The following is a 115,343-nucleotide window of genomic DNA, read 5'->3' as shown; positions in this document are numbered from 1 at the left end:
CCGGCCGTCGTCGTCAACAACGACGAGATGGTCACGATGACGCTGCCCGACGGCACCGAGCAGCCCGTACTCGCCGGTCGCCTGCTCGTGACCGAGCTGACCGACCCCGAGACCTCCGGGTTCCAGTGGACGATCTCGAACGACGATGAGGCCGCCGACCTCCTCGCCTCTGGCGACGCCTATGCGGTGCTCACGATCCCCGCCGAATTCTCGGAGTCGGTGACCTCGCTCTCGGGCGCTGACCCGACGCAGGCGAACCTCGACATCCGCACCGACGACGCCCACGGCTACCTCGCCGGGTCGGTCGCGCAGTCGGTCGGCGACGCGATGTCGGCGACCTTCGGCCGCGAGCTGACGGCGCAGTACCTCGAGGGCTTCTACACGAACCTCGCGACGATGGGCGGCTCGCTCGGCGACGCCGCCGACGGCGCGACGCAGCTCTCGAGCGGTGTCGGCTCGCTCGCAGGCGGCCTGACCACGCTCTCGAACGGGGTCGCCACCGCGACGAGCGGCACAGCGGATGCCGCCGCAGGCGCGCACCAGTACGCCGCGGGTGTCACCCAGTACACGCAGGGCGTCGACGCGCTCGCGGGCGGGCTCGGCCAGCTCAGCACCGGCGCCGCGGGCCTCGACGAGATCTCGAACCAATGGGATGCCTACACCGGCGGAATCTCGCAGGGCGTCGCGACGGTCGACGGCTACCTCGGGCCGGCGTCGAAGCAGCTGGCCGAGATCATCGCGGCGAATCCCGCGCTCGTCGAGCAGTACCCGGCACTCGCCGGGATCCCGGCGACGATCGACGGCGTGCGCTCCGAGCTCGGAAGGCTCTCGACCGGGGGACAGCAGCTCTCAGCAGCCTCCCGTGGCGCGATCGACGGCATCCAGGGCGGTATCGCCCAATCGGCGACCGGAGCCGCCCAGCTCTCCGCCGGCTCCGGCGGCATCCGAGACGGGGCGAACGGCCTCGCCTCGGGCCTCGACGAACTCGCCGGTGGCCTCGGCGCGCTCCAGGGCGGTGCAGCGGATGCCGCGAGCGGTGCCACGCAGCTCGCGAGCGGTGCCGACGCCCTCGCCTCGGGGCTCGTATCGGGTGCCGAGAGCGCGACCGCGCTCACCGACATCGACGCCTCGAAGACCGCCGAGGTGATCGCCGAACCGGTCACGGTCGACGCGACCCGCGACCACGAGATCGCCGGCGTCGGCGAGGTCATCGGCATGCTCTTCGTGCCGGTCGGACTGTGGCTCGGTGCGCTCGCGCTCTTCCTCGTGTTCCGCCCCTTCGGGCGTGAGGCGCTGCGCTCCACCGCTTCGACCGGCGGGCTCGTCTGGCGCACCCTCGCACGGGCCGGCCTCATCGCACTCGCGCAGGCGGTCGCCGTCGTGCTGCTGCTGCACGGCGTCATGGGCGTCACCTGGAGCCTGCTGCCGCAGACGCTCGCGTTCGCCGCTCTGCTCGCCCTCGTGTTCACCTCGCTGCACGCGTTCCTGACGGTCTGGCTCGGACGGGCGGGCCTGCTCATCTCGCTCGTGCTCGTCGCACTGCAGCTCACCGCAGCGGGCGGCCTGTACCCGATCGAGGTGCTGAGCGGGCCGTACCAGGCGATCAGCCCGTTCCTGCCGCTCACCTGGGCGGTGCAGGGCATGCAGTTCATCGTCTCGGGAGCAGCGGGCGGCTCGGTCGCGATGGCGGCGGGCGTGCTCGTCGTCTTCGGTCTCGTGGGCGTGCTCGGCACGACGCTCGTCGTCGGCCGGCGCCGAGGCATCCGATCGATCGGCTTCGCGGCGGCCGCCCTCGGGTGAGCGCCCGGCCTCGCCTCGGCGCCCGAGCGGCGGGCCAGGGGCGGAGCCGGGGCCGGCGCGAGTGACGGCGCCGGTGTCAGGCCGGGTTCAGCGCGGCGATCGCGCTCACCTCGATGAGGGCGCCGGGCACGCCGAGCCCCGCGACCAGGGCGGCGGTGACGAGCGGCGGGGCGCCGGCCCCTGCGAGTCTCGGCGCGATCGCCCCATATGCGGCGCCGAGGTCGGCGCCCTCTGCGATGAACACCGTCCACTGCACGATATCGGCGAGCGACGCCCCTGCGGCCTCGAGCGCGACGGCGGCGTTGTCGATGGCCCGGACGGACTGGACGGCGACGTCGTCGGAGACGACGGCGCCCGTCTCGTCGACGCCGTTCTGGCCGCCGACGTAGACGGTGGTCGCGCCCGCCGGCACGATCGCGACGTGGCTGAACGCCGGGCTCACGACGAGGCCGGCCGGTTGGATTCGTGTGATCTCCATGCCCGCATGCTCCCACCTGCCGCCGACAGCGGAGTCGGTTCGCGCCGACTGTTAGCCTGAGCGGAGCGCGAGGAGGGACACATCCGCTCATGAACGCCCCTGAACCATCACGCGACGAGCTCTACGTCGACGCCGCCTACGACATGATCGTGGTCTCGAACCGCCTGCCGGTCGACTACCTGGAGGGTCCCGACGGCGAGACCACGTGGAAGAGCTCGCCCGGCGGGCTCGTGACCGCCCTCGAACCCGTCATGCGCGCCGCCGACGGCGCCTGGGTCGGCTGGGCGGGCGTCGCCGATCGCGAGTTCGACCCGTTCGAGTACGACGGCATCAACATCATCCCGGTGCCGCTCTCGGAGTCGGAGCTCGAGGAGTATTACGAGGGATTCTCCAACGACACCCTCTGGCCGCTCTACCACGACGTCATCGCGCCGCCCTCGTACCACCGGGAGTGGTGGGACGCCTACGTCCGGGTGAACCGCCGCTTCGCCGAGGCCGCTGCGCGCGCGGCATCGCCCGGCGCGGTCGTGTGGGTGCAGGACTACCAGCTGCAGCTCGTGCCGCGGATGCTCCGCGAGAAGCGCCCCGATCTCGTGATCGGGTTCTTCAACCACATCCCGTTCCCGGCATACGGCATCTACTCGCAGCTGCCGTGGCGGCGGCAGGTGCTCGACGGCCTGCTCGGCGCCGACGTCATCGGCTTCCAGCGTGCCGCCGACGCCGGCAACTTCACGCGTGCGGTGCGCCGGCTCTTCGGCTACGCGACGCGCGGCAGCGTCTTGGACGTGCCCGGCCCCGACGGCGAGGTGCGGCACGTCGTCGCCCGGCAGTTCCCGATCTCGATCGACTCGGCCGGCTTCGAGGAGCTCGCGAGGCGACCCGACGTGCAGGCGCGCGCACACGAGATCCGCGAGAGCCTCGGCAACCCCGAGACGATCATGCTCGGCGTCGACCGCCTCGACTACACGAAGGGCATCCGGCACCGGCTGAAGGCGTTCGGAGAGCTGCTGCGCGACGGCCGGCTCTCGGTCGAGGACGTCACGCTCGTGCAGGTCGCCAGTCCGTCGCGCGAACGCGTCGAGACCTATCGCCAACTGCGCGACGAGATCGAGCTCATGGTCGGGCGCCTGAACGGCGACTACTCGACGCTCGGTCACCAGGCGATCGCCTACCTGCACCACGGCTACCCGCGCGAGGAGATGGTCGCCCTCTACCTCGCCGCCGACGTCATGCTCGTGACCGCGCTCCGCGACGGCATGAACCTCGTCGCGAAGGAGTTCGTCGCCTGCAGCTTCGACGACGACGGCGTGCTCGTGCTCAGCGAGTTCACCGGGGCATCCGACGAACTCCGCCAGGCGATCCTCGTGAACCCGCACGACATCGAGGGCTTGAAGGACGCGATGGTCGAGGCGGCGCAGATGCCGCGCAAGGAGCGTGCCCGACGCATGCGGGCACTCCGACGGCGCGTGCGCGAGAACGACGTCGCGAAGTGGTCGTCGACCTTCCTGAAGACCCTCACCGGCGCGGGCATCATCGCATCCGGCGTCCCCGACGGGCTGGACGCCGCGATCACGCGCCTGGCGGACACCGATCGGCTGCTCGTGGCCCTCGACTTCGACGGCACGCTCGCACCGCTCGTCGACCGGCCCGAAGACGCACGCGCGACGGGTCGCGCCCGTGCCGCGATCGAACGCCTCGCGGCGACCGACGACACCCGGGTCGCGATCGTCTCGGGGCGAGCACTCGAGAGCCTGAAGCAGGTCGCCGATCCGCCGGCCGGAGCGCTCATGAGCGGGTCGCACGGGGTCGAGCTGCAGCTCGACGGGGGCGGGGTCACGATCGACCTCCGCGACGGCGAGCTCGCGGCCCTCGAACACCTCACCCGCGTGCTCGACGAGATCGCCTCGGGCGTCGACGGCGCATGGGTCGAGTGGAAGCCGGCAGGGCTCGCGCTGCACACGCGGAAGGTCGCACCCGACGCCGCGAGCGACCTGCAGCAGGCTGCCAAGGCACGTGTCGAAGCCGAGATCCCCGAGCTCACGGTGCGCGGCGGCAAGGGCGTGATCGAGTTCTCGGTGCGCCCGAGCGACAAGGGGGAGGCGCTCAACCGGCTCCGCCAGCACGCGGGCGCCAGCGCCGTCATCTACGTCGGCGACGACGTCACCGACGAAGACGCGTTCGCCGCCCTCGAGTCCGAGGACCTGGGCGTCAAAGTGGGTCAGGGCAGGTCGCTCGCGGCTCACCGCGTGCGCAGCCCCGACGACGTCGCCGACCTGCTCGAGCGCCTCGCCGACGCCCGTGAAACGACGCACGGGGGCCCCTCGCGCTGGCCATAGACTCGATGCATGTCGGAGTTCGATCCCAAACCTCGTAGCCGCACCGTCACCGACGGTATCGAAGCCATGACCAGCCGGGGCATGCTCCGCGCCGTCGGCATGGGAGATGCCGATTGGGACAAGCCGCAGATCGGCATCGCGTCCTCCTGGAACGAGATCACCCCCTGCAACCTCTCGCTCGCGCGTCTCGCGCAGGCTGCGAAGGAGGGCGTGCACGGCGGTGGCGGGTACCCGCTGCAGTTCGGCACCGTCTCCGTCTCCGACGGCATCTCGATGGGCCACGAGGGCATGCACTTCTCCCTCGTCTCGCGCGAGGTCATCGCCGACTCGGTCGAGGTCGTCATGCAGGCCGAGCGCCTCGACGGCTCGGTGCTGCTCGCGGGCTGCGACAAGTCCATCCCCGGCATGCTCATGGCGGCCGCTCGTCTCGACCTGGCGTCGGTCTTCCTCTACGCGGGCTCGATCGCGCCCGGATGGGTGCGCCTGTCCGACGGCACCGAGAAGGACATCACGATCATCGACTCGTTCGAGGCGGTCGGCGCGGTCAAGGCCGGCACCATGAGCGCTGAAGACGCGCACCGCATCGAGTGCGCGTTCGCACCGGGTGAAGGTGCCTGCGGCGGCATGTACACCGCCAACACCATGGCCTCGGTCGCCGAGGCGCTCGGCCTCTCGCTTCCGGGTTCGGCGTCTCCGGCCTCCGCAGACCGTCGTCGCGACTACTACGCGCACCGCTCGGGCGAGGCCGTCGTCAACCTGCTGAAGCACGGCATCACGGCCCGTCAGATCCTCACCAAGAAGGCGTTCGAGAACGCCATCGCGGTCGGCATGGCGCTCGGCGGATCGACGAACATCGTGCTGCACCTGCTCGCGATCGCCCGCGAGGCCGAGGTCGACCTCACGCTCGACGACTTCAACCGCATCGGCGCGAAGGTGCCGCACATCGGCGACCTGAAGCCCTTCGGCAAGTACGTCATGAACGACGTCGACCGTCGAGGCGGAGTCCCCGTGCTGATGAAGGCGCTCCTCGACGCCGGCCTCCTGCACGGCGACGTGCTCACGGTCACCGGCAAGACCATGGCCGAGAACCTCGAAGAGCTGAACCTCCCGCCCCTCGACGGCGAGGTGCTCCGCACACTCGACAACCCGATCCACGAGACCGGCGGCCTCACGATCCTGCACGGTTCGCTCGCTCCCGAGGGGGCGGTCGTGAAGACCGCCGGCTTCGACGCGGCGACGTTCGAGGGCCCTGCGCGCGTGTTCGAGCGCGAGCGCGCCGCAATGGATGCGCTCACGGCGGGCGAGATCAAGGCCGGCGACGTGGTCGTCATCCGCTACGAGGGCCCCAAGGGCGGGCCCGGCATGCGCGAGATGCTCGCCATCACCGCAGCCATCAAGGGCGCCGGTCTCGGAAAAGATGTACTACTCTTGACGGACGGTCGATTCTCAGGCGGCACAACCGGCCTCTGCATCGGCCATCTGGCACCCGAAGCGGTGGACGCAGGTCCCATCGCCTTCGTGCGCGATGGTGATCTCATACGGGTCGATATCGCAGCTCGTTCCATCGACCTACTGGTCGACGATGCCGAGCTGGCTGCCCGCCGTGAAGGCTGGGCTCCGCTTCCCCCGCGCTATACCCGTGGCGTCCTCGCGAAGTACTCGAAGCTCGTGCGTTCCGCCGCAGAAGGCGCCACGACGGGCTGAGTGCTGCGTCTCCCGCACACACCGTCCACCAGAACAGGAACCGAATGACCACGGAATCCAGTCCCGTGCCATCGCCCGCCACCGTGCCCTCCGGTGCCCCCGTGGAGATCACGGGCGCCGAGGCGGTCGTCCGTTCACTCGAGATGCTCGGCATCACCGACGTGTTCGGCCTCCCCGGCGGCGCGATCCTCCCCGTCTACGACCCGCTGCTCGACAGCAACAAGCTCCGGCACATCCTCGTGCGCCACGAGCAGGGCGCCGGCCACGCGGCCGAGGGATACGCCTCCTCGTCCGGCAAGGTCGGCGTCGCCATCGCGACGTCGGGCCCCGGCGCGACGAACCTCGTCACCGCCATCGCCGACGCCCACATGGACTCGGTGCCGATGCTCGCGATCACCGGCCAGGTGTTCTCGAACCTCATGGGCACCGACGCCTTCCAGGAGGCCGACATCGTCGGCATCACGATGCCGATCACGAAGCACTCCTTCCTGGTGAAGGACGCCTCGGAGATTCCGGCGACCATCGCGGCGGCGTACCACATCGCCTCGACCGGCCGACCGGGCCCCGTGCTCGTCGACATCACGAAAGACGCGCAGCAGGCGAAGGCGATCTTCCGCTGGCCGCCGAAGATCGACCTGCCGGGCTATCGGCCGATCACGAAGGCGCACGGCAAGCAGGTCGCGGCCGCGGCCCAGCTGCTCGCCGAGGCGAAGCGCCCCGTGCTGTACGTGGGCGGGGGAGTCATCCGCTCGGGCGCATCGGAGGAGCTGCTCACGCTCGCCGAGACGACCAACGCCCCGGTCGTGACGACGCTGATGGCCCGCGGAGCCTTCCCCGACTCGCACCAGCAGCACCTCGGCATGCCCGGCATGCACGGCACGGTTCCCGCCGTGATCGCGCTGCAGGAGGCCGACCTCCTCATCGCCCTCGGCGCCCGCTTCGACGACCGCGTGACCGGCAAGGCGGCGCTCTTCGCGCCGAACGCCAAGGTCGTGCACGTCGACATCGACCCGGCCGAGATCTCCAAGATCCGCGTCGCCGACGTGCCGATCGTGGGCGACGCGAAAGACGTGCTCGTCGACCTCGAGGCCGCCTACCGCGACGCCATCGGCTCCGGCACCCCCGACCTCGACGAGTGGTGGGCGACGCTCGACGGACTCCGCGCGGAGTTCCCGCTCGGGTTCTCGACGCCGTCCGACGGACTGCTCGCTCCGCAGCAGGTCATCCAGCGCATCGGCGAGCTCACCGGCCCAGAGGCGGTCTACGCCGCGGGCGTCGGCCAGCACCAGATGTGGGCCGCGCAGTTCATCAAGTACGAGCGCCCCAACTCCTGGCTGAACTCGGGCGGCGCCGGCACGATGGGCTACGCCGTCCCGGCGGCGATGGGCGCGAAGGTCGCCGAGCCCGACCGCGTGGTCTGGGCGATCGACGGCGACGGATGCTTCCAGATGACCAATCAGGAGCTCGCGACCTGCACGTTGAACAAAATCCCGATCAAGGTCGCGATCATCAACAACTCCTCGCTCGGCATGGTGCGCCAGTGGCAGACCCTGTTCTACGACGGCCGGTACTCGAACACCGACCTGAACACGGGGCACGACAGCGTGCGCATCCCCGACTTCGTGGCACTCGCCGAGGCCTACGGCGCGCTCGGCATCCGGGTCACGAAAGCGGAGGAGATCGACGACGCCATCAAGCTCGCGCTCGAGACGAACGACCGCCCCGTGGTGATCGACTTCGTCGTCTCGGCCGACGCGATGGTGTGGCCGATGGTGCCGCAGGGCGTCTCGAACAGCTACATCCAGTACGCCCGCGATCACTCGCCGGCATTCAGCGAGGAGGACTGACCATGTCGACACACGTGCTCTCGCTCCTCGTCGAGGACAAGCCCGGCCTGCTGACCCGCGTCGCAGGGCTCTTCGCCCGACGCGGATTCAACATCGAATCGCTCGCGGTCGGCCACTCCGAGATCGCGGGGCTCAGCCGCATCACGGTCGTCGTCGACGTCGAGGAGCTGCCGCTCGAGCAGGTGACGAAGCAGCTGAACAAGCTCGTCAACGTCATCAAGATCGTCGAGCTCGACCCTGCACAGGCCGTGCAGCGCGAGCACCTGCTCATCAAGGTGCGGGTCGACAACACGACCCGTTCGCAGGTGCTCGAGGCGGTGAACCTCTTCCGTGCTCGCGTCGTCGACGTGTCGACCGACGCACTCGTGATCGAGGTCACCGGCGACTCCGGCAAGACCACCGCGTTCCTCAAGGTGCTCGAGCCCTACGGCATCAAGGAGATCGCCCAGTCGGGCCTTCTCGCGATCGGCCGTGGCGGCAAGTCCATCACCGAGCGCGTCTTCAAGAACTGACCGTTTTCACGAACTGCACCATCCCCGATCAAGGAGAAAGACAGCATCATGGCTGAGATCTACTACGACAAGGACGCCGACCTCGCCCTCATCCAGGGCAAGAAGGTCGCCGTCATCGGCTACGGCTCGCAGGGCCACGCGCACGCGCAGAACCTCCGCGACTCGGGCGTCGAGGTCGTCATCGGACTCAAGGAGGGCTCGAAGTCGAAGGCCAAGGCCGAAGAGGCCGGCTTCGAGGTCAAGAGCGTCGCCGACGCGGCCGCCTGGGCCGACGTCATCGTCATCCTCGCGCCCGACCAGTACCAGCGCCACATCTACGCCGAGTCGATCAAGGACAACCTGGCCGAGGGCAAGACCCTCGTGTTCGGTCACGGCTTCAACATCCGCTTCGGCTACATCGAGGCGCCCGAGGGCGTCGATGTCGTCATGGTCGCGCCCAAGGGCCCGGGCCACACCGTGCGCCGCGAGTACGAGGCCGGCCGCGGCGTGCCCGTGATCGTCGCCGTCGAGAAGGATGCGTCGGGCAGCGCCTGGCCGCTCACGCTCTCGTACGCCAAGGCGATCGGCGGCCTGCGCGCCGGCGGCATCAAGACGACCTTCACCGAAGAGACCGAGACCGACCTGTTCGGCGAGCAGGCCGTGCTCTGCGGCGGCGTCTCGCAGCTCGTGCAGTACGGCTTCGAGACCCTCACCGAGGCCGGCTACCAGCCGCAGGTCGCCTACTTCGAGGTGCTCCACGAGCTGAAGCTCATCGTCGACCTCATGTGGGAGGGCGGCATCGCCAAGCAGCGCTGGTCGGTCTCCGACACGGCCGAGTACGGCGACTACGTCTCGGGCCCGCGCGTCATCGACCCGCACGTCAAGGAGAACATGCAGGCCGTGCTCGCCGACATCCAGTCGGGCGCGTTCGCGCAGCGCTTCATCGACGACCAGGACAACGGCCAGAAGGAGTTCCTCGAGCTCCGTGCCAAGGGCGAGGCACACCCGATCGAGGCCACCGGCCGCGAGCTCCGCAAGCTCTTCGCCTGGAACGCCTCGAACGACGACGACTACGTCGACGGCGAGGTCGCGCGCTAAGCACAGGCACCGAACCACGCTGCAGTGCAGCGCTGAACGGCCCGCTCCGGATGCCCCGGGGCGGGCCGTTCTCGCGCCGTGCACGAATGAGCAGCGCGCGTTGCGGCGAAACCCTTGTCACGGAGGTGCCGGGTGTGGTCGCATGTGGTGCCATGAGCGAACTCTCACACCACCACCACCACACCGAACCCACTCCGCGCTGGTGCTCGTGCGCCGTACCCGACGACGCCCTTCCCGAGACATCCGGGCTCTCTCGACGGAATGTGCTCGTCGGCATCTCGGCGGCCGGTGCACTCGCCGCGGCCGGCTGGCCCGGAGCAGCCCAGGCCGCCCATGCCGTGCCGAAGGGCAAAGCCCTGACGATCACGGTCATGGGCACCTCCGACCTGCATTGCAACGTCGTCAACTGGGACTACTACAAGGACGCCGCGTTCAGCGACAGCGCCGGCAATGTGGTGGGCCTCGCCCGCGTCTCGAGCGTCGTCAACCAGATCAGGGCCGACCGCGGGCGCGAGCACACGCTGCTCTTCGACGCCGGTGACACGATCCAGGGCACGCCCCTCGGCTTCTACTACGCGACGGTGGAACCCGTCACCGAGACCGGCGCGATCCATCCCATGGCCGCGCAGATGAACGCGATCGGGTACGACGCCGTCGCGCTCGGCAATCACGAGTTCAACTACGGCCTCGAGTTCCTCGACAACTGGATCTCCCAGATGGATGCCGAGGTGCTCGCAGCGAACGCGGTGCACGCCGGCACGAAGGTGCCCGCGTACCGTCCCTACACGATCAAGAAGATGAAGGTGAAGGGGCTGCCGCCGGTCCGCGTCGGCGTGCTCGGCCTCACCAACCCCGGCGTCGTGATCTGGGACAAGGCGAACGTCAGCGGGAAGATCGAGGTGCAGGGCCTCGTCGAGGCAGCTGCGCGCTGGGTGCCCGTGATGCGCGCTGCCGGCGCTGACATCGTGGTCGTGAGCGCCCATTCGGGCGACAGCGGCACGTCGTCGTACGGCGGCGATCTCCCGGTCGAGAACGCGGCGGCGCTCATGGCGGAGCAGGTGCCGGGCATCGACGCGATCCTCTTCGGGCACGCCCACCGCGAGGTGCCGGAGCGCTTCGTCACGAACACGGCGACCGGCAAGCAGGTCGTGATGAGCGAGCCGAAGAACTGGGGACAGCGCCTGAGCGTCTTCGATCTCGACCTCGAGTTCGAGCGGGGCTCGTGGTCGGTCGTCTCGAGTTCGGCGCTCACCGTGAACACGAACACCGTCGTCGACGACCCGGCGCTCGTGGCGGTGATCCGCGCGCAGCACGATGCGGTCGTGGCCTACGTCAACCAGACGGTCGCGACGTCCACCGAGGCCATGTCGGCGGCGGAGGCGTGCTGGAAGGACACCGCGATCCTCGACTACGTCAACGTCGTGCAGACCGCCACGGTGGCCGCAGCGGTCGCCGGCACTCCCGAGGCGGGGCTGCCGATCGTCTCGATCGCGGCGCCGTTCAACCGCGGGGCGACCTTCCCGGGCGGTGCGGTGACGATCAAGGACGTCGCGGGGCTCTACATCTACGACAACACGCTGATGGCCTCGGTCCTCACCGGTGCGCAGATCAAGGACTACCTCGAGTACTCGGCGAAGTACTTCACCCAGGTCGCCCCCGACGCACCGGTCGCGCCCGCGTCGTGGACGAACGCCGGAAACACGCCCGACTACAACTACGACCAGTTCTCGGGCATCGACTACGCCGTCGACATCTCGCAGCCGCTGGGGTCGCGCATCGTCGGGATGTCCTACGAGGGGGTCCTCGTGACGCCCGACCAGCAGTTCCTCGTCGCGGTGAACAACTACCGGCAATCGGGCGGTGGCGGGTTCCCGCACATCGCGACAGCGCCGGTCGTCTACAACGCGCAGGTCGCGATCCGCGAGGCGATCGTCTCGTACGCCTCCGCAGCGGGCACGATCGATCCGGCGACGTTCCACGTCGAGAACTGGCGGCTCGTACGGAACGGCACGCCGGTGTTCTGACGCGAGGACCGCGCGCACGGCGAAGGCCCGCCCGGGGATCCGGACGGGCCTTCGTCATGGTCTCCGGGAACTACTCCGCGGCGGGGGCATCCTCGGGCGCCTCAGCGGGGGCATCGTCCACCGGAGCGAGGGCGCCGATCACCGCGTCGACCTGCTCCTGGCTGTAGCCGCAGTAGTTGAGTGCCTCGCGCTCCCAGTAGCTGACAAGGCGGTCCTTGCCGGCGGCGTGCGCGTCGGCGACGGTGCCCTCGTAGATCTGGCCGTCCTTCGATTCCTTGTTGACGTCGGGCACCTCGGCGCAGACGTGGAAGACGGAGCCCGACTTGGTCCAGTACACGACGTCTTCGCCCGTGAGCTGCAGGATGACGTTCGACTCCTCGGTGTACTGCTCGACCGACGGCGGATTGTAATCGACGCCGAGGGCGAGCGCCCCGCCGCCGATGACGATCGCGATGATGCCCGCGAGCGCCTTCTGCTTGCCGTCCATGTCCTTGTTCGTGAAGATCAGGATGATGAGCGGCAGGAACGCGATGACGGCGATGATCGCGCCGAGCTGGTTCTGCACGAAGAAGCGGACCTTGTCCTCCTTCGACGCGGGGTCGAGGCGGTTCGCCTTCTTCCAGAGCAGCGAGCCGCCGATCGCGAGCGCGCCGATCACGACGATCAGGATGATGAGCAGCACCATGTTGACGGGCACCTGACGCAGCACCCAGAAGATGGTGAAGACCTCGCCGCCGATGGCGAGCAGCCAAAGGCCGCCGGCGATCAGGCGGAACGTCGTCGCCTGCTTCTTCGCCTCGGGCGTCGGCGTCCACGTCGGCGCGACGGTCGCATCGGCGACGGTCGTGCCGCCGGCGCTGCCCGCTGCCGCGGTGGGTTCGACTCGTACGACCTTCTTCTTGCGCTGCTCTGCCACGTTCGTCCTTCCGAGGGGTTGAGTGCCGCGAAGAGCATATTGGGAATGCGGGCCCGGGTGGGGGATCGACGCGGAATCGTCATCATGGCGTCATCGGGAGGCCGCAACGGGCGCTCGCCGAGACATCCGATGTCTATGGCAGGATGTATGCGACCGCAGCGACGAGAAGGACGACACATGCGACAGGACTGGTTCGACACCGCCCGATTCGGGCTCTTCCTGCACTTCGGCGCCTACAGCGGCGCCGCCCGCCATGAATGGGTGCAGAATCGGGAGCGGCTGACCGATGCGGAGTACCGGCCGTACGTCGACCACTTCGAGCCCGACCGCTTCGATGCGGCCGCGATCGCGGCGATGGCCGTCGCGACCGGCATGGGATACGCCGTGCTGACGACCAAGCACCACGACGGGTTCTGCCTGTGGGACTCGGAGCTGACGGACTTCACCGCCCGCACGGTCTGCGACCGCGACCTCGTCGCCGAGTACGTCGAAGCGACACGCGCCGCGGGCCTCAAGGTCGGCCTCTACTACTCGCTCGTCGACTGGCACCACCCCGATTTCACCGTCGACTGGGTCCACCCGCGCCGCGACGACCCCGAGGCGCACGCGCTGAACGAGGGCCGCTCGATGGAGCGCTACCGCGAGTACCTGCACGGGCAGGTGCGTGAACTCCTGACCCGCTACGGCACGATCGATTACCTCTTCTTCGACTTCACCTACCCCGAGACGAAGGAGGGCTGGGCGGGCAAGGGCCCCGAGGACTGGGATGCGGAGGGGCTGCTCGCGCTCTGCCGGGAACTCCAGCCCGACATGCTCGTCAACGACCGGCTCGGCGTGCCGGGCGACTTCGTGACGCCCGAGCAGTACCAGCCGACGAAGCCCCTCGAGCGCGACGGCGAGCCCGTCGTCTGGGAGGCATGCCAGACCACGAACGGCTCGTGGGGGTACGACCGCGACAACGTCGACTTCAAGAGCGCCGGGCTGCTCATCCGCATGCTCTCGGACTCGGTCTCGATGGACGGCAACATGCTGCTGAACGTCGGGCCCGACGGGCGCGGCGCGATCCCGCCGGCCGACCGGAACCTCCTCGGCGAGATCGGCGCCTGGATGGAGCTGCACCGCGATGCGATCGTCGGTGCGGGCCACGCGCCGTACACGCCTCCGCGAGAGGGCGTCTACACGCTCCGAGGCAACCGCCTCTACCTGCACCTGTTCAGCTGGCCGCTCGGGTTCGTGCACCTGCCGGCGCTCGCGGGCAAGGTCTCGTACGCGCGCTTCCTGCACGACGGCTCGTGGCTTCGCACGACGACCATCGACCCCGACCAGGAGGCGAACGTCATGCGTCCGGCGGGGGAGGAGGCGGGCACCCTCACGGTGTCGCTGCCGGTCAGGCAGCCGGATGTCGCGGTGCCCGTGATCGAACTGACGCTGACCTGAGCCTGAGTCGGCGCCCCGCGGTCAGCGCATTGCGGGCACCGCGTCCTCGGAGCTGAACGTCAATTCGTCGAGCACGAGCCGCGCAGCCCCCAGCAGTCCGGCGTTCGGACCGGTGGACGCCGCCTCGATGCGGAGCCGCTGCGTGACGAGCGGGTGGCAGCCCTCGTAGATGCGGCTTCGCACGGCCGCGATGAAGGGCTCGCTCGATGACATGCTGCCCGTGAGGAAGAGCGCGTCGGGGTTGAAGAAGTTCACGACGGTCGAGAGCACCTGGCCGAGATAGGTGCCCGCGGTGCGGACGAGCGTCGTGGCGACCGGGTCGGCGTCGCGGGCGAGGGCGAGTACGTCGGCGGTCGTGCGCACCGGGATGCCGCGTTCGTTCATCTGCCGCACGAGGCTCGCCCCGCTCGCGACGGTCTCGAGGCATCCGGTGTTGCCGCAGGAGCACGGCCGGTCGTCGGCCGCGTCGATGCGCGTGTGCGTGACGTCCCCGGCCGCCCAGGTGGCGCCGCGGTGCAGCACGCCGTCGACGATGATGCCGCTGCCGATGGCGGTGCCGGCCTTGACCGTGACGCTGTGGCGGGTCGCGCCGAACTGGGCACGGTGTTCGCCGAGCGCCATGAGATTGGCGTCGTTGTCGACGGCCGCAGGCACGCCGAACTCGCGGCTGAGCCAGTCGCGCACCCGGAAGCCGGGCCACCCCGGCATGCGAGACGGCTGGTCGACGCCGCCGGTGCCGACGTCGACGGGGCCGGGCAACGCCAGGCCGACGCCGCGAATGCCGCGGAACTCTGGATCGACCTCGGTCGCGAGTCCGCGCATGGCCGCGGCGATCGCAGCGAGGGTCGCCTCGGGCCCATCGCCGACGTCGACGGGGATCGACGCGGTGGCGAGCAGCGCGCCGCTGAGATCGACGCGACCGACGCGCGCATGGCCGCCGCCGAGGTCGGCGACGAGGATGCTGCCGCGATCGCCGTGGAGTCGGAGGATGCGGGGACGGCGGCCGCCGCTGGAGACGCCGACGCCCTCCTCGTGGAGCACGCCGAGCTCGGTCAGCTCGGCCACGCGGAGCGAGATGGTCGACGGTGCGAGGCCGAGGATCCGGGAGAGGTCGCTGCGCGAACTCGCCTCGCCCCTGGCGATGAGCTCGACGATCTGTCGGGCGTGCTGGGGCGGCGTCGGGGGCATCTGCGGTGTCGACGGTGACATAGGCTTCTTTCGAGGTCGAATTAAGTTGAGACTAGTACGGGCTGCGCGCCGCGGCGAGAGCGACCCGCGGAAAATCACGGATCCGCGGCAGACATCCGATGAAAGCTGGCGAAGAATTCACTCGTCTGGCATGATGACTTTACGCACCAAGTTGATGAAGTTCGTTCGAGGCTCGAAAGAACTGATCAATCATGTGTCTCTATGCCTGAGGAGGCGACATTCAATGAAGAAGATCCACGTCGGCGCGATGGCGGTCGCGACCGCCGCCGCACTCGTGATGACGGGTTGCAGCAACGGAGGCGCTGAGGCGTCGTCCGACACCATCGTGATCGACATGTGGGCCGGGAGCCAGGACGACACCGACGCCCTGAACGCCCAGCTCGCGATCGCGCAGGAGCAGAACCCCGACCTGAAGATCGAGCTGCGCACGGCGCCGTGGGGTGACTTCTTCACGAAGCTCACCACCAACATGGCCTCGGGCAACATGGCCTGCGTCACCGGAATGAACTCGGGCATGCTCTCGAGCTACACCGCCGGCTTCGCCGAGCTCACCGACGCCGACCTGAAGACCGCGGGGCTCGACCCCGCCGACTTCGCTCCCGGCAGCGAGGACATCCTCTCGAACAAGGGCACGATGTACGGCCTGCCCTTCGACATCTCGACGATGCTCGTCTACTACAACCAGGACATGCTCGACGCCGCCGGCGTCGCCGCTCCCGAGGCCGGCTGGACCTTCGACGACTTCGAGGCGACCGCGAAGGCCGCCACGACCGGCGGCAAGTACGGATTCGCCGTCGGCATGGGCGACTTCCAGTGGCAGGCGCTCCCGATCGCCAAGTCGGGCACGCAGCCCGTCGAGGCCGACGGCACGCTCGACCTGACGAACCCCGACTTCGTCGACGCGGCCACCTGGTACTCGGGCCTCGTCACCGACGAGAAGGTCGCGGCACCGGTCGCGTCGGCCTCCGACACCGGCTGGGGCGAGAACCAGTACACGGGCGGCAACGCGGCGATGGCCGTCGACGGCACGTGGAACGCGGTCGGCTACCTGAACAACGATTCCGGCTTCACCGCCGGCATGACCACGCTCCCCACGGGTGAGAACGGCTCGCTCGGGCTCATCCTCGGCTCGGGCTACGGCATCGCGAAGGACTGCGACAACAAGGAGGCCGCGCTCAAGGTGCTCGGCTCCCTGCTCAGCACCGACTCGCAGGACTACATCGCCTCCTCGGGCCGCAGCTACCCGGCCCGTGTCTCGTCGCAGCCGCTCTACTTCGAGTCGATCGACGAGCAGTACCGCGACCAGGTCGAGGCCGTCTTCACGAGCGCCTTCGAGCAGGTCGAGGGCCAGAACGTCAGCGACAACTGGTCGAAGGTCGGCACCTACATCCAGCCGCAGCTGGTGAGCGTCTACAACGGCCAGGAATCCATGTCGAACGTGCTCGAGTCCGCTCAGCAGCAGTTCGGCGAATAAGCACCACCGGCAAGGACCCCTCCCGAGATGTCGAACACCAAGCAGATACCTCGTCGAGGGACGCTCGCCAGAGCTGAATCCCGTCAGGCGCTGGGCTTCGTCAGCCCAGCCCTGGCGGGGCTCGCCCTGTTCACGGTCGTCCCCGTCGTCCTGTCCATCGTCATGGGCTTCTTCAACTGGCCCACCTTCGGCGAGAAGACGTTCGTCGGGCTCGACAACTACGTCAAGCTCTTCACGCAGAGCCCCGACTTCTGGCCGGCGCTGCGGAACACCTTCGTCTTCGCCCTGCTCTACGTGCCGATCAGCGTCGCGTTGTCGCTGCTGCTCGCGATCTCGCTCAGCGCCCGCATCCGCGGTCGCGGCGTGCTCCGGGTGCTGTTCTTCATCCCCGTCGTGACGCCCATGGTCGCGAACGTGCTCGTGTGGAAGATGATGCTGCAGCCGCAGGGCCTCTTCAACGGCCTCTCCCAGACCTGGTTCGGGGTCGAGCTGCCGAACTTCCTCGCCGACCCGCAGTGGGCCATGATCATGGTCGTCATGATGTCGGTCTGGCAGGGCCTCGGCTACAACATGCTGATCTTCTCGGCGGCGCTCGAGCAGTTGCCCGAGTCCGTCATCGAAGCGGCCCGCATCGACGGGGCCCGCGGCTTCCGGATGCTCTGGAGCGTGACGCTGCCCATGATCTCGCCGTCGTTGTTCTTCGCGAGCATCATGACGATGATCACGGCACTGCAGGTCTTCGTGCAGCCGCAGCTGCTCACCGGCGGCGGGCCGGGCAATGCGACCCAGCCGCTCGTGCAGTTCATCTACAACCAGGGCTTCAAGTTCCAGGAGCTCGGCCTCGCCGCGGCTGCCGCATGGATCCTCTTCGCCATCATCATCATCCTGACCGCGCTGCAGTTCCGCGCACAGAAGAAGTGGGTGCACTATGAGCACTGACACGCTCCCGGCCGCGACCGCGGTCCTCGATGCGGAGACGGACGCCCCCGCAGAGCGCGAGGGCCGTTCGGGCGGTCGCGAACCGCTCACGAAGCGCGGCCGCGTGCGGCTGGTCTTCGCCCACATCGCCGTCTACGTCGCGGCGGCGATCTTCGTCTCGCCGATCGTCTACGCGTTCTTCTCGGCGCTGAAGCCGAACTCCGAGATGTTCTCGATGCCGCCGACCCTCATCGGGTCGGAGGTGCGCTGGTCGAACTTCGCGGACGTCTTCGCCTACGGCCCGTTCCTCACCTACATCGGCAACTCGTTCTTCGTCTCGATCACCGGCACGCTCGTCGTGCTCGCCGTGTCGACGACGGCAGGCTACGCGTTCGGGCGCCTTCGCTGGAAGGGCCGCGACGCCGTCTTCGTGCTCTTCCTCGCGACGCTCATGGTGCCGCAAGAGGTGCTCGTCATCCCGATGTTCCAGGTGATGCAGTGGTTCGGGTGGGTCGACACCTACCAGTCGCTCATCCTGCCCTTCGCGTTCACGGCGTTCGGCACCTTCCTCATGCGCCAGTTCTTCCGCGGCATCCCGTTCGAACTCGAGGAGGCGGCCCGCGTCGACGGAGCCGGCCCCGTCCGCTCGTTCCTGCAGATCATCCTGCCGCTCGCGAAGTCGGCCGTCGCTGTGCTCTCCGTCTTCACGTTCCTCTCCTTCTGGAACAGCTACCTCTGGCCGCTCATCGTCACGGTCGATTACGCCGCCCACGGCACCCTGCCGGTCGGCCTCGCGTCGTTCTCGGGCCTCCAGGGCACGCGCTGGGACCTCCAGATGGCCGCTGCGATCATCTCGATGGTGCCGACGACGCTGCTCGTGATCGTGCTGCAGAAGCACCTCGTGAAGGGCATCGCGATGGCAGGGCTCGGCGGTCGGTAGTGCCCGTCCGTTCCACCAGCACCGCCCGTCTCCACTCTGAAACAGGAACCACCATGGCTTCGCAGCACGTGGTCGCCGGCCTCGACATCGGCGGCACCAAGATCTCGGCGGTGCTCTGCGACCGTTCCGGCACCGTTCTCGCGGCCGGTGTCGTGCCGGCCCCCGCGCGCGAAGGCGGCCCGGCGATGACGGCAGCCGCAGCCGCACTCATCCGCTCGCTCGAGCAGAGCTCCGGGCTCGTCGCGGTCGCCGCTGGCGTCGGCGCCGCCGGCGTCATCGACCAGGCGAGCGGCACCGTGCGAGCGGCATCCGAGTCGTTCACCGACTGGGTCGGCTACGCCATCGGGCCCGAACTCTCGAACGCGCTGGGCGTTCCGGTGGCGGCCGAGAACGACGTCAACGCATTCCTGATGGGCGAGCTCCGCTGGGGATCCGTCGCAGGGTCGGCGCATGCCATCGGCATCACGCTCGGCACGGGCGTCGGCGGCGCGGTCGCGATCGACGGCCGGATCCTGAGCGGCCCGCACGGTGCTGCCGGCGAGATCGGGCACACGCCCGGATACAGCGACCTCGTCTGCACGTGCGGCCAGGTCGGGCACCTCGAGACGCTCGCCTCCGGCCGATCGATCGAGGCGCGCTACGCCGAGCGCGTCGGCGCCGACGGCACCACGGGTGTCGAGATCGCCGAGCTCGCACGGGCCGGGGACGCCGACGCGACGGCCGTCTTCGACGCGGCCGGTCACGCGCTCGCCCTCGCGATCGCCACCGCCGTGAACCTCTTCGACGTCGTCGAGGTCGTCGTCGGCGGGGGAGTGCGCGAGGCATGGGACGTGCTCGAGCCCTCGCTCTCCGCGACGCTCGCGGAGAACGAGCCGGTCTCGGGACTCGCGCTCGCCGTGCATCCCGCACGACTCGGCGGTCGCGCCGTCGCGCTCGGCGCGGCAGCGCTCGCCTGGCCGCTCGCCGACGAGCGTGCGGCAGCCGCCATCGACATCGAGGCGGATGTCGCAGCACCAGCATCTCCCGTCGGCATGACGGCGTGAGCCGGGTGCGACGCAGAGCAACCGAGGAGCAGAACATGAACGACGAGCAGACCACCGCCTTGGAGGCGTCCGAGATCTGGATGGGGCCGCTCGGCGCCATCGAACCGGGTGGCCTCGCACGGCCCCGCATCGGCATCGCCGGCATCTCGATCGAGTCGAGCACCTTCTCGCCGCACCTGAGCGGTGACGAGGCGTTCACGGTTCGCGAGGGCGCCGCGCTGATGGCCTACTACCCGTTCCTCTCCGAGGGATCGGAGTTGCGGGGCGCGGCCGAATGGGTGCCGCTGACGCACGGACGGTCGCTGCCGGGCGGGGCAGTGGCGCGCGAGACGTACGAGCGGATGAAGCGCGCGATCGTCGCCGGCATCCGCGCCCAGGGCCCGTTCGACGGGTTCTTCTTCGACATCCACGGCGCGATGAGCGTCGTGGGCATGGTCGACGCCGAGGCCGATCTGGCCCGCGCGGTTCGTGCCGAGCTCGGCGAGGCGACGCTCGTCTCGACGTCGATGGACCTGCACGGCAACGTCTCACGAGAGCTGCTCGACGCGGTCGACCTCATCACGTGCTACCGCATGGCTCCCCATGAGGACGTGTGGAACACCAAGGAGCGAGCGGTGTTCAACCTGCTCGCCCGCCTGCGATCCTCCGTCGGCGCCGACGTGCTCGAGCGCCGCCCGTACAAGGCGTGGCTGCAGGTGCCGGTGCTGCTGCCCGGCGAGAAGACGAGCACCCGCCTCGAGCCCGCGCGCGGCATCTACGCCGAGGTCCCCGTGGTCGAGCACGCCGAGGGCGTCGTCGACGCCGCCGTGTGGGTCGGCTACGCCTGGGCCGACGAACCCCGCTGCCAGGCGGCCGTCGTCGTCACGGGCGACGATCGCCGGGTCATCGCGGCCGAGGCCGAGCGGCTCGGGCGCGCCTACTGGGATGCCCGTGACGACTTCGAGTTCGTCGCCGACGCACTGCCGCTCGCCGAGTCGATCGACGCGGCGCTCGCCGCGACCGACGAGCGGCCGTACCTCATCTCCGATTCGGGTGACAACCCGACCGCCGGCGGGGCCGGCGACGTGTCCTGGACCCTCGGGCAGCTGCTCGACCGCGCCGAGTTCGCCGAGGGCGACCTCACCGTCATCCACGCGTCGATCTTCGACCCGGCCGCGGTCGAGGTCGCCAGGAAGGCGGGCGTGGGCGGGGAGATCGCCGTGCTCGTCGGCGGCCGCGTCGACGGCGGGCCCTCTGGGCCGGTGCCGATCGCCGGAACGGTGTTCTCGATCACCGACGGCGACGCCGACGCGGGCACGCAGGTCGTCATCAAGGCGGGCAGCGTGCACGCGATCATCACCGAGCGCCGCAAGCCCTTCCACCACCTCGCGGACTTCACGATGCTCGGCCTCGACCCGCACGCGGCGGACCTCGTCGTCGTGAAGATCGGCTACCTCGAGCCCGAGCTCTACGACCTCGCGCAGGGCTGGAAGCTCGCGCTGACCCCGGGCGGGGTCGACCAGGACCTGCTGCGACTCGGACACCGCCACCTCGTGCCGGGCGCCTTCCCCTTCGATGCGGATGGCCCCGAGCCCGACCTCGTCGCCGTCGTGACCCGCCGAACCACTCGCTGACACCCCGAACAGGAACGACATGCTGAACTTCGAGACCCGCATCGGCCCCGACTTCGGTGCCGACGCCCCCGTCTACCCGACCGCGGGCGTGCCCGAGTGGTACCGCGACGCGAAGCTGGGCTTCTTCGTGCACTGGGGGCTCTACTCGGTGCCGGCATGGGGCACCCCGCACGACGGCCGAGGCGTGCCCACGGAAGACGCATACGCGCACCACCAGTACGCCGAGTGGTACGGCAACACCGTGCGCATCGCGGGCAGCCCCACCTGGCAGCGGCACCAGGACGTCTACGGCACCGGCACGAGCTACGAGGACCTCGCCGACCGCTGGAACGCCTCGGCGTTCGACGCCGACGCCTTCGTCGGCTCCCTGATCTCGGCGGGCGCCCGCTACGTCATCCCCACCACGAAGCACCACGAGGGCTTCTGCCTGTGGGACACCGACACGACGGGCTTCAACGCGGCACGCCGCGGGCCCCGCCGCGACCTCATCCGCGAGTTCCACGACGCCACGCGCGCCGCAGGGGCGAAGTTCGGCGTCTACTTCTCGGGTGCGCTCGACTGGCACGTCAGCGACTTCCCGCCGATCGAGTCCGACACCGACCTCTTCCGCTACCGCCGCAACGACGAGCGATTCTCGCGCTATTCGGCCGCGCAGCTCGAGGAGCTCGTCGAGCGGTTCAGCCCCGACATCCTCTGGAACGACATCGATTGGCCGGACGGCGGCAAGGGTCGCGACGAGTTCGCCGTCGCCGCACTGCTCGAGCGCTACCTCGAGCGCGTGCCGTCGGGTGTCGTCAACGACCGCTGGGGCGTGCCGTACCACGGCTTCCTCACGCGGGAGTACACGCACGTGGAAGACGTCATCGAGTCGCCGTGGGAGTCCACGCGCGGTCTCGGCTTCTCATTCGGCTACAACGAGGCCGAGGGTCCCGAGCACTCGCTCTCGGGCGATGCCCTCGTGCGCCTGCTCGTCGACGTCGTCTCGAAGAACGGCAACCTGCTCATCAACGTCGGCCCGCGCGCCGACGGCTCGATCCCCGAACTCCAGGCGGCGAGCATGAGCGCGATGGGTCGCTGGCTGGGCGTCAACGGAGCGGCCGTCTACGGCACACGGCCGTGGCAGCGCGCCGGTGACCGCACCGGCGCACCCGTCTCGTACACGACGAGCGGCGGCGACGTGTTCGTGCACGCGATCGACCCGGCCGCAGGCGAGATCCGCCTGCCGTCCGAGCTCGCCGGTGCCGAGCGGGTGAGCTGGCTCGGAGCGGGCGATGCCGTCGTCGAGCAGTCGAGCGCCGGGGCATCCGTGTCGATCCCCGCTGCCCTGCGCGGCGAGCCGATCGCGGTCGCCCGCGTGACCGCGTGACCGCGCAGCAGGTCGCGACCGCTCCCGCGATCGAGATCGCCGTGCAGGACGCCGGCGGCGCCGCGGTCGCGATGGCAGCGGGCGCCGATCGCGTCGAGCTCTGCAGCGCGCTCGTGACGGGCGGGCTCACACCGTCGATCGGCACCGTGTTCGAGTCCGTCGAGGCTGCTCGGGGGCTCGGCCACGACGCCGTCGTGCACGTCCTCGTGCGCCCCCGCGCCGGCGGCTTCGTCTACGACGCCCGCGAGGTGTCGGCGATGGTCCGCGACATCCGCGCCCTTCGGTCGACCGGCATCGCCGGTGTCGTGATCGGCGCGATGCGACCGGACGGCACGGTCGACGAACGCGTCGTCGCCGAGTTGATCGCTGCGGCCGACGGCCTGCACACGACGTTCCACCGGGCGATCGACACGGCCCCGCGTCCGAGCGAGCTGATCGACGCAGTGGCAGCGCTCGGCGTCTCCCGCGTGCTGACGTCCGGTGCGGCCGGGCGCAGCATCGACGGCATCGACGAGCTCGCCGCGATGCACGAGGCCGCCGCCGGTCGCCTCGAGGTCATGGCCGGCGGCGGCGTCGCCGCGGTCGACGTCCCGGCGCTGCTCGATGTCGGGCTCGCGGCCGTGCACCTGTCGGCCCGACGCTCCGTGGCCGATCCTGCGCCGAGCGGACCGGGCGGCGGCGCGGAGGCGGTCGATCGCACCGACGCCCAGCTCGTGCGCGCGGCGGTTGCGGCGCGGTCGGGGTGGCGCAGCAGGTAGTGCATCGCGGTCGCCCCGCGAACGGGTAGCGTGTCGGGAATGTCACGAACTCTCCCGGTCGAGATCGCCGTCCAGGATGTCGCCGGGGTGCGCGTCGCCCTGACGGCGGGTGCCGCTCGCGTCGAACTCTGCCAGGCGCTCGGCCTCGGCGGGCTGACCCCGTCGGTCGGTCTCATCGAGGCCGCGGTGGCGGCGGCGCACGACGCGTCGACGCTCGGCTTCGTCCACGTGCTCGTGCGCCCGCGCGGCGGTGGGTTCGCCTACGACGCCGACGAGCTCGACACGATCGACCGCGACATCCGCGCCGCGATCGCGGCCGGCGCCGACGGCGTCGTCGTCGGTGCGCTCACCGATGCGGGGGAGCTCGATCGCTCAGCCATGCGGCGGTTCGTCGAGGCGGCGGCGGGCGGCGACGTGACGGTGCACCGTGCCGTCGACGCGAGCGCCGATCCCATCGCCTCGGTCGCCGCGCTCGCGGCGTTGGGGGTGCGGCGCGTGCTGACCTCCGGCGGGGCCCCCGACTGCCGCTCCGGCCTCGCGGTGCTGACACGGATGGCGGCCGACTCCGGCGCGCTGGAGGTCATGGCGGGTGGCGGGGTCCGTGTCGACGACATCGCAGGCCTCGCCGCCGCGGGCCTCGACGCGGTGCATCTCTCGGCGAGGGGCGTCGCGAGCCGCGGAGGCCCGAGTGGTCCGGGCGGCGGCGTCGACGGCTTCGACGCGACCGATCCCGACCTCGTCCGAGCGGCCGTCGCCGCGGCTGCAGCCGCCGTGCGATGACGATCGCGCCCCCGCCGGTTCCAGTCCTGCCGCCGCGCGTCCCGGGCGGTTCCGGCGCCGACGAGCTGCTTCGTGCGGCGGTGCTCCTCCTGGCGCGGAGCATCCTGATCGGTGCGCTCCTCGCGCTCGCCGCCGTGTTCGGAGGCCTCGTGCCGGCGGCGATCCTGATCGCTGCAGCGGCCGGCGGGGTCGGCGCGGCGGCGATGCTCGTCGTGTGCCGCGCGCTGCGGTGGGGGTCCCGGGCCGAGGCGTTCGTCGTGCCGTTCGGCGGGGCCGTGCTGTCGTTGCCGATGCTCGCCGTGTTCGTGCGGATCTTCATGCCGGGTGCCGCATCGGTCGGTTGGTCGTGGGTGGTGATCGCGCTCGTCGTACCCGCGGCGGCGCTCTGGTGGGTGCGTGCGCGCCCGACGGCCTCCTGGCCGGGGGTGGTCGCGCGACTGCTGGTCGTGCTCGGTGCGGTCGGGGCGCCGGTCGTGCTCATGATGGTGCTCCTCTTCTCCGTCGGAGTGACCGCTGAGCCCATCGACGACGAGGGCGTCCACGAGGGCGGAGTCCCCGATACCGGAGGCTCGTCCGAGTACATCGGGGAACCGCCCGTGCCGGAGCCGCTGCCGCCGTCGCTCGAGGAGGGGCGCCGTCAGTTCGCAGTGCTCGCCGACACGGCGGCCGCGGCGGCAGGCGCCGGCGCGATCTGGTCGGAGGCGCGCCCGCTCGCGGTCGTCGAGGAGGCGTGCGAGGGCGGCATCCGATTGCGCCTCGGTGGCGAGTTCACGACCGGGGTGATCACCGATACGACGAGCGACGAGCACGATCGCGAGGTCACCGACGGCAACGTCGCGGCGGCCGAGCGCATCGTCTCGGCCTGGCAGGCCGTGGGACTCGGTTCCGGCGAGCGAATCCACGACGAGCCGAGCATGGGGGGCGGATCGCTCGGCGCCGTGGAGACGGCGCACATCGACTTCGAGTTCGGCATCGTGCTGCCGTCCGTCGAGGGCGAGTGCCTTCCCGTGCCGTGAGCGTTCGGTCGCTACTGTGGTGAGCATGAGCCGCGACCCCGACGACGAAGCGCTGCGCTGGGAGGGCGACGACGATCCGACCCTCGCGCCCGGCTGGAAGGCCGTGGGTTCACCCGCGGATGTCCCGGCCGCCGAGGGCGGTTCGCCCGATACGAACGAGGCCGCGCCCGACGCCGAGCCCGAGACCACGACCGGCGAGGCGACGGATGCACCGGCGCAGACCGGTTCGGCCGAACTCGTCGTGCTCGGCGTGCTGGGCGGCATCTACCTGCTCTACGCGATCGGCTGGCTGGTCGCGGCGCTCGGCGAGGGCCAGCTCTTCGCCGACCCCGTCGCGCAGTTCATGTACGGTCTCGGCACCTGGTTCGCCGTGCTCGCCGCTCCGTTGTGGTTCGGCGCGGTGCTCTGGCTCGCGTCGGGCAACCGGCGTGCTCGACTGATCTGGCTGATCGTCGGCGCCGTATTGCTCGTCCCCGTCCCGTTCCTGCTGCGAGGTTGAGATGACCGAGGCATCCGCTCCCATCGGCTCGACCGCCGCCGACGTCGACCGGGGCGTCACCCGACCGGCCACCCCGCTCTGGCTCGCGATCACGATCGCGGTCGCGTTCGGCGTCTTCTACGCGTACGACGTGTGGGAGGCCGTCGGCAACCTCGTCGGCCTGAACATCTACGCCGACGGGCTCGGCATCCCGATCACCGGGGCAGGATGGGCGCTGCTCGTGGTGGGCATCGCCGTGCCGCTGCTCGTGTTCGGCGCCGCGTTCTGGCTGGCCCGCCGGCGCGGACCGCTCGCACAGGTCGTCATCTTCCTCGCCGGTTACGCGCTCGTGCAGGTGCTCGCCGCCGACATCTCGTCGTTCTTCCAGCTCGGCGGCCTCGACCTCTCGTGACGCCTCGGGCGTCACACAACCGAGGCGGCATGCGCGCTCCAGTAGAGTGAGCACGTAGGCGCCCCGACGGCGTGTGGCGCATCCCACCGCAAGTCGCAGTGTCGTGCGCGCGCATCACCCCGAAGGAATCGTTCGTGACAAAGCCGGTCGTGCTGATCGCCGAAGAACTCTCGCCCGCCACCGTCGAGGCCCTCGGCCCCGACTTCGACATCAGGTCCGTCGACGGCACCGACCGGCCCGCGCTGCTCGCGGCCCTGGCCGACGCCGACGCGATCCTCGTGCGTTCCGCCACGAAGGTCGATGCAGAGGCGATCGCCGCTGCGCCGAAGCTGAAGGTCGTCGCCCGGGCCGGCGTCGGCCTCGACAACGTCGACATCAAGGCCGCCACCGCGGCCGGCGTCATGGTCGTGAACGCACCGACGTCGAACATCATCTCGGCGGCCGAGCTGACCGTCGGCCACATCCTGAGCCTCGCCCGCCACATCCCCGCCGCGCACTCCGCGCTCGCACAGGGGGAGTGGAAGCGGTCGACGTACACGGGCGTCGAGCTCTACGAGAAGACGATCGGCATCATCGGCCTCGGCCGCATCGGTGCGCTCATCGCCGCGCGCCTGCAGGCGTTCGGCACCAACGTGATCGCCTACGACCCCTACATCACCGCCGCACGCGCGCAGCAGCTCGGCGTGCAGACCGTGAGCCTCGACGAACTGCTCGAGCAGAGCGACTTCATCACGATCCACATGCCGAAGACGCCCGAGACCACCGGCATGATCGGCACCGAGCAGTTCGCCCGCATGAAGCCGACCGCGTACATCGTGAACGTCGCCCGGGGCGGGCTCATCGACGAAGACGCGCTGCACGACGCCCTCGTGGCCCGCACGATCGCCGGCGCGGCCGTCGACGTCTTCGTCTCCGAGCCGCCGCGCGACTCGCCGCTGCTCGGGCTGCCGAACATCGTCGTGACGCCGCACCTCGGCGCCTCGACCGACGAGGCTCAAGAGAAGGCGGGCGTCTCGGTCGCGAAGTCGGTGCGTCTCGCCCTCGCCGGTGAGCTCGTGCCCGACGCGGTCAACGTCGCCGGCGGTGTCATCGACCCGTACGTGCGCCCCGGCATCCCGCTCGTCGAGAAGCTCGGCCAGCTCTTCGCCGGCATCGCCAACGGTCCGCTCACGAGCCTCGACGTCGAGGTGCGCGGCGAGCTCGTCGACTACGACGTGAGCGCCCTGAAGCTCGCCGCCCTGAAGGGTGTCTTCACCAACGTCGTCAGCGAGACGGTGTCGTACGTGAACGCGCCGCTCCTCGCCGAGCAGCGCGGGCTCGACGTGCGCCTCATCACGGCGGCCGAGTCGCCCGAGTACCGCAACGTCATCACGCTCACCGGTGCGCTCGCCGACGGGCGCCAGGTCTCGGTGGCCGGTACGCTGACCGGCCCGAAGCAGATCGAGAAGCTCGTCGCCGTCAACGGCTTCGAACTCGAGGTGCCGATCGCGACGACCCACATCGTCATGGAGTACGCCGACCGGCCCGGCATCGTCGCGGTCTACGGCCGCGAGTTCGGCGAGGCCGGCATCAACATCGCCGGCATGCAGATCGCACGACGCGAGGCGGGCGGGCAGGCGCTCAGCGTGCTGACCGTCGACTCGCCGGTGCCCGCCGAGGTGCTCGAGCGCGTGCGCGAGGCGATCGACGCGAGCCTCTTCGTCGAGATCGACATCACCGAGTAGCGATCGGAACGGCCGGATGCCCCGGCGCGTCGCTGCCCTGCAGTGCGCGCCGGGGCATCCGTCGTCTCGCGACCGCCGTGCGCCTATCGACCGGTGCGGGCGATGCGCTCGAGCAGGGCGACGAGCTCGTCCATCTGCACCGGGCCGATGTCGTCGGAGTCGAGCGCTGAAGCGTCGACCTCGGCCCGCAGGGCGGAGTGGTAGTAGAGGCCGTCGCCGATGAGCGTGATCGCGAGGGCGAGCGCGGGGTCGTCGATGTGGCGGCCCATCTCTTCGAGCCACCGCCCGCGCACGGCGTCGATCGCCGCAGCCGCCTGGCGATCGCCGCCCTGGGCGAGCCGCACCGTGGCGACGAAGCTGTGGTCGATGGCCGACTCGAGGTCGACCGACGAGCGCACGAAGTAGGAGATCGGGCCATCGGGTGCCGAGTGGATGCGTGCGACGTCGTCGTCGACGAGCCGGTGCAGGCGCTCGATGAGGCCCGCGATGAGGGCGTGGCGCGAACCGAAGTGGTAGAGCAGGCCGCCTTTCGAGACCCCGGCGGCCCGGGCGGTGGCGTCGAGCGTCGCCGTGCGTTCGCCGTCGGCGATGATGATGCGCTCGAAGGCGTCGAGCACTGCTTCTCGGGCGGCGGGCGGGCGACTCATGATCCCAGTGTGGCCGATGGGGGGATCGTTGACGACGCAAGGGGCATGTCTGTTACTATACCAGCTGGACGGTACAGTAACCGCCTGAGACGAACGAGCCTGAGATGACAGACACCAGCCAGACAGAACTGCCCGCGAACGAGACCACGCGCACCGCCGCGACGGCGCCCGACACACCGACCGCCCGCGCGCCCCGCCGCGCCTGGTTCGCGCTCGCCGTGCTCATGCTGCCCGTGCTGCTCGTCTCGGTCGACAACACGGTGCTGAGCTTCGCACTGCCCGCGATCGCGCTCGATCTCGCACCGACGGCCGCCCAGCAGCTCTGGATCATCGACGCCTACCCGCTCGTGCTCGCGGGCCTGCTGGTCGCGATGGGCAGTGCCGGCGATCGCTTCGGTCGACGTCGCATGCTGCTCATCGGCTCGGTCGGCTTCGCCGTGCTCTCGATCGTCGCCGCATTCGCGCCGACCGCCGAGGCGCTCATCGCCTCGCGCGCCGCGCTCGGGTTCTTCGGGGCCATGCTCATGCCCTCGACCCTGTCGCTGCTCCGCACCGTCTTCGTCGAGCGCGAGCAGCGCCGCCTCGCGATCGCGATCTGGGCGTCGGGCTTCGCCGCGGGCAGCGCCCTCGGCCCGCTCGTCGGCGGCGTGCTCATCGAGCACTTCCACTGGGGCTCGGTGTTCCTCCTCGCCGTGCCCGTGCTCGTACCGCTCCTGATCCTCGTGCCGCTGCTCATCCCCGAGAGCCGAGACCCGGCGCCGGGCCGCATCGACATCCCGAGCACGCTGCTCTCGCTCGCCGCGATGGTGCCCGTCGTGTTCGGCATCAAGTCGCTCGCCACCGAGGGCGTCTCGGGCTTCGGCATCCAGGCGATCGTGTTCGGCCTGTTCTGCGCCCTCTGGTTCGTGCGGCGTCAGCTCAAGAGCCGCTCGCCCATGCTCGACGTCCGACTGTTCCGCCAGGGTTCGTTCGGTGGCGCGGTGCTCGTGAACCTGTTCAGCGTCATCGCGCTCGTCGGCTTCCTCTACTTCGTGTCGCAGCACCTCCAGCTCATCGCGGGGCTGTCGCCGGTCGCAGCCGGTCTCACCCTGCTGCCGGGTCTCGTCGCGATGATCATCGCCGGCCTCGCCGTCGTGCCGATCGCACGCCGCGTACGGCCGCGGGTGCTCGTGCCGATCGCGCTGCTCCTGTCGGCCGGCGGCTACGCGGTCATCGCGTTCTTCGCGACCGCCGACTCGATCGCCCCCGTCGTCATCGCCTTCGTGATGCTCGGCGTCGGCATCGGCGCCGCCGAGACGGTCTCCAACGAGCTCATCCTCTCGAGCGCGCCGCCCGAGAAGGCGGGCGCCGCGTCGGCGGTCTCCGAGACCGCGTACGAGCTGGGCGCCGTGCTCGGCACGGCCGTGCTCGGGTCGATCCTCGCCGCCCACTACAGCGCCGCGATCGTGCTGCCGAGCGAACTGACCGCCGCGCAGGCCGCGAAGGCGAGCGAGACGCTCGCGGGTGCCGTCACGGTCGCCGAACAGCTGCCGGCCGCGATCGGCGAGCAGCTCGCGGCATCCGCCGCCCTGGCCTTCGACGAGGGCGTCGTCATCACCTCGCTCATCGGCGTCGCGCTCATGGTCGCCGCCGCGGTCGTCGCCGTGCTGGCCCTCCGCAACCCGAAGGGCGCCGCCGCCCGCGAGTGAGTGACGCCGCGGGTGTCACGTGCGCGTGCGGCCAGTACGCTGGAAGGGCTCGCGCACGAAGGAGAATTCATGGTGGACACGGTCAAGCTCGCGGTCATCCCCGGTGACGGGATCGGCCCCGAAGTCGTCGGGCAGGCGCTGAAGGCGCTCGCAGCGGCAACCGAGGCGTCGGGGGTCGTGTTCGAGCAGACCGAGTTCTCCCTGGGCGCCGCGCGCTACCTCGCGACCGGCGACGTGCTGACCGACGACGACCTCGCCGCGATCAAGGGCCACGACGCGATCCTGCTCGGCGCGGTCGGCGGCGTTCCCGGCGACCCCCGTCTCGCGGGCGCGAACATCGAGCGCGGCCTGCTCCTGAAGCTCCGCTTCGAACTCGACCACTACGTGAACCTGCGACCGTCGGTGCTCTACCCCGGGGTCGCGAGTCCGCTCGCAGCACCCGGCGACGTCGACTTCGTCGTCGTGCGCGAGGGAACAGAGGGCCCCTACGTCGGCAACGGCGGCGCGATCCGCGTCGGCACCCGGGCCGAGGTCGCCAACGAGGTCTCGGTGAACACGGCCTACGGCGTCGAACGCGTCGTGCGGTACGCGTTCGCCGCGGCATCCGCTCGACCTCGCAAGAAGCTGACGCTCGTGCACAAGACCAACGTGCTCGTCTTCGCCGGCTCGCTGTGGAAGCGCACGGTCGACGCAGTGGCGGCGGAGTTCCCCGAGGTCGCGGTCGACTACCTGCACGTCGATGCGGCGACGATCTTCCTCGTCACCGATCCCGCGCGCTTCGACGTGATCGTCACCGACAACCTCTTCGGCGACATCCTGACCGACCTGGCCGGCGCGATCAGCGGCGGCATCGGCCTCGCGGCCTCGGGCAACATCAACCCCGACGGCCGGTTCCCGAGCATGTTCGAGCCGGTGCACGGCTCGGCACCCGACATCGCGGGCCAGGGCCTCGCCGACCCCACCGCCGCGATCCTCTCCGTGGCCCTCCTGCTCGACCACCTCGGTCGCGCCGACGCCGCGCAGAAGGTGCAGCGGGCGGTCGTCGCCGACATCGCCGAGCGCGGCGACACCCGGCGCACGACCTCCGAGGTCGGCGACGCCATCGCCGCCCGCATCGGCGCACTCGACTGATCCAGCGCATCGAAGGAAGCGAATCATGACCATCAACCTCCCGCTCCAGGCCCCGTCGGCAGCCGGTCTCATCTGGCAGGTCACCCGCAACGAGCAGGCGAAGACGCCCGCCGAACGCGAGGCGGTGCTCGCCGACCCCGGCTTCGGCAACCACTTCACCGATCACATGGTCGACATCTGCTGGTCGGAGAAGGGCGGCTGGCACCGCCCGAGGGTCTCGCCCTACGGCCCGATCTCGCTCGACCCCGCTGCCGCGGTGCTCCACTACGCGCAGGAGATCTTCGAGGGCATGAAGGCCTACCGTCACGCCGACGGTTCGATCCACACCTTCCGGCCCTTCGAGAACGCCGCCCGCATGCAGCGCTCGGCCCGCCGCATGGCGCTGCCAGAGCTGCCGAGCGAGATCTTCATCGAGTCGCTCAAGCAGCTCATCGCCGTCGACGCCGACTGGGTGCCGAGCGCGCCCGAGACGAGCCTCTACCTGCGACCGTTCATGTTCGCGAAAGAGGCGTTCCTCGGGGTGCGTCCCGCGAAGAAGGTCGCCTACTACGTGATCGCGAGCCCGGCGGGAGCCTACTTCCCCGGCGGTGTCGAACCGGTCAACATCTGGCTCTCCACCGACTACGCCCGCGCCGGCAAGGGCGGCACCGGAGCTGCCAAGACCGGCGGCAACTACGCGTCGAGCCTGCTGCCGCAGGCCGAGGCCTACGAGCAGGGGTGCCAGCAGGTCGCGTTCCTCGACGACGCCGGCAACCTCGAAGAGCTCGGCGGCATGAACATCGTGCTCGTGAAGCGCGACGGCACGCTCGTCACGCCCGAATCGCCCTCGATCCTCGAGGGCATCACGCGCGACTCGATCCTGCAGCTCGCGACCGACCGAGGCCACGCGGTCGAGCGGCGCGCCATCGCGCTCGACGAGTGGCGCAGCGGCGCAGAGTCCGGCGAGATCGTCGGCGCGTTCGCCTGCGGCACCGCGGCGGTCGTCGTGCCCATCGGGCGCCTCCTCGGCACCGACTTCGAGATCGTGCACACGGGGGCCGCGGCATCCGAGCTCGCGCTCTCGCTTCGCCAGGAGCTCACCGACATCCAGTACGGTCGCGCAGAAGACCGCCACGGCTGGCTGACCCGACTCGACGCGTGACGGGGCCCGCCGCCGACGGCCTGCGCATCCGTGCATTCGATGTCGCCGACACCGAGCGGGTCGTCGACCTGTGGCGCTCGGCCGGACTCGTCGTGCCGTGGAACGACCCCTACCGCGACATCGAGCGCAAGCTGACCGTGCAGCCCGAGCTCTTCCTCGTAGGGGAATCGGCGGGCATCGTCGTGGCGACGGCCATGGTCGGCTACGACGGCCATCGCGGCTGGGTGAACTACCTCGCGGTCGACGCCGACCGGCGTGGCGAGCGCCTCGGCGCCCTGCTCATGACCGAGGCCGAGCGGCTGCTGACCGAGCGCGGCTGCCCGAAGCTGAACCTGCAGGTGCGGTCGACCAACGAGGGCGTCATCGAGTTCTACCGACGGCTCGGCTACCAGGTCGACGAGGCGGTGAGCCTCGGCAAGCGGCTCATCCCCGACGGCCCGGCTCGCTCCTGAGCGAGAATCCGCCGAGTCGCAGGTCGATTCGCGCGGCGCGCCGGCGACACACGGCGTGTCGCTCGATCGGTCCTGCGACTCGGCGGAAAGATCGCCGCGGGTAGGCTGAAGGCATGAAGATCGCGCGTTTCAGCCACGACGACACCATCGCATTCGGCATCGTCGACGAAGAGGAGCACGAGCTCGTCGTGCTGAAGGCCGACCCCATGTTCGCGGGCTACGAGCCCACGGGCGAGCGCGTCAAGCTCACCGACGCGAAGCTGCTGGCGCCCGTGATTCCACGCTCCAAGGTCGTCGCGGTCGGCAAGAACTACCGCGACCACGCGGAGGAGATGGGCGGCGAGGCGCCGTCGGAGCCGCTGCTGTTCCTGAAGCCGAACACCTCGGTCGTCGGCCCCGGCGATGCGATCGTGCTGCCGAAGCAGAGCGAGCGGGTCGAGCACGAGGGCGAGCTCGCCGTCGTCATCGGGCGCATCGCGAAGAACGTGTCGGAAGACGACGCTGAAGACTACGTCTTCGGCTACACGATCGCGAACGACGTCACGGCCCGCGACCTGCAGCAGCGCGACGGCCAGTGGGCCCGCGCGAAAGGCTTCGACTCCTTCTGCCCCCTCGGCCCCGTGATCGAGACGCACGTCGACTTCGAGACGGCCACGATCGAGACGCGAGTGAACGGCGAGAGCCGGCAGTCGGGCCGCCTCTCCGACATGGTGCACTCGGTCGCGTCGATCATCGCCTACGCGTCGAGCGTGTTCACGCTGCTGCCCGGCGATGTCATCCTCACGGGCACCCCGGCGGGCGTCGGGCCGATCGTCGACGGCGACACCGTCGAGGTCGACGTCACCGGACTCGGCACGCTCTCGAACCCGGTTCGCTCGGCGGCATAGCCCGGCGCGCGACGGGTCGGAGACGGTCGGGGTGCGCTCAGCGCCCGAGAGCGGATGCCGCGAGCTCGACGTCCTCGTCGTCGTTCCACACGTGGAACGCGACGCGAGCCCGACCGGCGCGCCCCGAAGCGGTGATGCCTGCGGCGCCGAGCGCGGCGAGGTCGCTGCCGTCGAGATCGGGCCACGCGACGATCGCACTGTCGGAGGGGGCCAGGTCGAGCCGCGAGCGGAATGCGTTCGCGAGCCCGACGTCGTGCTGCTGCACCTCCGCCATGTCGAGCGAGGCCGCGAGTTCGAGCGCCGCCTCCGCGCCGGCCCAGGCCTGCCAGGCGGGGGAGACGTCGAAGCGCTGCGCGCCCGCGGCGAGGTGCAGCTCTGGTCCGTAGCACGACGCCCACGGATCGCCGCCCGAGTACCAGCCGGCCGCGAGCGGCGTCAGCTCGTCGACCGCTCGGGTCGAGAACGCGGCGAACGCCGCGCCGCGGGGAGCGGAGAGCCACTTGTACGCGTGGCAGATCACGATGTCGGCGTCGAGCGAGTCGGTCGGCATCCAGCCGGTGGCCTGCGTCGAATCGACGAGGGTCAGTGCGCCGGCGGCCCGGGCTGCGGCGGCGACGGATGCCGCGTCGGCGACCTCGCCCGTCGCCGACTGCACGAGCGAGTACGACACGAGCCAGGTCGAGTCGGTCACGGCGCCCGCGAGCTCTGCGAGCGGCACGTGACGCACGCGCAGGTCGCCTCGGGCGAGGAAGGGGCCGATCACCGAGGAGAAGTCGCCGTCGACGCAGACGATCTCCGCTCCCACGGGTGCCGAGGCCGCCGCGATGGCGGCGAACACCGAGACCTGCGAACCCGTGGCGACCTCGCTCGGCGCGCGGCCGAGCAGCGTCGCCGCGTGCGCCCGGGCCCGGTCGTGGATCCGTCCGTACTCGACGCCGCACGCAGCGCCGGTCGACCACGATTCGAGGTCGCGTCGCACCGCATCGCGCGTGACGTCGGCCGGGAGGCCCATCGTGCAGGCGGCGAGATAGCCGCGGCCTGCGGCGTACCGCTCGCGAGTGTGGTGCATGCACCCAGTCTCGGGCGGTCTGATTCATTCGACAAGGCCCGGTGAATGATCACACACATGCGCTGAGGTTATGATTCATGTATGTCGGATGCCTCGATCGACGCCCTCGCAGCAGCCCTCGACCTGCAGACGGTTCGCGTCGTGCACCAGATCGCCGAGCACGGCTCGCTCACCGCGGCCGCCGAGTGGCTCGGCTACAGCCAGCCCGCGGTGAGCCAGCAGTTGCGACGGTTCGAGCATCGCACCGGCATCGCGCTCGTGGAGCGTGTGGGGCGCGGCATCCGATTGACGGAGTCGGGCCGTGTGCTCGCTCGTCATGCGCAAGACGTCGCCACCGCGCTCGAGGCCGCGGCCGGCGAACTCGCCGAGCTCCGCGGGCTTCGCGCCGGCCGCGTGCGACTCGTCGCCTTCCCCTCCGCCTCGGCGACGCTCGTGCCCCGCCTCATCGCGGCGCTCGCCGCAGCCCACCCCGGCATCGACGTCACCTACGTCGAGGCCGAACCGCCCGAGGCGGTGCAAGCGGTGCGCGCAGACCAGGCCGATCTCGCGATCACCTTCAGCTACCCCGGCGACCGCGACGACCCGCACCAGGCGAGCGCGCGCGGACTCGATGTGCGGGTCTACGGCGACGAGCCGATGCGGCTCGTGCTGCCAGCCGGGCATCCCGCCGCGGCATCCGACTTCGTCGATCTCGGGATGCTGCGGGACGAACCGTGGATCGCCGGCTGCCCGCGGTGCCGCGGACACCTGCTCGAGCTCGCCGGGGCCGCGGGATTCGTGCCGCGCATCGCCTTCGAGACCGACAACTTCGTCGCCGTCGAGGGCATGGTCGCGCAGGGGCTCGGGGTGGCGCTGCTGCCGGCGCTCGCGCTCGCCGCCTCGCCGCGGCACGAGGACGTCGTGGCCAGGCCCACCGCTCGCGCCGACGTGCGCTCGCTCCATCTCGTCACGGCGCGCGGTGCCGAACGGGTGCCGGCCGTCGCCGCAGCACTCGCAGCGCTGGAATCGCTCGCCGCTCGATAGCATTGAGGGGTATGTCTGAGACAGCTCACCCCACGACCACGGCCACCGGCAGCGACATCCGCGTGCGCTTCTGCCCATCGCCGACCGGAACGCCGCACGTCGGCCTCGTGCGCACCGCCCTGTTCAACTGGGCCTATGCGCGCCACACCGGCGGCACCTTCGTCTTCCGCATCGAAGACACCGATGCCGCTCGCGACAGCGAGGAGAGCTACGGTCAGATCCTCGACGCGCTCACCTGGCTCGGCCTCACGTGGGACGAGGGCATCGACGTCGGCGGCCCGCACGGCCCTTACCGGCAGTCGCAGCGCGGTGAGATCTACCTCGAGATCATCGAGCGGCTGAAGGCCTCGGGCCACCTCTACGAGTCGTTCTCGACGGCGGAGGAGATCGACGCGCGTAACGAGGCCAACGGGCGGCCGAAGCAGCTCGGCTACGACAACTACGACCGTGATCTCACCGACGAGCAGAAGGCGGCGTTCCGCGCCGAGGGCCGCCAGCCGGCCCTCCGCCTGCGCGTGCCCGAGGTCGATCTCGGTTTCGACGACCTCGTGCGCGGCCGCATCGACTTCCCGGTCGGGTCGACGATCGACTTCGTCGTCGTGCGCCCGAACGGTGCGCCGCTCTACACCTTCGTGAATCCCGTCGACGATGCACTCATGGGCATCACCGACGTGCTCCGCGGCGAAGACCTGCTCTCGTCGACTCCGCGGCAGATCGCGCTGTACCACGCGCTCATCGACATCGGCGCGACCTCGTTCGTGCCGCGCTTCGGTCACCTGCCCTATGTCATGGGCGAGGGCAACAAGAAGCTCTCCAAGCGCGACCCCGAGTCGAACCTGTTCCATCACCGCGACCGCGGGTTCATCCCCGAGGGGCTCATCAACTACCTCGCGCTGCTCGGCTGGGGGTTCTCGGCCGACCGCGACGTGTTCTCGCGCGAGGAGCTCATCGCCGCGTTCGACGTCGCGAATGTCAACCCGAACCCCGCCCGCTTCGACCTGAAGAAGGCCGAGGCGATCAACGGCGACCACATCCGTCAGCTCGACGTCGCCGACTTCGCGGCGCGAACGGTGCCGTACCTGCAGGCGGCAGGGGCCGTCTCCAGCCCGATCACACCCGCTGAAGAGGCGGTGCTCGCCGAGGGCGCGCCCCTCATCCAGGAGCGCATCGCCCTGCTGGGGGAGGCTCCCGGCATGCTCGGCTTCCTGTTCACGGATGCCGCGGGCCTCGAGTTCGACGAAGCCGCAGTCGGCGCCCTCACCGGGGACGCCCCCGCGGTGCTCGCTGCGGCGCGCGAGGCGCTCGACCGCCTTCCGGCCGAGGAGTGGACGCACGAGCAGATCGAAGAGGCGCTGCGCGCGGCCCTCGTCGACGGGCTCGCGCTCAAGCCGCGTGTGGCCTTCGGCGCGGTGCGCACCGCGATCTCGGGCCGGCGCATTTCGCCGCCGCTCTTCGAGTCCATGCAGATCCTCGGCAAGGTCGATTCGATCGAGCGCATCGACCGCTTGACGGCGCTGCTCGCGTGACGCGCGCGGGCGCCCGCCGGGTGAGCGCTGCTCAGTTTGGCGGGCGTCGCGCCGTAGGCTAGAGTTACATGTCGGCGCGGGACTTCGGTTTCAGCCATTGGGGTATGGTGTAATTGGCAACACGGCGGTTTCTGGTACCGTTGTTCTTGGTTCGAGTCCAGGTACCCCAGCCAATTTCTTGTGAAGAAGGCCCGGTCATCCGGGCCTTCTTCGTTTTCCGGAGCAACTCGTGCCGGGCGATCGGCCTGTGGGCTGGACTTCCGTGGTGTGCTGCGATTCCATTGAGTGTCGGCACCGTCCGAGCCCCCTACAGGCTCGGACGCCATCGTGAGACGTCGGCAAGGAATGGGTGAGCCATGGGTTCTGAGAACATGCGGAATCGTGACTTCCGAGAGACGCGTACGCCGCTCGGCGTCATCGGCGGCTTCGTCGGGCTCATCGCGGCGAGTGTCGGCGTGGCCATGCTCGTCGTGGCCGGCGTGACGCCGGCGATCGCGACCGTCGGCATCGCGGCATCCGGCAGCATCGGCATGTTCGAGAACCTCCCCGGCTACCTCGAGATCGACGAGCTCTCCGAGAAGAGCAACATCTACGCCACCGGCAATGACGGTGCGCCCGTGCTGCTCGCCTCGTTCTACGACCAGAACCGCGTCGAGGTCGGCTGGGACGCGATCAACCAGTACGTGAAGGACGCCGCGATCGCCGGTGAGGATCCTCGGTTCTACGACCACGGCGGCGTCGACCTCCAGGGCACGCTTCGTGCAGCGGTCAAGACCGCGACCGGCGGTCGCACGCAGGGCGGGTCCTCGATCGCGCAGCAGTACGTGAAGAACGTGCGCGTGCAGGAGTGCGAGGCAGAGGCCCACGTCACCGCCATCGAGGGCCTCACGGAAGACGAAGTGGCCGCCCTCACCTACGACGACCGCGCTGCGCGCGTCGAGGCCGAACGGGTCAAGTGCTACGACTCGGCCACCGAGTCCGACGGCAGCGCCGGCATCGAGCGCAAGCTCAAGGAGATGCGACTCGCGATCGGCGTCGAGAAGCGGTACTCGAAGAGCGAGATCCTACTCGGCTACCTGAACATCGCAGGCTTCGGCGGAACGGTCTACGGCATCGAGGCTGCAGCCAACTACTACTACTCGACGAGTGCGGCGAATCTCACGCTCGCGCAGGCCGCCTCGTTGCTCGCGATCGTCAACAATCCCGTGAAGTTCCAGATCGACAAGCCCGAGAGCGAGGACAACGGCGCGGCGAACGGGTATGCGAAGAACAAGGAGCGCCGCGACTACATCCTCGATCACATGCTCAAGGAGCAGAAGATCACGCAGGAGGAGTACGACGTCGCGTTCGCCGCGCCGATCGAGCCGGTCATCAGCGAGCCGAGCACGGGTTGCCAGACCGCTGAGACCTCCGCGTACTTCTGCGACTACGTGAAGAACATCCTGCAGACCGATCCGACCTTCGGCGAGGATGAGGAGACGCGGATGCGCAACTTCCGTCGCGGCGGCTACGACGTCTACACGACGCTCGACCTCGACCTGCAGGCCGCCGCGGTGAACGCGATCGCGCAGAACGTGCCCCAGACCTACCCCGGATGGGACGTCGGCAGCGTGATCTCGAGCGTGCAGGTGGGCACGGGCCGAGTGCTCGCAATGGCGCAGAACAAGGTGTACAGCCAAGACCCGAACGTGCTCGCGATCGGCCCGCAGTACACGAGCGTCAACTACAACACCGATTACACGCAGGGCGGATCGAGCGGATTCCAACCCGGATCGACCTACAAGGTGTTCACCCTCGCCCAATGGCTGAACGAGGGGCATGCGTTGAACGAACGCGTCGACTCGAAGCCGAAGTCGAACTGGGGGATCTTCCAGGACAGCTGCAACGGCCCGGTGAACGCGACGGCCGAGAAGTGGGCACCCAAGAACGACGCCAACGAGTCGGGTGGCAACTACTCCGCTCTCGAATCGACCATCGGGTCGATCAACACTGGATTCGTCGGCATGGCGAAGAAGCTGGATCTCTGCGGCATCCGCAAGACCGCTGAGGCGTTCGGCATGCACCGGGCCGATGGCGACCCGCTCCAGCAGGGGCCTTCGTCGGTTCTGGGCACGAACGAGGTCGCACCGCTCAGCCTCGCCATCGCCTTCGCCGGTATCGCGAACAACGGGGTGACGTGCACTCCGGTCGCGATCGATCGGATCGTCGACCGCGACGGAAACGAGGTGGCGGTACCCGCTTCGACCTGCACGCCTGCGGTCTCTCCCGAGGTGGCCGCGGCGATGCACTTCGCGATGCAGAGCGTGATGACGGGCGGCACGGCGACGGAGTCGAACCGCAACACGAATCCGCATGTGCCGCTGATCGGCAAGACCGGTACGACCGACGGCAACAAGGACACCTGGATGGCCGGTGCCAGCTCGAAGGTGGCGACGGTCGCCGGTGTCGTGAGCCTCTACGGCGACGCGAACCAGCGCGGCATCTCGTTCGGCAACGGCACCGCCGCGACGGCCCGTCACCGCATGTGGCCGATGGTCATGTCGGTGGCCGCCGCGAAGTACGGCGGCGACGCCTTCACGGTTGCCGGTCCCGGGCAGCCGGTCGCCCCGCCGCGCGCCCCGGCGCCGGGGAACGATGCCCCGCCTCCGGAGCCGACGACGCAGGTGCAGGGACTCGACGACGGCCAGGATTCCGGTGACGGCTGGCCCGACGCCGGGGGAGGCCGGGGCGACGGTCCGGGCGATGACGGACGGCGCGGTGGCCCCGGTCGCGGAGACGACCGAGGCCACTGACCCGACTGCCTGACCAGGCTCAGGCGGTGACCGACTCCCGTCGGGCGAACCGCACGCGGTGAGTGACCCAAGCGGCGATCGCCGCTGCGCCGACCCCGAGTGCGACGAGGAGCCACGGCACCATCGTCGCGGGGGAGACGCCGGCCGCTCCGGTCGCAAGCGTCTCGCTGCCTTCGGCGACGAGCGCGTTGCCGTCGCTCAGCTCGGCCGTGCCGTCGGCGAGATCTCCCGCGCCGGTCGAGAGCGTCGCGGCTCCCTCGGCGAGGGTTCCCGTGCCGGCGGCGAGGTCGGACGCGCCACGAGCCAGCGTGTTCGCGCCGGTCAGGAGGCTGCTCGCTCCGACCTGGAGTTCGTTCGCGCCCGACGAGAGATCGCCGGCGCCGGTCGAGAGGCGTTCCGCGGCATCGGACAGGCTCGTGGCACCTGCGGCGACACGTTGGGTTCCACTCACCAGCCCGTCGTCCTTCGCATCGAGCTCCATCGTTCCGTTGTTCAGGCGCGCGCTGCCGTCGGCGAGTTCGCCGGTCTTGCCGAAGAGCGCCGCTGCGCCGCCCGCCAGAGCCCCGTTTCCGGTGGCGATCTGTGTGGCTCCGTCGGCCACGGCCGCGGCACCCGCCGCGAGCGGAGTCGTGCCGCTCTCGACGAGCCCGTTCGTGCCGGCGACCAACGTTGCCGCGCCGCCGGCGAGCTTCGCAGCACCGTCGGCGATCGCGCCGACGCTGGCGTTCGCGGTACCGACCCCGGTGCTCACTGCACTCGCGCCGTCGGCAACCTGCGTCGCGGCGCCGGCGAGCGACTGTGCGCCGCTCGCCGCGGCGTCCGCCCCCTTCTTCAGCTGATCGATCGCGCCGAGGAGGGTCGCATCGGCCCCGCCGGCGACGAGCTGGGCCTGCAGATCCGCAAGGCCGGCCGAGAGGGTTCCGTTCGCCGTGGCCAGGCTCCCTGCGCCGTCGCGAACGGCGGACGTTCCCGTGGCGAGCGCAGCTGAGGCCGCCGCGAGCTCGTTCGTCCCAGCGCTGAGCGCCCCGAGATTCTGAGAGAGCATGCTCGCACCCGAGTGAACCGTCGCAGCGCCGGTTGCGACCGTACGCGCGCCCGCATCGACCGCCTTCGCGCCGTCGCGGAGCGACCCCGCACCTTGCGCGACGGAGGCGGATCCATCACCCAGAGCCTTGGCGCTCCCGGCCAGCCGTCCGTTGGCATCGGCGATCTGACGTGCGCCGCGGCTCACATCGGCGGCGCCGGATGCGGCCTTCGTGATGCCGTCGGAGAGCGCGACGGAGCCGGTCGCCGCGGCATCCGCGCCGTCGGCGAGCGTCAACGCACCGGCCGCGCTGGCGGCAGCGCCGTCGGCCAGGGTGAGCGCCCCGTTCGCTGCCTTGGTCGCGCCCGCGTCGAGCTTCGCTGCGCCGGCAGCCGCGGACGTCGCCCCTGCAGCGACCTTTTCGGCGCCCGAGGTCGCATCGCCGGCCCCGGCCGAGAGGTCGATGGCCCCGGCGGAGAGATCTTCGGCGCCCGCCGCCACCTTCTGCGAGCCCTCGCTGGTCTGCGACGCTCCGGCCGCGAGTTCGGCGGAGCCGCCCGCGATCTTGCTCGTGGTGAGCAGGAAGAGGGTCGTCATCGTCGCGAGCGCGAGCGCGAGCACGATGACGGCGATCTTGAGACCGACACCGTGCTGGTGCTCGGAGGCGGGTTCGATTCTCGTCATTGAGAGACTCCAGGTGTGCGGGCGCGCGCGAGAGCGCGCCGAGATGGGGGTGCAGGATTCGCGACCGGTGCCGTGGCCGCCGCCGTCGCTCGGCGAGGGTGGGCCGAGCGCGTGAGGCGCGGGGCGCGGCATCCGACGACGCCGACGTTGGCGCTGTCGGGGAGCGGAGCGACCCCGAAGTGACATGAACGTATCAGCGGCTGAGGTTTCGTCAACGTATGCCAGTGAAGTTGTGTGCGAATCACCAAAGGTTGCGCACCGCAACCGGTGCGGCGTTGTCGGAGAGCGACAGGTGCCCCTGGCGAACTCGTGCGAAACCTCCGACTTGTACGCTGGTTGGGGCTCCCGCCGGTGGGCGCCGCACGAGGAGCAGCATGACCGTCGCCGCCAGTACCCTGCACGCCGTCGAGGCCGTCTTCACCGATCGCATCGAGGCCGGCACCGCACCGGGCGCGAGTTGGGCCGTCTTCGACCGCAGCGGCATCGTCGGAAGCGGCGGCGCCGGTGTCGCGTCGCTCGATCCGGCGCGCCCAGCGCCCGGCCCCGACACGCTGTTCCGCATCGCGAGCTGCACGAAGAGCTTCACCGCGGCGGCACTGCTCCTGCTCCGCGATCGAGGCCAGCTCGAGCTCGACGCCACCGCCCGCTCGTTCGTACCCGAGTTCGTGCCCGAGATCCCGGGGGACCTCGACGTCGATCCGACCGTGCGCATGCTCATGACCATGTCGGGCGGCCTGCCCACCGACGACCCGTGGGCCGATCGCGAGGAGTCGATGACGCGCGAGGAGTTCAGCGCCACGCTCGCAGCGGGCATCCGCTGCGCCACGGTTCCCGGCACCGCGTTCGAGTACTCGAACCTCGGGTACGCGGTGCTCGGCCAGGTCATCGAGCGGGTGTCGGGCGCGACCTTCACCGACTTCGTGACGCACGAGTTCATCGAGCCGCTCGGGCTCGACATGCGGTTCGAACGGCCGTCCGACGCGGCTGTCCCGCTCGCAACCGGGCACCGGAAGGCCGAGGGCGACGGATGGCTCGCGCTCCCGTTCACCGGACCGGGCGTGTTCTCTTCGATCGGTGGGCTGTTCGCCAGCGCGAGAAGTCTCGCGATCTGGGGGAGTTGGCTTGCGGAGGCCTCGACGGGGGTGGAGCGCGGCCCGCTCGGTGCCGCGAGTCGGCGTGAGATGCAGCAGCTCATGCGCGTCGCCCCGAACCGTCACACCCCGCCGGCGCTCCCCGGCGCGGCATCGGCGCCGCCGCCGGTCGTGTACGGCTACGGGTTCGGCCTCTTCGTCGAGTTCGACGAACGGTTCGGTGCGATCGCGTCGCATTCGGGCGGGTACCCGGGGTTCAGCGCGCACATGCGCTGGCATGCGGCATCCGGTCTGGGCGTCGTGGCGTTCGAGAACGCGACGTACGCGCGGGTCTCGCAGGGGGCGGAACAGGCCCTCTCGATCGTGCTCGACGCGGCCGACCGACAGGCCCCGGTCACGCCGTCGCCCGCGCCGTGGCCCGAGACGCTCGAAGCCTCCGTCGTGCTCAGTGCGCTCGTGAACGACTGGTCGGATGCCGCAGCGTCGGCCGTGCTCGCGACGAACGTGGGTCTCGACGTGCCGTACGGCGAGCGACGGGCGGCGATCGAGGCGGCCTGGACCGCCGTCGGCGGACGCACCGGGGAGAGCCTCACGCCGGTCGATGCCGAGTGCGATTCACCCGACCACCTCGTCTGGTTCCTGCCGGGCGCGACGGGCAGGCTTCGCGTCGAGGCGCGGATGACGCCGCTCGCCGCGCCTCGCGCGCAGACGTTCAACGTGAAGGTCGAGAGCTCCGAGGCATCCGTCGACTGATCGGGGCCCGCGCGATCGGAGCCCGCGTCAGAAGTCGAGCGTGTCGCCCGGCTCGAGCGCCACGTAGTCGCCGCCGCCCTGCTCGGTCGCCCAGGCGAGGCGGGCGTTCGACAGTGCCTTCCCCGCTCGGGAGAGCACCATCTCGTGCGTCGGGAAGGCCCGTCGGGGCGCCACTTCGATGACGTAGTCCATGGCCTCGCTGATCTTCATCCAGGGGGCGCCGGCGGGCGCGGCGAGCACGTCGACGGGCACGCCCGGCACCGTGAACGAGTCGCCCGCGTAGTAGAGCGCGTCGTTCACGAGTACGCCGAGGTTGTCGATCACCGGGATCGACGGGTGGATCACGGCGTGCCGGCCGCCGAAGAACCGCAGTCGGAAGGGCTCGACGTCGACGACGTCGCCGGCCTCGACCGCCTCGACGGGGAAGCCCACGGCGGCATCGACGACCCCTGCCGGGCCGAAGATGCGCACCCCGGGGTTCGCCTCGATGATGCGCGTGAGCTGCTCGGGTGTCCAGTGGTCGTCGTGCTTGTGCGTGATGACGACGGCCACGGTGCCCGCCGATTCGGTGATCGGCGTCGTGAACTTGCCGGGGTCGATGTAGAGCTTGTCGCCGGAGTCCTCGATGGCGAGAGCGGCGTGTTCGAGCTTCGTGAGGCGCATGCTCCGAGCCAACACCTTGGCGTCGTCGGCGCGCAAGGCTCGGGTGCCTGTCAGAATCGCTCCATGTCCAGCACCCCACGGCGACTCCTCGTCGCGATCAACCCCGCTGCCTCCTTCGGGCGCAATCGCGCCGTCGGCCCCGCGGTCGCCGAACGGCTGATGCGCGAGGGGTTCGAGGTGTCGGTGCTGCGCGAGGCGAACTTCGAGTTGCTGCGCCGGGAGGTGGAGTCGGCCTTCTTGCTCGGCACCGACGGCCTCGTGGTGGTCGGCGGCGACGGCATGGTCTCACTCGGCGTGAACCTGCTCGCCGGCACGGGCGTGCCGCTCGGAATCGTGGCGGCCGGCACCGGCAACGACCTCGCCCGTGGTCTCGGGCTGCCGTTCGACGATCCGGCTGCCGCGACCGATGCGCTCGTCGAGGCGCTCCGCCGTCCGCCCCGCGTGATCGACGCGGGCCTGATCCGGCACGGCGAGTTGCGCACGTGGTTCGCCTCCGTCGTCTCGGCGGGGTTCGACGCCGTCGTCAACGAGCGCGCGAACGGGATGTCCCGCCCGAAGGGCCCGAGTCGCTACACGCTCGCGATGGTGCGCGAGCTCGTCACCTTCCGCCCGCGCAGCTACACGATCACGATCGACGGGGTGCGGCGCGAGCAGCGCGCGATGCTGGTCTCGGTCGCCAACAATTCGTCGATCGGCGGCGGCATGCGCATCGTGCCGCACGCCGATCTCGGCGATGGGCTGCTCGACGTCTTCATCGTGCACCCGCTGTCTCGGGCCCGTCTCGTTGCCGTCTTCCCGAAGGTGTTCGCGGGGCGTCACACCGACCATCCGGCCGTGGAATTCCTCACCGGGCGCGAGGTGCGCATCGAGGCCGACGACATCGTCGCGTACGCCGACGGCGAGCGGATCGGCCAGCTGCCGGTCGACATCGAGATCGTTCCGGGGGCGCTCTCGGTCTTCAGCTGACGAGCCGCGAGCGCGGCGTGCGGCGGCGAGCGGATGCTGCGGCGGCCTCGATTTTGCAGCGGCCCCGAAGCTGTGTCATACTCTTCAAGTTGTCGATTCGGCCCCATCGTTTAGCGGCCTAGGACACCGCCCTCTCACGGCGGCAGCGCGGGTTCAAATCCCGCTGGGGTCACGTATGTGACATGCGACAACACAAGCAGAAAAGCCCTCGCACTTGCGAGGGCTTTTCTGCGTTTCGGACACTCGGCGTTCAGCGCCGCCGAATCGCGTCGGCCGAACGAACCACGTCGGGGCGCGGCATCCGCTCGATGCCGTGCCCCGACGCCGGTTCAGTGGCGCGAGCCGGTCTCGACCGGTTCGCGCGCCGGGTCCGCCGCGCCGAGACCCGGGTGGTCGGAATAGGCGACGGGGACTCCGTCGTGCACCTCGTGCGGGGTGACCCGGTGGTACGACATGCGGTCGATGAGGGCGAGGGCGAGGGCCGACAGGATGAACACCGAGTGGATGATGACCTGCCACATCACGCCCTCCCACGTGTAGTCCTGCCCGGTCTCGGTGCCCTTCGCGACGCCGTCGGTCATGTCGCCGACTTCGATGAAGGTCTTCAGCAGGTGGATCGACGAGATGCCGATGATGGCCATCGCGAGCTTGACCTTCAGCACGTTGGCGTTGACGTGGCTGAGCCATTCGGGCTGGTCGGGGTGGCCGTCGACGTTGATGCGCGAGACGAAGGTCTCGTAGCCGCCGATGATCACCATGATGAGCAGGTTCGCGATCATCACGACGTCGATCAGGCCGAGCACGGCGAGCATGATGTCGGCTTCGTCGATCTTCTCGGGATGCGCGATGACGCCTTCGGCGAGGTGCCAGAGCTCGACCATGAAGACGACGACGTAGATCGTCTGGGCGACGATGAGCCCGAGGTAGAGGGGGGCCTGCAACCAGCGGCTCGCGAAGATCGCGTAGCCGACGAGGGCGGAGCCCGGGGTCGTGCGGTACTGGCGGGCGGGGGGTGTCGAACTCACAGGCACTCCTTGTCGTGGGGACCATGATTCTATTGGCGCGAGTCGAACGGAATCCTGACCGGGCATCGCCGGATCACCGCTCGTATTCGGCTAGACTCGCGAGAGCGAAGGGGAGTATCCCGCGGGGCCAGGCCTCGACCCACGATCGTCAGTACGAGCGCCATCGCCGCCGCTCCGGGCGTGGGACCTGCGAATCGGCAGGGGGAGAGACTTTCGGAATCCGTCGTCCCCGCATCCTCCGAAAGGCACCACGTTGCTCGAACTCCCCATCTGGTTCGAAGTCGGATCCCTCGTCGTCCTGACGCTGATCCTCATCGCCGACCTCCTGCTCGTCCTGAAGCGGCCGCACGTGCCGTCGATGAAGGAATCGACCCTCTGGGTCGTCTTCTACGTCGTGCTGGCGCTGATCTTCGCGGGACTCATGTACTTCTTCGCCGGCGGCGAGTTCGCCGGGCAGTTCCTCGCCGGCTGGCTGACGGAGTACAGCCTCTCGATCGACAACCTCTTCGTGTTCGTCATCATCATGGCGAAGTTCGCGGTGCCGAGGAAGCTGCAGCAGGAGGTGCTGATGGTCGGCATCATCATCGCGCTGGTGCTGCGCGGCATCTTCATCCTGCTCGGCGCCTCGCTCATCGAGAACTTCTCGTGGATCTTCTACATCTTCGGCGCCTGGCTCGTGTGGACCGCGATCCAGCAGGTGCGCGGCCACGAGGACGACGAGGAGAAGGACACGTTCATCGTGCGGATCCTGCGTCGTCGGGTCTCGATCACCGACGAGTACGACGGCGTGAAGCTCCGCACGGTCATCGACGGCAAGCGCTTCTTCACGCCGATGCTCATCGTCTTCATCGCGATCGGCACGACCGACCTGCTGTTCGCCCTCGACTCGATCCCGGCGATCTTCGGCATCACGCAGAGCCCGTTCATCGTCTTCACCGCGAACGTCTTCGCACTCATGGGCCTGCGCCAGCTGTACTTCCTGCTCGGCGGCCTCCTCGAGCGCCTCGAGTACCTCAAGTACGGCATCGCCTTCATCCTCGCGTTCATCGGCGTCAAGCTCGTGTTCCACGCCATGCACGTCAATGAACTGCCGTTCATCAACGGAGGCGAGCACATCGAGTGGGCGCCCGAGATCTCGACCTGGATGTCGCTGGGCGTGATCCTCGCCGCGATGGCGGTCGCGACCGTGGCGAGCCTCCTGAAGGCCAGGAGTGACGCGAAGGCGCGCGGGCACAAGCTCATGGACGAGGTGCCGCACTTCACTGAGGACTCCCACACCGACGGTCGCTGAGACCAGGCGCCCCTCGCGGAGTACACGCTCATGCCGACGTCCATGCGCGGGCGGCTGCCCGCCGAGGTGCTGCGCGAGGCCGACACGATCCCGCCACGCAGGTCGTACGCGCCGTGCTCGGGCCGATCGTCGACGGCCGTTGCCACCCGAGGCGCTCGAGCTCAGCCTCGTGCAGGTCGCGAACCTCGCCTTCGGGCTCGTGAGCCGACCCGCGCTCGACGAGATCGCGCAGCGGCTCGCGGCCCTCGACGAGTCGGAGTCGGCGGCGGGGTGAGCGGCTCGATCGGCCGGTCCGTTCCACATGCGTCATCGGGAGGGCCTCGGAGTTGCTAGCGTGGAGGCTCGGCGCCGGATGCACCGTCGTGGTCGCCACCTTCCCGCTCGATCCGAGGAGAACCGTGTCAGGAGATGGCGAGGGCGTCGTCGCCCTGTCGCGCGGCGCCGCGCTGATCGCGCACAGCGCGCGAACCGATGTCGGTCGAGTCCGCAGCGTCAATGAGGACTCCTTCCTGGCGGAGGCGCCCATCTATCTGGTGGCCGACGGAATGGGCGGTCATGCCCGCGGCGACGCGGCGAGCCGCGTCGTCGTCGAGACGTTCTCCCGGCACCTCGAGTTCGGCGTCCCGTCGTCGCCGGAGCAGGTGCTCGACGCGATCCACAGCTCGAACGAGGCTGTGCGGGCGCTGAGCGAAGCGGGCGAGGAGGGCACCGCAGTCGCCGGGACCACGCTGTCGGGCGTCGCCCTCGTCGATGCGGGCGATGGCGCCGGATTCCACTGGATGGTCTTCAACATCGGGGACTCGCGGGTGTACGCATGGGACGGCCGCACCCTCGAACAGCTGAGCGTCGACCACTCGGCCGTGCAGGAGCTCGTCGACGCCGGGCTGATCCAGCCCGAAGACGCCGAACGGCACCCCGAGCGAAACGTCATCACTCGCGCGCTCGGTGCCGACGAGTTCGTCGATCCCGACGTCTGGCTGATTCCGGCCGCGGGTCGACAGGTGTTCCTCGTGTGCAGCGACGGCCTGTCGAAAGAGGTCGACGATCGCACGATCGCGCATCTCCTCGCGGGCGACACCGGCCATGCGGCAGGACTCGCCGGCGAGTTGGTCGACACCGCGCTCGCACACGGAGGCCGCGACAACGTGACGGCGATCGTCGTCGAGTCCGTCCTCGGATCCGACGATGACGACGATGAGACGACGCGCGATCGGCGCGGGCGACTCTCGAGAGCGGTCGAGGAGACACGGCCGCGCACCGAGGGAGGCGAAGATGGCGACGTACCGGCATGATTCGGAGGCGGCGTGGTTCGCCGCCGTACGCGGCGGAGTGGTCCTCGTGGTTCCCGCCGAGGCCGTAGATCGTCTCGCCGCTCTCTGGCCCGAGCTCGGAACGGGCGACCCGACCTCCCTCGTGCTCGACCGGCTCACGGCGCAGGGGCTCGCGGCGACGCCCTCATTCGCGCTCGTGGTGCGCGACGAGACGGCCGGCACGGCACGCGTCGTCGTGCGCGGCCCCGTCAGCGTGCGCTCCGAGTCCGACGAGATCCACGATGCCGGCGTATCGACCTGGGTCGAGCGCGTGCTCGACGGCGCCTCCTCGATCGAGGTGGTGGTCGACGGCGGCACGGATGCCTCTGCGCCGCAGCTGCCCGTCGTCGAAGGCGTCGTGCCGCTCCGCTCGATCGTCTCGGACGGCGTCGAAACGGTCGCGCCCGAGCGGGCCGGCGCTGCGCCTGCCGCGCCGCCGGTTCGTGCGACCGCACCTGTTTCACCTGCCCCTGCGGCACCTCCTGCTGCACCGCCGTCGCCCCCTGCCGCACCGCCGGCTCCCGCACGCGTGACCGCGCCGGTCGAGCTCACGATGGTGCCCGACGAGGAGACGATCGCCGGTCCTTCGTCCGCCTTCGCCGCCGCGCTCTCCGCCGCCCCGCCGCCCGTGCCCGCACCCGTGCCGGTGCCGGTGCCGGTCGACGGCGACCATGACGGAATGACCGTCGCGAGCATCGACATCCGACGATTGCGCGAGGAGCGCGCTGCACGCGGCTCGGCCGAGGGCCGGGCTGCCGGCCCGGCCGCTTCCGCCGCCGCGCCGCAGGCCAGCATCAGGATGCCCGACGGCACCCTCGAAGCGATCGGCCACGAGGTCGTGCTCGGCCGCGCGCCCAGCGTGAGCAAGGTCTCCGGAGGTCGCATCCCGAGGCTCATCACGATCGGACTCGGCGACCCCGACATCTCGCGGAGCCACGTGCGACTCGCGCTCGAGGGCGACACCGTCGTCATCACCGACCTGCACTCGCGCAACGGCACGCACGTCGTGGCGCCCGGCAAGCCGCCGGTGAAGCTGCGATCGGGCGAGCCGACCCCCGTGCTCACCGGCACCGTCGTCGACCTCGGCGGCGGCTGGACCATCCAGGTGGTGGGCGGCTGATGCGCCGCGCCCCGTCGATTCCGCCGGAGTTGCCCGGCTACGCCGCCCACGGGCTGCTCGGGTCGGGCGGGTTCGCCGACGTCTTCCTCTACGAGCAGAAGCTGCCGCGACGCAAGGTCGCGGTGAAGGTGCTGCTCGCCGAGGGGCTCGGCCGCGACACGAAGGCGCAGTTCGTCGCCGAGGCGAACCTGATGGCGCAGATGTCGGCGCATCCCTTCATCGTCACGATCTTCCACGCCGACGTCTCGGCCGACGGCCGCCCGTACTTCGTCATGGAGTACTGCTCCGGTCCGAGCCTCGCCGAACGATACAAGCGTCAGCCGCTCTCGATCGAAGACGCGCTGCGCACGGGCGTACGTCTCGCCGGCGCGATCGCGACAGCCCACGCGGCCGGCATCCTGCACCGCGACATCAAGCCGGCGAACGTGCTCACGAACGACTACGGCTGGCCGGCACTCACCGACTTCGGCATCTCGTCGAATCTCGAGGGTGAGCTGCCCGTGCACACCGTGACCGCGAGCGACCTCGCCTCGGGCACCGCGTCCGGCCCGTCCGCGGTCGGCATGAGCGTGCCGTGGTCACCGCCCGAGATGTTCGAAGACGACCCGCGCCCCGACACGAGGAGCGACGTCTTCTCGCTCGCGGCGACCGTTCACACCCTGATCGCGGGCCGCACCCCGTTCGAGATCCCGGGGCGATCGAACGGTTCGCTCGATCTCATCGGGCGCATCGAGCGCGGTGCGATCACGCCCATGGATCGCCCCGATGTGCCGCGCAGCCTCGTTGCCGTGCTCGCGAAGGGCATGGCCGGCCGACGAGACGACCGCTATCCGAGCGCCGTCGAGTTCGCGCGGGCGCTCCAGCGAGTCGAGCTCGAACTCGGCTACGCCGCCACGAACATCGAGGTGCCGAATCTCGCGAGCGCGCGCGAGGAGGCCCAACCCGACGATGACGACGCCACTCGTGCGCGCTCGGTGCGCACGGTCGACGCGCAGGCGCCCCGCGTCGCGCCGACCGATGACGACGCCACTCGGGCTCGTCCACCGCAGCAGATCCAGGCGCAGGCTCCCTCGGCTTCCGTCGTCGACGACGGAACGGTCGTGCGTCGTCCGACAGCGACCGAGGTCTCCGATGCCACGATCGTACGTTCGCCGGGCGTCGCTGCGCCGGCGTCGCACGCGGTGGCGGCATCGGATTCGACGATCGTGCGCCCCGCTCGCCCAGTGGGGAAGCCGGATTCGGCAGCCGAGACATCCGCGCCGCCGCGACGCAGCCGGGTGGGCCTCGTCATCGGCATCGTTGCGGGCGTCGTCGTCGCGGCGACGATCGGAATCGCGATCGCGATGTCGGGCACGGTGGCCCAGTCGCCGACGGTCGAGACGGCGAAGCCCGGCGGTGAGAACGCCGTCGTCGCGCAGCAGCTTCCGGTTCCCGTCGTCTCCAGCGGCGTCGCGAGTGCCGACGGGTCGAGCGTCACGTTCGAGGTGTCCCACACCGACCCCGAAGACGGCGACCTCTATCGATGGACGTTGACGGACGGTTCCGGCGAGAAGCAGGTGTCGAAGGGGTCGACGATCACGGTCGAGGGAACCTCCGCAGGAATCCGAACCTGCATCGACGTGCAGGTGCAGCGCGGCAGCAAGGTGTCGGAGCCGAAGACCGGGTGCACCCCGTGAGGCCGCTCCGCGTCGAGTACTGCGGTGAGTCGTACACCGTCGAGGTCGGCGAGCCGTTCACGATCGGTCGCGAGTCCGACCTCACGATCGACGACAACCCCTATCTGCACCGCACCTTCCTCACGTTGTCGTCGGAGTTCGGTCTGTGGTGGCTCTCCAACGTCGGCCAGATCCTCTCGGCCACGATCTCCGACGCGACGGGCAGCGTGCAGGCGTGGCTCGCACCGGGTGCGAAGCTGCCGCTCGTGTTCCAGACCGTGCACGTGATGTTCAGCGCCGGCGCGACGACGTACGACTTCACGGTGCACGCCGAGGAGGACTTCTACAACACCTCGCTCACCGCAGCACCCACTGACGGGGGCACCACGATCCTGCCGGTCACGCTCACCTCCAGCCAGCGGCTGCTCGTCGTCTCGCTGGCCGAGAACGTGCTCTCCCAGCCGGCCGGCGGACGAGCGCTCGTGCCGAGCTCGGCCGAGGCCGCCGCCCGTCTCGGCTGGAGCATGACGACCTTCAATCGCAAGCTCGACAACGTCTGCGAGAAGCTCGATCGCATCGGCGTCGACGGCCTGCGCGGTGGTCGCGGCAAGTTGGCGACGAATCGTCGAGCGCGCCTCGTGGAATACGCGGTCGCGACGCGCCTCGTGAGCATCGACGACCTTCCCCTGCTCGACGCAGCGCAGGAATGAGCGTCCTCTCCCGGTTCCAGGCGCGCAAGGGTCTCGCATCGGCGGTGGTGCTGTCGCTGATGGCGGTGGGCGGGGTCACGGTCGCGGCCATGCACCGCGGATTCCCGTTGACCGATCCCGATCTGCGGGCCCGCGAGGTCTGGGTCACCAATGGCGAGGAGCTGCTCGCGGGCCGGCTCAACCGTCAGATCGAGGAGCTCGACGCGGCCGTTGCGACGCAGTCGAACAGCGTCGACGTGCTGCAGGACGGGGAGGACGTCTTCCTCTACGACCGCGACGCCGGTTCGATCGAGCGCATCGACCCCGCCTTCACCACGTTGACGCAGCGCGTCGAGGTGCCGATCGGTTCGAAGGTCGCGTTCGGGGGCGACGTCCTGGCTGTGCTGTCGCAGCGTGGCGAGCTGTGGACGATCCCCGCTGGCGGCGAACTGTCGTTCGATGCAGGCGGCACGAAGCCGGTACTCGAGGTCGGTGCCGATGCGGAGGTCGCGGTCGCGACCGACGGCTCGACGTTCGTGAGCGACCCCGGCGCACGCGTGCTGCATCGGCTCGACGGCGACGGCGGCGAACCGCTCACGGTGGAACTGCCCGCGCTCGGCGCGCATCAACTGGCCGCCGTGGGCGATCGTGCGGTCGTGCTCGACACCGACCGCGACGTGCTGCTCGTCGAGGGTCGCGAGATCGCGCTGCCGGATGAGGGGCTGCGCTTGCAGCAGTCGGGGCCGGCGCACGATACGGCCTACGTCACCGGGGCGGCCTCGCTGTTCGCGGTGCCGCTGACCGGAGGGACGGTGCGCGAGTTCGAGGCGGATGCCGCGGGCTCGGCGCCCGCCCGCTCGGCCGATGAGGTCGCTGCACCGGTGTTCGTCGAGGGCTGCGTGCACGCGGCGTGGGCGAACTCGGCGTCGTACCTCGCGCGCTGCGGTGAGACCGATCCGCTACAGTCGCGGATCGAGCCCTCGACGACCGGCGCTCGGCTGGAGTTCCGGGTGAATCGCGACGTGGTCGCGCTCAACGACCTGAATTCGGGCAACACCTGGCTCGTCGACGCGAACCTCCGCCTCGTCGACAACTGGGAGGAGGTCACCCCTCCCGAGGAGTCCGACGAACTGGAGGGCGATGAGAAGAGCGCCCAGCAGGTGTTCGAGGACACGCTCGCGGAACGCACCGAGACCAATCGCCCACCGACGGCTCGTGATGACGAACTCGGTGTGCGGCCCGATCGCACGACCCTGCTGGAGGTGCTCGCGAACGACACCGATCCCGACGGCGACGTGCTCACGATCGGTTCGGTGTCCGACGTCTCGGCATCCCTCGGTCGGCTGGAGGTGATCGACGACGGCCGCGCGCTCCAGTTCACGCCCGCCGGCGGCGCTGCCGGCACGGTGTCGTTCCGCTATTCCGTCGAGGACGGACGCTCGGGCGCCGCAGAGGCCGCCGTGGACGTCCGGATCGTCCCGCCGAGCGAGAACACGGCTCCTGCGGCTTCGCGGGAGGCGGCGGTCGGTGTCGAGCAGGGGCAGCAGATCGGCTACAACGTGCTGGCCGACTGGACGGATCCCGACGGCGACGACGTGTTCCTGGTGAACGCGTCGTCCATCGGCGGCGACGCCGTGCGGTTCAGCCCCGACGGGCACCTCACGTTCGAGCACCGGAGCGGCGAGCTCGGGCTGAAGGAGGTCGCGTACACGGTCTCCGACGGGCAGACGTCCGCAGCCGGCACCTTGACCGTCGAAGTGCAGGCGGTCGGGGCGCTCAACCCCGTCGGAACTCCGGACTTCGGGCAGGGGTTCGCCGGGGAGACCGTGCTCGTCGAGCCGTTGGCGAACGACCTCAGCCCGTCGGGTGCGCCGCTCGCGTTGCTCGGCCTCGATGAGCTACCGGGCGGTCTGACCGCGACGCCCGATCTCGAGCGCGGGACGATCGCCTTCTCCTCGCCGGAGCCGGGCGACTTCACCGTGCTCTACGACCTCGGCGCAGGGGCATCCGTCAGCGTCGGCCTCATTCGCGTGCGAATCGTCGAGCGCCCCTCGGAGGATCCACCGCCCGTCGCGGTCGTCGACACCGCATATCTGCGACCGGGGGAGCCGACCACGGTGCCGGTGCTGGCGAACGACGTCTCCCCGTCGGGCCGGGTGCTCGCGGTGCAGTCCGTCGATGTCGCCGGGCTCGACGACCTCGTGTCGGTCGAGGTGCTGACGAACACCGCGCTGCGGATCACCGCAGCCGAGGCGCTCGATCGGCAGTTGCAGCTGCGCTACACCGTCTCCGACGGCAATGGCGTTTCGACCGCGACGGTCACCGTCGTCCCGGTGCCGCCACTCGTGAAGCACCAGCCGCCGGTGGCGCTCGACGACGTCGCGAAGGTACGGGCCGGCGACATCGCGACGGTCGCGGTGCTCGACAACGACTACCACCCCGATGCCGCGGCGATGCGCCTGCTGCCCGAACTGGCCTCGCCCGAACTCGGCGGCGGCGTCGCCTTCGTCGACCGCTCCCGGGTGCGATTCCAGGCCCCCGAGGAGCCGGGCGCCTACACCGCCGTCTACACGGTCGCCGACGACTTCGAGCAGACCGCTCGCGCGACCGTCAGCTTCGTCGTCATCGCCCGCGACACGGGCGACAACACGGCGCCGGCGCTGCCGCCCCTGACCTCCCGGACCTTCGCGGGATCCGCCGTCACGATCGACATCCCGCTCGACGGACTCGACCCCGATGGCGACTCGCTCGCGCTCACGGGCGTGCTCGGCGGGACGACGCTCGGCCGAGTCGCCGATCAGACGAGCACGTCGATCACCTACGAGGCGTTCGCCGGCGCCAGCGGCACCGACACGATCGCCTACGAGGTGCACGACGCGCTCGGCGAACGGGCCACCGGTTCGATCAGGATCGGCGTGATCCCACCGCCCGACACCTCACCCCCGCCGAACGCGGTCGACGACGCGATCGAGATGAGACCCGGTCGTCGCGCATCCGTCGAAGTGCTCCTGAACGACTCGGACCCGAGCGGACGCGCGCTCGGCGTCGTCGACCTCCCGCAGGTCGATGACGCGCTTGAGGCGGAGATCCGCGATCGCCGCCGGGTGGTGGTCACGGCGCCCGAGCACGAAGGTGCGTACACGCTTCGATACGAGGTGTCGAACGGGCATGGCGGTGCCGACACCGCCTTCCTCCAGGTCGTCGTGAAGCACGACGCCGAGATCCTGCCCCCGACGGCATCGGATCAGGTGATCGAGCCGGCCGAGGTCGTCGGCGTCGACCACGTGAGGGTGAACCCGCTCCGCGACGCGACGAATCCGGGCGGCCTCGTCGACGAGCTCTCGGTGCGAGTCGAGGGGCCGAACGCCGGCCGCGCCACGGTGCTCGACGACGGCAGCATCGAGGTTCGACCGAGCTCGCGCCGATTCGCCGTCGCGTTCCGGCTCGTGAACGAACTCGACGAACTCGACGCGATGGCGTTCATCGTGGTCCCCGCCGCAGGCGAGGAAGCCGCCGACCCGTATCTCGCCGATCTCGATCGGATCGTCGTGCCCATGAACGGGCGGATCTCCTGGCAGGTCTCCGACCTCGTGATCGCGCCGTCGGGCCGCCCGGTGCGGGCGGTGAGCGCGACGAGCACGAACTGGGCTGAGCCCTCGTTCGTCGACGAGCAGACGCTGCGATACGTGCCCGAACGGGACTACCGCGGCGAGGCATCGGTCACCTTCGAGGTCACCGACCGCGCCGATGCGAAGTCGGGCGACCAGCGCAACGTGTTCCTCACCGTTCCGGTGTTCGTCGGAGACCCCGATTTCGGCGACACGCCGCCGGTGTTCACCCCGCGTTCCGAGACCATCGAGGCGGGTGAGGCGCCGCTCGCGATCGACCTCCGGGCATCGACCGCGCACCCGAATCCGGCGAAGCTCGAGCAGGTCGGCTATTCCAACCTCCGAGGGGCGACATCCGACATCGAGGCGACGGCGGTCGGCGGCATCCTGACCGTCTCCGCTCCACTCGGCGTCGCGACGGGAACGGTGACGCGACTCTCGTTCGACGTCGTGCTCGGCGAGTTCACCGTTCCGGGCTACGTCGACGTCACGGTCGTCTCGTCGACCCGTGCGAAGCCGCAAGCTCTCGACGACGGGCCGTTCGAGATGCTCCGAAGCGATTCGGCGACGCTCGACGTGCTCGCCAACGACGTCAATCCGTTCCCGGGAACAGCGCTCCAGGTCATCGGCGCCGAGATCGATCAGACCGACGTCGGGTCGAGTGCGACCGTGACGCACACCCCGACCGGGATCACGGTCCGCACCGGTGCCACGTTCACCGGAACCCTCAGCGTGGTCTACCGCGTCCAGGATGCGACGAAGGATGCCGCGCGCGAGACGCAGGGCAGGGTCATGGTGACGGTTCGCGACCGGCCCGAAGTGCCGAAGGCGCCCGTGATCGTCTCGGAGCAGAACGGTTCGGTGAGCGTGCGATGGTCGGCTCCGCCCGACAACAACTCGTCGATCTCGGGCTACCGGCTTTCGTGGAACGGCGGGGCCGCCGACTTCGCCTCCGATGCCGCCGGACTCGCGCACACCATCACAGGGCTCGCGAACGGCACGGCCTATCGGTTCCAGGTCGAGGCGACGAACGGCATCGGCACCTCCGGCGCCTCGTCGTCGAGTGCGGCGGGCACGCCGTTCGGACTGCCGGGGGCTCCCGCGAGTGCGAACCTCGTCGCCTCGGCATCCGGCGACGCGCGACTCTCGCTGAGCTGGGCGGCGCCTGCAGACAACGGCGGACGCGGCATCTCCCGCTACGAATGGACCTTCGAGGGCACGCCGGGCGGTTCGGGCACCGCAACGGGTACCACGGCTTCGGCGACCGGGGCCAACGGGGCGGGCTCGCGATACTTCGTCGCGGCGTGCAACGGCGCCGGCTGCGGACCCCGCACCATGTCGGGCACGGTGACGCCGACGGCGCCGTGGGTTCCGGTCAACGGCACCACGGTCACGCAGAGCACCTGCCCCGAGCCGAACGAGACGTATACGAACCCGCCGACGAACGCCGAGCGCGGATGCACGATGAACCCCGCCGGAATGATCTCCGCCGGCGCGGTCATCGACGCCGTCTGCCGTTCGCAGCGTTGGGGTGAGAGCTACTTCTACATGGCCCAGGCGAGCGGTGTCTACAACGGATGGTTCGTCCTCGCCGCGCACACGAATCGCGGTGCACGCACCGTTCCCGACTGCTGACGGAGACGGTGTTCGCACCGAACATCTCGCGATTCGTCGAGGGGAGTTCTCCCCATGTGGACGCTCGCGGCGGCCGTGTTACCGTGTACCCCGGTGTGGGGTCTGGCTCGGCGCCGATCCGGGGCCGAGCAGAGTAGGGGAACGTCCGAGTGGGTACCTTCACATCGTGGGTGCGCACGCGCAAGGCCGCAGCCTCGACCGTCGCGATCACCTTGCTCGCCGGCGTTCCGCTGACCTTCGCGGTGCTTCATCAGGGTTTTCCGGTGACCGATGTCGATCTCGCGGCGCGCGAGGTCTGGGTCACCAATGGAAAAGAGCTGCTCGCGGGCCGGCTCAATCGGCAGATCGAGGAGCTCGATGCCGCGGTGAACACGGCGTCGAACGCGTTCGATGTGCTGCAGGACGGTGAGGACGTCTTCCTCTACGACGAGAGCCTCGGCTCGATCGAGCGCATCGATCCGGCGTTCACGACGTTGGGGCAGGGCGTCGCCGCGCCTCCGGGGTCGGAGGTCGCCCATGGCGGCGAGACGCTCGCGATCCTCTCGCCGAAGGGTGAGCTCTGGGTCACGAGCGCGGCCGGCGAGCTCCAGTTGAACCCGGCCGACACGGAGCCGGCCGCGAGACTCGGCGCCGGTGCACATGTGGCGGTGTCGAAGGACGGCGTGGTCTACGCGAGTTCCGCGAAGGACGGCGAACTCCTCCGCATCGCGTCGCCCGGTGCCGAGGCCCAATCGACCGATCTCCCGGCCATCGCTGACCATCAACTGTCCATCGTGGGCGACGAGCCCGTCATCCTCGACACCGATCAGAACGCGCTCATCATCGACGGGTCGGTGCATGAACTCGCCGAGACCGCACTGAAGATCCAGCAGGTGGGAGCCGAGAGCGACACCGTGCTGCTCGCCACGGGCGACGCACTCGTGCGCGTACCGCTCTCCGGTGGGGACGCCGAGGTGATCTCCGCCGATGTCGATGCACCGGCGACGTCTGATGGCGTCTCGAGCCCCGTCGGGCTCGATGGCTGCGCGCACGGCGCCTGGGCGGGGGCGGGTCGCTACGTGAACGTGTGCGACGGGCAGAAGCCGATCTTGCAGACCATCGAACAGGTCACGGCGGGCTCGCGACTCGAGTTCCGGGTGAACCGCAGCGTGATCGCCCTGAACAACCTGTCGAACGGCAACGTGTGGCTCGTCGACTCGAACCTGCGTCTCGTCGACAACTGGGACGAGGTGACGCCGCCCGACGAGACCGACGCCGAAGAGGGCGATGAGAAGGCATCCCAGCAGACCTTCGAAGACACGCTCGCGGAACGCAGCGAGGCGAACCGACCCCCGACAGCGCGGGATGACGCATTCGGAGTCCGTCCCGGGCGCACGACGCTCCTCGAGGTGCTCGAGAACGACACCGACCCCGACGGCGACGTGCTCACCGCGACGAACATCAGCGAGATCCCCGAGCAATCGGGCCGTCTCGAGGTGATCGACGGAGGTCGTGCCCTGCAGTTCACCCCTGCTCCGGGTGCCGCAGGCACGGTCTCGTTCCAGTACACCGCCGACGACGGCAGGCTGGGCGTGGCGCAGGCCCAGGTCGACGTGACGATCCGGCCGACGGAGGAGAACACCGCTCCCGTCGCCATCCGGGAGGGCGCGATCAGCGTCGAACAGGGCAAGTCGATGGGCTACAACGTGCTCAGCGACTGGCTCGACCCCGACGGTGACGACGTCTTCCTCGTGAGCGCTTCGCCGACGAGCGGTGACTCCGTGCGCTTCGCGCCCGACGGTTTCGTCACCTTCGAGCACAAGACGGGGGAGCTCGGCACGAAGGAGGTGCAGTTCGTCGTCTCCGACGGCACGCTGACCTCGGCCGGGGTGCTCACCGTCGACGTCAAGGAGCCGGGCGCGCTGAATCCCGTCGGGACCCCCGACTTCGCCGAGGTGTTCGTGGGCGAGACCGCCCTCATCGAACCCCTCGTGAACGATTTGAGCCCATCGGGGGAGCCGCTGGCGCTGCTCGGAGTGGCCGATTCCCCGTCGGGGGCTGCTGTCACCCCGAACCTCGAACGCGGTGCGATCTCGTTCAGCTCCGACCAGGTCGGCAGCCACATCTTCCTCTACAACCTCGGTGCCGGCGCCGCGACGAGCGTCGGGCTCATCCGCGTCGACGTCAAGGAGGTCCCGGGAGAGTCGTCGCCGCCGATCGCGGTGAAGGACATCGCCTACCTCCGTCCCGGCGAGCCGACGACGCTGCCGGTGCTCGTGAACGACGTGTCGCCGAGCGGACGCGTGCTCGCGGTGCAGACCGTCGACACCGAGGCATCCGGCGACCTGCTCTCGGTCGAGGTGCTGAACAACGCGGTGACGCGCATCACCGCGTCCGAGGCGATCACCCAGCAGCTCCAGTTCGAGTACACGGTCTCCGACGGCATCGCGAGTTCGACGAGCACCGTGACCGTCGTGCCCGTGCCGCCGCTCGTCAAGCACCAGCCGCCCGTCGCGGTCGACGATGCGATCACGGTTCGCGCAGGCGACATCGCGACCGTGCCGGTGCTCGAGAACGACTACCACCCTGACGCCGCGCCCCTGACTCTCGACCGCGAGCTCGCCGACACCTCCGCCGCCGTCGGTCTCGCATTCGTCGCCGAAGACGCGGTGCGGTTCCAGGCGCCTGATGAACCCGGGGTCTACACGGTCGGGTATCGAATCCTCGATGACTACGATCAGACGGCGACGGCGACGGTGCGATTCACCGTCGTGGGCCCGGATGCCAAGTCCAACCGGCCGCCGCTGCCGTTGCCGCTCACCTCACGCACCTTCGAGGGCACCGCGGTCGAGATCGACGTTCCGCTCGACGGTATCGACCCCGACGGCGACTCCGTCACGCTCGTCGGCATCACGACCCCGCCCTCGCTCGGTCGAATCGTCGAGACCGGCAGCACGCACATCAGCTACGAGGCGCATGCCGGGTCGGCCGGCACCGAATCGTTCACCTACGAGGTCGCCGACACGGCGGGCAAGACCGCGACGGGAACGATCCGCATCGGCGTGATCCCACGTCCCACCGAAGCACTCCCGCCGAATGCCGTCGACGACGTCGTCGAACTGCGACCCGGTCGCCGCGCGGCCATCGACGTGCTCGCCAACGACTCCGACCCGAGCGGCTACCCGATCAAGGTGCAGAAGAAGCTGCCAGAGGTGGGCGAAGGACTCACCGCGAGCGTGAAGAACAATCGCGTGCTCGTCGAGGCCCCCGACTTCGAGGGCGGCAACTCGGTCAGGTACGAGATCACGAACGGGCACGGCGGCGCCGACGGCGCGTTCATCCAGGTCCTCGTCGCGAAGGACGCGAAGATCGAGCCCCCGACCGCGCGCGATCAGGTGGTCGAGCCGAAGCAGGTCGTGGACAAGGGCTCCGTCACGGTCGACCCGCTGAAGGACGCGCAGAACCCGGGCGGCCTCGTCGAGGACCTCGTGGTGACCGTCGAGGGCCCGAACGCCGACAACGCCGAAGTCATGACCGACGGCACCGTCAAGGTCACGCCGACCTCGAAGCGCCAGGCGATCGCCTATCGACTCACGAACGACGTCGACGACCTCACGGCGATGGCATTCATCATCGTGCCGCCGAAAACCGACCCCGACGAGGCGGAGAAGAAGGACGAGGAGCAGACCTTCCCACCGCCCTACCTCGCGGAACTCGGCCCGCAGATCGTCCGCATGAACGGCACCATCTCGTGGAACGCCGGCGACATCGTGATCGTGCCGTCGGGCAAGCCCGCGCGCATCCTCTCCGCGACGGCATCGAACAGCGACGGGTCGTCGCCGATGACGGATGCGTCGACGCTCACGTTCAAGCCGGCGAAGGACTTCCGCGGTCAGGCGACCGTGACCTTCGAGGTCACCGATGGCGAGAGCGCCGGTGATCCCAAGGGCAAGAAGGCATTCCTCACGATCCCGGTGACCGTCGGCGACCCCAACTTCGAGGATGTGCCGCCGACCTTCACGCCGCGGAGCATCAAGCTCGAGGCGGGCGAGAAGCCGCAGGCGGTCGACCTGCGCCAGTCGAGCGGGCACCCGAGCGACAAGGTGCTGCAGGAGCTCTCGTACAACGGCCTCCAGGGGCAGACCGCCGATTTCCAGGCGGGCATCAGCGGTTCGATGCTGTCCGTCGGCGCCCCGCTCGGCGTGCAGCCGGGCACGAAGACGACGCTGACCTTCACGGTCGACTACAAGGAGTTCTCGGTGCCGGGCTCGATCGACGTCGAGGTCGTGACCTCGTCTCGGCCGAAGGCGCAGGCGCGCGATGACGGACCCGAGGAGATGCTGCGCTCGCAGACGCTGAAGCTCGATGTGCTCGCGAACGACATCAACCCGTTCGCCGCCGAAGACACCCCGCTGCGCATCATCGACGCCAAGATCGACCAGGATTCGGTCGGCTCCGCCGCGAGCGTGAGCTTCACTGCGACGGACATCTCGGTGAAGACCGGACCATCGTTCACGGGCGAGTTGAGCATCGTGTATCGCGTCCAGGACGGCACCAAGGATCCGACACGCGAGGTGCAGGGTCGTGCGACGGTCATCGTGCGTGCCGCGCCTGATGCGCCGGGCAAGCCGGCGGTGACGACCGGAGACGAATCTGCGACCGTGCGCTGGAATGCTCCGGCGAGCAACAACTCGCCGATCACCGGGTACACGGTGAGCTGGTCGGGCGGCAGTGCCACATTCGGCGCCTCTGCGGCCGGCTCGGCGCAGACGATCACGGGTCTCAGGAACGGCACGGCGTACAGCTTCACCGTGACTGCGACGAACAAGATCGGCGTCTCGGCCCCGTCGCCGACGAGCGACTCCGTGACGCCCTTCGGCAAGCCGGGGGCCCCGCCATGGGCGAACCTCTGGGCCTCGAGCGACGGATCCGGCGCACTCAAGCTGACGTGGGGTGCTGCGCCCGCCAACGGAAGCACGGTCACCTATTACAACTGGCAGTTCGTGTTGAACAGCGTGAAGTCGGGGTCCATTTCCGCACTCTCCATCAATGGCGATGCCGGAATCGGATTCCAGCACAACTTCAAGGTCCAAGCGTGCAACGCCGGGGGCTGCGGACCGTGGACGCTGTCGAACACCACGGCCGCGACGCAACCGCCGCCGTCGGTCACTCTCAGCAAGGGCACGGCGCAGGACAGCGGCTACTACTACAACGTGGATGTCTCGTGGTTCCCTCCGAACACGTCGCAACGACTCGTCACCTACTGCGACGGCGGGTACTTCCGGGAGACGACGATCGCGATCGGGCCCGACGGCAAGGGCTCGAACCACGGAAGTTGGAGCGCCGGGAGCGGATGGTGCGGCTACTCGAACGTCTGGGCGACGGTCGGCGGCCACGAGAGCAATCACATGGACTTCAGGAACTAGGGAGGGTGCGGGCGCGATCGTCTTTACGTGGGGAGTCCTCCCCATGCCGAGGCGGAACGCGGTCGTGTTAGCGTGTACCCCGGTGTGGGGTACAGCTTCGACGCCGTATCGAGCTTCGAACCACGATCAGGGGAGTGACCGGTGAGTGCCATGGCGTCGTGGTTGCGCACGCGCAAGGCCGCAGCCTCGACCGTCGCGATCACCTTGCTCGCCGGCGTTCCGCTGACCTTCGCGGTGCTTCATCAGGGTTTTCCGGTGACCGATGTCGATCTCGCGGCGCGCGAGGTCTGGGTCACCAACGGAAAAGAGCTGCTCGCGGGCCGGCTCAATCGGCAGATCGAGGAGCTCGATGCCGCGGTGAACACGGCGTCGAACGCGTTCGACGTGCTGCAAGACGGAGAGGACGTCTTCCTCTACGACGAGAGCCTCGGCTCGATCGAGCGCATCGACCCGGCGTTCACGACGTTGGGGCAGGGCGTCGCCGCGCCCCCGGGGTCGGAGGTCGCGCACGGCGGCGAGACGCTCGCGATCCTCTCGCCGAAGGGTGAGCTCTGGGTCACGAGCGCGGCCGGCGAGCTCCAGTTGAACCCGGCCGACACCGAGCCGGCCGCCCAGCTCGGCAAGGGCTCCCACGTCGCGGTCTCCAAGGAGGGCGTGGTCTTCGCGAGTTCCGCAGAGGACGACGAACTCGTGAAGGTCGAATCGCCCGGCGCCGACCCCGAGATGAGCGACCTGCCGGCGATCGGCGAGCACCAATTGTCGGTGGTGGGCGATGAGCCGGTGGTGCTCGACACCGACGAGAATGCCGTCGTCATCGGCGGCACCGCTCGGAAGCTCGAGGAGACGGCCCTCAAGATCCAGCAGGTCGGCGTCGAGACCGACTCGGTACTGCTCGCGACGGGGGACTCGTTGTTGAAGGTGCCGCTCGGCGGTGGCGACGTCGACGTCATCGCCGCCGACATCGACGCCCCTGTGTCTGGGGCGGATGTCTCGAGCCCCGTCTGGCTCGACGGCTGCGCCCACGGGGCATGGGCGGGCGTCGGCCGATACGTCAACGTGTGCGACGGGCAGAAGCCCGAGGTGCAGTCGATCGAACAGGTCACGACAGGCTCGCGACTCGAGTTCCGGGTGAACCGCAGTGTCATCGCCCTGAACAACCTGTCGAACGGCAACGTGTGGCTCGTCGACTCCAACATGCGGTTGGTCGACAACTGGGACGAGGTGACGCCGCCCGACGAGACCGACGCCGAAGAGGGCGACGAGAAGGCCTCGCAGCAGACCTTCGAAGACACGCTGGCCGAGCGCAGCGAGACCAACCGTCCGCCCACTGCGCGCGACGATGCCTTCGGCGTCCGTCCCGGCCGCACCACCGTGCTCGAGATCCTCGAGAACGACACCGACCCCGACGGCGACGTGCTCACCGCGACGAACATCAGCGAGATCTCGGAGCAATCGGGCCGTCTCGAGGTCATCGACGGGGGTCGTGCCCTGCAGTTCACCCCTGCTCCGGGTGCCGCGGGCACGGTGTCGTTCCAGTACACCGCCGACGACGGCAGGCTGGGCGTGGCGCAGGCCCAGGTCGACGTGACGATCCGGCCGGTTGCCGAGAACAACGCTCCCGTCGCCATTCGCGAGGGTGCGATCAGCGTCGAGCAGGGCAAGTCGATGGGCTACAACGTGCTCGCCGACTGGCTCGACCCCGACGGCGACGACGTCTTCCTCGTGAGCGCTTCGCCGACGAGCGGTGACTCCGTGCGCTTCGCGCCCGACGGTTTCGTCACATTCGAGCACAAGACGGGCGAACTCGGACCGAAGGAGGTGCAGTTCGTCGTCTCCGACGGCACGCTGACCTCGGCCGGGGTGCTCACCGTCGACGTCAAGGAGCCGGGCGCGCTGAACCCCGTCGGGACCCCCGACTTCGCCGAGGTGTTCGCCGGTGAGACCGTCGTGGTCGAGCCCCTCGTGAACGACCTGAGCCCGTCGGGGGAACCGCTGGCGCTCCTCGGCGTCGAGAACGCCTCCTCAGCCGCGACCATCACGCCGAACCTCGATCGAGGTGTGATCTCGTTCAGCTCCGACCAGGTCGGCAGCCACATCTTCCTCTACAACCTCGGTGCCGGTGCTGCAACGAGCGTCGGGCTCATCCGCGTCGACGTCAAGGAGGTCCCGGGGGAGTCGCCGCCGCCGATCGCGGTCAAGGACACGGCGTACCTCCGCCCCGGCGAGCCGACGACGCTGGCGATGCTCACCAACGACGTGTCGCCGAGCGGGCGCGTGCTCGCGGTGCAGACCGTCGACACCGAGGCATCCGGCGACCTGCTCTCGGTCGAGGTGCTCAACAACACCGTCGCGCGCATCACGGCCTCCGAGGCGATCACCCAGCAGCTCCAGTTCGAGTACACGGTCTCCGACGGCATCGCGAGTTCGACGAGCACCGTGACCGTCGTGCCCGTGCCGCCGCTCGTCAAGCACCAGCCGCCCGTGGCGACGGATGACTCGGTGACGGTGCGCGCGGGCGACATCGTCACCGTGCCGGTGCTCGAGAACGACTACCACCCCGATGCGGCGCCGCTCACGCTCGATGCCGAGCTCGTGGACGTGAGCGGAGCCGGCGGTCTCGTCTTCACCGCCGACGACACCGTGCGCTATCAGGCGCCGAGTGAGCCCGGCGTCTACACCGCCTCCTACCGGGTCTTCGACGACTACGAGCAGTCCGCCTCCGCGGTCGTGCGCTTCACGGTCGTCGGCCCCGATGCGAAGGGCAATCGGGCGCCGTTGCCGTTGCCGCTCACCTCGCGCACCTTCGAGGGCACCGCGGTCAAGATCGACGTTCCGCTCGACGGCATCGACCCCGACGGCGACTCCGTCACGCTCGTCGGCATCACGACCCCGCCCTCGCTCGGCAAGATCGTCGACATCGGCAGCACGCACATCAGCTACGAGGCCTACGCGGGGTCGGCAGGCACCGAGTCCTTCACCTACGAGGTGGCCGACACCGCCGGCAAGTCCGCGACCGGCACGATCCGCATCGGCGTGATCCCACGTCCCGCAGAGGCGCTTCCGCCGAATGCCGTCGACGACGTCGTCGAACTGCGACCCGGTCGCCGCGCGGCGATCGACGTGCTCGCCAACGACTCCGACCCGAGCGGGTATCCCATCAAGGTCGCGAAGAAGCTGCCCGAGGTGGGCGAGGGCCTCACCGCGAGCGTGAAGAACAACCGGGTGCTCGTCGAGGCACCTGACGCAGAGGGCGGCAACTCGGTCAGGTACGAGATCACGAACGGGCACGGCGGCGCCGACGGTGCGTTCATCCAGGTCCTCGTGACCGAAGACGCGAAGATCGAGCCGCCGACCGCGCACGACCAGGTCGTCGAACCCAAGCAGGTGGCCGACAAGAGCTCAGTCACCGTCGACCCGCTGAAGGACGCGCAGAACCCCGGTGGCCTCGTCGAGGACCTCGTGGTGACCGTCGAGGGCCCCAATTCCGAGAACGCCGAGGTCATGACCGACGGGACCGTCAAGGTCACGCCGACCTCGAAGCGCCAGGCGATCGCCTATCGACTCACGAACGAGGTCGACGAGCTCACGGCGATGGCATTCGTGATCGTGCCGCCGAAGACCGACCCCGACGATGCGGAGAAGAAGGAAGCCGAAGAGACGTTCCCTCCGCCGTATCTCGCGGAACTCGGCCCGCAGATCGTTCGGATGAACGGCACCATCTCGTGGAGTGTGGGCGATATCGTGATCGTGCCGTCGGGCAAGCCCGCGCGCATCCTCTCCGCGACGTCGACGAACGGTGACGGCTCGTCGCCGATGACCGACGCCTCCACCTTGACCTACAAGCCGGCAAAAGACTTCCGTGGCCAGTCCGCGGTGACCTTCGAGGTCACCGACGGCGAGAGCGCGAGCGATCCGAAGGGCCGCAAGGCGTTCCTGACGATCCCCGTCACCGTCGGCGACCCGAACTTCGAAGACGTGCCGCCGACCTTCACTCCACGTTCGATGAAGATCGAAGCCGGTGAGGCCCCGCAGCAGATCGACCTGCGCCAGTCGAGCGGCCACCCGAGCGACAAGGTGCTGCAGGAGCTCTCGTACAACGGCCTCCAGGGCCAGAACGCCGACTTCTCGGCCGGTATCAGCGGCTCGATGCTCACGGTGAGCTCGCCGCTCGGCGTGCAGCCCGGAACGAAGACCACGTTGACCTTCACCGTCGATTACAAGGAGTTCTCGGTGCCCGGCTCGATCGACGTCGAGGTCGTGAGTTCCTCGCGACCCAAGGCAGTGCCACGCGACGACGGGCCCATCGAGATGCTGCGCAGCGACTCGCAGACGATCGACGTGCTCGCCAACGACCTCAACCCATTCGAGGCGGAGGGAACCCCGCTCCGCGTGGTCGACGCGCAGATCGACCAGCTGTCGGTGGGCAGCACCGCGACCGTGAGCTTCACCTCGACGGGCATCACCGCGAAGACCGGGCCCACCTTCACGGGGGAGTTGAGCATCGTCTATCGGGTGCAGGACGGCACCAAGGATCCGGCGCGCGAGGTGCAGGGCCGTGTCACGGTGATCGTGCGCGCTGCGCCCGATGCCCCTGCAGCGCCGCAAGCCACCGCCGGCGACGCCTCGGCCTCGGTACGGTGGCAGACGCCGGCGACCAACAATTCGCCGATTCTCGACTACACCGTGAGCTGGTCCGGTGGGAGCAAGACGTTCCCCGTCAGTGCTGCCGGCACGTACCAGGCGATCCCGAATCTGACGAACGGACAGGCCTATTCGTTCACCGTCACCGCGAGGAACAAGATCGGGAGTTCGGCGGCGTCGTCGGGCAGCAACACGGTGACCCCGTACGGCACGCCGAGCGCGCCCCGGACCGTGACGATCTCGAAGAGCGGTGACGCCCCGGCGACGCTGACCATGCGGTGGGCTGCACCGTCGGACACCGGCGGCGGAGCGATCGAGTACCGGTGGCGACTGAACGGCGGCGGCTGGAACGGGACGAGCTCGACGTCGGCGTCCACGGGCGGAGCTGGCGCCGGAACCTGGACCGTCGAAGTGCAGGCGATCAACAAGGGCAGCGGCAATGCCGGGCCGGGAGACAGCGCGTCGACCGTGGTCAACGACCCGCCGCCCCCGCAGCCATCGGGTTCGATCGGCAAGGGCCCGAGCATCGGGTGCCAGAGCGGCGGAAGCGGGTGCGCCGAAGTACGCATCACCTGGAATAATCTCGACCCGGGCAACTACAGGGTCTATGCGCTGGCCGGGGGTTCCGCCGTGGGCTCCTACAAGGGCACGTACAACAACCTCGGTGCGAGTGGTCGACTCCAATTGCAGAATCACCTCGGAATCCGCAACGACACCGTCGCCGTACGGTTCGAGGACATCGGCGGCGGCACCTCGGTGACACTGGGTGCGATCAGCGGTGCCCAGTGGAACAGCATCGGATTCAACACGTGGTGACCCCGTGCCACCAACACAGCCCGAATACCTCAGAGGAGCAAACATGGCAGTGACACAGGAACAGGCGGATTGGTTCGCCGACGCCTTCGCGAAGCTCGTCGACAATGTCGACCAGGCGATCCTCGGCAAGCGCGAGGTCATCCGGCTCGTCGTGATGGCATTGCTCAGCGACGGCCACGTGCTCCTCGAAGACGTACCGGGCACTGGCAAGACGGTGCTCGCCAAGGCGCTCGCCAACACGCTCGACGGCTCGAACTCGCGCATCCAGTTCACCCCCGACCTGCTGCCGTCGGATGTCACCGGCGTGACGATCTACGATCAGGGCAAGGGCGTCTTCGAGTTCCACAAGGGCCCGATCTTCGCCTCGATCGTGCTCGCCGACGAGATCAACCGAGCGAGCCCGAAGACGCAGTCGGCGCTCCTCGAGGTCATGGAGGAGGGGCGGGTCACCGTCGACGGCGTGAGCCACGACGTCGGTCGTCCGTTCATGGTCATCGCGACCCAGAACCCCGTCGAGCAGGCGGGTACCTACACACTCCCCGAGGCGCAGCTCGACCGATTCCTGATCAAGACCTCGCTCGGCTACCCCGACCACAACACTGCGGTCGCGCTGCTCCTCGACTCGTCGAACCGGGCCCGTGCGTCGAAGGTCTCGCCGATCATCGCCCCGGGCTCGGTGGCGGCGATGGCCCAACTGGCCTCCGAGGTGTTCGTCGACGCATCCGTGCTCGCGTACCTCAACCACATCGTGACCGCGACGCGCTCGCACAAGGACTCGACCCTCGGCGTCAGCATGCGCGGCGCGCTCGCGCTCGCGCGTGCCGTCAAGACGTGGGCGCTGTCGCAGGGCCGCACCTACGTGACGCCCGACGACGTGCGGGAGCTCGCCGTGCCCGTGCTCGCGCACCGCATCATCGTCGACCCCGAATCGGACTTCGCCGGCGTCACCGCTGAAGACATCGTGAGCCGCGTCCTGGTCGACATCGAACCCCCCGCCTACCGCGCGGCATGACGAAATCCGCCGCGCCCGAACGCCAGACGGCTCCTCTGCGCGATGGCATGACGAGTGCCGCCATGCCCGAACGCACAGAGACCGCTCCGCACGTGCCCTCGCAGGCCGCCATCGCCCTGCGGGGTCTGTGGCGCGCCGTCGCGGGCGGCGTGCGGAACGCGTTGCGGCTGTCGGCGCAGGCCCTCGGCCGCGTGTTCGGGTTCGCGGCGCCGGTCACGAGCGTGATCTCGCCCCTCGGCTGGATCGTGCTCGCCGGCGCGGTCGTGGCATTCGCACTGAGCCGTGTCTTCGGCTGGATCGAGTTCGGATTCGTCGGCGCGACGCTCGCCGCGGCGCTGCTCGTGGCGGTCGCGTTCGTCTTCGGCCGGGCGAACTTCAGCGTGCACATCGAGCTGAACCCGCACCGCGTCGTCGCTGGCGAGCGGGCGCTCGGCCGCATGCTGGTGACGAACATCGCGGCGAAGTCCTCGATCCCGTCGCGTATGGAGCTGCCGGTCGGCGGCGCTGTCGCCGAGTTCGTCGTTCCGGTGCTCGCGCCGGGGGCCGAGCACGACGAGCTCTTCGCCGTGCCGACGCATCGACGCGCGGTCATCGTGGCGGGTCCGGCCATCACGGTGCGCGGCGACCAGCTCGGGCTGCTTCGACGCACCGTGCGATGGACCGATGAGGTCGAGCTCTTCGTGCACCCTGTGACGGCGCGGCTGGCACCGAGCGCCTCCGGCCTGGTCCGCGACCTCGAGGGCGAGGTCACGAAGACGATCACGAACGACGACATCTCCTTCCACGCCCTGCGTTCGTACGAGCCGGGCGACGCCCTGCGAAACGTGCACTGGCGGACCTCGGCGCGCACCGGCCAGTTGATGGTCCGGCAGTTCGAGGAGACGCGTCGCTCGCAGCTGACGATCGTGCACACGACCGATCGCGCCGCATATGTCTCCGAAGACGAGTTCGAGCTCGCCATCTCCATCACTGCGTCGATCGGAGTCCAGGTCGTGCGCGATGGAACCAGGATGAGCATCGTGAGCGAGCGGATGCCCCTCTCCACCGCCACCCCGACGTCGCTGCTCGACGACACCTCGCGCCTGGTCGAGACCTCGGGCGACCACGCGAACCTGCGAGACTTCGCGAGGGACGCGACGAAGCGTCTCCCGCCGCCGAGCGTGGTCATGATCGTCGGAGGCTCGCAGGTGCCGCTCGCCGACTTCCGCGCTGCCGAGAGCGTCTTCGGCCTCGACACGCAGACCATCGGATTCCGTGCCGAGTTCGGTGCGCCGTCGCGGATCGCGAAGGTCTCCGGGCTCACCGTCGTCACGATCGGTGCGATCGGCGATCTGCCCAGGGTGATGCGGAGGGTGCGGCCGTGACCGAATCCACGACTCCTGCCCAGTCCGTCCCCACGGCTCCCGCCGCGCAGTCCGTCACACGGCCGTTCCCGGCGCGGGCATGGCCCGACGTGGCGATCATCTCGGTCCTGTCGCTCCTCGGCGTGATCGGCTACGAGACCTCGTTCGGCGACTACAACTTCCTGGTCGCCGGCATCGGCGGTCTCGTCGTGGGCACCGCGTTCGGCGTGCTCGGCTACGTGCTCCGGCTCGGCGTCGTCACCAACGTGCTGGCCGCGCTCCTCGGTTACTTCCTGTTCGGCAGTGCGCTGACGATGCCGGCCCAGTCGTTGTTCGGTGCGGTGCCGAGCCTCGAGACGCTCGCGGGGCTCGCGCTCGGTGCCGTCTGGGGCTGGGCGGACATCGTCACGCTCCAGACTCCGGTCGAGGCCCCGTACTACATCCCGGTCGTGCCGTACTTCGCGACGTGGCTCGTCGCACTGGTCGGCACGATGCTCGCGAGCCGCTGGCTCGCGGTGCGTCGGTCGCCGCTCCGGTCGAGCGTGCTGCTCATCGGCCCGGCCCTGCTCTTCCTCTCCGGCATCCTGCTCGGCACCGACGAGACCTATTTCGCGGGGGTCCGCGGCGTCGCGTTCGCCGCGATCGCACTCATCTGGCTCGGTTGGCGCCGGCACGCCGTTCCGGCGGCGGGCGAGGGAGGAGCGAATCGACTCCAGCGCCGCAAGCTCGCCGGTACCGGCATGCTCGTCACCGGCGCGGTACTCGTCGGTGCGCTCGCGGGAACCGCGCTCGCCCCGACGCAGCCCGATCGTTTCGTGCTGCGCGAGGAGATCACGCCGCCGTTCGATCCGCTCGCGTTCCCGAGCCCGCTCGCGGGGTTCCGTGCCTACACGAAGGACCTCGCCGACACGCCGATCTTCACGGCAACCGGACTCGAGCCGGGCGACGTGATCCGGCTCGCGAGCATGGACTCGTACGACGGCCGGCTCTGGAACGTCGCCGGGCCCGACGACATGGCCTCGTCCGACGGCGGCTTCGAGCTCGTCGGCGAGACGCTGCCGCTGCCCGACCTCATGCGCGCGGGCGGTGACCGTACGGCGGAGATCGAGATCGCCGACTACGACGACGTCTGGCTGCCGGGCGTCGGGTATCCGACCCGACTGAGCTTCGACGACGCCGAAAGCGTCGCCGGGGCGGGCGACCTCCGCTACAACCCGTCGACCGGCACCGCGGTGCTCACGAGCGGGGTCGACGAGGGATACCGGTACACGATCGACGCGACGCTGCAGAAGGGTGTCGACGACGACGACCTCGTCGACACTCCCGCGGCCCAGATCGACCTTGCTCCGGTGGAGAACACGCCCGATGTCGTCGTCGCGAAGGCGCAGGAGTTCGCCGGTGGCGCCGAGAGCCCCATCGAGCAGCTGCGCGCGATCGAGACGGCGCTGAAGACCCAGGGATTCCTGAGTCACGGCCTCGCCTCCGACTCCGTGCCGTCCCGCGCCGGGCATGGAGCCGACCGCATGATCGAGCTGTTCACGCGGAGCCAGATGGTCGGCGACGAGGAGCAGTACGCCTCCGCCATGGCCCTCATGGCCAGGTACCTCGGGTACCCGGCGCGAGTCGTCATGGGCTTCGCCCCCGAGATCGGTGAAGACGCCGATTCGGTCGAGGTCGTCGGCGACGACGTCACGGCCTGGGTCGAGGTCGCGTTCGACGACGTCGGCTGGGTGGCGTTCCACCCCACGCCCGACGAGACCGACATCCCGCAGGACCAGACGCCGAAGCCGAAGTCGGAGCCGCAGCCCCAGGTGCGCCAGCCCCCGCGTAGCGACAACGAGGACGAGGACCTGCTCACCGCGGTCGAGATCGACGACAGCGACGACGAGAAGAAGAACCAGCCGTTCGCCATCCCGCTGTGGGCATGGGTCACGGCGGGGGTGGTCGGCATTCCGTTGCTCCTGTGCTTCGGAGCGATGCTCGTGATCGCCGCGATCAAGGCGCGTCGTCGACAGCGGCGCCGGAACCGGGGAACCGGAGACCGGCGCGTCGCCGGAGCCTGGGACGAGATGACCGACGAGTTCGCAGAGCTCGGCTTCGACGTGCCTCGCGCCGGGAGCCGCCGGCAGGTCGCCGCCGTGATCGAGCGTCAGCTGCGCGAGCAGGGGCTCGGCGACGCCCGAGGAACGCACACCGACACCGGTCCGGTTCGCGTCGTCCGGGCCGACGGGCCCGCGAGCGGTATCCGGGTGATGCCGTTGGCCGATGCCACCGACCGGGCGGTCTTCGGAGGCCAGGAGATCGAGCAATCGGTCGTCGACGAGAGCTGGAGTGCGGCCCTCGAGTCCGTCGGACTCGCGCGCGCGGCATCCGGTCGCCTCAGGCGCCTGTTCAGCCGTTTCCGCATCCGTTCGAAGCGGGACTGGGCGAAGGTGGACATCTCCGGAGCCGCACCGACCACGCCGGCGAAGACAGCCGGGCGCGCGAAGCCCGGCGGCGAGGCCGCAGCACCCGCAACAGGATGACGCGGGGCTGCGGCGCCGCCGCGTGCTCGCCTAGAGTGGAGCCGTGGAGCACGAGGGGTTCATCGTTCCGCCTCCGGGGTTGATACCAGACACGGTCGAGGCGCCGCCGCGGCCTGCGCCCGCCGTGGCGCCGGCCGCTTTCCCGACGTTCACGCCGGTGGCACCCGCCCCGCCGCCGCAGCCGGTCGTGCCCGAGGCCCAGGCCGTGCCGCACGGCCCGTGGATCCTCTCGCTCGACGACGGTCAGCGGTTCCAGGTCGGCGGGTCGCTCGTGCTCGGCCGCGATCCCGCGCCCGTGCCGGTGCGCCCGCACGCGGTGCTGGTTCCCGTCGTCGACGCCGCGAAGTCGGTGTCGAAGACCCACGCGATCGTCGACCTCGAGGGTGCGGAGCTCTCGATCACCGACCTGCACTCGACCAATGGCGTGCTCGTGACCGATGCGCACGGCGTCGAGCGCGACCTCGATCCGGGTGAGCGCGTCGTGCTCTCGCCGGGCGATCGGTTCGAACTCGGCACCTTCGCGGTGCGCGTCGAGCGCGCCTGACCGTTCGCCGACATCTGGCAGGGCCGACGTTTCCGAGGTGTTAGCCTGAAGTTGTGCGCGCACGACTTCTCCTTCGTTGCCGCGGCGGGGCTTCGTTCTGAGGCCTTCCCCGCCGCGGAGTCTGTCGTCGGCTGACCCCTGGACCTGAGGAAGACGAACGCATGAACACAGCACCCACGAACGTCGCTGTCGCGGCGGCTGAACGCCCGCGCACCCTGGCCGAGAAGGTGTGGAACGCCCACCTCGTCAAACAGGGCGAAGACGGCACGCCCGACCTGATCTACATCGACCTGCACCTCGTGCACGAGGTGACGAGCCCGCAGGCCTTCGACGGCCTGCGCATGGCCGGTCGCCCGGTGCGCCGGCCCGACCTGACGATCGCGACCGAGGACCACAACACCCCGACGCTCGACATCGACAAGCCGATCGCCGACCTGACGAGCCGCACGCAGATCGAGACGCTGCGCCGCAACGCCGCCGAGTTCGGGATCCGCCTGCACTCGCTCGGCGACAAGGAGCAGGGCATCGTGCACGTCGTCGGCCCGCAGCTCGGCCTGACGCAGCCGGGCATCACGGTGGTCTGCGGCGACTCGCACACCTCGACGCACGGCGCGTTCGGCGCCATGGCGTTCGGAATCGGCACGAGCGAGGTCGAGCACGTGCTCGCAACGCAGACCCTGCCGCTGAAGCCCTTCAAGACCATGGCGATCAACGTCGAGGGCACGTTGCGCCCCGGAGTCACCGCGAAGGACATCATCCTCGCGGTGATCGCCAAGATCGGCACGGGCGGCGGTCAGGGATACGTGCTGGAGTACCGCGGCAGTGCGATCCGAGCCTTGTCGATGGACGGCCGCATGACGATCTGCAACATGTCGATCGAGGCGGGTGCGCGCGCCGGGATGGTGGCGCCGGATGCCACGACGTACGCGTACCTCGAGGGCCGAGACCACGCACCGTCGGGCGCCGACTGGGACGCCGCCGTCGCCTACTGGGACACGCTCGCGACCGATGCGGGCGCCGAGTTCGACGCCGAGGTGTTCATCGACGCCGACACGCTCGAGCCCTTCGTGACCTGGGGCACGAACCCCGGTCAGGGCGTCTCGCTCTCCGAGACCGTGCCCGACCCCGCAGCGATCGACGACCAGCACGAGCGGGCCGCCGCCGAGCGCGCGCTCGAGTACATGGCGCTCGAGCCCGGCACGCCGCTGAAGGAGATCCCGGTCGACGCCGTCTTCATGGGCTCGTGCACCAACAGCCGCATCGAGGACCTGCGGGCCTTCGCATCGATCATCAAGGGCAAGCAGAAGGCCGAGGGCGTGCGCGTCATGGTCGTGCCCGGTTCGGCTCGCGTCCGGCTCGAGGCCGAGGCCGAGGGGCTCGACAAGGTCTTCACCGATTTCGGTGCCGAATGGCGCTTCGCTGGCTGCTCGATGTGCCTCGGCATGAACCCCGACCAGCTGGCACCGGGCGAGCGCTGCGCCTCGACTTCCAACCGCAACTTCGAGGGGCGCCAGGGCAAGGGCGGCCGCACGCACCTCGTGTCGCCGCTCGTCGCCGCCGCCACCGCCATCCGCGGCACGCTGTCGAGCCCGTGGGATCTGCAGACCGAAGGGGAGGGGCACTGATCATGGAGAAGATCTCCGCCGTCACCGGCACCGCGGCGCCGTTGCGCCGATCGAATGTCGACACCGACCAGATCATTCCGGCCGTCTTCCTCAAGCGCGTCACGAAGACCGGATTCGACGACGCCCTCTTCTACGCGTGGCGCCAGGACCCCGACTTCGTGCTCAACCGCCCCGAGCACCAGGGCGTGAAGGTGCTGATCGCGGGCCCCGACTTCGGCACCGGTTCGAGCCGTGAGCACGCGGTGTGGGCGCTGCGCGACTTCGGCTTCGACGTCGTCATCAGCTCGCGGTTCGGCGACATCTTCCGGGGCAACGCCGGCAAGCAGGGGCTGCTCGCCGCACAGGTCGCCTACGAAGACGTCGAGCGGCTCTGGGAGGTCGTCGAGGCCGACCCGGGAATAGCGGTGACGGTCGATCTGGTTGAGCGAACAGTGACCGTAGGGTCGCTGAAGGTGCCGTTCGAGATCGACGACTACACTCGGTGGAGGCTGCTCGAGGGGCTCGATGACATCGGGCTCACCCTCAGAGATGAAGCAGCAATCGCCGAGTTCGAGTCTCATCGAGAGTCGTGGCGGCCGAAGACGCTCCCCATCCGGGAGCCGGCGGAATCAGGGAGTCTGTGAACACACTCGGGCAAGATGCCAAGAACCATGGAACGGCAGTCGGGTTGAACGTCGACAAGATCACGATCAACGGTGGCAAGCCGCTCCGCGGTCGCATCGAGTTGAAGGGCGCGAAGAACCTCGTCACGAAGGCGATGGTCGCGGCCATCCTCGGCGACACTCCGAGCGTGCTGAAGGACGTTCCGAACATCAGCGATGTCCGGATCGTCCGCGGCCTCCTCGAAGTGCACGGCGTGAGCGTGACGCAGGGCGTCGAGGGCGAGCTCATCCTCGACCCTTCGGCGGTCGAGACCGCGCACATGGCCGACATCGACGCGCACGCGGGTTCCAGCCGCATTCCGATCCTGTTCTGCGGCCCGCTGTTGCACCGGCTCGGCGAGGCGTTCATCCCAGACCTCGGTGGGTGCCGCATCGGCGACCGTCCGATCGACTACCACCTCGAGGTGCTGCGCAACTTCGGCGCCATCGTCGAGAAGCTGCCGAGCGGCATCCGCATGTCGGCGCCGGGCGGCCTGCACGGCGCCAAGGTGTCGCTGCCCTACCCGAGCGTCGGGGCGACCGAGCAGGTGCTGCTGACCGCGGTGCTCGCAGACGGCATCACCGAGCTCTCGGGCGCGGCGATCGAGCCCGAGATCATGGATCTCATCAACATCCTGCAGAAGATGGGCGCCATCATCACGGTCGACACCGACCGGGTCATCCGCATCGAGGGCGTCGAGAAGCTCGACGGCTACACGCACCGCGCGCTCTTCGACCGCAACGAGGCCGCGAGTTGGGCCGCTGCGGCGCTCGCGACCGAGGGTGACATCTTCGTGGGCGGCGCGCGCCAGCCCGAGATGCTCACCTTCCTCAACGTCTTCCGCAAGGTCGGCGGTGCCTTCGAGATCGAAGAGGACGGCATCCGCTTCTTCCACCCTGGTGGCGAGCTGAAGCCCGTGATCATCGAGACCGACGTGCACCCTGGCTTCATGACCGACTGGCAGCAGCCGCTCGTGGTCGCCCTCACGAAGGCGAAGGGCGTCTCCATCGTGCACGAGACCGTCTACGAGCAGCGGTTCGGCTTCGTCGACGCGCTCGTCGAGATGGGCGCATCGATCGACGTGCACAAGGAGTGCCTCGGCTCGGCGGCCTGCCGCTTCGGGCAGCGCAACTTCAAGCACTCGGCGATCATCTCGGGCCCGACGAAGCTCACGGGCGCCGACATCGAGGTGCCAGATCTTCGCGGCGGCTTCAGCCACCTCATCGCGGCACTCACGGCCGACGGCCGCTCGACCGTCTCGAACGTCGGGATCATCGCGCGCGGGTACGAGAACTTCATCACGAAGCTGGAGCTCCTCGGGGCGGACTTCGAACTCGAAGGATAATGGGGGAGTGCCACACGACGACACTCCCTCGACGAGCCCCGTGAAGTCACGTTCGGAGACCCGCCGACCGTCGTTCTTCTGGTTGCTCGCCGCCATCGCCCTCCCGCCGCTGAGCCTCGCGGTCCGCTATCGGTTCCACCATCGCGAGCGGATGCCCCAGTCGGGTGCGTTCGTGCTCGCGCCGAACCACTACAGCGAGATCGACCCGCTCGTGATGGGCGCAGCCGTCTGGAAGCTCGGCCGCGCGCCGAGGTTCCTCGCGAAGGCGTCGCTCTTCAAGAACCCCGTGCTGGGCTGGCTCCTGCGCACCTCCGGGCAGATCCCGGTCGAGCGGGCAGGGAGCAAGAGCCACCGGGCCCTCCGCGCAGCCGAGGAGCTCGTCGAGAAGGGCCGCATGGTGGTCGTCTACCCCGAGGGCTCGCTCACCCGCGACCCCGACCTGTGGCCGATGCGGGGCAAGACGGGCGCGGTGCGCATCGCGCTCGAGCGCGACATCCCGATCATCCCCGCTGCTCATTGGGGCACGCAGGAGCTCATGCCGCGCTACGGCAAGAAGCTCCACCCGTTCCCGCGCAAGACGATCGACGTCATCATCGGCGAACCGCTCGACCTCAGCGCCTACCGAGGCAAGCCGCTCGACCAGCGCACGCTCCTCGCGGCGACCGGCGAGCTCATGGACGCGATCGCGGAGCTGCTCGCAGAGCTCCGCGGCGAGCCGGCGCCGGCCGAGCGTTGGGATCCGACGCAGCACGGCCAGAAGGAGACCGGTCGCCTTGAAGACTAGAGTTCCCGCCAAGTCCGGCCGCAAGGCAGTAGGCAAGCGCGTCGCCGTCCTCGGCGCCGGCAGCTGGGGCACGACGTTCGCGAAGATCCTCGCCGACGGCGGCGCCGACGTCGTGCTGTGGGCGCGGCGCCCCGAGCTCGCACGCGAGATCCAGGAGGCCAAGCGGAACAGCGACTACCTCCCCGGTGTCAACCTGCCGCTCGGGCTCCGGGCGACGAGCCGACTCGATCTCGCGCTCGCCGGCGCGGAGCAGGTCTACATCTCGGTGCCGAGCCAATCGCTGCGCGAGAACCTCGCGGTCATCGCGCCGCACCTGCACGCACAGGCATCCGTCGTCTCGCTCATGAAGGGCGTCGAGAAGTCGACCGGCAAGCGCATGAGTGAGGTCATCGCCGAGGTGCTGCGCATCGACCCCGCGCAGATCGCGGTGATCTCGGGGCCGAACCTCGCGCTCGAGATCGCGAAGGAGCAGCCGACGGCCGCCGTCGTGTCGTCGACGAGTCTCGAGACGGCCCAGGCCGTGGCATCCGTCGCCCGCAACCGGTACTTCCGCTCGTTCGTGAACACCGACGTGATCGGCACCGAGTTCGGCGGCGTGCTGAAGAACCTCATAGCCGTCGCGATCGGCATCGTCGACGGCGTGGGCTACGGCGAGAACACGAAGGCGTCGATCATCACCCGCGGCCTCGTCGAGATGACGGACTTCGCGGTCGCCTACGGGGCCCACCCCGAGACCCTCGCCGGTCTCGCGGGGCTCGGCGACCTCATCGCGACGAGCCAGTCGCCGCTCTCGCGCAACAACACCGCCGGGCGGCTGCTCGGCCAGGGCTACCACCTGAACGACGTCGTCAATCAGATGCAGCAGACCACCGAGGGGCTCGCATCGGTCGGGCCGATCCTCGAACTGGCGCGTGCGATGGGCGTCGACATGCCCATCGTCGAACAGGTTCGGCAGGTGCTCGCGGGCACCCTCGATCCGAAGGACATCGCGCCCCACCTCACGACAGACGACGAGCCGCAGGGCGAAAGGACGATCGATGGACAAGCTCAGAGTGGTTCTGCTGTTCGGAGGGCGTTCCAGCGAGCATTCGATCAGCTGCGCAACGGCGGGCGGGGTGCTGCGGGCGATCGACCGTAGCCGGTACCAGGTGATCCCGGTCGGGATCACCCACGACGGCGCGTTCGTGCTCGAGTCCGACGACCCCGACCGCTTCGCCCTCGACCCGGCGCACCTGCCCGAGGTCGTCGACAACGGCAGCCGGGTGCGCTGGCCCGAGAGCGCGTCGTCGCGCGAACTTCGAGTGACGGATGCTTCGGGCGAGCGCTCGCTCGGCGACGTCGACGTGGTCTTCCCGATCCTGCACGGTCGCTTCGGCGAAGACGGCACGGTGCAGGGGCTGCTCGAGCTCCTCGGCCTGCCCTACGTCGGCAACGGCGTGCTCGCCTCGTCGATCGGCATGGACAAGCACTTCACGAAGACCGTGCTCGAGGGCGCCGGCATCGCGGTGGCGCCGTGGGTGACGCTCACCCGATCCTCACTCGACGAGAACCGCGAGCTGTGGGAGCGGCGCACCAAGGCGCTCGGCCTGCCGGTGTTCGTGAAGCCCGCACGCGCCGGCTCCTCGGTCGGCGTCACGAAGGTGGCCGACTGGTCGGAGCTCGACGCCGCCCTCGAGACCGCCTTCGCCGAAGACGGCACCGTGCTCGTCGAGGCCGCGGTCATGGGACGTGAGATCGAATGCGGCGTGCTCGGCGGCGCCGGGGCATCCGTTCGCGTGAGCGTCGCCGGCGAGGTCGTCGTGACCGGCCGCGAGTTCTACGACTTCGAGGCGAAGTACCTCGACGCTCCCGGCGTCGAGCTGATCTGCCCGGCCGAGCTCGGCGACGGCGAGCTCTTCGAGCTGCAGCGCGTCGCGCGCCACGCGTTCGAGGCGATCGGCGGCGAGGGACTCGCTCGCGTCGACGTGTTCCTGACCGACGAGGGCTTCGTCGTGAACGAGATCAACACGATGCCGGGCTTCACGCCCATCTCGATGTTCCCGACGTGCTGGCAGCAGTCGGGGCTCGCCTACCCCGACCTGATCGCCGAGCTCATCGACGGCGGGTACGCACGCGGCAGCCGCTGAGCGCGCCCGGCGCCTGAGCGCGCCCGGCGCCTGAGCGCGCCCGGCGCCTGGCGGCCGCGGCAGTAGCCGTGGCCGTCAGCCCGACGTGTCGTCGAACGTCTCGTCGAGCGTCGTGCAGCCGCCGTCGGCCGGGATCACCGAGACCGCCGACGCGAGTTCGGTGATGACGGTCGTGCCGGAGACGACGTCGTTGTCGACGAGCACCTCGACGGCCGGCGAGCGCCCGTACGTGGTGAACAGGTAGTTCGGCTTCTGCGACTCGTCGATGACCCAGTCGACGCCGTTGACGCTGACGCAGCGATCGGTCGTCGGGCCGGGCGCCTCGGCGCCGCAGCGCAGGATGACGGATGCCGGTTCGCCCCACGCGCCCGTGCCCTGGGCGTTGGTCTCGCGCTGCTGCTGCTCGGCCTCGGTGTCCTTCGCGAGTGCGTCGGGCAGCCGCACGACGACGGCCGCACAGGCGGGATCGCTCGCGAGCGGCGCCGTCTCGATCGGCACGGCCTGGCTGCAGCCGGTGAACACGAGCACCGATGCGGCCACGGCGACGACGGCGGTGAGCGCGCGGATTCCCGGGCGGGACCGGGTGAGGGCGGGTGAATCAGGCATCCCGATCAGGCTATCGCGACTGCGTCGTCGGAAAGCTGGGCGCCGCCCGTCGAGCGAGCCGTCGGCAACTCGGGAGTGCGACGAACCGCTCCGGATGTAATGATTGCTTACCAATGCAAGCGGTGCACCCCGCCGTCGAAACCCCTGACGAGCATCGCGGCATTCCCGAGCGCTGATCGAGAGCGCTCACCGCCGAGCAATGGAGCACGATGAGTCGTCGAAGCGAACGCGAGCAGAGCCGGAAACGCCGGCGCCGGACGACCACGGTCCTCGCCGCGGCGATCGCCGTCATCGCCCTCGTCGGCGGGGTCGGCGCGGTCGGCACCGCATGGGCGACGGGCGGACTCGACGACTGGATCGACCCGGTGCCCGAGTGCACGACGCCGGTCGAGCTGACCGTCGTCGCCGATCGGGCGATCGCGGCGACCGTGCAGGCCGTCGCCGCCGAGTACGACGCGACCGAGGCCGCGTGCTCGCGAACCGAGGTGCTCGCCCAGGAGTCCGCAGACACGGCGGCCGTGCTCGCCTCCGGCAACGCGACCGAGGTCGACGCATGGATCCCCGATTCCCCGGTCTGGCTCGTGCGGATGTCGAGCATGGCGCGTTCGCTGGGGCGCCCGGTACCCGACATCGCGCTCGAGCGGTCGATCGCGACGAGTCCGGTGGTCTTCGCGGCGCCCGTGAGCCGGGCCGAGGAGTTCGCCGGTCGTGAGCTCAGCTGGAAGGGCCTGCTGAACGACGAGTTCCCGGCGCTGCTTGCCGACCCCGAGGCGTCCTCGGCGAGCCTGAATGCGCTCCAGTCGCTCGAGAGCCGGGCCGACATCACCCAGCCGAGGCAGTTCCAGAACGCGATGTTCCGGTTGAACGGCGAGGTTCCGGCGAATGCGGATGCCGCGTTCGCCGCGCTCAGCGTCAAGGCGCCGGGCACCGTGGCGATCGCGAGCGAGCAGCAGCTCGCGCTGCACAACCGCAAGGCGGGCGCCGAGCCGCTGCTCGCGCTCTACCCGAGCGACGGCAGCCTCGCCCTCAGCTATCCGTTCCTGCGACTGCTCGACGAGAGCGAGCTCGCGAAGCACCTGCGCGACGGCGATTCCGACGAATCCGACCCACAGGCGGTCGAGCTCGCGAGCCGCGCCCACGAGCTCAGCGCGCTGAAGATCGCGCTCTGGAAGGCGAAGGACCGCTTCGCGACCGACGGGTTCCGCGACGGCCGAGGCGGCGGCGAGCTCGAACAGGACGGCGTGGTCGAGGCACCCGTCGAGGTGAGTTCGGCCGCGGCATCCGCTCAGGTGGCGATCCTGCGCACCTGGGGCGTCGTGAGCGTGCGCTCTCGCATCTTGACGGTCATCGACCTGTCGGGATCCATGGAGGAGCCGACCGTGTCGGGGCAGCGCCGCATCGACGTGCTGCAGCAGGCGGCCGCGACGACGCTCGCGCAGTTCTCGGGTCAGGTCGACCTCGGCGTCTGGGGCTTCTCGACGCTGCGCGCCGGTGCGCAGGACTGGGAGTCGCTCGCGCCGATCGACCGGCTCTCGAACGATGCGCACAAGCAGCTCGTGACCGACGTGATCGCCTCGTTGCCGGCGCGCCTCGGCGGCGCCACCGGCCTCTACGACACGACGCTCGCGGCCGTGCAGAGCGTGCGCGAGCAGTACGACCCCGAGAAGGTCAACTCGGTGCTGCTCTTGACCGACGGCCGCAACGAGGACGAGAACGGCATCTCGGGGGAGCAGCTGCTCGCCGAGCTCGCGGCGCTGAACGACCCGGCCAGGCCCGTGCCGGTGACGCTCGTCGGCATCGGGCCCGACACCGATCTCGACGCCATGCGGCGGATCGCCGAGGCGACGGGAGGAGCCGCATTCTCGGCCGCCCGCCCCGAGGACCTGAGCGTGGTGCTCACCGACGCGCTCTCGCAGCGGGCCTGCCGGCCCAACTGCTGAGGACGGGGACGCTAGCGTGAAAGGCATGCACGAGCCCGAGCGCGCCGCCCCCGCATCCCAGCACCGAACCGTCGGCGAACTCGGCGAGGATGCCGCGCTGGCGCTCATCCTGCCGCGGCTGCGTCCGGCGCACGCGGCACTGCTCGGCCCCGGCGACGATGCCGCCGTGGTCGCCGCGGCCGACGGGCGGTTCGTCGTGACGACCGACCTCATGGTGCACGGCCCCGACTTCCGGCTCGCCTGGTCGACGCCGTTCGAGCTCGGCTGGAAGGCCGCGGCCACCAACCTGACGGACGTCGCGGCGATGGGAGCCCGGCCGACCGCGCTCGTCGTCGCCATCGCGGCCCCGCCGTCGCTCGACGCCTCGGTGCTCGAGGGCATCGCCGACGGGCTCCGCGAGTGCCTCGCCGCCCTCGCGCCGGGCGCCGGGGTCGTCGGCGGTGATCTCACCGCCTCCGCGGTGCTGACGATCGCCGTGACGGCGTTCGGCGACCTCGAGGGGCGGCCGCCGGTGACCCGCAGCGGCGCCCGCCCGGGCGACGTCGTCGCCCATGCCGGTGCTCGAGGCGACGCCGCCCGCGGTCTCGCCCTGCTCTTCGACGAGGCGACGGATGCCTCGGGCGAACCCGACCCCGACGCGGCCGACGAGCTGCGCGCCCGCCACCCCGGCCTCATCGCCGCGCAGCTGGCGCCGTCGCCCCCCGTCTCCGCCGGAGTCGCGGCAGCCGTGTCCGGAGCGACATCGATGCTGGACGTGTCCGACGGGCTCGCCCGCGACGCGCGTCGCATCGCCCTGTCGAGCGGTGTCGGCATCGACTTCTCGGCCGCGGCGCTCGGGCCCGACACCCGGCTCGCCCTCGCGGGCGGCGAAGACCACGGACTGCTCGCGACGTTCCCGCCGGGCGCTCTCCTGCCCGAACCGTTCGAACGCATCGGGCACGTGACCGATGCCGAGGGCCGGCTCTTCGTCGACGGCGTCGCGATCGACTCGGCCGGGTGGGATCCCTACTCGGGATGGGACGGGCGCACGGGCTGAGCCGTGGTGGCCCACCAGAGCGTCGTCTCGCCGTAGTCGCGGCGACGTTCGGGCTCGATGCCGTCGGGCCATGCGGGCTCGGGGGAGCGGGAGCTCCGTTCCACCATCACCACGGCGTCGGGCGCCAGCAGCGGCGCGAGCAACTCGAGGTCGCGCGCGAGCGCGGCCTCGTCGAGGTCGTACGGCGGGTCGATGAACGCGAGGTCGACGCCGGCTGCGGCGGTCTCGAGGTAGGCGGCCACCGGACGCACGGCCACGCGGAGGTGCGGTCGATGCCCGCCCCTCGCCGCCTTCAGCAGGGCATCTGCGTTGGCACGGCACACGTCGGCGGCGGGCTTGGCGCGTTCGACGAGCACGACGTCGGTCGCGCCGCGGCTCGCGGCTTCGAGCCCGAGCGCGCCCGAACCGGCATACAGGTCGAGCACGCGTGCGCCGTCGAGGGCATCTCGCGCCTCGAGTGCGGAGAAGATCGCCTCGCGCACGCGGTCGCTCGTGGGACGGGTGCCGGAACGCGGCACCCGGAGGGTGAGTGAGCCGGCGAATCCGGCGATGATGCGGGTCATGCTCAGGCGAGCATAACGGGCGACCTCTCGGCGCTGCCATGAGGGGCTCTCGGCGCTGCCATGATGGGAGGGTGGATGACTCGACCGACCAGGTGCCCGCCGAACCGTCCCGACACCGCGGCGCCGAACAGCAGATGATCGACCGACTCTGGGACTTCGGGGACCCGGCTGCCAGCGAGGAGCGGTTCAGGGAGGCCGCCGACGACGACGGCAACTCCGCGCACCTGCGCGCCGTGATGGCGACGCAGCTCGCCAGGGCGCTCGGCATCCAGGGCCGCATCGACGAGTCGCTCGCCGTGCTCGACGACGTGGCGACGGGCGTTCCCGCCGGTGACGGCGGCAAGGACGCCGCAGAGCTCCGGGCACGCGTGGCGATCGAGCGGGGCCGCCTCGCGGCATCCGCCGGGCGCCCTGCCGACGCGGTGCCCGAGCTGACCCGCGGCGTGCGCGAGGCGGCGCTCGCCGGATCGACATTCCTCGTGCTCGACGCCCTGCACATGCTGGCGCTGAACGACGCCGGACACGAGGAGGAATGGGCGGCCGAGGGGTTCGACGTGCTCGACGGCGTGCGGGACGCACGCCAGCTGCGCTGGGGCGTGGCCCTGCACAACAACCTCGGCTGGACCATGCACGACGGCGGCAGGGCCGAGGCGGCGCTCTCGCACTTCGAGCAGGCCGTCGTGGCTGCTGACAGCTATGGCACGGCCGAGCAGCGACACGTCGCCCGCTGGTCGGTCGCGAGGTGCCTGCGCAGCCTCGGACGCACCGACGAGGCGCTCGCGATGCAGCAGGAGCTCGCAGTCGCCCGCCCGAACGACCCGTACGTGCAGGCGGAGCTCGCCGCGCTGACGGAGGCGGAGCCTACGATCGAGCCATGACCGAGGGGCGCGAAGCGACGACGGGCGGCGAGATCCCACCCGGCTCGTTCACCCTCGATTCCCGCTTGTCGGGGGCGCTCGGCGGCCGCACGGCGCAAGCGTTCGAGCGCGGCTTCGGACACCGCACCGTCGGCGATCTCCTCGCCCACTACCCGCGGCGCTACGCCATGCGAGGCGAGCTCACCGCGCTCGCGACGCTCCCGCTCGACGAGAACATCACGATCATCGCCGAGGTGATCGAGGTCGGCGAACGGTCGATGCGCGCCCGCCGCGGGTCGATCGTCGAGGCGAAGATCACGGATGGCACCGGCGTGCTCACGCTCACGTTCTTCAACCAGCGCTGGCGCGCCGCAGACCTGCGGCCGGGCCGACGCGGGATCTTCGCGGGCAAGGTGAGCGACTACAAGGGTCAGCGCCAGCTCGCCCACCCCGACTACGAGCTCTTCGACGACGCCACGCCACTCGAAGCCGGTGATGCGGCGGCCAAGCGGTGGGCCGAAGCCCCGATCCCGATCTACCCCGCGACGAGCACGCTCGCGAGCTGGCAGATCGCGAAGGCCGTCGAACTCGTGCTCGACGGCCTCGCCCCGCTCGACGACCCGCTGCCCGACTCGGTACGCGCGGCGAAGTCGCTCCTCGCCCACCGCGAGGCGCTCGAACTCGTGCACCGGCCCGTGCGCGACGGTGACTGGAAGCGGGCCCGCGGCACGCTGCGCTTCACCGAGGCCTTCGTGCTGCAGACCGCACTGCTCGAGCGCCGCGCCGAACTCCGCACGCACACGACCGTCGCGCGAACGCCCGTGCCCGGCGGCCTGCTCGAGCGGTTCGACGCCGCACTGCCGTTCACGCTCACCGGCGACCAGATCGACGTGGGCGGCGAGATCGCGCACGACCTCGGCGAGCCCGTGCCGATGAACCGGCTCGTGCAGGGCGAGGTCGGCTCGGGCAAGACCGTCGTCGCGCTCCGTGCGATGCTCGCCGTCGCCGACTCGGGCGGTCAATCGGCGCTCCTGGCACCGACCGAGGTGCTCGCCGGCCAGCACCTGCGTTCGATCGCGAAGATGCTCGGGCCCGATCTCGCGGCCGAACTCATGCCGACCCTCCTCACGGGTCAATTGCCCCTCGCCGAGCGCAAGAAGGCCCTCCTGCGCGCTGCAGCGGGCCAGTCCCGCATCGTGGTGGGCACGCACGCGCTGCTCGGTGACAACGTCTCGTTCGCCGATCTCGGCCTCGTCGTCGTCGACGAGCAGCACCGCTTCGGCGTCGAGCAGCGCGAGGCGCTGCGGCTCAAGGGGCAGAGTCCTCCGCACGTGCTCGTGCTCACGGCCACGCCGATCCCGCGCACCGTCGCGATGACGGTGTTCGGCGACCTCGACGTGTCGACGATCCGCGAGCTCCCGGCCGGCCGCGCAGGCATCACGTCCCAGGTGGTGCCGCTCGCGATCCGGCCGACCTGGCGTCCGCGCATCTGGGAGCGGCTCGCCGAAGAGCTCGCGCTCGGCCGGCAGGCGTTCGTCGTGTGCCCCGCCATCGAGGCGAAGGTCGTCGAAGACGAGGGGCCGGCCGGAGCAGCAGGAGTCGTGTCGGCCGACGGCGAGGGCCAGACGGATGCCGCGGCGCCCGTGGCATCCGTCGTCGCCGTGCTCGCGGAGCTCCGCGCCCACCCGCGCTTCGCCGAGACGCGCATCGCGCCATTGCACGGTCGGATGTCGGCCGAGGAGAAGGATGCGGCGATGCGCGCCTTCTCGGCCGGCGAGATCGACGTGCTCGTCGCGACCACGGTCATCGAGGTCGGCGTCGACGTGCCGAACGCAAGCGCCATGGTCGTCGTCGACGCCGACCGGTTCGGCGTCTCGCAGCTGCACCAGCTTCGCGGCAGGGTCGGCCGGGGCTCGGTGCCGGGCCTCTGCCTGCTCGTGACCTCCGCCGTGCCCGGGTCGCTCGCCCTGCAGCGCGTCGAGGCCGTCGCCGCGACCCTCGACGGCTTCGAGCTCGCCCAGGCCGACCTCGAGCTGCGGCAGGAGGGCGACGTGCTCGGCGCCGTGCAATCGGGCGGGCGCTCGTCGTTGAAGCTGCTGAAGGTCGCCCGCGACGGCGACCTCATCGCCGAGGCGCGCGAGATGGCGCACGAGGTGCTCGAGGGCGGCGACGGACTCGCATCGCATCCCGCGCTCGCGGCCGCGGTGCGCCGCCGTCTCGACGAGGAGACGAGCGGATACCTGAGCAAGGGCTGAGACTCTCCACAGCCCCTCGCGCGAGGCTTCGCGGGCAGTACGCTGTTGCGTATGCAGCGGATCGCCGTCGTCCCAGGATCGTTCGACCCCGTCACGCTCGGCCATCTCGACGTCATCGAGCGGGCGGCGGGGCTCTACGACGAGTTGCACGTCGTCGTCGTGCACAACCCCGACAAGTCCGCCCTCCTGCCGATCGCGCAGCGGGTCTCGCTCATCGAGCGATCGATCGCCGAAGCCGGCATCCGCGGGCGCATCGTCGTGGCGTCATGGAGCATGGGACTCCTCGTCGACTACTGCACCGATGTCGGCGCCTCGGTGCTCGTGAAGGGCGTGCGCTCGCAGCTCGACGTCGCATACGAGACGCCCATGGCGATCGTCAACCGTCACCTCGCGGGGGTCGAGACCGTGTTCCTCCTGCCCGACCCGGCGAACGCCCACGTCTCGAGCTCGCTCGTGCGACAGGTCTCGGCGCTCGGCGGCGACGTCGCACCCTACGTGCCGACCGCGGTGGCCGAGTACCTCCAGGCGGCGATGACGCCATGACCGAGACCACCGCCGTTGCGGCGCAGATGGGCATCGACGAGGTCGGTGCGCGCGCGGCCGCCATCGTGCAGAACGTCGAGGCGGTCATCGCGGGCAAGCGCGAGGCCGTCACGAGCGCACTCACCGTGCTGCTCGCCGAAGGCCACCTCCTCATCGAAGACGTGCCCGGTGTCGGCAAGACGATGCTCGCGAAGACCCTGGCCCGCTCGGTCGACGCGACCGTCAGCCGCATCCAGTTCACGCCCGACCTGCTGCCGAGCGACGTCACCGGCGTCTCGGTCTTCGACCAGGCGAGCCGGCGCTTCGAATTCAAGCGCGGGCCGGTGTTCGCGAACATCGTGATCGGCGACGAGATCAACCGCGCGAGCCCGAAGACCCAGTCGGCGCTGCTCGAGTGCATGGAGGAGCGCCAGGTCACCGCCGACGGCACGACCTACCGCCTCGAGCCGCCGTTCACCGTCATGGCCACGCAGAATCCCGTCGAGATGGAGGGCACCTATCCGCTGCCCGAGGCCCAGCGCGACCGGTTCATGGCGCGCATCTCGATGGGCTACCCCTCATCGGCCGACGAGCTGGCGATGCTCTCCACCCGAGAGACGTCGAGCCCGCTCGACACGCTGGAGCCCGTCGTCGACCTCGACGAGCTGCGCGGCATGATCGAGGCGGTGCAGCACGTGTTCACGTCGCAGCCCGTCAAGGAGTACGCCGTCGACCTGGCGCGCGCGACGCGCGAAGACCGTCAGCTGCGGCTCGGTGCGAGCCCGCGGGCCACGCTCCAGCTCATTCGCGCCGCGAAGGCGCACGCGGCGATGCACGGCCGCGACTTCGTGCTGCCCGACGACGTCGACGCGCTCGCCGTGCCGGTGCTCGCGCACCGTCTCGTGCCCACGAGTCGAGCGGTCGGGGCGCACGACCGCGACAGCGGGCCGCTCATCGACGCCATCGTGCGCCGCATCGTGGGGGAGACGCCGGTTCCGGTCGGCAGCGCGCGAAGGAACTGACATGTGGCACCCCCGCTCCGCTCGAATCGCGACCTGGCCGCGACTCACTCGCCGGGGTGCCACGCTCGTCATCGTCGGGGTCCTGCTGCTCGCCGTCTCGCTCTGGTTCGATTCACGCGACGTGCTCGTGCTCGCGTTCGTCGGCATCGCCATGCCGGCCGTGGCCGCACTCTTCGTGGCGCTGCGCAAGCCGAGCCTCGCCGTCACGCGCAGGTTCGCGCCACCGGTCGTCGAGGCCGGCGGCTCGACCGGGGTGGCGCTCGTCATCAAGAACCGCTCACGCCGCACATTCGACGGGGCGCACTGGCGCGACGGCGTGCCGACGGCGCTCACGGCGGCACCCGAGGCGATCCTGCCGGCGATGGGTCCGTACGAATCGATGCTGCCCTCGGGCGACGACACGGTGCGCGTCGAGTACCGCCTCCGCATGCCGCGACGCGGCGTCTACCCGATCGGCCCGCTCCGCGTCGGCATCGCGGACCCGTTCGGCCTCGCCCGGGTCGATCGCGATGTCGGCACCGCCCACGAGGTCGTGGTCACCCCGAGGGTCACGCCGCTCGACACCGCGCTCGGATCGGCGGCGAGCGTCGACGGGGTGCTCAACGGACTGCAGCTGCGCACCCACCCGAACTCCGACGAGCTCATCGCCCGCGAGTACCGCTACGGCGACCCGCTGCGCCGGGTGAACTGGGCGGCGACCGCCCGTCGCGGCGAGCTCATGGTGCGAGAGGAGGAGCAGCGCGGCGACCCCGAGGCGCGCATCATCCTCGACACGGCGCTCGCCGGGCGGGCGAAGCAGGCAATCCATCGTCGTGACGGCGACGACGGGCCGCATTTCGGCTTCGAGCTCGGCGTCGAGGTTGCGGCGTCGATCGGCATGCACCTGCTCGAACACGGGTACCGCGTCCGCTGCGATCGCCTCGACGACCCCGAGCGGGGTCTCGCTTCAGGCGAGTCGGGCGCCGGCTACCGCATGCCCGGCGGCGATCGGCTCCTGCTCGAAGATCTCGCGCGCCTCGAGAGTCCTTCCGGTTCCGCAGGCGCTCGCACGCAGCCGACCGCCGGGGCGCATGCCGGGGGGTCGCGTGGTCGTGACGCCCGCATGCCGGGCTTCGCCGTGCTCGTCGATCCCGACGAACACGACGCCCGCTCGCTCGTCGCGCTGCGATCGAGCATCGAACCCGCCGTGGCGTTCGCCACCGAAGGGGTGTCCGGCGGCATCGTCGAGCTGCTCGAGAAGGCCGACTGGCGGGTCGTGCGGGTGCGCAGGGCCGCCGAGATGGCGGCGGCGTGGTCCGGGACGACCCGCCCGCAACCCGCGGCGCCTCGTGGTACCGGCCCGCGTCGCCCCGCTGCCGAACCCGGAGCGCACGATGCGCCCTGACCCGGTTCCCCTGTCACGTGCGCAGCGGCTCGCGCTGACCGCGGCGTCCTTCCTGTTGCTCGCGACCGCGGCGATGGCGCTCGGCCCACTCATCGCGGGCAGCGGTTGGTGGTGGCTGTGCGCGTTCATCGCGGGCGGCGTGCTGTTCGCCGGCACGGGCCTGCGCGCCCTGCGCACCCCGGCCTCCCTCGTACCCGTACTCGAGCTCGTGGTGCTCCTCGCCCTCCTGACGCTCGTGTTCGGCGGAGCCACGAGCATCGCGCTCGTCATCCCGACCCAGGGCACCTTCGAGGTCTTCGGCGACCTCATGTCGGGCGCCCAGCGCACGATCGAGCAGCAGTCGGTGCCGGCCATCCCCGTGCCTCCGCTCCTGTTCGCGCTCGCGCTCGGCATCGGGCTGCTCGCCTTCGTCGTCGACGTGCTCGTGCAGACCCTCAGGGTGCCGGCGCTCGCTGCGGTGCCCGCGCTCGTGCCCGTCGTCGTGCCGGGCTTCATCATCGAGGCGGGCGCCGAGGCCCCCGCCCTCGTGCTCACCGCCGCGGCCTACCTGCTCCTGCTCAGGATCGACGTCCGGGTACGGCGACGTGCGCGCCTCGCGGCCGGCGCGGAGGGCGACGACGCTGCGACGATCGTGCCGCCGAACCGGGTGCCCATCGTCTCGACCCTGGGCGCATCGCTCGGCCTCGCCGCGGTCGGCCTCCTCACCGCGTCGATCCTGGCCGCATCGACACCGAGCATCTCATCGAGCCTGCTGCTCGGGTCGCCGAGCCAGGGCACGCTGTTCGGGCGCGGCATCAGCCCGTTCATCGACCTCGGACGCGACCTCCGGCGGCCCGAGGCGCGACCTGCGTTCCACTACTTCGCGCGCGACGCCGACCGCCCGTACTTCACGCTGCTCACGCTCGACGAGTTCGAGGGCGAGGTCTGGGGGGCCAGCGACGCGGCCGTCGACGGCGACAACACGGTCGACGCGATGCCGAGGCCCGAGGGGCTCTCCGACGAGGTCGAGACCGCGGAGCATCCCATCGAGGTGATCATCGACGAGGTGCGCACGACGTGGCTCCCCGTTCCGTATCCGACGGCGCGCGTCGAGGGGCTGAGCGGTTCCTGGTTCTGGGACGAGGGCTCGCTCTCGGTGCGCAGCGTCGACACGAACACGGGTGGGCAGCGCTACCGGGCCACACGACTCGAGGTGGATCCCACGGTCGCGCAACTGCGCGACGCGAGCACCGAGGTGCCCGCCGAGCTCGAGGGCAATCTCGCGTTGCCCGAAGAGATGCCGCCGATCATCGCCGAGACGGCCGCAGCGGTGACCGCCGGTACCGCCTCCCGCTACGACGCAGCCGTGGCGATCCAGTCCTTCCTCCGTTCCTCCCAGTTCGACTACTCGACCGAGGCTCCGGTCGCCGAGGGCTACGATGGCGGCGGCTTCGACGTGATCGCGCAGTTCCTCGAGAGCAAGTCGGGCTACTGCGTGCACTTCGCGTCGACGATGGCGGTGCTCGCACGCGAGATCGGCATCCCCTCGCGCATCTCGCTCGGGTACACGCAGGGATCGCCGACGCAGGAGCGCGTCGACGGCGTGCAGCGGGTCGAAGTCGACTCGCACGACCTCCACTCGTGGCCCGAGCTCTACTTCGAGGGCGTCGGGTGGGTGCCGTTCGAACCGACGCCGGGTCGCGGAACGGTGCCCGACTATTCGCGGCCGGGGGCGGGCGACGGCACCGGCGCCGCGGCACCGAGCACGGCGCCCGTCACCCCGGGTGAGAGCGGCCGCCCCGAACTCGACCCCGACCGTGGGCTCGCCGGGCAGGCCGGCGGTGCCGCGGCGGCCGACGCGTGGTGGCAGCGCGGACTGCCGGTGGCGCTCATCGCGCTGTTCGTGCTGCTCCTGCCGGCGATGCTGCGCCTCGGCCAGCGCTGGACGCGCCGCCGCCGCGTGGCGAAGGGCGAGCGGCCGGCGGATGCCGCGTGGGACGAGGTCATCGCGACGGCACGCGATCTCGGGGCCGGCGGCGACGACGCGGAGACGGCCCGTGCGTTCGCAGCCGCGGTCGCCGATCGTGCGGCGTTCAGCGCGGGCGAGGCCAGGGTCGCCCTGTTCGAACTCCGCGACGCCGTCGAACGCGAACGATACGGTCCCGATGGCTCCTCGCCGTCGTCGGCGACCGATCTGCTCCGGGATGTCGCGAACGTGCGGGGGGCGCTGCTCTCCGATGCCACGCCGGCGGTGCGCGCGCGGGCGATGCTGGCCCCGCGATCGCTCTTCGACGCCGCACGCCGGGCGTTCGGCGAACGCCCATCCCTCGGCGCGTAGACTCGTCGATCGTGGCCATCAAGTATTCGCCGTTCCGCGTGAACGTCCGCGACCTCGTCAACCGTCCCGGTGAGATGCGCGAGCACCCCTTCTCCGTCGCCGCCGGCGACCAGATGGGCGAGGGGCTCGTCGCCGTCCGGGCCGGGTCCGAGCTCGATATCGACGTCCGTCTCGAGTCGGTGCACGAGGGCATCCTCGTCACCGCAGAGGTCGACGCAGTGGCCGAAGGGGAGTGCGGGCGATGCCTGATCGACATCGCGCTGCCCGTCCAAGTCGAGTTCCAAGAACTCTTCGGGTATCATTCTGGGGAAGCCATCGAGTATGAGGTTCAAGACGACCACGTGGATCTTGAACCACTCATCCGAGATGCGGTAGTGCTGGCACTGCCGTTCCAGCCGGTGTGCCGACCGGATTGCCCGGGACTCGACCTCGAGACCGGGCTCCGACTGGCCGATCATCCGGAACTCGTTACCCCTGAGCACAGCGATCCACGATGGTCCGCGCTCGCAGGGTTCCAGGCTTCCGAAGACAGCGGCCCGGATGACGCATCCGGCGCCGACCAGCAGAGAGAAGAGAGATAGTCATGGCTGTTCCGAAGCGGAAGAAGTCACGCGCCCGAACCCACATGCGCCGCGCGCAGTGGAAGGCCGAGGTCCCCACCCTGGTCAAGACGGTCGAGAACGGCAAGGTCACCTACAGCCTTCCTCACCGTGCCAAGGTCGTCGAGGACTCGGCGGGCACCCCGCTCTTCCTCGAGTACAAGGGCCGCAAGGTCGCCGACGTCTAGTCGGCCCCAGATACCCGAACGACCGGTCGTGACGCGAACGGAGCTCAACGGGGCAGTGGATCACGCGATCGAGGAACTGCAGCAACGCCTGCAGATCTCGATCGATCCCGCCCTGCTCCAGCTCGCGCTCACGCACCGGTCGTTCGCGTACGAGAACGGCGGCATCCCGACCAACGAACGCCTCGAGTTCCTCGGCGATTCGATTCTCGGGCAGGCCGTGACGGTCAAGCTGTTCCGCGACCACCCCGACCTCGACGAAGGGGAGCTCGCGAAGCGGCGGGCGAGCCTCGTGTCGAGTGTGGCGCTGGCCGAGGTCGGTCGTGCGATCGGCGTCGGCCGATTCATCCGGCTCGGCAGGGGCGAGACCATGACCGGCGGCGCAGACAAGCCGTCGATCCTCGCCGACACGGTCGAGGCGATCATCGGAGCCGTGTACCTCGACGCCGGCGGCGACACCGCCACTGAGCTCGTGCTGCGTCTCGTCGCGCCGCTCATGAAGGACCCTGCGCGCTTCGGCGCCGCCATGGACCCGAAGACGAGCCTGCAGGAGATCGCGGCACGTCGCGGAGCCACGGCGCCGGTCTACACCGTCGCGGAGAGCGGACCCGACCACAACAAGCACTTCGTCGCCACGGTCACCGTCGGCGACCTCGTCGAGGCGTCGGGCGAGGGGTCGAGCAAGAAGCAGGCCGAGATGGCCGCTGCGCTCGAGGCCTGGACCCTGCTGAACCCAGCCTGACGTGCCGGAGCTGCCCGAGGTCGAGGTGGTACGGGCCGGACTCGCACCAGCCGTCACCGGCGCCGTCGTGGCGGCGGTCGAGGTGCTCGAGCCGCGTTCGCTGAAACGGCATGACGCGGCATCCGGTGATTTCGAGACGCTGCTGACGGGCGCCCGCATCGAGGCGGCCGTGCGCCGTGGCAAGTTCCTCTGGCTGCCGCTCTCGGCTGATGAACGGTGGGTCGGCGGTGGCCGGGCGGTCGTCGGCCATCTCGGAATGAGCGGGCAGATGCTGCTGCGCACGCCCGACCATCCCGGCGACGACGCGCATGCCCGCGTGCGGCTGCACCTCGAGCATCCCGAGCACGGGGAGCTCCGCGTCGACTTCGTCGACCAGCGCATCTTCGGTTCCCTCGCGATCGATCGCCTGGTGCCGACGTCCGACGGCGAGATCGGCGGCTTCTCCGACGGCGTCACGGGGGAGTGGGCGCGGCAGGTTCCCGCCCAGGTCGCCCACATCGCGCGCGACCCGCTCGACCCCGCGTTCTCCGATCGAGCATTCCTCGCGGCGCTCGCGAAGCGCGGCACGGCGATCAAGCGCGTGCTGCTCGATCAGGGGGTCGTCAGCGGCATCGGCAACATCTACGCCGACGAGTCGCTTTGGGCCGTGCGGCTGCACGGCGAGCAGCCGGCGTCGTCGCTCTCGAGCCGGCGCGCTCGCGAGCTCCTCGGCTCCGTGCGCGAAGTGCTCGGCAAGGCGCTCGCCGAGGGCGGCACGAGCTTCGATGCCCAGTACGTGAACGTCAACGGGGCATCCGGGTACTTCGAGCACTCGCTGAACGCCTACGGGCGCGCAGGCAAGCCCTGCCCGCGCTGCGGCACACCGATGGTGCGCGAGCAGTTCATGAACCGCGGTTCGCACTTCTGCCCCAGGTGCCAGCGGTTGCGGTGATGCCGTGAGGGCCGCCGCGCAACCCGAACGTCACCGGGTGCGGTAGCCCGCATAGATCAGTCCGTTGTCGAAGGCTCGTTGCGCGAACAGCTCGAGATCCAGACGCACGCCGTCGGGGAAGAACCGGGTGCCGCCACCGACCACGCTCGAGGTGATGAAGAGGTGGTACTCGTCCACGAGTCCGGCCGCGATCGCCTGGGCTGCGAGATTCGGCCCGTCGACGCTGAGGTCGTGGTCGGATTCCGCCTTCAGCCTGCGGACGGCATCGGGGTCGAACGTGCGCTCGATTCTGGTCTTCGCGCTCGACACCGTCTCGAGCGTCGTGGAGTACACGATCTTCTCCGCCGCCTTCCATTCGTCGGCGTACTGCACGATGTACGGCGGCACGTCGGCCCGGGCATCGACGGTCTCCCAGAAGACCATCGTCTCGTACATGCGCCTGCCGTAGAGGAAGGTGCCGACGTTGCGAAAGGCGTCGCCGATGAACGTGTGCACCTCTTCGTCTTCGGCTCCGTTGCCGAGGTCGCCCTCGGCCGCCTTGGCGTACCCGTCGAGCGAGGTGATCATCGAATAGATGAGCTTGCCCATTTCAGCTCCTTTGCTTGAGGTGAGTCACTTGGCTCACCACTGGCGAAGTTACCAACCACCGAGTCATGAGTCAAGCGACTCGCCTCTCTGGCATACTGGATCCATGCCCCGCGAACTCTCCGCGTATCACCGCCGGATCGCCGCCACGAACCGCGCGGCCATCATCGACGCGGCCACCGCCCTGTTCCTCGAGAACGGCTACGACCGCACCTCGCTCACGCGCGTGGCCGAGCGCGCGGGGGTCTCCAAGGCGACCCTGTTCAAGCAGTTCCCGACGAAGGCAGAGCTCTTCGAGGCGATGGTCCTCGAGGCCGGCGGAGCACCGGCCGGAGCCGTCGTCGACCCGCCGACCGGCGATCTCGGCGCGGGTCTGACCGCCCTGGGCTCCGCATACGTGGAACTGCTGAACCGCCCCCGCATGGAGCAGTTGATCCGCACCCTGATCGGCGAGTCGCACCGATTCCCCGAGTTGCGGGAGCGCACCTTCGACTTCGGCACGCTGCCCGTGTTCGCGGCGCTGGGACGATACCTCCGGGCCGAGGACGCCGCCGGATCGGCGCGCATCGACGATCCGGATGCCGCGGCAGCGCAGTTCCTCGGCATGATCTCCACCGTCGTCTTCTGGCCACGCCTCATCCACGGCGGTTGGTCGCTCAACGATCACGAGACGCGGAACGTGGTCGACGAAGCCGTGCAGACGATCGTGGCGCGGTACGGTGCCGCTCGGGTTCAGCCCGTCTGACGGCCCGGCCGTGGAAGCCCGCGCTGCCAGACGGCCTCGAGGCCGCAGCGGCGGAATCCCAGCGCGATGTTGATCGCAAGCATGTGCTCGTTCTCGTCGGCGTTCCAGGTGTAGACGACGGTGCGCGCGGGCGCGGTCTCGGCCAGCCGCACCAGATTCGCGAGCTTCACGAGCATGCCGAGCCCGTTGCCGCGGTGGGCGCCGACGACGAGCGTGTCGGACTGGTACGCGACCTCGCGTCCGCGGGGGAGTTCGAGTTCCGTGTATCCGGCGATCGTGCCGGTGCCGGTCACAGCGGCGGCCACGAGCAGACTCGCGTCGCCCTCGAGCGACTCGGATTCGTGCTCGCGCACTCGGGCGGCATCCCAGCGCTCCTCGTCGATCGTGACGCCGCCCGCCGGAACGTCGAGCACCATGCGCTCGCGTGCCGCCGCATAGGCGTCGACGAGGCGACCCGGAGCGCGATCGGTCCAGCATTCGATTCGATAGCCGCCGGCGTTCGCACGTGCCGTCCGTGCCGTGAGCTCTCGGCGGAAGCGGCCGACACGGCCGGCCAGGTCGAGGGTGCTCACGCGTTCGAGCTGAGCGAGCGCGTAGCCGTGCACCGAGGCGAAGCCGGCGGCGGCGACGGATGCCGGGAGCCCAGCATCGCCGTCGGGTGCGTGCAGCGTCGGCGCATCGTCGTCGCCCTCGGCGTCGGGGTGGTCGGAGTACCCGACGACGGTTCCGCGACGGAGGTCGCGAGCCGCGTTCTCCGTCGCCGTGAGCAGCGCCGACCCGATGCCCCGCCTGCGGTGCCGCGGGAGCACGCCGAGGGTGAACTCGACCGTGACGGCCTCCGGGTCCCGCTCCCAACCGAGCCCCGCCCTCCCGACCATCGTGTCGCCGTCCCATGCGCCGAAGAGCGCGTGCCCGCGGTGGGTGTCGTTGCGGTGCCGCCCGAGCATCTCCGCCGCGCTCTCCGCGAAGTGGTCGTGGCCCCAGTTCGCCCGCTCGAGCTCGAAGCCGAGTGCCGCGCAGGCCTCGAATTCCGCCGCCTCGGGCGTGCCGAGCGTGGACGGCACGCGTACGCGACGGATCTCCACGGCGGTCATGCCTCCTCCTGTCAGCCCTTCGCCCACGACGAATCCATCGCGACGACCTCGAAACCGAGGGCGACGTTGATTGCGAGCATGTGCGCGTTCTCATCGGCATTCCACGTGATGACGCGTTCGCGATCGGGGGCGGTGCGACCGAGTTCGACCAGATTCGCGAGCTTCATGCGCATGCCGAGGCCGTGGCCGCGGTGGTCGGCGAGCACGAGCGTGTCGTCCTGGAAGGCGACCCGCTTGCGCGGTGCGAGGGCGAACTGGGTGTACCCGGCCACCGCGTCGTCGTCGGCGATCGCGGCCGTGATGATCGTGCTGCGGCCGGCATCGAGCGCGTCCTGATCCTCCGATCGGATCCGGTCGGCGTCCCAGGCCTCCTGCTCGTAGATCCCGGCGCTCGGCGCGTCAACTGACATCCGCTCGCGTGCATGCGCCATGGCTTCCACCAGGTCTTCGGGCGTTCGGTCGTGCCACGTCACGAGCCGGTAGCCGGGCGAAGCCGATTCCTGGCGCGCGAGGCGCTCGCGGAACTCGCCAGCCCTGCCCGTCACGGCCATCGCACTCATCCGGTCGAGTTGGCCGAGCGCGTACCCGTGGGCGAGCGCGAAGCGGGCGGCCGGCTCATCGGCGGGGATGCTCGCATCGCCCTGCGGAGCGCCGAGCCGTTCGACCCCGGATTCGCCATCGTCGATGCGGTGGTCGGCACGAAGCACGAGCGCCGGCCTGCCTGCGTCGCGTGCGGTGCGCTCGATCTCTGCGAGCAGACGACTGCCGATGCCTCGACGCCGCAACTCGGGTGCGACCCCGAAGACGGTCGAGAAGGCGGTGGTCGCGTCGGGGTCGAGCTCCCAGGTCACGTTCGCGACGCCGATCAACCGGTCGTCGTCCCACGCGCCGAACGCGCGTCGCCGGACGTACCGCTCATCGCGGTAGAACACGAGCAGCTCGTCGGCACCGAAGCTGAGCTCGTCGGTGCCGTGCACTTCGATCACCAACGCCTCGGCGAACGCGGCGAACGCCTCGAAGTCGGCGGCACCGGTGTTTCCGAGTGAGGCGGGCACCGGGATCCGGCGGATGTCGACGCTCATCTGGTGACTGCACTCTCCGGCCCGTGTCAGCGCGGGCAGCCGATCAGGATATCGGCAGCGTCTCCCGGCGACAAGATCGGATCGCACGTCGGGCGGCGCGCGTGCGCGGCGGGGGCTCGATCCTCGGATACCGTAGACCCCAGCGTTCTCGCGACCAGGAGAGGGTGGGACGTGTACCTGAAGAGCCTGACGCTCAAGGGCTTCAAGTCCTTCGCACAGCCGACGACGTTCGCGTTCGAACCGGGCGTCACCTGCATCGTCGGGCCGAACGGTTCCGGCAAGTCCAACGTCGTCGACGCCCTCGCCTGGGTGATGGGCGAGCAGGGTGCGAAGACCCTCCGCGGCGGCAAGATGGAGGACGTCATCTTCGCGGGCACCTCGACCCGCGGCCCGCTCGGGCGTGCCGAGGTGAGCCTGACGATCGACAACAGCGACGGCGCGCTGCCGATCGAGTACACCGAGGTGACGATCTCGCGCACGCTGTTCCGAAACGGTACGAGCGAGTACGCGATCAACGGCGACAACTGCCGCCTGCTCGACGTGCAGGAGCTGCTGAGCGATTCCGGCCTCGGCCGCGAGATGCACGTCATCGTCGGCCAGGGGCAGCTCGACCAGGTGCTGCGGGCGACCCCCGAAGACCGCCGCGGCTTCATCGAGGAGGCCGCAGGCATCCTGAAGCACCGTCGCCGCAAGGAGAAGACGCTTCGCAAGCTCGACGCCATGCAGGCGAACCTGACCCGTCTCTCCGATCTCGCGGGCGAGATCCGGCGCCAGCTGAAGCCGCTGGGCCGACAGGCCGAGGTCGCCAGAGAAGCGGCGACGATCGCCGCGGTCGTGCGCGACGCCAAGGCGCGGCTGCTCGCCGACGAGGTCGTCGGCCTCCGCCGCGCCCTCGACGAACACGGCAAGAGCGAGCACGAGCGCCACGCCGAGCGACTCGTGCTGCAAGACCAGCTGGAGCAGCACCAGGCCAAGGTCACCCGGCTCGAGCAGGCGCAGATCGGCGATGCCGTCGACCGTGCGCGATCGACGACCTTCGCGCTCGAGCAGGCGCAGGGGAGCCTCCGCTCGCTCGATTCGCTCGCCCGGCAGCGCATCGCACTGCTCGGCAGCGCAGCAGAGCAGACGGATGTCTCGCCGAGCGTGACCCGCGCGATGATCGACGAGGCCGTGGCGGAGCTCGCCGGCATCCGCGACGGCGTCGGCACCGCGGCATCCGCTCTCGACGATGCGCACGAGGCGACCATGCGCCGCCGCGGTGAGCTCGACACCGTCGACGAGGGCATCGCCCGGCAGAGCGCGCTCGTCTCCGCATACGACCTCGAACTCTCCAAGCTCACCGGCCAGGCCGACACGGCGGCGTCGAAGCTCGCCGCCGTGCGCGGTGAGGTGCTGCGCCACGAGAACGCCCTCGCGGCCTCGGCCGAGCGTCGCGCCTCGGCGGCCACCGCGCTCGTCGCGGCCGAGGCCGAGGCCGACAACGGCGAGACCGCGGAGACCGACCTCGACGAGGCGTACGAGCTCGCCCAGGCGGCCGTCTTCGAGGCCGAGGCCGAGATCGAGCGCATCCGCGAGGCGCTGCACGGTCGCGAGCGCGAACACGGCGCCCTCGGCGCCCGTACCCAGGCGCTCTCGCTCGCCCTCGACCAGAAGGACGGCTCGGCGGCGCTCGTCACGGCCGGCGTCAGCGGGGTGCGCGGCCTCCTCGCCGAGGCGCTGCAGGTCGAGCCCGGCTACGAACCCGCCATCGCCGCAGCACTCGGCTCCCTGAGCGACGCAGTGCTCGTCGACGATCGGGCTGCTGCCTACCGCGCCCTCGAGCACGCCGAGCGGGGCGAACTCGGTCGCGTCGCCCTGGCGCTCGCCGACGCCGGCACCGAGCCGACGGCGGCCGCACCGGTCGCGGGGCTCATCGCGGCATCCGAGGTCGTCAGCGCGCCCGCCGGCGTGCTCGGCCTCCTCGCCGAGGTGCTCATCGCCGACGATCTCGCCGCAGCGCGCGAGGCCGAAGCTGCACTCGCGAGGCGCGCGAGCCCGGCGACGGTCATCACGAAGGACGGCACGGTCGTCGGCCGCTACGTGCTGCGCGGCGGCTCGGGCCGCAAGCAGAGCCGCATCGAGCTCATCGCCGAACGCGATCGCGCCGCCGCCCGCCTCGAGGAGGTGCGCGCCGAGATCGAGCGCGCCCGCTTCGAGCTCACCGAGCAGCGCCAGATCGTCGAGCAGTCGAAGGAGCAGTCGAAGCGAGCCCTCGCGGCGCTCCGCGAATTCGACGCGCAGCTCGCCCAGCGCACCGAACGGCTGAACCGCGCACGCGTGCAGGCCGAGGCCGCCGATGCCGACTCCGAACGCCTGCGGCAGGCTGCGGCGCTCGCCGAGGAGCGCGTCGCCGAGGCCGAACAGCTCGGGGCCGAAGCCAAGGCCGCGCTCGAGGCCGCCCGTGCCGAACCGCGACCGGTGCTCGAGACGGCCGCCCGCGACGGTGCGCTCGCCGCGCTCGAGGCGGCCCGCGAGGCCGAGGTCGAGGCGAAGCTGCGACTCGAGACGGCGAAGGAGCGAGTGCGCGCCGAAGAGGCCCGCATCCGCGCCATGGAGGCCCAGTTCGAGGCGGAACGGCAGGCAGCAGCGGATGCCGCGCGCCGCGCCGTGATCCGTCGGGCGCAGCTCGAGGCGGCCACGCGAGTCGCCGACGTGCTGCCCGAGGCGCTCGCCTCCGTCGATGCATCCGTCGCCGAAGCGCGCGTGGCGCTCGGCCGTGCCGAGGCCGAACGCGCGAGTCGCAACGAGGAGCTGCAGGCGGTGCGCCGTGAAGAGGCCGCCGTGCGGGAGCGACTGCAGTCGGTGACCGAAGACGTGCACGGCCTCGAGCTGCGCATCTACGAGAAGAAGCTCCACGTCGCAGGCCTCGTCGAGCGCGCCGAGTCGGAGCTCGGGCTCACCGAGGACGTGCTGGTCGACGAGTACGGGCCCGAGCAGCTCATCCCGGCCGAGGAGGAGGATGGCGAGCCCCGCCCGTTCCGCCGCGAGGAGCAGCAGCGCCGCCTCGCGCAGGCCGAGCGCAAGTTCACCCAGCTCGGCCGCGTCAACCCGCTCGCCCTCGAGGAGTTCGCGGCGCTCGAGCAGCGCCACCTCTTCCTCACCGAGCAGCTCACCGATCTCGCCAACACCCGCAAGGACCTCCTGACGATCATCGAGGAGATCGACGGCAAGATGGAGTCGATCTTCCGCAGTGCCTTCGACGACACCCAGGCGGCGTTCGCCGAGGTCTTCCCCGTGCTCTTCCCGGGCGGCGTCGGCAGCATCACCCTCACCGACCCCGAGAACATGCTCACGACGGGCATCGAGGTGAGCGTCAAGCCCGCGGGCAAGAAGATCGAGCGCCTCTCGCTGCTCTCGGGCGGTGAGCGCTCGCTCGCCGCGGTGGCGTTGCTCATCGCGATCTTCAAGGCCCGCCCCAGCCCGTTCTACATCATGGACGAGGTGGAGGCGGCGCTCGACGATGCGAACCTCGGACGTCTACTCACGACCATGGAGTCCCTGCGCGACGACTCCCAGCTCATCGTGATCACGCACCAGAAGCGAACGATGGAGATCGCCGACGCGCTCTACGGCGTCTCGATGCGGCAGGACGGGGTGTCCGCCGTCGTCGGACAGCGGGTCCGCGACGAGCGCGAGGCGAAGGCGAGCTGACGAAGGCCGCGCCATCCGCTCCGCGACGGCGTCGCGAGCTCAGGTGAGCCTGCGGTCGTCGGGGTCGACGACCCGGAACCAGCGGTAGCCGTAGGCGTCGAGGTGCACGTCGATTCGCCCGCGCTCGTCGAGCTCGAAGGTGTCGACCGCGAACAGGTCGGAGAGCACGGAATCGGGCGGCACCGGTCCCAGCTCGAGCGACACGACCGTCGGGGTCGGCGCGAAGTTGTGCACGGCGATGAACCGTCCGACATCCGCGGTGATGCGATGCGCGAGCACCGCGTCCTGCCCGCTCGGCAGTACCTCGTGGCGGCCCCAGCCGATCTCGGGGGAGCTGCGATAGCGCACCGCGAAGCTCCGGATGATGCTGAGCAGTGAATCGGCGTCGTGCATCTGCGACTCGACGTTCACATGTTCGGGTGCGTAGCCATCCGTCGGCGGCGTCGCAGGGAGTCGGCGCGGCGCTGCCCTCGAGAAGCCGCCGTTCCTGCCGGCGGTCCACTGCATCGGCGTGCGCACGGTCATGCGGCCGCCCTCGTCGCGGTTCTCGCCCATGCCGATCTCCTCGCCGTAGAACAGCACGGGCGTGCCCGGCAGCGAGAAGAGCAGGCTGTAGACCATGCGGATGCGCCGCGGGTCGCCGTCGAGCATCGGCGGCAGCCGGCGGGCGATGCCCCGGTCGTAGACGCGCATCCACTCCTCGGGCGCGAACGCCTCGAATACCTCCTGACGCTCCGCCTCGCTCAGCTTGTCGAGGGTGAGCTCGTCGTGGTTGCGCACGAAGTTGGCCCATTGCGCCTCGGGCTCGAGCGCGGGGCGCTTCGCGAGCGACTCCGCGAGCGGGCGTGCATCCTCCCGTGCCAGTGAGAGGTAGAGCGCCTGCATGCCGAGGAAGTCGAACTGCATCGTGAGCTCGGGCGGGTCGCCTGCACGACCGAAGAACTCGAGCTGCTGCTCGTACGGCAGGTTGACCTCGCCGAGGAGGACGGCCTCGCTCGAACGGCGCTGCAGGAAGCGGCGGATGTCGCGGAGGAACTCATGGGGATCGCCGATGTCGACCCCCTCGGGCGGTTCGATCAGGAACGGCACCGCATCGACCCGGAACCCCGAGATCCCGAGCTCGAGCCAGTATCCGAGGGTCTTCGCGATCTCGTCGCGAACCGCGCTGTTGGCGATGTTCAGGTCGGGCTGATGCCGGTAGAAGCTGTGCAGGTAGTACTGGCCGCTGCGCTCGTCGAGCTCCCAGACGCTGTCCTCCTCGCCCGGGAACACCGTCGCGGCCTGCTTCGCCGGAGGCTCGTCACGCCACACGTAGTAGTCGCGGTAGGGCGAGTTGCGGCTGCGTCGTGCCGCCGTGAACCACGGATGCCGGTCGGAGGTGTGGTTCATGACGAAGTCGATGATGACGCGCATGCCCCGGTCGCGAGCGGTGCGGGTGAACTCGCCGACGTCTCCGAGCGAGCCCAGTCGGGGATCGACGCCCGTGAAGTCGGTGATGTCGTACCCGTCGTCGCGGTCGGGACTCGGCTGGAAGGGCATGAGCCAGATGCACGTGACCCCGAGCTCGGCCAAGTGGTCGAGCCGGTGCGCGAGACCCTCGAAGTCGCCGAAGCCGTCGTCGTTCCAGTCCATGTAGGTCTCGACGTCGAGGCAGTAGACGACCGCGGTCTTCCACCACAGGTCGCTTCGGTCGGTGATCCTCATCGGTCGACCTCCGTGAGCGCCGGCAGCACGTGCTCGCCGAACGCGTCGATGAATGCGGCCTGCTCGGTGCCGACGTGGTGCAGGAAGATGCGATCGACCCCGAGCTCGGCGATGGCCGTCAGGTGCTCGAGGTGCCGGCCGGGATCGGCAAAGACCGGCAGGGTCTCTGCGACCTGCTCGGCCGAGACTCCCGAGGTGCGCTCGTCGAAGTCCTCCGGCGTCTCGAGCTCCCAGGCCAGGTGCGCCGGAACCAGGCTCTGGCGCCATTGGTCGTGCGCGATCGAGCGCGCCTCCTCGTCGGTCGGTGCCCAGCTCAGGTGGACCTGAACCGAGACGGGCCCTCGCCCGCCGGCATCCCGATAGGCGTCGATGAAGGCCCGGAGTTCGTCGGGCGACTGGTCGACCGTGATGACGCCGTCGGCCCAAGCGGCGGCCTCGCGCGCCGTCTCGGTGCTCACCGCCGCTGCGAACAGTGGGGCAGGCGACTCGGGCAGGCTCCAGATGCGCGCGCGGTCGACCCGGATGCGGCCGGCAGCGGAGACCTGTTCACCCGCGAGCAGGCGACGCATGACGTCGACGGTCTCGCCGAGGCGCGCGTCGCGCTCGTCCTTGTCGGGCCAGGGGTCGCCCGTGATGTGCTCGTTGATCGCTTCGCCGCTGCCGATCGCTGCCCAGAATCGCCCGGGGTACATCTCGGCGAGGGTCGCGATCCGCTGCGCGGCGACCGCCGGGTGGTAGCGCTGACCCGGTGCCGTGACGACGCCGAGCGAGAACCGGGTGGCCTCGAGCGCGGCGGCGAGCCAGCTCCACGCGTATCCGGAGTGTCCTTGGCGGACGCTCCATGGTTCGAAGTGGTCGCTGCACATCGCGGCGTCGAAGCCCGCCTGCTCGGCGCGCCGGACCGCCTCGAGCAGGCGGCTCGGCGGGAGTTGTTCGTGCGAGGCGTGGAATCCCACGATGGTCATCCGCACTCCTTCCGTTCCTCCGAGGCTCCCGTTCCCGAGCATGACCGGCAACCCCTTGCGGGGCCCGACTGGATCGGTGTAGCCGGCTCGCGCTCTAGGCTGGAGACATGGCAGAACGTGCATCCTGGTCGCTCGGCGCGGCACTCCGCGGGGTCTTCGGCGCGAAGACGATCGACGAGGACACGTGGGACGACCTCGAGTCCGCACTCATCCGGGCCGATTTCGGCCCATCGGTCACCGAGGAGATCGTCGCGCAGATCCGCGCGCAGGTCGAGCGGTTCAAGACCACCGATCCCAAAGACGTGCAGCGGATGCTCCGCGAGATCGTCGAGGAGCGGCTCGCGAAGTACGACCCCACGCTGAAGCTCACCGAGCGGCCAGCGGTCGTGCTCGTCGTCGGCGTCAACGGCGTCGGCAAGACGACCACGATCGGCAAGTTCGCGCGGTTCCTCCGTACCTTCGACCGCACCGTCGTCGTCGGCGCGGCCGACACCTTCCGTGCGGCGGCGGTCGACCAGCTCGCGACGTGGGCCGAGCGCGCCGGCGTCGGCATCGTGCGCCCAGAGCGCGAGGGCCAGGACCCGGCGTCCGTCGCCTTCCAGACCGTCGAGCAGGCCAAGCGCGACGGCACAGAGATCGTCATCATCGACACGGCAGGCCGCCTGCACACCAAGGGCGGGCTCATGGACGAGCTCGGCAAGATCAAGCGCGTCGTCGAGAAGCAGGCTCCGATCAGCGAGGTGCTGCTCGTGCTCGACGCGACCACTGGGCAGAACGGCCTCGCGCAGGCCGAGGCCTTCATCGAGCACGGCGGGGTCACCGGCCTCGTGCTCACGAAGCTCGACGGCAGCGCGAAGGGCGGCTTCGTGCTCGCGGTGCAGGAGAAGACCGGCCTGCCCATCAAACTCATCGGACAGGGCGAGGGCATCGGCGACCTCACGGGATTCACGCCGCACGTCTTCGCACAGAAGCTCGTCGGCTGAGAAGGAGAACGACATGGCCATCGAACACGACTACTTCGGACTCATCGGCGACTACTGGGCCGAGCGCAAGGAGTACGGCGATCAAGACGTCGAGGTCGTGCTCGACGCCGACTCCGACGACGTCTCGAGTGCGTCACTCGACGCAGCGGCGACGATGGTCGGCGAGCTCGAGCTCATCGACGACGAACTGCGCGGCGTCTTCGTCGGCCAGCTCGACTCGGGTTCGAGCCCCGTCTCGCTGTTCCTCCGTTCGGTGCTGGGCGGCGACGACGCGGATGTCGCGGGCGACGCGATCACCCGCGACTCGGGTGACCGCGACATCGATGCGCTCTGCTCGCTGAGCCTCGTGCGCGTCGACCTCCGGCCCGACGCCGACGGCGACGGCGAGACCTTCGCGGAGTTCGAGTTCGGGCTCGCGCCCGAAGACATCGACTCGCGCCTCGTGGCGTCGATCGACATCCACCGCAACATGGTCGACCTCCGCTTCGACGCGTGAGCACGGCTGTCCCCGCCGCCGATTCCGCCGAGAAGCGGAGATCTGCGATTCCGAGGACGGGCGCGGTCTGATCGGCCCTCGGAATCGCATATCTCCTCGTTTCGTGCGCTGCGACGCGGGACCGCGGCATCGCGAGCAACGCGGCAGAGGCGGCATCCGACCTCAATTAGACTTGGCGAACCATGGCTACCTTCGGAAACCTGTCTGACCGCCTCGCCGAGACCTTCAAGAATCTCCGCACCAAGGGCAAGCTCTCCGCGTCCGACGTCGACGGCACCGTCCGCGAGATCCGTCGCGCGCTGCTCGACGCCGACGTCTCGCTCGACGTCGTCAAGGAGTTCACGGCGCACGTGCGCGAACGCGCACTCGGCGACGAGGTCAACAAGGCGCTGAACCCGGCCCAGCAGGTCGTGCAGATCGTCAACGAAGAGCTCGTCCGCATCCTCGGCGGCGAGCAGCGGCGACTGCAGTTCGCGAAGAACCCGCCGACGGTCATCATGCTCGCGGGCCTCCAGGGTGCCGGTAAGACCACCCTCGCGGGCAAGCTCGCGAAGTGGCTCGCGAAAGAGGGGCACACGCCCCTGCTCGTCGCGGCCGACCTCCAGCGCCCGAACGCCGTGAACCAGCTGCAGGTCGTCGGCGGCCAGGCCGGCGTGCCGGTCTTCGCCCCCGAGCCCGGCAACGGCTCGGGCGACCCCGTGAAGGTCGCGAAGGACGCGGTGAAGCACGCCGAGCGCGCGCTGCACGACGTCGTCATCATCGACACCGCCGGTCGTCTCGGCGTCGACGCCGAGCTCATGAAGCAGGCGTCGAACATCCGCAAGGCGACGAACCCCGACGAGGTGCTCTTCGTCATCGACGCGATGATCGGTCAAGACGCCGTCAACACCGCGAAGGCCTTCCAGGAGGGCGTCGACTTCACGGGTGTCGTGCTCACCAAGCTCGACGGCGACGCACGCGGTGGTGCCGCGCTCAGCGTGGCCTCCGTCACCGGCCGTCCCATCATCTTCGCCTCGACCGGTGAGGGGCTCGACGACTTCGAACCGTTCCACCCCGACCGCATGGCGAGCCGCATCCTCGACCTCGGTGACATCCTCACCCTGATCGAGCAGGCGCAGTCGGCGTTCGACGAGGAAGAGGCGATGAAGGTCGCCGAGAAGTTCGCGACCGACACCTTCACGCTGAACGACTTCCTCGGCCAGATGCAGCAGCTGCGCGGCGCCGGTTCGATCAAGAAGATGCTCGGCATGCTGCCGGGCGCGGGCGGCATGAAGCAGCAGCTCGAGAACTTCGACGAGCGCGAGATCGTGCGCACCGAGGCGATCATCCAGTCGATGACGCCCGCCGAGCGCGAGAACACGAAGCTCCTGAACGGCTCGCGTCGCCTCCGCATCGCCAAGGGTTCGGGCATGACCGTCACCGACGTGAACCAGCTCGTCGCGCGCTTCGAGCAGGCCGCGAAGATGATGAAGACCGTCGCCCGCGGCGGCGTGCCGCAGATCCCGGGTATGGGTCCGCTGCCCGGCGGCGGCAGCCACGGCGGCGGCAAGCGCCAGTCGGGCAAGGGCAAGAAGTCGAACTCCTCGCGCTCGGGCAACCCCGCGAAGCGCGCCGCCGAGAACGCGGCGATCGCCTCGGGCGCGACGCCCGGCGCCGCGACGACGCCGACCGGTTCGGGCTTCGGCCTGGGCGGCGGCGGGGCGAAGGCCGCACCGAGCGAAGAAGAGCTCGCGGCCCTGCAGAAGATGCTGCGCCGCTAGCGTCGGCCATGGCTCAGGAGAAGCGCTTCCCCGAGCGACAGCGCTGCAGGAAGTGCGCCCAGAAGCTCGGCGGCCCCGGGGTTCCGGTCTACCAGGGGCTGTACTGCACGCCTCGGTGCGCAGGAATGGCGGAGCTGGTGCTCGACGCTGCGAACGCGCCTCGCGAGTGCAAGACCGAGCGCGGCGGCCAGTGGGAGTTCAAGCGCCGATATCGGAGTGAGATCGAGATTCCGGGCAAGCTCCGCGAGGACTCGTCGACGAGCTGGTACACCTGCCAGCACTGCGGCCACCTGCACATCGGGCACAGTCGCATCGACCTCGCGACTGAGACGCATCGCGTCCTCGGCGACCGGGCGGCACTGGCCGACTTCCTCGTCAAGAGCCGCGGCAATGCGACGCACAAGCAGGTCGCCGAGGTCGCGAGGATCCGTCCGATCCGGCTCAAGGAGCTCGAGGATCCGACCTCCGAGAAGGTCGACCTGAGCGCGCTCTTCTCAGTGCTCGCGGTCTACCGGGTCAAGCTCGCAGCCGTGCTCCGCGAGGATCGATCGAGGCGCCCAGCGCGCTGATCGAGGGAGAGCCGGTGCCGACCTGGATCTCCGGTTAGGCGTCGTGCCGCACGGTTCCCGCGAGCTCTTCGAGGGCGGGGCCGTCGACGACGGTCGCGCCGGTCGCCACCGACAGCGGGTCGGTCGAGAGCCAGTGCTCGGCCGATTCGGGGTCGAGCGGATGACGCGAAGCCACGATGATCGTATTGCCCGGCGCCACACGCCTGAGCACGGCTTCCGAGCCGATCACGAGCGCGTGGGGGAGCAGGTCGAGCACCGCGGCGAGCGTGTCGCCCGTCACCCTCGGCTCCGCCCCGTTGAGGCAGTTGACGATCACCACGCCGCCGGGTGACAGGAGCGCCACGAGTTCGGCGAAAAAGTCGATCGTCGTGACGTGGCGAGGCACGGCGCCGCCCGAGAAGACGTCGACGAGCACGAGGTCCCACTGATCGTCGCCGTCGCCGGCGAGCCGCTGCACCTCCGCTCTGGCGTCGCCGATGGCGAGCTCGATCGGGGCGTCGGCGGGCAGCGGCACGTACTGCGTCACGTACGCGAGCAGCTCCGGATACAGCTCGACGACGCGCTGGCGGCTCGCGGGGTGCAGGGCGTGCACGTACCGCGGGAGCGTGAGGGCGCCCGCGCCGAGATGCAGCACCGCGGGCGCCTCGCCCGGAAGCGTGGCGAGCACGGCGGCGATGCGGCGAACATAGGGCAGCTGCAGGTCGCGCGGGTCGTCGGGGTTGACGTGCGATTGCGTGACGTCGTCGATGACGAGCGAGTAGCCGCCGTTCGTGCCCCGATCGGGCTGGAGCTCCGCTCGGAAGGCTGCGGTCTCGAGGATCGGCGGAGTCTCCATTCCTCGACCCTAGGCGATGCCGGAGCGGTGCAGCCGCGGTGCCGAGCGGCATCGGATGATTTGCTTACAAGTCTGTAAGCGAGGCGCGGTACAGTGAGATCCGCGGCGTTCCGGCCGCGGGGAAATGGAGCACTGGACGATGGCGATCGGCACCCCCGACTACCGAGACACCGGCCTCGAGTTCGGAGAGGACTTCCTCTTCGGTTCGGCCACGGCCTCGTATCAGATCGAGGGCGCGGTGCACGAAGACGGCCGGGGCCCGTCGATCTGGGACACCTTCAGCCACACCCCGGGCAAGGTCTGGAACGGCGACACCGGCGACACCGCATGCGACCACTACCACCGCCTCGAGGAAGACCTCGACCTCATGGTGCGGCTCGGCCTCGAGGCGTACCGGTTCTCGATCGCCTGGCCGCGAATCCAGCCGTCCGGTCGTGGCGAGGCAAACGAGGCGGGCCTCGCGTTCTACGAGCGCCTCGTCGACGGGCTCATCACCCGCGGCATCCGCCCGATCGCGACGCTCTACCACTGGGACCTGCCGCAAGCGCTCGAAGACGAGGGCGGCTGGGCGAACCGCGCCACCGCCCTCGCCTTCGCCGACTACGCCCGCATCGTCGGCGAGCGGCTCGGCGACCGCGTGGCCGTGTGGACGACCCTCAACGAGCCGTGGTGCAGCGCGTACCTCGGCTACGGATCGGGCGCGCACGCCCCCGGCCTCATGGACGGCGCGAAGGCGCTCGCCGCGGTGCATCACCTGAACCTCGCGCACGGACTCGCGATCACCGCCCTCCGCGGGGTCGTGACGAACGACCCCGGCTACTCGATCACGCTGAACCTCCACGTGATCCGGCCGTCGGGAGACGGCGGCGCTGAAGCCGCCCGCCGCATCGACGGCCTCGCGAACCGGGTCTTCCTCGGGCCGCTCCTCGGCGACGGCTACCCGGCCGACGTGATCGCCGACACTGCGGAGGTGACCGACTGGTCGTTCGTGCTGCCGGGCGACAGCGAGCTGATCGCCCAGCCGATCGACCTGCTCGGCGTCAACTACTACTCGACCGTGACGGTCGACATGTGGGACGGCGTCTCGCCGCGCGTGAACGCCGACGGCCACAAGGACATGGGCGGCACGCCGTGGCCCGGGTCGGAGCAGGTCGAGTTCCTCGTACAGCCGGGGCCATACACCGATATGGGCTGGAACATCGACCCCTCGGGCCTCGAAGACCTGCTCGTCTCGCTCAGCGAGCGCTACCCCGAGCTGCAGCTCATGGTGACCGAGAACGGTGCCGCCTTCCCCGATGTCGTCGTCGAGGGCCCCGACGGGCCCGCCGTGCACGACGTCGAGCGCATCGACTACCTGCGCCGGCACTTCACCGCGGCGCACCGGGCGATGGCGCGCGGCGTCGACCTGCGCGGCTACCAGGTCTGGTCACTCATGGACAACTTCGAGTGGGGCTACGGCTACTCCAAGCGCTTCGGCATCGTGCGCGTCGACTACGACACCTTCGAGCGACTGCCGAAAGACAGCGCGCTCTGGTACGCCGAGCTGATCCGCACACGGCGCCTGCCGGGCTAGTCGGCGGTCGCTGCATCGTCAGGCGGTGGCGGATGCCGCGGGCGGCTCGTTCTCGATGCCGTCGCGCAGCTCGCGGGCGAGGTGGGCCACCACGGCCCGGAGGTCGCCGCCTGCTGCCTCTGCGACCCGCAGCTGGCGGGTGTAGCTCGCACCGGAATCGAGCATGGCGCGCACCTGCTGCAGCTCGGCGCCGCAGCCGAGCCGATCGGCGATCGGCGCCAGGGTGGTCAGCAGCTCGCGCAGATCGTCGGCGACCGGGCGCTCGGTGCCCGCGACATCCGTGATCACCTCGGCCTCGAGACCGTACCGCGCAGCTCGCCACTTGTTCTCGCGCACGTACCAGGGCTGGAGCACCGTGAGGGTGCCCCCCTCGTCGAGCCGGGTGCTCATCCACTCCACGAGGCACTGCACGAGCGCGCCGATCGCGGCGATCTCGGCGGCGGTCGAGAGGCCGTCGCAGACGCGCACCTCGACCGTGCCCCACTTCGGCGACGGTCGGATGTCCCAGCGCACCTCGCTGTGGTCGTCGATCACGCCCGTGCGCACGAGGTCGTCGACGTAGCGCTCGTAGGCGGACCAGTCGGCGAGCGGATAGGGCAGCCCGGCCGTCGGCAGCTGCTGGAACATGAGGGCGCGGTTGGAGGCGTAGCCCGTGTCGACGCCGGCCCAGAACGGGCTCGAGGCCGAGAGCGCCTGCAGGTGCGGGAGGTAGGCGAGGAGGCCGTCGAGGATCGGCAGTGCCTTGTCGCGGTCCTCGATGCCGACGTGCACGTGCACGCCCCAGATCATCATGTTGCGACCCCACCAGCGCGTGCGCTCGATGAGCTTGTGATACCTCGGCTTGTCGGTGAGGTGCTGGTCGTACCACTGGCTGAACGGGTGGGAGCCGGCGCAGACGAGATCGTACTCGCCGATGCCGTCGATGACGGCGCGCACCTCGGCGAGCTGGTGCTCGAGGTCGGCGACGGCACCCGCCACGGTCTCGTGCACGTCGCTCACGAGTTCGACGGTGTTCGTCAGGAGCTCGGAGGTGATGAACGGATGGTGCTCGCCCTCGCTGCCCGCATCGAGCGCGTCGAGCACCTGGCCGGCCACCGAGGCCAGCTCTCCGGTGGTGCGATCGACGATCGCGATCTCCCATTCGAGCCCGACGGTGGATCGCGCCGATCGTGCGAACTCGATCGCCATGCGACCACCCCCGTTCCGCGCCTCACGGCGCAGGGCAATCATGACACGCAGGGCCTGCTCCGCTGCGGCACGCGGGTCACAGGGCGCCATCTGCAGCGGCACCCGCGACTACGCTGTGGTGCATGACGTACCAGGGAAGCCGCTATGAATGACTCGTCGCTGCTGGCGGAGGTCGTGAGCCTGAGAGAACAGGTCGAGCGCGCGATGTCGTCGCGCATCGTCGCGGGCGAGTACGAGCCCGGCGCGGTGCTCACCGTTCCCACGATGGCCGCCGAGTTCGGTGTCAGCGCGACCCCGGTGCGTGAGGCGATGCTGAACCTCGCCCGCCGCGGATTCCTCGCGCCGATGCGCAACCGCGGATTCCGGGTCACCGAGGTGTCGCTCGACGAGCTCCGCCAGCTCCGCGAGGTGCGACTGCTGCTCGAGGTGCCGCCGATGCGCCAGCTCGCCGGGCACGTGTCCGACGCTGCGGCCGGGCGACTGCGCGAACTCGCCGCCGAGATCGTGCGTGCCGGCGATGAGGGCCGGTTCCAGGACTACCTCGAGGCAGACACGGCCTTCCACATGACCCTGCTCGAGCTGACCGGCAACCAGTTCCTCGTGTCGCTCGTCGGCGAGCTGCGCGAGCAGACGCGGTTGACCGGGCTCGTCGAGCTCGCCGAGACGGGTGCCCTGACCGAATCGGCGCTTGAGCACGCCGAGCTCGTGCAACTCCTCATCGACGGCGAGGGCGATGCCGCGACTGAGCTGATGCGCCGCCACATCGGGCATGTCGGCGGCATCTGGAGCGGCGAAGACGAGGACTGAGGTCCGCCTCCGCGCCGTCCGTGGCGCACCGGCTTGCGCGCAGCGTCCGTGGCAGTAATATGTCACATATCGCCATCCGGCGATGAGGCACTGTCGTACTCGAAGGAGAGTCACATGCAGTTCGGATCCCGGCGCCGCAAGCGCCTCCTCCACGTCGCCGCCGCAGCAGGCGTCCTCGCACTGACCGCGGGATGCTCGAGCGGCCTCGCCGGTGGAGGGTCGGAAGCCGCCGACGACGGACCCATCAAGATCGGCATGCTCGCGCCCTTCTCGGGCAGCGAGTCGGCGTTCGGCGAGTACATGCAGAACGGCGCGCAGCTCGCCGTGAACGAGATCAACGCCGACGGCGGCGTGCTCGGCCGCGACCTCGAGCTCCTCGTCGAAGACGACGCGTGCGACGCGACGACCGCGGTGTCGGGCGCCAATAAGCTCGTCACCGACGGCATCGTCGCCTCGGTCGGCGGTTACTGCTCGGGCGCGACGCTCCCGACGCTGCCGATCTTCGACGAGGCCGGCATCCCGATGGTGATTCCCGCCGCGAACTCGAACGAACTCGTCGACCAGGGCCTGCCCGGTGTCTTCCTCATCAACGGCACCGGCGACCAGCAGGCCGAAGCCGCCGTGACGTACGCGAAGCAGATCGGTGCGACGAACGTCGCGGTCGTCGACGACGCGACGAGCTACTCGGCCGACCTCGCGGGCGCGTTCACCGAGCAGGCCACCGCCGCCGGACTCGACGTCGTCGTGAGCGAGACCGTCACCCCCGGTGAGAACGACTACTCCGCGGTCGCGACGACGCTCGCGACCGAGCAGCCCGCGCTCGTCTACTGGACCGGCTACTACCAGGAGGGCGGACTCATCGCCCGCCAGTCGCAGGATGCCGGATTCGACGGCGTGTTCCTCGTCGCCGACGGCTCGGTCGATGCCAAGTTCGCCGAGATCGCGGGCGAGGGCTACACCGACGACGTCGTGGGCACCTTCACGCAGACGCCCGACATGATCGAGGGCGCCGACCAGTGGATCGCCGACTACGAGGAGCTCGCCGGCAACCCGCCCGGCCCCTACTCGACTCAGGCGTACGACGCCGTGCGCGTGATGGCGCAGGCCATCGAGGATGCCGGAGACACCGAGTTCGACAACGTGGTGGCTGGGCTCGAGGGCCTGAAGGACTTCGACACCTTCGCCGGGCCGCTCACGTTCACCGACACCCACACCCTGTCGGGCGGCGGATTCGTGATCGTCGCCATCGATCCCACGACCGGCGCGTTCGTCCTCGAGGACGACCTGCAGGGTTGACGCGGCGGGGCGGGGCCCCGGCCCCGCCCCGACTCGTCGGAAGGACTTCTCTGCAATGATGCAGCTCATCTGGAACGGTCTCATCGTCGGATCGTTCTACGCCCTCGTCGCGCTCGGCTACAGCATGGTCTACGGGATCATCAAGCTCCTGAACTTCGCGCACGGCGACATCTACATGCTCGGCGCCTTCGTCGGGTTCTTCACGCTCTCGGCGTTCGGCATCTCGAACGAGACCTCGATCCCGCTGCTGCTCGTGGTGCTCCTGCTGTCGATGGTCACCACCGGCCTCATCGGCGTCGGAATCGAACGCATCGCCTACCGTCCGCTGCGCCGGAGCCCGCGGCTCGCGGTGCTCATCACGGCGATCGGCGTCTCGTTCACGCTCGAGTACGGCGTGCGCCAGATCTTCGGTCCGAACCCCGAGGCGTTCCCGATCCGCCTGGAATCGAGCGGGTTCGACGTGCTCGGCATG

The 115,343-nt window shown here is 70.0% G+C and carries 88 protein-coding genes and 2 tRNA genes (2 of these 90 cut by a window edge); 73 read left to right on the top strand and 17 right to left on the bottom strand.

The annotated features are described in order from the left end of the window. A protein-coding gene (locus tag ACFCVM_RS03710; RefSeq protein WP_375833999.1) for a YhgE/Pip family protein crosses the window boundary here: on the top strand, nucleotides 1-1,800 show its 3' portion. Its footprint begins 156 nt before the window's first position; 1,800 of the gene's 1,956 nt are visible here — the last part of the coding sequence; its start codon lies off the left edge, out of view; its stop codon occupies nucleotides 1,798-1,800. 76 nt (nucleotides 1,801-1,876) lie between these two features. On the opposite strand, the gene ACFCVM_RS03705 is transcribed toward ACFCVM_RS03710, so the two are convergent. Continuing rightward, nucleotides 1,877-2,278, bottom strand: coding sequence for a RidA family protein (locus ACFCVM_RS03705; protein ID WP_375833996.1), 402 nt, complete (start codon nucleotides 2,276-2,278; stop codon nucleotides 1,877-1,879). A gap of 89 nt (nucleotides 2,279-2,367) precedes the next feature. On the opposite strand from ACFCVM_RS03705, the gene ACFCVM_RS03700 reads away from it, so the two are divergent. From ACFCVM_RS03700 to ACFCVM_RS03675, 6 genes are all read left to right on the top strand, one after another. Then, nucleotides 2,368-4,614, top strand: a complete 2,247-nt coding sequence (locus ACFCVM_RS03700) for a bifunctional alpha,alpha-trehalose-phosphate synthase (UDP-forming)/trehalose-phosphatase (RefSeq protein WP_375833994.1) — start codon at nucleotides 2,368-2,370, stop codon at nucleotides 4,612-4,614. A gap of 9 nt (nucleotides 4,615-4,623) precedes the next feature. After that, on the top strand, nucleotides 4,624-6,318 hold the full coding sequence (gene ilvD / locus ACFCVM_RS03695; RefSeq protein WP_204459073.1) for a dihydroxy-acid dehydratase: 1,695 nt from the start codon (nucleotides 4,624-4,626) through the stop codon (nucleotides 6,316-6,318). Nucleotides 6,319-6,362: 44 nt separating this feature from the next. Further along, on the top strand, nucleotides 6,363-8,165 hold the full coding sequence (locus ACFCVM_RS03690) for an acetolactate synthase large subunit (protein WP_375833990.1): 1,803 nt from the start codon (nucleotides 6,363-6,365) through the stop codon (nucleotides 8,163-8,165). A 2-nt stretch (nucleotides 8,166-8,167) separates the two neighbouring features. Then, nucleotides 8,168-8,677 carry an acetolactate synthase small subunit gene (ilvN, locus tag ACFCVM_RS03685; protein ID WP_375833988.1) on the top strand — a complete coding sequence of 170 codons (510 nt, stop codon included), beginning with the start codon at nucleotides 8,168-8,170 and terminating at the stop codon, nucleotides 8,675-8,677. Between the two features lie 48 nt (nucleotides 8,678-8,725). Further along, nucleotides 8,726-9,754 (top strand): ketol-acid reductoisomerase, encoded by a 1,029-nt coding sequence (gene ilvC, locus ACFCVM_RS03680; protein WP_375833986.1) that lies wholly within the window; start codon nucleotides 8,726-8,728, stop codon nucleotides 9,752-9,754. 152 nt (nucleotides 9,755-9,906) lie between these two features. Then, entirely contained in the window at nucleotides 9,907-11,778 is a 1,872-nt protein-coding gene (locus ACFCVM_RS03675; RefSeq protein WP_375833983.1) for a bifunctional metallophosphatase/5'-nucleotidase, read from the top strand. Nucleotides 11,779-11,848: 70 nt separating this feature from the next. Here the strand turns inward: ACFCVM_RS03675 and ACFCVM_RS03670 are convergent, their stop codons facing one another. Continuing rightward, on the bottom strand, nucleotides 11,849-12,694 hold the full coding sequence (locus ACFCVM_RS03670) for a hypothetical protein (RefSeq protein ID WP_375833981.1): 846 nt from the start codon (nucleotides 12,692-12,694) through the stop codon (nucleotides 11,849-11,851). 177 nt (nucleotides 12,695-12,871) lie between these two features. Here ACFCVM_RS03670 and ACFCVM_RS03665 point away from each other — a divergent pair, with 177 nt between their 5' ends. Then, nucleotides 12,872-14,131: an alpha-L-fucosidase gene (locus ACFCVM_RS03665; protein WP_375833979.1), complete on the top strand. Its 1,260-nt coding sequence runs from the start codon at nucleotides 12,872-12,874 to the stop codon at nucleotides 14,129-14,131. 21 nt (nucleotides 14,132-14,152) lie between these two features. On the opposite strand, the gene ACFCVM_RS03660 is transcribed toward ACFCVM_RS03665, so the two are convergent. Then, complete coding sequence (locus ACFCVM_RS03660; protein ID WP_375833976.1) at nucleotides 14,153-15,319, bottom strand: ROK family protein; 1,167 nt, start codon at nucleotides 15,317-15,319, stop codon at nucleotides 14,153-14,155. 244 nt (nucleotides 15,320-15,563) lie between these two features. Between ACFCVM_RS03660 and ACFCVM_RS03655 the strand changes: the two genes are divergently transcribed. From ACFCVM_RS03655 to serA, 12 genes are all read left to right on the top strand, one after another. After that, entirely contained in the window at nucleotides 15,564-16,814 is a 1,251-nt protein-coding gene (locus tag ACFCVM_RS03655; RefSeq protein WP_375833973.1) for an ABC transporter substrate-binding protein, read from the top strand. Nucleotides 16,815-16,841: 27 nt separating this feature from the next. After that, on the top strand, nucleotides 16,842-17,753 hold the full coding sequence (locus ACFCVM_RS03650; protein ID WP_375833970.1) for a carbohydrate ABC transporter permease: 912 nt from the start codon (nucleotides 16,842-16,844) through the stop codon (nucleotides 17,751-17,753). Continuing rightward, complete coding sequence (locus tag ACFCVM_RS03645; protein WP_375833967.1) at nucleotides 17,743-18,672, top strand: carbohydrate ABC transporter permease; 930 nt, start codon at nucleotides 17,743-17,745, stop codon at nucleotides 18,670-18,672. The genes ACFCVM_RS03650 and ACFCVM_RS03645 overlap by 11 nt, the downstream gene beginning before the upstream one ends. A 53-nt stretch (nucleotides 18,673-18,725) precedes the next feature. Beyond that, on the top strand, nucleotides 18,726-19,715 hold the full coding sequence (locus ACFCVM_RS03640; protein WP_375833964.1) for an ROK family protein: 990 nt from the start codon (nucleotides 18,726-18,728) through the stop codon (nucleotides 19,713-19,715). Nucleotides 19,716-19,795: 80 nt separating this feature from the next. Beyond that, nucleotides 19,796-21,328 (top strand): M81 family metallopeptidase, encoded by a 1,533-nt coding sequence (locus ACFCVM_RS03635; protein ID WP_375836647.1) that lies wholly within the window; start codon nucleotides 19,796-19,798, stop codon nucleotides 21,326-21,328. Between the two features lie 19 nt (nucleotides 21,329-21,347). Next, complete coding sequence (locus tag ACFCVM_RS03630) at nucleotides 21,348-22,694, top strand: alpha-L-fucosidase (RefSeq protein ID WP_375833961.1); 1,347 nt, start codon at nucleotides 21,348-21,350, stop codon at nucleotides 22,692-22,694. Continuing rightward, entirely contained in the window at nucleotides 22,691-23,452 is a 762-nt protein-coding gene (locus tag ACFCVM_RS03625; protein ID WP_375833958.1) for a copper homeostasis protein CutC, read from the top strand. Before ACFCVM_RS03630 ends, ACFCVM_RS03625 begins: the two co-directional genes overlap by 4 nt. A gap of 39 nt (nucleotides 23,453-23,491) precedes the next feature. After that, nucleotides 23,492-24,232: a copper homeostasis protein CutC gene (locus ACFCVM_RS03620; RefSeq protein ID WP_375833955.1), complete on the top strand. Its 741-nt coding sequence runs from the start codon at nucleotides 23,492-23,494 to the stop codon at nucleotides 24,230-24,232. After that, nucleotides 24,229-25,248: a hypothetical protein gene (locus ACFCVM_RS03615; protein WP_375833953.1), complete on the top strand. Its 1,020-nt coding sequence runs from the start codon at nucleotides 24,229-24,231 to the stop codon at nucleotides 25,246-25,248. The genes ACFCVM_RS03620 and ACFCVM_RS03615 overlap by 4 nt, the downstream gene beginning before the upstream one ends. A gap of 25 nt (nucleotides 25,249-25,273) precedes the next feature. Continuing rightward, nucleotides 25,274-25,747, top strand: coding sequence for a hypothetical protein (locus ACFCVM_RS03610; RefSeq protein WP_375833950.1), 474 nt, complete (start codon nucleotides 25,274-25,276; stop codon nucleotides 25,745-25,747). A 1-nt stretch (nucleotide 25,748) separates the two neighbouring features. Further along, on the top strand, nucleotides 25,749-26,138 hold the full coding sequence (locus ACFCVM_RS03605; RefSeq protein WP_375833947.1) for a hypothetical protein: 390 nt from the start codon (nucleotides 25,749-25,751) through the stop codon (nucleotides 26,136-26,138). A 134-nt stretch (nucleotides 26,139-26,272) separates the two neighbouring features. Further along, entirely contained in the window at nucleotides 26,273-27,862 is a 1,590-nt protein-coding gene (serA, locus tag ACFCVM_RS03600; RefSeq protein ID WP_375833944.1) for a phosphoglycerate dehydrogenase, read from the top strand. An 83-nt stretch (nucleotides 27,863-27,945) separates the two neighbouring features. Here serA and ACFCVM_RS03595 read toward each other — a convergent pair whose 3' ends face one another. Next, nucleotides 27,946-28,509: a TetR/AcrR family transcriptional regulator gene (locus ACFCVM_RS03595; RefSeq protein WP_375833942.1), complete on the bottom strand. Its 564-nt coding sequence runs from the start codon at nucleotides 28,507-28,509 to the stop codon at nucleotides 27,946-27,948. Between the two features lie 104 nt (nucleotides 28,510-28,613). On the opposite strand from ACFCVM_RS03595, the gene ACFCVM_RS03590 reads away from it, so the two are divergent. From ACFCVM_RS03590 to ACFCVM_RS03570, 5 genes are all read left to right on the top strand, one after another. Then, nucleotides 28,614-30,197: an MFS transporter gene (locus ACFCVM_RS03590; RefSeq protein ID WP_375833939.1), complete on the top strand. Its 1,584-nt coding sequence runs from the start codon at nucleotides 28,614-28,616 to the stop codon at nucleotides 30,195-30,197. A 69-nt stretch (nucleotides 30,198-30,266) separates the two neighbouring features. Continuing rightward, a complete protein-coding gene (locus ACFCVM_RS03585) occupies nucleotides 30,267-31,328 on the top strand; it encodes a 3-isopropylmalate dehydrogenase (protein WP_375833936.1) in 1,062 nt (353 codons plus the stop codon). A gap of 25 nt (nucleotides 31,329-31,353) precedes the next feature. Next, nucleotides 31,354-32,469, top strand: a complete 1,116-nt coding sequence (locus ACFCVM_RS03580) for a branched-chain amino acid aminotransferase (protein WP_375833933.1) — start codon at nucleotides 31,354-31,356, stop codon at nucleotides 32,467-32,469. Next, the gene (locus tag ACFCVM_RS03575; RefSeq protein WP_375833931.1) at nucleotides 32,466-32,921 is read left to right on the top strand and encodes a GNAT family acetyltransferase; all 456 of its coding nucleotides are present in this window, start codon (nucleotides 32,466-32,468) and stop codon (nucleotides 32,919-32,921) included. The genes ACFCVM_RS03580 and ACFCVM_RS03575 overlap by 4 nt, the downstream gene beginning before the upstream one ends. 113 nt (nucleotides 32,922-33,034) lie before the next feature. After that, entirely contained in the window at nucleotides 33,035-33,808 is a 774-nt protein-coding gene (locus ACFCVM_RS03570) for a fumarylacetoacetate hydrolase family protein (RefSeq protein WP_375833928.1), read from the top strand. Between the two features lie 37 nt (nucleotides 33,809-33,845). Here the strand turns inward: ACFCVM_RS03570 and ACFCVM_RS03565 are convergent, their stop codons facing one another. After that, entirely contained in the window at nucleotides 33,846-34,877 is a 1,032-nt protein-coding gene (locus tag ACFCVM_RS03565; protein WP_375833925.1) for an aminotransferase class V-fold PLP-dependent enzyme, read from the bottom strand. Nucleotides 34,878-34,958: 81 nt separating this feature from the next. Here ACFCVM_RS03565 and ACFCVM_RS03560 point away from each other — a divergent pair, with 81 nt between their 5' ends. The 4 genes from ACFCVM_RS03560 (at nucleotide 34,959) to ACFCVM_RS03545 (ending at nucleotide 40,218) form a co-directional block, all read left to right on the top strand. Beyond that, nucleotides 34,959-35,900 (top strand): LysR family transcriptional regulator, encoded by a 942-nt coding sequence (locus ACFCVM_RS03560; protein ID WP_375833922.1) that lies wholly within the window; start codon nucleotides 34,959-34,961, stop codon nucleotides 35,898-35,900. 11 nt (nucleotides 35,901-35,911) lie between these two features. Then, nucleotides 35,912-37,426 carry a glutamate--tRNA ligase gene (gene gltX / locus ACFCVM_RS03555; protein ID WP_375833919.1) on the top strand — a complete coding sequence of 505 codons (1,515 nt, stop codon included), beginning with the start codon at nucleotides 35,912-35,914 and terminating at the stop codon, nucleotides 37,424-37,426. Nucleotides 37,427-37,524: 98 nt separating this feature from the next. Further along, nucleotides 37,525-37,599, top strand: a tRNA-Gln gene (locus ACFCVM_RS03550). 183 nt (nucleotides 37,600-37,782) lie between these two features. Next, a complete protein-coding gene (locus ACFCVM_RS03545; RefSeq protein WP_375833916.1) occupies nucleotides 37,783-40,218 on the top strand; it encodes a transglycosylase domain-containing protein in 2,436 nt (811 codons plus the stop codon). A 19-nt stretch (nucleotides 40,219-40,237) separates the two neighbouring features. Here ACFCVM_RS03545 and ACFCVM_RS03540 read toward each other — a convergent pair whose 3' ends face one another. Continuing rightward, the gene (locus tag ACFCVM_RS03540) at nucleotides 40,238-41,926 is read right to left on the bottom strand and encodes a hypothetical protein (protein ID WP_375833913.1); all 1,689 of its coding nucleotides are present in this window, start codon (nucleotides 41,924-41,926) and stop codon (nucleotides 40,238-40,240) included. Between the two features lie 374 nt (nucleotides 41,927-42,300). Here ACFCVM_RS03540 and ACFCVM_RS03535 point away from each other — a divergent pair, with 374 nt between their 5' ends. Continuing rightward, nucleotides 42,301-43,770 (top strand): serine hydrolase domain-containing protein, encoded by a 1,470-nt coding sequence (locus ACFCVM_RS03535; RefSeq protein ID WP_375833910.1) that lies wholly within the window; start codon nucleotides 42,301-42,303, stop codon nucleotides 43,768-43,770. A gap of 27 nt (nucleotides 43,771-43,797) precedes the next feature. Here ACFCVM_RS03535 and ACFCVM_RS03530 read toward each other — a convergent pair whose 3' ends face one another. After that, entirely contained in the window at nucleotides 43,798-44,433 is a 636-nt protein-coding gene (locus ACFCVM_RS03530; RefSeq protein ID WP_375833908.1) for an MBL fold metallo-hydrolase, read from the bottom strand. Nucleotides 44,434-44,496: 63 nt separating this feature from the next. Here ACFCVM_RS03530 and ACFCVM_RS03525 point away from each other — a divergent pair, with 63 nt between their 5' ends. Further along, the gene (locus tag ACFCVM_RS03525; protein ID WP_375833905.1) at nucleotides 44,497-45,399 is read left to right on the top strand and encodes a diacylglycerol/lipid kinase family protein; all 903 of its coding nucleotides are present in this window, start codon (nucleotides 44,497-44,499) and stop codon (nucleotides 45,397-45,399) included. Between the two features lie 99 nt (nucleotides 45,400-45,498). Next, nucleotides 45,499-45,571: transfer RNA gene (locus ACFCVM_RS03520), tRNA-Glu, on the top strand. Between the two features lie 157 nt (nucleotides 45,572-45,728). Here the strand turns inward: ACFCVM_RS03520 and ACFCVM_RS03515 are convergent. Beyond that, nucleotides 45,729-46,424: a TIGR00645 family protein gene (locus tag ACFCVM_RS03515; RefSeq protein WP_375833902.1), complete on the bottom strand. Its 696-nt coding sequence runs from the start codon at nucleotides 46,422-46,424 to the stop codon at nucleotides 45,729-45,731. Between the two features lie 253 nt (nucleotides 46,425-46,677). Between ACFCVM_RS03515 and ACFCVM_RS03510 the strand changes: the two genes are divergently transcribed. The 19 genes from ACFCVM_RS03510 to ACFCVM_RS03420 all read left to right on the top strand — a co-directional run bounded on the left by ACFCVM_RS03510 (nucleotide 46,678) and on the right by ACFCVM_RS03420 (nucleotide 80,540). Further along, nucleotides 46,678-47,715, top strand: coding sequence for a TerC family protein (locus ACFCVM_RS03510; RefSeq protein WP_375833899.1), 1,038 nt, complete (start codon nucleotides 46,678-46,680; stop codon nucleotides 47,713-47,715). Nucleotides 47,716-47,854: 139 nt separating this feature from the next. Beyond that, a complete protein-coding gene (locus tag ACFCVM_RS03505; protein WP_375833896.1) occupies nucleotides 47,855-47,989 on the top strand; it encodes a hypothetical protein in 135 nt (44 codons plus the stop codon). Between the two features lie 124 nt (nucleotides 47,990-48,113). Further along, a complete protein-coding gene (locus ACFCVM_RS03500; RefSeq protein WP_375833894.1) occupies nucleotides 48,114-49,007 on the top strand; it encodes a PP2C family protein-serine/threonine phosphatase in 894 nt (297 codons plus the stop codon). Beyond that, complete coding sequence (locus ACFCVM_RS03495) at nucleotides 48,988-50,145, top strand: FHA domain-containing protein (protein WP_375833892.1); 1,158 nt, start codon at nucleotides 48,988-48,990, stop codon at nucleotides 50,143-50,145. The genes ACFCVM_RS03500 and ACFCVM_RS03495 overlap by 20 nt, the downstream gene beginning before the upstream one ends. After that, a complete protein-coding gene (locus ACFCVM_RS03490) occupies nucleotides 50,145-51,821 on the top strand; it encodes a serine/threonine-protein kinase (protein WP_375833890.1) in 1,677 nt (558 codons plus the stop codon). Before ACFCVM_RS03495 ends, ACFCVM_RS03490 begins: the two co-directional genes overlap by 1 nt. Further along, complete coding sequence (locus ACFCVM_RS03485) at nucleotides 51,809-52,510, top strand: hypothetical protein (RefSeq protein WP_375833887.1); 702 nt, start codon at nucleotides 51,809-51,811, stop codon at nucleotides 52,508-52,510. The genes ACFCVM_RS03490 and ACFCVM_RS03485 overlap by 13 nt, the downstream gene beginning before the upstream one ends. Beyond that, on the top strand, nucleotides 52,507-57,732 hold the full coding sequence (locus tag ACFCVM_RS03480) for an Ig-like domain-containing protein (protein ID WP_375833885.1): 5,226 nt from the start codon (nucleotides 52,507-52,509) through the stop codon (nucleotides 57,730-57,732). Before ACFCVM_RS03485 ends, ACFCVM_RS03480 begins: the two co-directional genes overlap by 4 nt. A gap of 149 nt (nucleotides 57,733-57,881) precedes the next feature. After that, nucleotides 57,882-63,137, top strand: coding sequence for an Ig-like domain-containing protein (locus tag ACFCVM_RS03475; RefSeq protein WP_375833883.1), 5,256 nt, complete (start codon nucleotides 57,882-57,884; stop codon nucleotides 63,135-63,137). A gap of 150 nt (nucleotides 63,138-63,287) precedes the next feature. Next, the gene (locus ACFCVM_RS03470; RefSeq protein ID WP_375836645.1) at nucleotides 63,288-68,594 is read left to right on the top strand and encodes an Ig-like domain-containing protein; all 5,307 of its coding nucleotides are present in this window, start codon (nucleotides 63,288-63,290) and stop codon (nucleotides 68,592-68,594) included. Between the two features lie 43 nt (nucleotides 68,595-68,637). Next, on the top strand, nucleotides 68,638-69,606 hold the full coding sequence (locus ACFCVM_RS03465) for an AAA family ATPase (protein WP_375833881.1): 969 nt from the start codon (nucleotides 68,638-68,640) through the stop codon (nucleotides 69,604-69,606). A gap of 62 nt (nucleotides 69,607-69,668) precedes the next feature. Further along, on the top strand, nucleotides 69,669-70,970 hold the full coding sequence (locus ACFCVM_RS03460) for a DUF58 domain-containing protein (protein ID WP_375833878.1): 1,302 nt from the start codon (nucleotides 69,669-69,671) through the stop codon (nucleotides 70,968-70,970). Further along, a complete protein-coding gene (locus tag ACFCVM_RS03455; protein ID WP_375833876.1) occupies nucleotides 70,967-73,474 on the top strand; it encodes a transglutaminase domain-containing protein in 2,508 nt (835 codons plus the stop codon). Before ACFCVM_RS03460 ends, ACFCVM_RS03455 begins: the two co-directional genes overlap by 4 nt. A gap of 43 nt (nucleotides 73,475-73,517) precedes the next feature. Beyond that, nucleotides 73,518-74,018: an FHA domain-containing protein gene (locus ACFCVM_RS03450; RefSeq protein WP_375833873.1), complete on the top strand. Its 501-nt coding sequence runs from the start codon at nucleotides 73,518-73,520 to the stop codon at nucleotides 74,016-74,018. Between the two features lie 161 nt (nucleotides 74,019-74,179). Continuing rightward, nucleotides 74,180-75,643 (top strand): 3-isopropylmalate dehydratase large subunit, encoded by a 1,464-nt coding sequence (gene leuC, locus ACFCVM_RS03445; RefSeq protein WP_375833870.1) that lies wholly within the window; start codon nucleotides 74,180-74,182, stop codon nucleotides 75,641-75,643. A 2-nt stretch (nucleotides 75,644-75,645) separates the two neighbouring features. Next, complete coding sequence (gene leuD, locus ACFCVM_RS03440) at nucleotides 75,646-76,266, top strand: 3-isopropylmalate dehydratase small subunit (protein ID WP_375833867.1); 621 nt, start codon at nucleotides 75,646-75,648, stop codon at nucleotides 76,264-76,266. Beyond that, complete coding sequence (gene murA / locus ACFCVM_RS03435; RefSeq protein ID WP_375833865.1) at nucleotides 76,263-77,630, top strand: UDP-N-acetylglucosamine 1-carboxyvinyltransferase; 1,368 nt, start codon at nucleotides 76,263-76,265, stop codon at nucleotides 77,628-77,630. Before leuD ends, murA begins: the two co-directional genes overlap by 4 nt. Before the next feature lie 40 nt (nucleotides 77,631-77,670). After that, complete coding sequence (locus ACFCVM_RS03430; protein WP_375833863.1) at nucleotides 77,671-78,414, top strand: lysophospholipid acyltransferase family protein; 744 nt, start codon at nucleotides 77,671-77,673, stop codon at nucleotides 78,412-78,414. Beyond that, nucleotides 78,404-79,552 (top strand): NAD(P)H-dependent glycerol-3-phosphate dehydrogenase, encoded by a 1,149-nt coding sequence (locus ACFCVM_RS03425; RefSeq protein ID WP_375833861.1) that lies wholly within the window; start codon nucleotides 78,404-78,406, stop codon nucleotides 79,550-79,552. Before ACFCVM_RS03430 ends, ACFCVM_RS03425 begins: the two co-directional genes overlap by 11 nt. After that, nucleotides 79,452-80,540 carry a D-alanine--D-alanine ligase family protein gene (locus ACFCVM_RS03420; RefSeq protein WP_375833858.1) on the top strand — a complete coding sequence of 363 codons (1,089 nt, stop codon included), beginning with the start codon at nucleotides 79,452-79,454 and terminating at the stop codon, nucleotides 80,538-80,540. Before ACFCVM_RS03425 ends, ACFCVM_RS03420 begins: the two co-directional genes overlap by 101 nt. Before the next feature lie 75 nt (nucleotides 80,541-80,615). Here ACFCVM_RS03420 and ACFCVM_RS03415 read toward each other — a convergent pair whose 3' ends face one another. Continuing rightward, the gene (locus ACFCVM_RS03415; RefSeq protein ID WP_375833856.1) at nucleotides 80,616-81,146 is read right to left on the bottom strand and encodes a DUF3515 domain-containing protein; all 531 of its coding nucleotides are present in this window, start codon (nucleotides 81,144-81,146) and stop codon (nucleotides 80,616-80,618) included. Nucleotides 81,147-81,355: 209 nt separating this feature from the next. Here ACFCVM_RS03415 and ACFCVM_RS03410 point away from each other — a divergent pair, with 209 nt between their 5' ends. Together ACFCVM_RS03410 and thiL are read left to right on the top strand one after the other, a co-directional pair. Further along, complete coding sequence (locus tag ACFCVM_RS03410) at nucleotides 81,356-83,086, top strand: VWA domain-containing protein (protein WP_375833853.1); 1,731 nt, start codon at nucleotides 81,356-81,358, stop codon at nucleotides 83,084-83,086. A gap of 25 nt (nucleotides 83,087-83,111) precedes the next feature. Further along, nucleotides 83,112-84,122: a thiamine-phosphate kinase gene (thiL, locus tag ACFCVM_RS03405; protein ID WP_375833851.1), complete on the top strand. Its 1,011-nt coding sequence runs from the start codon at nucleotides 83,112-83,114 to the stop codon at nucleotides 84,120-84,122. On the opposite strand, the gene ACFCVM_RS03400 is transcribed toward thiL, so the two are convergent. Next, the gene (locus tag ACFCVM_RS03400; RefSeq protein WP_375833849.1) at nucleotides 84,092-84,685 is read right to left on the bottom strand and encodes an RsmD family RNA methyltransferase; all 594 of its coding nucleotides are present in this window, start codon (nucleotides 84,683-84,685) and stop codon (nucleotides 84,092-84,094) included. The genes thiL and ACFCVM_RS03400 overlap by 31 nt on opposite strands. 71 nt (nucleotides 84,686-84,756) lie before the next feature. Between ACFCVM_RS03400 and ACFCVM_RS03395 the strand changes: the two genes are divergently transcribed. From ACFCVM_RS03395 to mutM, 10 genes are read left to right on the top strand one after another with little or no spacing between them, the layout of a single operon-like run. After that, on the top strand, nucleotides 84,757-85,563 hold the full coding sequence (locus ACFCVM_RS03395) for a tetratricopeptide repeat protein (RefSeq protein ID WP_375833846.1): 807 nt from the start codon (nucleotides 84,757-84,759) through the stop codon (nucleotides 85,561-85,563). Next, the gene (locus ACFCVM_RS03390) at nucleotides 85,560-87,797 is read left to right on the top strand and encodes an ATP-dependent DNA helicase RecG (RefSeq protein WP_375833844.1); all 2,238 of its coding nucleotides are present in this window, start codon (nucleotides 85,560-85,562) and stop codon (nucleotides 87,795-87,797) included. Before ACFCVM_RS03395 ends, ACFCVM_RS03390 begins: the two co-directional genes overlap by 4 nt. Nucleotides 87,798-87,848: 51 nt before the next feature. After that, on the top strand, nucleotides 87,849-88,340 hold the full coding sequence (gene coaD, locus ACFCVM_RS03385) for a pantetheine-phosphate adenylyltransferase (RefSeq protein ID WP_375833841.1): 492 nt from the start codon (nucleotides 87,849-87,851) through the stop codon (nucleotides 88,338-88,340). A 26-nt stretch (nucleotides 88,341-88,366) separates the two neighbouring features. Further along, nucleotides 88,367-89,341, top strand: a complete 975-nt coding sequence (locus ACFCVM_RS03380; RefSeq protein WP_375836644.1) for an AAA family ATPase — start codon at nucleotides 88,367-88,369, stop codon at nucleotides 89,339-89,341. A 1-nt stretch (nucleotide 89,342) separates the two neighbouring features. Further along, complete coding sequence (locus ACFCVM_RS03375) at nucleotides 89,343-90,725, top strand: DUF58 domain-containing protein (protein WP_375833838.1); 1,383 nt, start codon at nucleotides 89,343-89,345, stop codon at nucleotides 90,723-90,725. Next, complete coding sequence (locus ACFCVM_RS03370; RefSeq protein ID WP_375833835.1) at nucleotides 90,715-93,042, top strand: transglutaminaseTgpA domain-containing protein; 2,328 nt, start codon at nucleotides 90,715-90,717, stop codon at nucleotides 93,040-93,042. Before ACFCVM_RS03375 ends, ACFCVM_RS03370 begins: the two co-directional genes overlap by 11 nt. An 11-nt stretch (nucleotides 93,043-93,053) precedes the next feature. Next, complete coding sequence (locus tag ACFCVM_RS03365; protein WP_375833832.1) at nucleotides 93,054-93,623, top strand: DUF177 domain-containing protein; 570 nt, start codon at nucleotides 93,054-93,056, stop codon at nucleotides 93,621-93,623. Nucleotides 93,624-93,625: 2 nt separating this feature from the next. Continuing rightward, on the top strand, nucleotides 93,626-93,829 hold the full coding sequence (gene rpmF, locus ACFCVM_RS03360; RefSeq protein ID WP_022891802.1) for a 50S ribosomal protein L32: 204 nt from the start codon (nucleotides 93,626-93,628) through the stop codon (nucleotides 93,827-93,829). Between the two features lie 55 nt (nucleotides 93,830-93,884). Further along, the gene (gene rnc / locus ACFCVM_RS03355) at nucleotides 93,885-94,568 is read left to right on the top strand and encodes a ribonuclease III (protein WP_375836642.1); all 684 of its coding nucleotides are present in this window, start codon (nucleotides 93,885-93,887) and stop codon (nucleotides 94,566-94,568) included. A gap of 1 nt (nucleotide 94,569) precedes the next feature. After that, nucleotides 94,570-95,499 carry a bifunctional DNA-formamidopyrimidine glycosylase/DNA-(apurinic or apyrimidinic site) lyase gene (gene mutM / locus ACFCVM_RS03350; protein ID WP_375833829.1) on the top strand — a complete coding sequence of 310 codons (930 nt, stop codon included), beginning with the start codon at nucleotides 94,570-94,572 and terminating at the stop codon, nucleotides 95,497-95,499. A 30-nt stretch (nucleotides 95,500-95,529) separates the two neighbouring features. On the opposite strand, the gene ACFCVM_RS03345 is transcribed toward mutM, so the two are convergent. Then, nucleotides 95,530-96,087 (bottom strand): dihydrofolate reductase family protein, encoded by a 558-nt coding sequence (locus ACFCVM_RS03345; protein WP_375833827.1) that lies wholly within the window; start codon nucleotides 96,085-96,087, stop codon nucleotides 95,530-95,532. A 103-nt stretch (nucleotides 96,088-96,190) separates the two neighbouring features. Here ACFCVM_RS03345 and ACFCVM_RS03340 point away from each other — a divergent pair, with 103 nt between their 5' ends. Continuing rightward, nucleotides 96,191-96,829, top strand: coding sequence for a TetR/AcrR family transcriptional regulator (locus tag ACFCVM_RS03340; RefSeq protein ID WP_375833824.1), 639 nt, complete (start codon nucleotides 96,191-96,193; stop codon nucleotides 96,827-96,829). On the opposite strand, the gene ACFCVM_RS03335 is transcribed toward ACFCVM_RS03340, so the two are convergent. Then, nucleotides 96,817-97,923 carry a GNAT family N-acetyltransferase gene (locus tag ACFCVM_RS03335; protein WP_375833821.1) on the bottom strand — a complete coding sequence of 369 codons (1,107 nt, stop codon included), beginning with the start codon at nucleotides 97,921-97,923 and terminating at the stop codon, nucleotides 96,817-96,819. The genes ACFCVM_RS03340 and ACFCVM_RS03335 overlap by 13 nt on opposite strands. Before the next feature lie 11 nt (nucleotides 97,924-97,934). Then, the gene (locus tag ACFCVM_RS03330) at nucleotides 97,935-99,005 is read right to left on the bottom strand and encodes a GNAT family N-acetyltransferase (RefSeq protein ID WP_375833819.1); all 1,071 of its coding nucleotides are present in this window, start codon (nucleotides 99,003-99,005) and stop codon (nucleotides 97,935-97,937) included. A gap of 171 nt (nucleotides 99,006-99,176) precedes the next feature. Here ACFCVM_RS03330 and smc point away from each other — a divergent pair, with 171 nt between their 5' ends. Further along, nucleotides 99,177-102,695, top strand: a complete 3,519-nt coding sequence (gene smc / locus ACFCVM_RS03325) for a chromosome segregation protein SMC (protein ID WP_375833816.1) — start codon at nucleotides 99,177-99,179, stop codon at nucleotides 102,693-102,695. A gap of 39 nt (nucleotides 102,696-102,734) precedes the next feature. Here the strand turns inward: smc and ACFCVM_RS03320 are convergent, their stop codons facing one another. Then, nucleotides 102,735-104,399: an alpha-amylase family protein gene (locus ACFCVM_RS03320; RefSeq protein ID WP_375833813.1), complete on the bottom strand. Its 1,665-nt coding sequence runs from the start codon at nucleotides 104,397-104,399 to the stop codon at nucleotides 102,735-102,737. After that, the gene (locus tag ACFCVM_RS03315; protein ID WP_375833810.1) at nucleotides 104,396-105,364 is read right to left on the bottom strand and encodes a TIGR03885 family FMN-dependent LLM class oxidoreductase; all 969 of its coding nucleotides are present in this window, start codon (nucleotides 105,362-105,364) and stop codon (nucleotides 104,396-104,398) included. The genes ACFCVM_RS03320 and ACFCVM_RS03315 overlap by 4 nt, the downstream gene beginning before the upstream one ends. 107 nt (nucleotides 105,365-105,471) lie before the next feature. On the opposite strand from ACFCVM_RS03315, the gene ftsY reads away from it, so the two are divergent. From ftsY to ACFCVM_RS03295, 4 genes are all read left to right on the top strand, one after another. Continuing rightward, nucleotides 105,472-106,347, top strand: coding sequence for a signal recognition particle-docking protein FtsY (gene ftsY, locus ACFCVM_RS03310; RefSeq protein WP_056651254.1), 876 nt, complete (start codon nucleotides 105,472-105,474; stop codon nucleotides 106,345-106,347). Between the two features lie 13 nt (nucleotides 106,348-106,360). Then, a complete protein-coding gene (locus ACFCVM_RS03305) occupies nucleotides 106,361-106,843 on the top strand; it encodes a DUF2004 domain-containing protein (protein WP_375833806.1) in 483 nt (160 codons plus the stop codon). Nucleotides 106,844-107,025: 182 nt separating this feature from the next. Beyond that, a complete protein-coding gene (gene ffh, locus ACFCVM_RS03300) occupies nucleotides 107,026-108,603 on the top strand; it encodes a signal recognition particle protein (protein WP_375833804.1) in 1,578 nt (525 codons plus the stop codon). An 8-nt stretch (nucleotides 108,604-108,611) separates the two neighbouring features. Next, entirely contained in the window at nucleotides 108,612-109,172 is a 561-nt protein-coding gene (locus ACFCVM_RS03295; protein ID WP_375833801.1) for a hypothetical protein, read from the top strand. A 34-nt stretch (nucleotides 109,173-109,206) separates the two neighbouring features. On the opposite strand, the gene ACFCVM_RS03290 is transcribed toward ACFCVM_RS03295, so the two are convergent. Beyond that, entirely contained in the window at nucleotides 109,207-110,007 is an 801-nt protein-coding gene (locus ACFCVM_RS03290; RefSeq protein ID WP_375833799.1) for a spermidine synthase, read from the bottom strand. Nucleotides 110,008-110,146: 139 nt separating this feature from the next. On the opposite strand from ACFCVM_RS03290, the gene ACFCVM_RS03285 reads away from it, so the two are divergent. Next, complete coding sequence (locus ACFCVM_RS03285) at nucleotides 110,147-111,580, top strand: GH1 family beta-glucosidase (protein WP_375833795.1); 1,434 nt, start codon at nucleotides 110,147-110,149, stop codon at nucleotides 111,578-111,580. 18 nt (nucleotides 111,581-111,598) lie between these two features. Here ACFCVM_RS03285 and ACFCVM_RS03280 read toward each other — a convergent pair whose 3' ends face one another. Then, nucleotides 111,599-112,768, bottom strand: a complete 1,170-nt coding sequence (locus tag ACFCVM_RS03280) for a glutamate--cysteine ligase (protein ID WP_375833792.1) — start codon at nucleotides 112,766-112,768, stop codon at nucleotides 111,599-111,601. A gap of 144 nt (nucleotides 112,769-112,912) precedes the next feature. Here ACFCVM_RS03280 and ACFCVM_RS03275 point away from each other — a divergent pair, with 144 nt between their 5' ends. From ACFCVM_RS03275 to ACFCVM_RS03265, 3 genes are all read left to right on the top strand, one after another. Next, nucleotides 112,913-113,575 (top strand): GntR family transcriptional regulator, encoded by a 663-nt coding sequence (locus tag ACFCVM_RS03275; protein ID WP_375833789.1) that lies wholly within the window; start codon nucleotides 112,913-112,915, stop codon nucleotides 113,573-113,575. Nucleotides 113,576-113,689: 114 nt separating this feature from the next. Then, on the top strand, nucleotides 113,690-114,871 hold the full coding sequence (locus tag ACFCVM_RS03270; protein ID WP_375833786.1) for a branched-chain amino acid ABC transporter substrate-binding protein: 1,182 nt from the start codon (nucleotides 113,690-113,692) through the stop codon (nucleotides 114,869-114,871). 55 nt (nucleotides 114,872-114,926) lie between these two features. Then, nucleotides 114,927-115,343: the 5' end (the start) of a branched-chain amino acid ABC transporter permease gene (locus ACFCVM_RS03265; protein ID WP_056009660.1), read on the top strand. Its footprint extends 474 nt past the window's final position; 417 of the gene's 891 nt are visible here — the first part of the coding sequence; it begins with the start codon at nucleotides 114,927-114,929; the stop codon falls past the right edge of the window.

The organism is Agromyces sp. NPDC056389 (assembly GCF_042262385.1).
Lineage (GTDB): Bacteria > Actinomycetota > Actinomycetes > Actinomycetales > Microbacteriaceae > Agromyces.
The sequence above is the reverse complement of the archived record's forward strand: the minus strand, read 5'-3'. Positions and strand labels throughout refer to the sequence as shown.

What these genes read in the sequence shown, in the direction of transcription:
- ACFCVM_RS03525 (WP_375833905.1), top strand. Translation starts at nt 44,497, where the DNA reads ATGTCCAGCACCCCACGGCGACTCCTCGTCGCGATCAACCCCGCTGCC.
- ACFCVM_RS03370 (WP_375833835.1), top strand. Translation starts at nt 90,715, where the DNA reads ATGCGCCCTGACCCGGTTCCCCTGTCACGTGCGCAGCGGCTCGCGCTG.
- ACFCVM_RS03665 (WP_375833979.1), top strand. Translation starts at nt 12,872, where the DNA reads ATGCGACAGGACTGGTTCGACACCGCCCGATTCGGGCTCTTCCTGCAC.
- ACFCVM_RS03420 (WP_375833858.1), top strand. Translation starts at nt 79,452, where the DNA reads ATGGACAAGCTCAGAGTGGTTCTGCTGTTCGGAGGGCGTTCCAGCGAG.
- ACFCVM_RS03630 (WP_375833961.1), top strand. Translation starts at nt 21,348, where the DNA reads ATGCTGAACTTCGAGACCCGCATCGGCCCCGACTTCGGTGCCGACGCC.
- ACFCVM_RS03290 (WP_375833799.1), bottom strand. Translation starts at nt 110,007, where the DNA reads ATGGAGACTCCGCCGATCCTCGAGACCGCAGCCTTCCGAGCGGAGCTC.
- ACFCVM_RS03345 (WP_375833827.1), bottom strand. Translation starts at nt 96,087, where the DNA reads ATGGGCAAGCTCATCTATTCGATGATCACCTCGCTCGACGGGTACGCC.
- ACFCVM_RS03480 (WP_375833885.1), top strand. Translation starts at nt 52,507, where the DNA reads ATGAGCGTCCTCTCCCGGTTCCAGGCGCGCAAGGGTCTCGCATCGGCG.
- ilvD (WP_204459073.1), top strand. Translation starts at nt 4,624, where the DNA reads ATGTCGGAGTTCGATCCCAAACCTCGTAGCCGCACCGTCACCGACGGT.
- ACFCVM_RS03655 (WP_375833973.1), top strand. Translation starts at nt 15,564, where the DNA reads ATGAAGAAGATCCACGTCGGCGCGATGGCGGTCGCGACCGCCGCCGCA.
- ACFCVM_RS03270 (WP_375833786.1), top strand. Translation starts at nt 113,690, where the DNA reads ATGCAGTTCGGATCCCGGCGCCGCAAGCGCCTCCTCCACGTCGCCGCC.
- ACFCVM_RS03610 (WP_375833950.1), top strand. Translation starts at nt 25,274, where the DNA reads ATGAGCCGCGACCCCGACGACGAAGCGCTGCGCTGGGAGGGCGACGAC.
- ACFCVM_RS03380 (WP_375836644.1), top strand. Translation starts at nt 88,367, where the DNA reads ATGGGCATCGACGAGGTCGGTGCGCGCGCGGCCGCCATCGTGCAGAAC.
- ACFCVM_RS03280 (WP_375833792.1), bottom strand. Translation starts at nt 112,768, where the DNA reads ATGGCGATCGAGTTCGCACGATCGGCGCGATCCACCGTCGGGCTCGAA.
- ACFCVM_RS03690 (WP_375833990.1), top strand. Translation starts at nt 6,363, where the DNA reads ATGACCACGGAATCCAGTCCCGTGCCATCGCCCGCCACCGTGCCCTCC.
- thiL (WP_375833851.1), top strand. Translation starts at nt 83,112, where the DNA reads ATGCACGAGCCCGAGCGCGCCGCCCCCGCATCCCAGCACCGAACCGTC.
- ACFCVM_RS03545 (WP_375833916.1), top strand. Translation starts at nt 37,783, where the DNA reads ATGGGTTCTGAGAACATGCGGAATCGTGACTTCCGAGAGACGCGTACG.
- ACFCVM_RS03490 (WP_375833890.1), top strand. Translation starts at nt 50,145, where the DNA reads ATGCGCCGCGCCCCGTCGATTCCGCCGGAGTTGCCCGGCTACGCCGCC.
- ACFCVM_RS03315 (WP_375833810.1), bottom strand. Translation starts at nt 105,364, where the DNA reads ATGACCATCGTGGGATTCCACGCCTCGCACGAACAACTCCCGCCGAGC.
- ACFCVM_RS03275 (WP_375833789.1), top strand. Translation starts at nt 112,913, where the DNA reads ATGAATGACTCGTCGCTGCTGGCGGAGGTCGTGAGCCTGAGAGAACAG.
- ACFCVM_RS03660 (WP_375833976.1), bottom strand. Translation starts at nt 15,319, where the DNA reads ATGCCCCCGACGCCGCCCCAGCACGCCCGACAGATCGTCGAGCTCATC.
- ACFCVM_RS03615 (WP_375833953.1), top strand. Translation starts at nt 24,229, where the DNA reads ATGACGATCGCGCCCCCGCCGGTTCCAGTCCTGCCGCCGCGCGTCCCG.
- ACFCVM_RS03320 (WP_375833813.1), bottom strand. Translation starts at nt 104,399, where the DNA reads ATGAGGATCACCGACCGAAGCGACCTGTGGTGGAAGACCGCGGTCGTC.
- ACFCVM_RS03560 (WP_375833922.1), top strand. Translation starts at nt 34,959, where the DNA reads ATGTCGGATGCCTCGATCGACGCCCTCGCAGCAGCCCTCGACCTGCAG.
- ACFCVM_RS03470 (WP_375836645.1), top strand. Translation starts at nt 63,288, where the DNA reads ATGGCGTCGTGGTTGCGCACGCGCAAGGCCGCAGCCTCGACCGTCGCG.
- ACFCVM_RS03330 (WP_375833819.1), bottom strand. Translation starts at nt 99,005, where the DNA reads ATGAGCGTCGACATCCGCCGGATCCCGGTGCCCGCCTCACTCGGAAAC.
- ACFCVM_RS03590 (WP_375833939.1), top strand. Translation starts at nt 28,614, where the DNA reads ATGACAGACACCAGCCAGACAGAACTGCCCGCGAACGAGACCACGCGC.
- ACFCVM_RS03530 (WP_375833908.1), bottom strand. Translation starts at nt 44,433, where the DNA reads ATGCGCCTCACGAAGCTCGAACACGCCGCTCTCGCCATCGAGGACTCC.
- ACFCVM_RS03595 (WP_375833942.1), bottom strand. Translation starts at nt 28,509, where the DNA reads ATGAGTCGCCCGCCCGCCGCCCGAGAAGCAGTGCTCGACGCCTTCGAG.
- ilvC (WP_375833986.1), top strand. Translation starts at nt 8,726, where the DNA reads ATGGCTGAGATCTACTACGACAAGGACGCCGACCTCGCCCTCATCCAG.
- ACFCVM_RS03295 (WP_375833801.1), top strand. Translation starts at nt 108,612, where the DNA reads ATGGCTCAGGAGAAGCGCTTCCCCGAGCGACAGCGCTGCAGGAAGTGC.
- ffh (WP_375833804.1), top strand. Translation starts at nt 107,026, where the DNA reads ATGGCTACCTTCGGAAACCTGTCTGACCGCCTCGCCGAGACCTTCAAG.
- ACFCVM_RS03335 (WP_375833821.1), bottom strand. Translation starts at nt 97,923, where the DNA reads ATGACCGCCGTGGAGATCCGTCGCGTACGCGTGCCGTCCACGCTCGGC.
- rpmF (WP_022891802.1), top strand. Translation starts at nt 93,626, where the DNA reads ATGGCTGTTCCGAAGCGGAAGAAGTCACGCGCCCGAACCCACATGCGC.
- ACFCVM_RS03465 (WP_375833881.1), top strand. Translation starts at nt 68,638, where the DNA reads ATGGCAGTGACACAGGAACAGGCGGATTGGTTCGCCGACGCCTTCGCG.
- ACFCVM_RS03700 (WP_375833994.1), top strand. Translation starts at nt 2,368, where the DNA reads ATGAACGCCCCTGAACCATCACGCGACGAGCTCTACGTCGACGCCGCC.
- ACFCVM_RS03635 (WP_375836647.1), top strand. Translation starts at nt 19,796, where the DNA reads ATGGGGCCGCTCGGCGCCATCGAACCGGGTGGCCTCGCACGGCCCCGC.
- ACFCVM_RS03675 (WP_375833983.1), top strand. Translation starts at nt 9,907, where the DNA reads ATGAGCGAACTCTCACACCACCACCACCACACCGAACCCACTCCGCGC.
- ACFCVM_RS03285 (WP_375833795.1), top strand. Translation starts at nt 110,147, where the DNA reads ATGGCGATCGGCACCCCCGACTACCGAGACACCGGCCTCGAGTTCGGA.
- ACFCVM_RS03415 (WP_375833856.1), bottom strand. Translation starts at nt 81,146, where the DNA reads ATGCCTGATTCACCCGCCCTCACCCGGTCCCGCCCGGGAATCCGCGCG.
- ACFCVM_RS03605 (WP_375833947.1), top strand. Translation starts at nt 25,749, where the DNA reads ATGACCGAGGCATCCGCTCCCATCGGCTCGACCGCCGCCGACGTCGAC.
- ACFCVM_RS03570 (WP_375833928.1), top strand. Translation starts at nt 33,035, where the DNA reads ATGAAGATCGCGCGTTTCAGCCACGACGACACCATCGCATTCGGCATC.
- coaD (WP_375833841.1), top strand. Translation starts at nt 87,849, where the DNA reads ATGCAGCGGATCGCCGTCGTCCCAGGATCGTTCGACCCCGTCACGCTC.
- ACFCVM_RS03535 (WP_375833910.1), top strand. Translation starts at nt 42,301, where the DNA reads ATGACCGTCGCCGCCAGTACCCTGCACGCCGTCGAGGCCGTCTTCACC.
- ACFCVM_RS03645 (WP_375833967.1), top strand. Translation starts at nt 17,743, where the DNA reads ATGAGCACTGACACGCTCCCGGCCGCGACCGCGGTCCTCGATGCGGAG.
- ACFCVM_RS03585 (WP_375833936.1), top strand. Translation starts at nt 30,267, where the DNA reads ATGGTGGACACGGTCAAGCTCGCGGTCATCCCCGGTGACGGGATCGGC.
- ilvN (WP_375833988.1), top strand. Translation starts at nt 8,168, where the DNA reads ATGTCGACACACGTGCTCTCGCTCCTCGTCGAGGACAAGCCCGGCCTG.
- leuC (WP_375833870.1), top strand. Translation starts at nt 74,180, where the DNA reads ATGAACACAGCACCCACGAACGTCGCTGTCGCGGCGGCTGAACGCCCG.
- ACFCVM_RS03620 (WP_375833955.1), top strand. Translation starts at nt 23,492, where the DNA reads ATGTCACGAACTCTCCCGGTCGAGATCGCCGTCCAGGATGTCGCCGGG.
- ACFCVM_RS03495 (WP_375833892.1), top strand. Translation starts at nt 48,988, where the DNA reads ATGGCGACGTACCGGCATGATTCGGAGGCGGCGTGGTTCGCCGCCGTA.
- ACFCVM_RS03565 (WP_375833925.1), bottom strand. Translation starts at nt 34,877, where the DNA reads ATGCACCACACTCGCGAGCGGTACGCCGCAGGCCGCGGCTATCTCGCC.
- ACFCVM_RS03410 (WP_375833853.1), top strand. Translation starts at nt 81,356, where the DNA reads ATGAGTCGTCGAAGCGAACGCGAGCAGAGCCGGAAACGCCGGCGCCGG.
- ACFCVM_RS03390 (WP_375833844.1), top strand. Translation starts at nt 85,560, where the DNA reads ATGACCGAGGGGCGCGAAGCGACGACGGGCGGCGAGATCCCACCCGGC.
- ACFCVM_RS03305 (WP_375833806.1), top strand. Translation starts at nt 106,361, where the DNA reads ATGGCCATCGAACACGACTACTTCGGACTCATCGGCGACTACTGGGCC.
- ACFCVM_RS03460 (WP_375833878.1), top strand. Translation starts at nt 69,669, where the DNA reads ATGCCCGAACGCACAGAGACCGCTCCGCACGTGCCCTCGCAGGCCGCC.
- ACFCVM_RS03580 (WP_375833933.1), top strand. Translation starts at nt 31,354, where the DNA reads ATGACCATCAACCTCCCGCTCCAGGCCCCGTCGGCAGCCGGTCTCATC.
- ACFCVM_RS03340 (WP_375833824.1), top strand. Translation starts at nt 96,191, where the DNA reads ATGCCCCGCGAACTCTCCGCGTATCACCGCCGGATCGCCGCCACGAAC.
- ACFCVM_RS03540 (WP_375833913.1), bottom strand. Translation starts at nt 41,926, where the DNA reads ATGACGAGAATCGAACCCGCCTCCGAGCACCAGCACGGTGTCGGTCTC.
- ftsY (WP_056651254.1), top strand. Translation starts at nt 105,472, where the DNA reads ATGGCAGAACGTGCATCCTGGTCGCTCGGCGCGGCACTCCGCGGGGTC.
- ACFCVM_RS03705 (WP_375833996.1), bottom strand. Translation starts at nt 2,278, where the DNA reads ATGGAGATCACACGAATCCAACCGGCCGGCCTCGTCGTGAGCCCGGCG.
- ACFCVM_RS03640 (WP_375833964.1), top strand. Translation starts at nt 18,726, where the DNA reads ATGGCTTCGCAGCACGTGGTCGCCGGCCTCGACATCGGCGGCACCAAG.
- gltX (WP_375833919.1), top strand. Translation starts at nt 35,912, where the DNA reads ATGTCTGAGACAGCTCACCCCACGACCACGGCCACCGGCAGCGACATC.
- ACFCVM_RS03375 (WP_375833838.1), top strand. Translation starts at nt 89,343, where the DNA reads ATGTGGCACCCCCGCTCCGCTCGAATCGCGACCTGGCCGCGACTCACT.
- ACFCVM_RS03650 (WP_375833970.1), top strand. Translation starts at nt 16,842, where the DNA reads ATGTCGAACACCAAGCAGATACCTCGTCGAGGGACGCTCGCCAGAGCT.
- ACFCVM_RS03400 (WP_375833849.1), bottom strand. Translation starts at nt 84,685, where the DNA reads ATGACCCGCATCATCGCCGGATTCGCCGGCTCACTCACCCTCCGGGTG.
- leuD (WP_375833867.1), top strand. Translation starts at nt 75,646, where the DNA reads ATGGAGAAGATCTCCGCCGTCACCGGCACCGCGGCGCCGTTGCGCCGA.